Source organism: Rhodococcus sp. H36-A4 (assembly GCF_027158005.1).
Taxonomy (GTDB): Bacteria; Actinomycetota; Actinomycetes; order Mycobacteriales; family Mycobacteriaceae; genus Rhodococcoides.
The window spans coordinates 1-115,343 of the sequence record NZ_JAPVLQ010000004.1; the positions used below are offsets into that span (position 1 = coordinate 1).

General features: G+C 62.5%; 109 protein-coding genes and 1 tRNA gene (1 of these 110 running past the window's edge). 46 read left to right on the top strand and 64 right to left on the bottom strand.

Annotation, left to right across the window (positions count from 1 at the left end; translation table 11 throughout):
* Window positions 1–486 precede the first annotated feature (486 nt).
* Together tyrS and O1W68_RS11855 are read right to left on the bottom strand one after the other, a co-directional pair.
* Complete coding sequence (gene tyrS, locus O1W68_RS11850) at window positions 487–1,767, bottom strand: tyrosine--tRNA ligase (protein WP_269303790.1); 1,281 nt, start codon at window positions 1,765–1,767, stop codon at window positions 487–489.
* Between the two features lie 38 nt (window positions 1,768–1,805).
* A complete protein-coding gene (locus O1W68_RS11855; RefSeq protein ID WP_442972347.1) occupies window positions 1,806–2,435 on the bottom strand; it encodes a DNA-3-methyladenine glycosylase in 630 nt (209 codons plus the stop codon).
* Window positions 2,436–2,534: 99 nt separating this feature from the next.
* Here O1W68_RS11855 and O1W68_RS11860 point away from each other — a divergent pair, with 99 nt between their 5' ends.
* The 3 genes from O1W68_RS11860 to O1W68_RS11870 are packed head-to-tail and all read left to right on the top strand — an operon-like array spanning window position 2,535 to window position 4,638.
* Entirely contained in the window at window positions 2,535–3,275 is a 741-nt protein-coding gene (locus O1W68_RS11860; RefSeq protein WP_269303792.1) for an ABC transporter ATP-binding protein, read from the top strand.
* Window positions 3,272–4,027 (top strand): ABC transporter permease, encoded by a 756-nt coding sequence (locus O1W68_RS11865; protein WP_269303794.1) that lies wholly within the window; start codon window positions 3,272–3,274, stop codon window positions 4,025–4,027. Before O1W68_RS11860 ends, O1W68_RS11865 begins: the two co-directional genes overlap by 4 nt.
* Window positions 4,024–4,638: a TetR/AcrR family transcriptional regulator gene (locus tag O1W68_RS11870; protein ID WP_269303796.1), complete on the top strand. Its 615-nt coding sequence runs from the start codon at window positions 4,024–4,026 to the stop codon at window positions 4,636–4,638. Before O1W68_RS11865 ends, O1W68_RS11870 begins: the two co-directional genes overlap by 4 nt.
* A gap of 3 nt (window positions 4,639–4,641) precedes the next feature.
* Here the strand turns inward: O1W68_RS11870 and O1W68_RS11875 are convergent, their stop codons facing one another.
* The 17 genes from O1W68_RS11875 to infC form a co-directional block, all read right to left on the bottom strand.
* Window positions 4,642–4,848, bottom strand: a complete 207-nt coding sequence (locus O1W68_RS11875) for a Trm112 family protein (RefSeq protein ID WP_269303798.1) — start codon at window positions 4,846–4,848, stop codon at window positions 4,642–4,644.
* Window positions 4,849–4,955: 107 nt separating this feature from the next.
* On the bottom strand, window positions 4,956–7,982 hold the full coding sequence (locus O1W68_RS11880; RefSeq protein ID WP_269303800.1) for an AMP-binding protein: 3,027 nt from the start codon (window positions 7,980–7,982) through the stop codon (window positions 4,956–4,958).
* Window positions 7,983–8,075: 93 nt separating this feature from the next.
* On the bottom strand, window positions 8,076–9,521 hold the full coding sequence (argH, locus tag O1W68_RS11885) for an argininosuccinate lyase (protein ID WP_269303802.1): 1,446 nt from the start codon (window positions 9,519–9,521) through the stop codon (window positions 8,076–8,078).
* Window positions 9,518–10,717 (bottom strand): argininosuccinate synthase, encoded by a 1,200-nt coding sequence (locus tag O1W68_RS11890; RefSeq protein ID WP_269303804.1) that lies wholly within the window; start codon window positions 10,715–10,717, stop codon window positions 9,518–9,520. The genes argH and O1W68_RS11890 overlap by 4 nt, the downstream gene beginning before the upstream one ends.
* A gap of 58 nt (window positions 10,718–10,775) precedes the next feature.
* Complete coding sequence (locus O1W68_RS11895) at window positions 10,776–11,288, bottom strand: arginine repressor (protein WP_442972361.1); 513 nt, start codon at window positions 11,286–11,288, stop codon at window positions 10,776–10,778.
* 17 nt (window positions 11,289–11,305) lie between these two features.
* A complete protein-coding gene (argF, locus tag O1W68_RS11900) occupies window positions 11,306–12,241 on the bottom strand; it encodes an ornithine carbamoyltransferase (RefSeq protein WP_269303806.1) in 936 nt (311 codons plus the stop codon).
* A 2-nt stretch (window positions 12,242–12,243) separates the two neighbouring features.
* Entirely contained in the window at window positions 12,244–13,443 is a 1,200-nt protein-coding gene (locus tag O1W68_RS11905) for an acetylornithine transaminase (RefSeq protein WP_269303808.1), read from the bottom strand.
* Entirely contained in the window at window positions 13,440–14,348 is a 909-nt protein-coding gene (argB, locus tag O1W68_RS11910; RefSeq protein ID WP_269303810.1) for an acetylglutamate kinase, read from the bottom strand. The genes O1W68_RS11905 and argB overlap by 4 nt, the downstream gene beginning before the upstream one ends.
* Window positions 14,345–15,568: a bifunctional glutamate N-acetyltransferase/amino-acid acetyltransferase ArgJ gene (gene argJ, locus O1W68_RS11915; protein ID WP_269304477.1), complete on the bottom strand. Its 1,224-nt coding sequence runs from the start codon at window positions 15,566–15,568 to the stop codon at window positions 14,345–14,347. The genes argB and argJ overlap by 4 nt, the downstream gene beginning before the upstream one ends.
* Entirely contained in the window at window positions 15,568–16,638 is a 1,071-nt protein-coding gene (gene argC, locus O1W68_RS11920) for an N-acetyl-gamma-glutamyl-phosphate reductase (RefSeq protein WP_269303811.1), read from the bottom strand. Before argC ends, argJ begins: the two co-directional genes overlap by 1 nt.
* Window positions 16,639–16,693: 55 nt before the next feature.
* Complete coding sequence (locus tag O1W68_RS11925) at window positions 16,694–17,227, bottom strand: hypothetical protein (protein ID WP_269303814.1); 534 nt, start codon at window positions 17,225–17,227, stop codon at window positions 16,694–16,696.
* A gap of 60 nt (window positions 17,228–17,287) precedes the next feature.
* Entirely contained in the window at window positions 17,288–19,774 is a 2,487-nt protein-coding gene (pheT, locus tag O1W68_RS11930; protein ID WP_269303816.1) for a phenylalanine--tRNA ligase subunit beta, read from the bottom strand.
* Window positions 19,775–19,848: 74 nt separating this feature from the next.
* A complete protein-coding gene (gene pheS, locus O1W68_RS11935) occupies window positions 19,849–20,919 on the bottom strand; it encodes a phenylalanine--tRNA ligase subunit alpha (RefSeq protein WP_269303817.1) in 1,071 nt (356 codons plus the stop codon).
* A gap of 72 nt (window positions 20,920–20,991) precedes the next feature.
* Window positions 20,992–21,798 carry a TrmH family RNA methyltransferase gene (locus O1W68_RS11940; RefSeq protein ID WP_269303819.1) on the bottom strand — a complete coding sequence of 269 codons (807 nt, stop codon included), beginning with the start codon at window positions 21,796–21,798 and terminating at the stop codon, window positions 20,992–20,994.
* A gap of 38 nt (window positions 21,799–21,836) precedes the next feature.
* Window positions 21,837–22,226, bottom strand: a complete 390-nt coding sequence (gene rplT / locus O1W68_RS11945) for a 50S ribosomal protein L20 (protein ID WP_084346513.1) — start codon at window positions 22,224–22,226, stop codon at window positions 21,837–21,839.
* Window positions 22,227–22,314: 88 nt separating this feature from the next.
* Window positions 22,315–22,509, bottom strand: coding sequence for a 50S ribosomal protein L35 (gene rpmI, locus O1W68_RS11950; RefSeq protein ID WP_088945860.1), 195 nt, complete (start codon window positions 22,507–22,509; stop codon window positions 22,315–22,317).
* Between the two features lie 106 nt (window positions 22,510–22,615).
* A complete protein-coding gene (gene infC / locus O1W68_RS11955) occupies window positions 22,616–23,392 on the bottom strand; it encodes a translation initiation factor IF-3 (protein WP_269303823.1) in 777 nt (258 codons plus the stop codon).
* Between the two features lie 454 nt (window positions 23,393–23,846).
* Between infC and O1W68_RS11960 the strand changes: the two genes are divergently transcribed.
* The gene (locus O1W68_RS11960) at window positions 23,847–24,209 is read left to right on the top strand and encodes a DUF1844 domain-containing protein (protein WP_269303825.1); all 363 of its coding nucleotides are present in this window, start codon (window positions 23,847–23,849) and stop codon (window positions 24,207–24,209) included.
* Window positions 24,210–24,279: 70 nt separating this feature from the next.
* Here O1W68_RS11960 and uvrA read toward each other — a convergent pair whose 3' ends face one another.
* On the bottom strand, window positions 24,280–27,204 hold the full coding sequence (gene uvrA / locus O1W68_RS11965) for an excinuclease ABC subunit UvrA (RefSeq protein WP_269303827.1): 2,925 nt from the start codon (window positions 27,202–27,204) through the stop codon (window positions 24,280–24,282).
* 197 nt (window positions 27,205–27,401) lie between these two features.
* Here uvrA and O1W68_RS11970 point away from each other — a divergent pair, with 197 nt between their 5' ends.
* The 3 genes from O1W68_RS11970 to O1W68_RS11980 all read left to right on the top strand — a co-directional run bounded on the left by O1W68_RS11970 (window position 27,402) and on the right by O1W68_RS11980 (window position 31,884).
* Complete coding sequence (locus O1W68_RS11970; protein WP_269303829.1) at window positions 27,402–28,091, top strand: MBL fold metallo-hydrolase; 690 nt, start codon at window positions 27,402–27,404, stop codon at window positions 28,089–28,091.
* Between the two features lie 135 nt (window positions 28,092–28,226).
* A complete protein-coding gene (locus tag O1W68_RS11975) occupies window positions 28,227–29,432 on the top strand; it encodes a DoxX family protein (RefSeq protein WP_269303831.1) in 1,206 nt (401 codons plus the stop codon).
* 217 nt (window positions 29,433–29,649) lie between these two features.
* Window positions 29,650–31,884 (top strand): HelD family protein, encoded by a 2,235-nt coding sequence (locus tag O1W68_RS11980; protein ID WP_269304480.1) that lies wholly within the window; start codon window positions 29,650–29,652, stop codon window positions 31,882–31,884.
* A gap of 101 nt (window positions 31,885–31,985) precedes the next feature.
* Here O1W68_RS11980 and O1W68_RS11985 read toward each other — a convergent pair whose 3' ends face one another.
* Window positions 31,986–32,438, bottom strand: coding sequence for a universal stress protein (locus O1W68_RS11985; RefSeq protein ID WP_136172131.1), 453 nt, complete (start codon window positions 32,436–32,438; stop codon window positions 31,986–31,988).
* A gap of 213 nt (window positions 32,439–32,651) precedes the next feature.
* Here O1W68_RS11985 and O1W68_RS11990 point away from each other — a divergent pair, with 213 nt between their 5' ends.
* Complete coding sequence (locus tag O1W68_RS11990; protein WP_269303834.1) at window positions 32,652–35,543, top strand: alpha/beta fold hydrolase; 2,892 nt, start codon at window positions 32,652–32,654, stop codon at window positions 35,541–35,543.
* Window positions 35,540–36,397, top strand: coding sequence for an ABC transporter permease (locus O1W68_RS11995; protein ID WP_269303836.1), 858 nt, complete (start codon window positions 35,540–35,542; stop codon window positions 36,395–36,397). The genes O1W68_RS11990 and O1W68_RS11995 overlap by 4 nt, the downstream gene beginning before the upstream one ends.
* Before the next feature lie 13 nt (window positions 36,398–36,410).
* On the opposite strand, the gene O1W68_RS12000 is transcribed toward O1W68_RS11995, so the two are convergent.
* Window positions 36,411–37,274 (bottom strand): SCO6745 family protein, encoded by an 864-nt coding sequence (locus tag O1W68_RS12000; protein ID WP_269303838.1) that lies wholly within the window; start codon window positions 37,272–37,274, stop codon window positions 36,411–36,413.
* A gap of 93 nt (window positions 37,275–37,367) precedes the next feature.
* Window positions 37,368–39,530, bottom strand: a complete 2,163-nt coding sequence (uvrB, locus tag O1W68_RS12005) for an excinuclease ABC subunit UvrB (protein WP_084346522.1) — start codon at window positions 39,528–39,530, stop codon at window positions 37,368–37,370.
* A 127-nt stretch (window positions 39,531–39,657) separates the two neighbouring features.
* On the opposite strand from uvrB, the gene O1W68_RS12010 reads away from it, so the two are divergent.
* Window positions 39,658–40,170: a DUF402 domain-containing protein gene (locus O1W68_RS12010; RefSeq protein ID WP_269304481.1), complete on the top strand. Its 513-nt coding sequence runs from the start codon at window positions 39,658–39,660 to the stop codon at window positions 40,168–40,170.
* Here O1W68_RS12010 and coaE read toward each other — a convergent pair.
* Complete coding sequence (gene coaE / locus O1W68_RS12015; RefSeq protein WP_269304483.1) at window positions 40,167–41,384, bottom strand: dephospho-CoA kinase; 1,218 nt, start codon at window positions 41,382–41,384, stop codon at window positions 40,167–40,169. The genes O1W68_RS12010 and coaE overlap by 4 nt on opposite strands.
* Window positions 41,385–41,515: 131 nt before the next feature.
* On the opposite strand from coaE, the gene O1W68_RS12020 reads away from it, so the two are divergent.
* Window positions 41,516–41,725: a hypothetical protein gene (locus O1W68_RS12020; RefSeq protein WP_269303839.1), complete on the top strand. Its 210-nt coding sequence runs from the start codon at window positions 41,516–41,518 to the stop codon at window positions 41,723–41,725.
* A 175-nt stretch (window positions 41,726–41,900) separates the two neighbouring features.
* Here O1W68_RS12020 and rpsA read toward each other — a convergent pair whose 3' ends face one another.
* The gene (gene rpsA / locus O1W68_RS12025; RefSeq protein WP_084346524.1) at window positions 41,901–43,379 is read right to left on the bottom strand and encodes a 30S ribosomal protein S1; all 1,479 of its coding nucleotides are present in this window, start codon (window positions 43,377–43,379) and stop codon (window positions 41,901–41,903) included.
* 281 nt (window positions 43,380–43,660) lie between these two features.
* On the opposite strand from rpsA, the gene O1W68_RS12030 reads away from it, so the two are divergent.
* Complete coding sequence (locus O1W68_RS12030) at window positions 43,661–44,518, top strand: class I SAM-dependent methyltransferase (protein WP_269303841.1); 858 nt, start codon at window positions 43,661–43,663, stop codon at window positions 44,516–44,518.
* On the opposite strand, the gene O1W68_RS12035 is transcribed toward O1W68_RS12030, so the two are convergent.
* The 4 genes from O1W68_RS12035 to O1W68_RS12050 all read right to left on the bottom strand — a co-directional run bounded on the left by O1W68_RS12035 (window position 44,515) and on the right by O1W68_RS12050 (window position 48,450).
* Window positions 44,515–45,267, bottom strand: coding sequence for an amino acid ABC transporter ATP-binding protein (locus tag O1W68_RS12035; protein WP_084346526.1), 753 nt, complete (start codon window positions 45,265–45,267; stop codon window positions 44,515–44,517). The two genes, O1W68_RS12030 and O1W68_RS12035, sit on opposite strands and share 4 nt — an antisense overlap.
* A gap of 5 nt (window positions 45,268–45,272) precedes the next feature.
* Window positions 45,273–46,241 carry an amino acid ABC transporter permease gene (locus tag O1W68_RS12040; protein WP_269303843.1) on the bottom strand — a complete coding sequence of 323 codons (969 nt, stop codon included), beginning with the start codon at window positions 46,239–46,241 and terminating at the stop codon, window positions 45,273–45,275.
* A 40-nt stretch (window positions 46,242–46,281) separates the two neighbouring features.
* Entirely contained in the window at window positions 46,282–47,196 is a 915-nt protein-coding gene (locus tag O1W68_RS12045) for an ABC transporter substrate-binding protein (RefSeq protein ID WP_269303844.1), read from the bottom strand.
* Window positions 47,197–47,361: 165 nt separating this feature from the next.
* Window positions 47,362–48,450 (bottom strand): isocitrate/isopropylmalate dehydrogenase family protein, encoded by a 1,089-nt coding sequence (locus O1W68_RS12050; RefSeq protein WP_269303846.1) that lies wholly within the window; start codon window positions 48,448–48,450, stop codon window positions 47,362–47,364.
* Window positions 48,451–48,470: 20 nt separating this feature from the next.
* Here O1W68_RS12050 and O1W68_RS12055 point away from each other — a divergent pair, with 20 nt between their 5' ends.
* The 3 genes from O1W68_RS12055 (at window position 48,471) to trxA (ending at window position 50,649) form a co-directional block, all read left to right on the top strand.
* Window positions 48,471–48,995, top strand: coding sequence for a 2'-5' RNA ligase family protein (locus O1W68_RS12055; RefSeq protein ID WP_186628437.1), 525 nt, complete (start codon window positions 48,471–48,473; stop codon window positions 48,993–48,995).
* A 186-nt stretch (window positions 48,996–49,181) separates the two neighbouring features.
* The gene (locus O1W68_RS12060; protein WP_269303848.1) at window positions 49,182–50,180 is read left to right on the top strand and encodes a GlxA family transcriptional regulator; all 999 of its coding nucleotides are present in this window, start codon (window positions 49,182–49,184) and stop codon (window positions 50,178–50,180) included.
* 91 nt (window positions 50,181–50,271) lie between these two features.
* Complete coding sequence (gene trxA / locus O1W68_RS12065) at window positions 50,272–50,649, top strand: thioredoxin (protein ID WP_269303849.1); 378 nt, start codon at window positions 50,272–50,274, stop codon at window positions 50,647–50,649.
* 75 nt (window positions 50,650–50,724) lie between these two features.
* Here the strand turns inward: trxA and polA are convergent, their stop codons facing one another.
* Window positions 50,725–53,457 carry a DNA polymerase I gene (gene polA, locus O1W68_RS12070; protein ID WP_442972362.1) on the bottom strand — a complete coding sequence of 911 codons (2,733 nt, stop codon included), beginning with the start codon at window positions 53,455–53,457 and terminating at the stop codon, window positions 50,725–50,727.
* A gap of 284 nt (window positions 53,458–53,741) precedes the next feature.
* On the opposite strand from polA, the gene O1W68_RS12075 reads away from it, so the two are divergent.
* The 4 genes from O1W68_RS12075 to O1W68_RS12090 are packed head-to-tail and all read left to right on the top strand — an operon-like array spanning window position 53,742 to window position 57,897.
* Window positions 53,742–55,046: a branched-chain amino acid ABC transporter permease gene (locus O1W68_RS12075; RefSeq protein WP_442972363.1), complete on the top strand. Its 1,305-nt coding sequence runs from the start codon at window positions 53,742–53,744 to the stop codon at window positions 55,044–55,046.
* Between the two features lie 4 nt (window positions 55,047–55,050).
* Entirely contained in the window at window positions 55,051–56,040 is a 990-nt protein-coding gene (locus tag O1W68_RS12080) for a branched-chain amino acid ABC transporter permease (protein ID WP_084346533.1), read from the top strand.
* Window positions 56,033–57,094 (top strand): ABC transporter ATP-binding protein, encoded by a 1,062-nt coding sequence (locus O1W68_RS12085; RefSeq protein ID WP_269303851.1) that lies wholly within the window; start codon window positions 56,033–56,035, stop codon window positions 57,092–57,094. The genes O1W68_RS12080 and O1W68_RS12085 overlap by 8 nt, the downstream gene beginning before the upstream one ends.
* Complete coding sequence (locus O1W68_RS12090) at window positions 57,091–57,897, top strand: ABC transporter ATP-binding protein (RefSeq protein ID WP_269303852.1); 807 nt, start codon at window positions 57,091–57,093, stop codon at window positions 57,895–57,897. The genes O1W68_RS12085 and O1W68_RS12090 overlap by 4 nt, the downstream gene beginning before the upstream one ends.
* Before the next feature lie 146 nt (window positions 57,898–58,043).
* Here the strand turns inward: O1W68_RS12090 and O1W68_RS12095 are convergent, their stop codons facing one another.
* Window positions 58,044–59,381 carry an ABC transporter substrate-binding protein gene (locus O1W68_RS12095; RefSeq protein ID WP_269303853.1) on the bottom strand — a complete coding sequence of 446 codons (1,338 nt, stop codon included), beginning with the start codon at window positions 59,379–59,381 and terminating at the stop codon, window positions 58,044–58,046.
* A 194-nt stretch (window positions 59,382–59,575) separates the two neighbouring features.
* On the bottom strand, window positions 59,576–60,187 hold the full coding sequence (locus tag O1W68_RS12100) for an ANTAR domain-containing response regulator (protein WP_269303855.1): 612 nt from the start codon (window positions 60,185–60,187) through the stop codon (window positions 59,576–59,578).
* A gap of 117 nt (window positions 60,188–60,304) precedes the next feature.
* Between O1W68_RS12100 and O1W68_RS12105 the strand changes: the two genes are divergently transcribed.
* Window positions 60,305–60,381 (top strand) — tRNA-Leu (locus tag O1W68_RS12105).
* Between the two features lie 92 nt (window positions 60,382–60,473).
* Here O1W68_RS12105 and O1W68_RS12110 read toward each other — a convergent pair.
* Together O1W68_RS12110 and O1W68_RS12115 are read right to left on the bottom strand one after the other, a co-directional pair.
* Window positions 60,474–61,004: a hypothetical protein gene (locus O1W68_RS12110; protein WP_269303857.1), complete on the bottom strand. Its 531-nt coding sequence runs from the start codon at window positions 61,002–61,004 to the stop codon at window positions 60,474–60,476.
* A complete protein-coding gene (locus tag O1W68_RS12115) occupies window positions 60,962–62,125 on the bottom strand; it encodes a DUF2249 domain-containing protein (protein ID WP_269303859.1) in 1,164 nt (387 codons plus the stop codon). Before O1W68_RS12115 ends, O1W68_RS12110 begins: the two co-directional genes overlap by 43 nt.
* Window positions 62,126–62,171: 46 nt before the next feature.
* Here O1W68_RS12115 and O1W68_RS12120 point away from each other — a divergent pair, with 46 nt between their 5' ends.
* Window positions 62,172–62,597 carry a group III truncated hemoglobin gene (locus O1W68_RS12120; protein WP_269303860.1) on the top strand — a complete coding sequence of 142 codons (426 nt, stop codon included), beginning with the start codon at window positions 62,172–62,174 and terminating at the stop codon, window positions 62,595–62,597.
* A 35-nt stretch (window positions 62,598–62,632) separates the two neighbouring features.
* Entirely contained in the window at window positions 62,633–63,289 is a 657-nt protein-coding gene (locus O1W68_RS12125) for a helix-turn-helix transcriptional regulator (protein WP_269303862.1), read from the top strand.
* A 161-nt stretch (window positions 63,290–63,450) separates the two neighbouring features.
* On the opposite strand, the gene O1W68_RS12130 is transcribed toward O1W68_RS12125, so the two are convergent.
* Together O1W68_RS12130 and O1W68_RS12135 are read right to left on the bottom strand one after the other, a co-directional pair.
* Window positions 63,451–63,573 (bottom strand): hypothetical protein, encoded by a 123-nt coding sequence (locus O1W68_RS12130; protein ID WP_269303864.1) that lies wholly within the window; start codon window positions 63,571–63,573, stop codon window positions 63,451–63,453.
* A 26-nt stretch (window positions 63,574–63,599) separates the two neighbouring features.
* A complete protein-coding gene (locus O1W68_RS12135) occupies window positions 63,600–64,571 on the bottom strand; it encodes an AraC family transcriptional regulator (RefSeq protein WP_269303865.1) in 972 nt (323 codons plus the stop codon).
* Window positions 64,572–64,690: 119 nt separating this feature from the next.
* Here O1W68_RS12135 and O1W68_RS12140 point away from each other — a divergent pair, with 119 nt between their 5' ends.
* Together O1W68_RS12140 and O1W68_RS12145 are read left to right on the top strand one after the other, a co-directional pair.
* Window positions 64,691–65,578 carry an NmrA family NAD(P)-binding protein gene (locus tag O1W68_RS12140; protein WP_269303866.1) on the top strand — a complete coding sequence of 296 codons (888 nt, stop codon included), beginning with the start codon at window positions 64,691–64,693 and terminating at the stop codon, window positions 65,576–65,578.
* Window positions 65,575–66,066: an anthrone oxygenase family protein gene (locus O1W68_RS12145; RefSeq protein WP_269303867.1), complete on the top strand. Its 492-nt coding sequence runs from the start codon at window positions 65,575–65,577 to the stop codon at window positions 66,064–66,066. The genes O1W68_RS12140 and O1W68_RS12145 overlap by 4 nt, the downstream gene beginning before the upstream one ends.
* On the opposite strand, the gene O1W68_RS12150 is transcribed toward O1W68_RS12145, so the two are convergent.
* Window positions 66,063–66,248 carry a hypothetical protein gene (locus tag O1W68_RS12150; RefSeq protein ID WP_136172107.1) on the bottom strand — a complete coding sequence of 62 codons (186 nt, stop codon included), beginning with the start codon at window positions 66,246–66,248 and terminating at the stop codon, window positions 66,063–66,065. The genes O1W68_RS12145 and O1W68_RS12150 overlap by 4 nt on opposite strands.
* Window positions 66,249–66,314: 66 nt before the next feature.
* Between O1W68_RS12150 and O1W68_RS12155 the strand changes: the two genes are divergently transcribed.
* Window positions 66,315–66,812 (top strand): DNA-deoxyinosine glycosylase, encoded by a 498-nt coding sequence (locus O1W68_RS12155; protein ID WP_269303869.1) that lies wholly within the window; start codon window positions 66,315–66,317, stop codon window positions 66,810–66,812.
* A 97-nt stretch (window positions 66,813–66,909) separates the two neighbouring features.
* Entirely contained in the window at window positions 66,910–67,326 is a 417-nt protein-coding gene (locus O1W68_RS12160; RefSeq protein WP_269303871.1) for a nuclear transport factor 2 family protein, read from the top strand.
* Window positions 67,327–67,379: 53 nt separating this feature from the next.
* Here O1W68_RS12160 and O1W68_RS12165 read toward each other — a convergent pair whose 3' ends face one another.
* The 9 genes from O1W68_RS12165 to O1W68_RS12205 form a co-directional block, all read right to left on the bottom strand.
* Window positions 67,380–68,306: an acyl-CoA thioesterase II gene (locus O1W68_RS12165; RefSeq protein ID WP_269303873.1), complete on the bottom strand. Its 927-nt coding sequence runs from the start codon at window positions 68,304–68,306 to the stop codon at window positions 67,380–67,382.
* The gene (gene pyk / locus O1W68_RS12170) at window positions 68,307–69,725 is read right to left on the bottom strand and encodes a pyruvate kinase (protein WP_084346743.1); all 1,419 of its coding nucleotides are present in this window, start codon (window positions 69,723–69,725) and stop codon (window positions 68,307–68,309) included.
* Between the two features lie 866 nt (window positions 69,726–70,591).
* Window positions 70,592–71,497, bottom strand: coding sequence for an NINE protein (locus O1W68_RS12175; protein WP_442972348.1), 906 nt, complete (start codon window positions 71,495–71,497; stop codon window positions 70,592–70,594).
* Between the two features lie 106 nt (window positions 71,498–71,603).
* Complete coding sequence (lgt, locus tag O1W68_RS12180) at window positions 71,604–72,632, bottom strand: prolipoprotein diacylglyceryl transferase (RefSeq protein WP_269303876.1); 1,029 nt, start codon at window positions 72,630–72,632, stop codon at window positions 71,604–71,606.
* On the bottom strand, window positions 72,629–73,432 hold the full coding sequence (trpA, locus tag O1W68_RS12185) for a tryptophan synthase subunit alpha (protein WP_136172100.1): 804 nt from the start codon (window positions 73,430–73,432) through the stop codon (window positions 72,629–72,631). The genes lgt and trpA overlap by 4 nt, the downstream gene beginning before the upstream one ends.
* Window positions 73,429–74,742: a tryptophan synthase subunit beta gene (gene trpB / locus O1W68_RS12190; RefSeq protein WP_269303879.1), complete on the bottom strand. Its 1,314-nt coding sequence runs from the start codon at window positions 74,740–74,742 to the stop codon at window positions 73,429–73,431. The genes trpA and trpB overlap by 4 nt, the downstream gene beginning before the upstream one ends.
* 101 nt (window positions 74,743–74,843) lie before the next feature.
* Window positions 74,844–75,653, bottom strand: a complete 810-nt coding sequence (gene trpC / locus O1W68_RS12195) for an indole-3-glycerol phosphate synthase TrpC (RefSeq protein ID WP_084346744.1) — start codon at window positions 75,651–75,653, stop codon at window positions 74,844–74,846.
* Window positions 75,654–75,735: 82 nt separating this feature from the next.
* Window positions 75,736–76,419 (bottom strand): TIGR02234 family membrane protein, encoded by a 684-nt coding sequence (locus tag O1W68_RS12200; protein WP_442972364.1) that lies wholly within the window; start codon window positions 76,417–76,419, stop codon window positions 75,736–75,738.
* Window positions 76,420–76,481: 62 nt separating this feature from the next.
* On the bottom strand, window positions 76,482–78,053 hold the full coding sequence (locus O1W68_RS12205; RefSeq protein ID WP_269303882.1) for an anthranilate synthase component I: 1,572 nt from the start codon (window positions 78,051–78,053) through the stop codon (window positions 76,482–76,484).
* Window positions 78,054–78,108: 55 nt separating this feature from the next.
* Between O1W68_RS12205 and O1W68_RS12210 the strand changes: the two genes are divergently transcribed.
* A complete protein-coding gene (locus O1W68_RS12210) occupies window positions 78,109–78,573 on the top strand; it encodes a peroxiredoxin (protein ID WP_269303884.1) in 465 nt (154 codons plus the stop codon).
* A gap of 113 nt (window positions 78,574–78,686) precedes the next feature.
* Window positions 78,687–79,184 (top strand): MarR family winged helix-turn-helix transcriptional regulator, encoded by a 498-nt coding sequence (locus O1W68_RS12215; RefSeq protein ID WP_269303885.1) that lies wholly within the window; start codon window positions 78,687–78,689, stop codon window positions 79,182–79,184.
* Window positions 79,185–79,219: 35 nt separating this feature from the next.
* Here O1W68_RS12215 and hisI read toward each other — a convergent pair whose 3' ends face one another.
* The 12 genes from hisI to O1W68_RS12275 all read right to left on the bottom strand — a co-directional run bounded on the left by hisI (window position 79,220) and on the right by O1W68_RS12275 (window position 88,990).
* Complete coding sequence (gene hisI, locus O1W68_RS12220) at window positions 79,220–79,558, bottom strand: phosphoribosyl-AMP cyclohydrolase (protein WP_084346556.1); 339 nt, start codon at window positions 79,556–79,558, stop codon at window positions 79,220–79,222.
* Between the two features lie 17 nt (window positions 79,559–79,575).
* Window positions 79,576–80,349, bottom strand: a complete 774-nt coding sequence (gene hisF / locus O1W68_RS12225) for an imidazole glycerol phosphate synthase subunit HisF (protein ID WP_269303887.1) — start codon at window positions 80,347–80,349, stop codon at window positions 79,576–79,578.
* On the bottom strand, window positions 80,346–81,176 hold the full coding sequence (locus O1W68_RS12230; RefSeq protein WP_269303889.1) for an inositol monophosphatase family protein: 831 nt from the start codon (window positions 81,174–81,176) through the stop codon (window positions 80,346–80,348). Before O1W68_RS12230 ends, hisF begins: the two co-directional genes overlap by 4 nt.
* Window positions 81,177–81,180: 4 nt before the next feature.
* Entirely contained in the window at window positions 81,181–81,915 is a 735-nt protein-coding gene (gene priA, locus O1W68_RS12235; RefSeq protein WP_269303891.1) for a bifunctional 1-(5-phosphoribosyl)-5-((5-phosphoribosylamino)methylideneamino)imidazole-4-carboxamide isomerase/phosphoribosylanthranilate isomerase PriA, read from the bottom strand.
* A 75-nt stretch (window positions 81,916–81,990) separates the two neighbouring features.
* Entirely contained in the window at window positions 81,991–82,212 is a 222-nt protein-coding gene (locus O1W68_RS12240) for a hypothetical protein (RefSeq protein WP_269303893.1), read from the bottom strand.
* Window positions 82,209–82,838, bottom strand: a complete 630-nt coding sequence (gene hisH / locus O1W68_RS12245; protein WP_269303895.1) for an imidazole glycerol phosphate synthase subunit HisH — start codon at window positions 82,836–82,838, stop codon at window positions 82,209–82,211. Before hisH ends, O1W68_RS12240 begins: the two co-directional genes overlap by 4 nt.
* Window positions 82,835–83,959: an MFS transporter gene (locus O1W68_RS12250; RefSeq protein WP_269304491.1), complete on the bottom strand. Its 1,125-nt coding sequence runs from the start codon at window positions 83,957–83,959 to the stop codon at window positions 82,835–82,837. Before O1W68_RS12250 ends, hisH begins: the two co-directional genes overlap by 4 nt.
* A 46-nt stretch (window positions 83,960–84,005) precedes the next feature.
* Window positions 84,006–84,626: an imidazoleglycerol-phosphate dehydratase HisB gene (gene hisB / locus O1W68_RS12255; protein WP_084346562.1), complete on the bottom strand. Its 621-nt coding sequence runs from the start codon at window positions 84,624–84,626 to the stop codon at window positions 84,006–84,008.
* Window positions 84,623–85,768 (bottom strand): histidinol-phosphate transaminase, encoded by a 1,146-nt coding sequence (locus O1W68_RS12260; protein WP_269304493.1) that lies wholly within the window; start codon window positions 85,766–85,768, stop codon window positions 84,623–84,625. Before O1W68_RS12260 ends, hisB begins: the two co-directional genes overlap by 4 nt.
* 11 nt (window positions 85,769–85,779) lie before the next feature.
* Complete coding sequence (gene hisD / locus O1W68_RS12265) at window positions 85,780–87,120, bottom strand: histidinol dehydrogenase (protein WP_269303897.1); 1,341 nt, start codon at window positions 87,118–87,120, stop codon at window positions 85,780–85,782.
* Window positions 87,121–87,350: 230 nt separating this feature from the next.
* Window positions 87,351–88,349, bottom strand: a complete 999-nt coding sequence (locus tag O1W68_RS12270) for an alpha/beta hydrolase (RefSeq protein WP_269304494.1) — start codon at window positions 88,347–88,349, stop codon at window positions 87,351–87,353.
* Window positions 88,350–88,522: 173 nt separating this feature from the next.
* Window positions 88,523–88,990 carry an SRPBCC family protein gene (locus tag O1W68_RS12275; RefSeq protein ID WP_269303900.1) on the bottom strand — a complete coding sequence of 156 codons (468 nt, stop codon included), beginning with the start codon at window positions 88,988–88,990 and terminating at the stop codon, window positions 88,523–88,525.
* Between the two features lie 139 nt (window positions 88,991–89,129).
* Between O1W68_RS12275 and O1W68_RS12280 the strand changes: the two genes are divergently transcribed.
* Entirely contained in the window at window positions 89,130–89,513 is a 384-nt protein-coding gene (locus tag O1W68_RS12280; RefSeq protein WP_269303901.1) for a YchJ family protein, read from the top strand.
* A 9-nt stretch (window positions 89,514–89,522) separates the two neighbouring features.
* Here O1W68_RS12280 and O1W68_RS12285 read toward each other — a convergent pair whose 3' ends face one another.
* The gene (locus O1W68_RS12285; RefSeq protein ID WP_442972349.1) at window positions 89,523–89,933 is read right to left on the bottom strand and encodes a DUF5997 family protein; all 411 of its coding nucleotides are present in this window, start codon (window positions 89,931–89,933) and stop codon (window positions 89,523–89,525) included.
* Window positions 89,934–90,010: 77 nt separating this feature from the next.
* On the opposite strand from O1W68_RS12285, the gene O1W68_RS12290 reads away from it, so the two are divergent.
* Window positions 90,011–91,030 (top strand): LysR family transcriptional regulator, encoded by a 1,020-nt coding sequence (locus O1W68_RS12290; RefSeq protein WP_269303905.1) that lies wholly within the window; start codon window positions 90,011–90,013, stop codon window positions 91,028–91,030.
* Window positions 91,031–91,088: 58 nt separating this feature from the next.
* Here O1W68_RS12290 and O1W68_RS12295 read toward each other — a convergent pair whose 3' ends face one another.
* The 4 genes from O1W68_RS12295 to O1W68_RS12310 form a co-directional block, all read right to left on the bottom strand.
* Window positions 91,089–92,687: an ABC transporter substrate-binding protein gene (locus O1W68_RS12295; protein ID WP_269303907.1), complete on the bottom strand. Its 1,599-nt coding sequence runs from the start codon at window positions 92,685–92,687 to the stop codon at window positions 91,089–91,091.
* Window positions 92,688–93,158: 471 nt separating this feature from the next.
* Complete coding sequence (locus O1W68_RS12300; protein WP_269303909.1) at window positions 93,159–93,989, bottom strand: SDR family NAD(P)-dependent oxidoreductase; 831 nt, start codon at window positions 93,987–93,989, stop codon at window positions 93,159–93,161.
* Window positions 93,986–95,128 carry a steroid 3-ketoacyl-CoA thiolase gene (locus tag O1W68_RS12305; RefSeq protein WP_269303911.1) on the bottom strand — a complete coding sequence of 381 codons (1,143 nt, stop codon included), beginning with the start codon at window positions 95,126–95,128 and terminating at the stop codon, window positions 93,986–93,988. Before O1W68_RS12305 ends, O1W68_RS12300 begins: the two co-directional genes overlap by 4 nt.
* Before the next feature lie 135 nt (window positions 95,129–95,263).
* The gene (locus O1W68_RS12310; protein WP_269303913.1) at window positions 95,264–95,857 is read right to left on the bottom strand and encodes a TetR/AcrR family transcriptional regulator; all 594 of its coding nucleotides are present in this window, start codon (window positions 95,855–95,857) and stop codon (window positions 95,264–95,266) included.
* Between the two features lie 349 nt (window positions 95,858–96,206).
* Here O1W68_RS12310 and O1W68_RS12315 point away from each other — a divergent pair, with 349 nt between their 5' ends.
* From O1W68_RS12315 to O1W68_RS12385, 15 genes are all read left to right on the top strand, one after another.
* Window positions 96,207–96,722: an FAS1-like dehydratase domain-containing protein gene (locus O1W68_RS12315; protein ID WP_442972365.1), complete on the top strand. Its 516-nt coding sequence runs from the start codon at window positions 96,207–96,209 to the stop codon at window positions 96,720–96,722.
* Complete coding sequence (locus tag O1W68_RS12320) at window positions 96,719–97,174, top strand: Zn-ribbon domain-containing OB-fold protein (protein WP_269303917.1); 456 nt, start codon at window positions 96,719–96,721, stop codon at window positions 97,172–97,174. Before O1W68_RS12315 ends, O1W68_RS12320 begins: the two co-directional genes overlap by 4 nt.
* Window positions 97,171–97,587: an acyl dehydratase gene (locus O1W68_RS12325; protein WP_269303919.1), complete on the top strand. Its 417-nt coding sequence runs from the start codon at window positions 97,171–97,173 to the stop codon at window positions 97,585–97,587. Before O1W68_RS12320 ends, O1W68_RS12325 begins: the two co-directional genes overlap by 4 nt.
* Window positions 97,584–98,765 (top strand): lipid-transfer protein, encoded by a 1,182-nt coding sequence (locus O1W68_RS12330; RefSeq protein ID WP_269303921.1) that lies wholly within the window; start codon window positions 97,584–97,586, stop codon window positions 98,763–98,765. The genes O1W68_RS12325 and O1W68_RS12330 overlap by 4 nt, the downstream gene beginning before the upstream one ends.
* 45 nt (window positions 98,766–98,810) lie before the next feature.
* Window positions 98,811–100,025 carry a DegT/DnrJ/EryC1/StrS family aminotransferase gene (locus O1W68_RS12335; RefSeq protein WP_269303923.1) on the top strand — a complete coding sequence of 405 codons (1,215 nt, stop codon included), beginning with the start codon at window positions 98,811–98,813 and terminating at the stop codon, window positions 100,023–100,025.
* Between the two features lie 9 nt (window positions 100,026–100,034).
* On the top strand, window positions 100,035–100,916 hold the full coding sequence (locus tag O1W68_RS12340; RefSeq protein WP_442972350.1) for an SDR family NAD(P)-dependent oxidoreductase: 882 nt from the start codon (window positions 100,035–100,037) through the stop codon (window positions 100,914–100,916).
* A complete protein-coding gene (locus O1W68_RS12345) occupies window positions 100,913–102,058 on the top strand; it encodes a steroid 3-ketoacyl-CoA thiolase (RefSeq protein WP_269303925.1) in 1,146 nt (381 codons plus the stop codon). Before O1W68_RS12340 ends, O1W68_RS12345 begins: the two co-directional genes overlap by 4 nt.
* A gap of 10 nt (window positions 102,059–102,068) precedes the next feature.
* Entirely contained in the window at window positions 102,069–104,294 is a 2,226-nt protein-coding gene (locus tag O1W68_RS12350) for an acyl-CoA dehydrogenase (protein ID WP_269303927.1), read from the top strand.
* A gap of 62 nt (window positions 104,295–104,356) precedes the next feature.
* Complete coding sequence (locus O1W68_RS12355; protein ID WP_269303929.1) at window positions 104,357–105,586, top strand: acyl-CoA dehydrogenase family protein; 1,230 nt, start codon at window positions 104,357–104,359, stop codon at window positions 105,584–105,586.
* 1 nt (window position 105,587) lies between these two features.
* Window positions 105,588–106,715, top strand: a complete 1,128-nt coding sequence (locus O1W68_RS12360; protein ID WP_269303930.1) for an acyl-CoA dehydrogenase family protein — start codon at window positions 105,588–105,590, stop codon at window positions 106,713–106,715.
* Entirely contained in the window at window positions 106,712–107,785 is a 1,074-nt protein-coding gene (locus O1W68_RS12365) for an MDR family NADP-dependent oxidoreductase (protein ID WP_269303932.1), read from the top strand. The genes O1W68_RS12360 and O1W68_RS12365 overlap by 4 nt, the downstream gene beginning before the upstream one ends.
* A 55-nt stretch (window positions 107,786–107,840) precedes the next feature.
* Window positions 107,841–108,770 carry an SDR family NAD(P)-dependent oxidoreductase gene (locus O1W68_RS12370; protein WP_269303934.1) on the top strand — a complete coding sequence of 310 codons (930 nt, stop codon included), beginning with the start codon at window positions 107,841–107,843 and terminating at the stop codon, window positions 108,768–108,770.
* Between the two features lie 93 nt (window positions 108,771–108,863).
* Window positions 108,864–110,555 (top strand): AMP-binding protein, encoded by a 1,692-nt coding sequence (locus tag O1W68_RS12375; protein WP_269303936.1) that lies wholly within the window; start codon window positions 108,864–108,866, stop codon window positions 110,553–110,555.
* 115 nt (window positions 110,556–110,670) lie between these two features.
* Window positions 110,671–111,585, top strand: coding sequence for an NAD-dependent epimerase/dehydratase family protein (locus O1W68_RS12380; RefSeq protein WP_269303938.1), 915 nt, complete (start codon window positions 110,671–110,673; stop codon window positions 111,583–111,585).
* Complete coding sequence (locus O1W68_RS12385; protein WP_269303940.1) at window positions 111,582–112,391, top strand: SDR family NAD(P)-dependent oxidoreductase; 810 nt, start codon at window positions 111,582–111,584, stop codon at window positions 112,389–112,391. Before O1W68_RS12380 ends, O1W68_RS12385 begins: the two co-directional genes overlap by 4 nt.
* An 85-nt stretch (window positions 112,392–112,476) precedes the next feature.
* Here O1W68_RS12385 and O1W68_RS12390 read toward each other — a convergent pair whose 3' ends face one another.
* Window positions 112,477–113,400, bottom strand: coding sequence for a 3-oxoacyl-ACP reductase (locus O1W68_RS12390; RefSeq protein WP_269303942.1), 924 nt, complete (start codon window positions 113,398–113,400; stop codon window positions 112,477–112,479).
* Window positions 113,401–113,865: 465 nt separating this feature from the next.
* Here O1W68_RS12390 and O1W68_RS12395 point away from each other — a divergent pair, with 465 nt between their 5' ends.
* Window positions 113,866–115,343, top strand: the 5' portion of a protein-coding gene (locus tag O1W68_RS12395) for an ABC transporter substrate-binding protein (RefSeq protein ID WP_269303944.1). The gene runs 91 nt beyond the window's last position; only the first 1,478 of its 1,569 coding nucleotides appear in the window; its start codon is at window positions 113,866–113,868; its stop codon lies beyond the right edge, outside the window.

Sequence of the window (115,343 nt, forward strand, 5' to 3'; positions counted from 1 at the left end):
AAACAACACCCAACCATAACCACCACAAGCGGATGATCATCGACATCGGATGCTTTCACCAAATACAAAATTCGGCACTGACATTCATCGACACACTGTTGAGTTCTCAAAGAACACGCACACACCACACACCCACGAAAACCATGTTCTCGCAGCGCCTGGGGCAACCGTTCCAGCCTAGCTAATCCAAGCGACCGAGTCAATAACCCCGTCACATCGAACCACCCTCACACGACAACATGATCTTGCCGAACCAGGATTTTCAGTGCAAACCCCGTACAACCTCGTGTCCCGGTCCGTGAAGACCAGGTCGGTGTCCGGCTCGCTCTGACTTGGATAAAGTTACGCGCAGGAGAACAACGCGTCAAATCCCCAGGTCGCTGGAAGTCCGCCGGCCAAACTCCGTGGTGGCAGGCGGTCCGAGCTCTTGCTGCTAGCGCTTCCGCGCGAATCACACGCATGTGACTCCGGCCACCACGATACCGATTACAACGTTCCGGTGATCTGTACCCCGGCAAAGTTTCGCTTTCCACGGCGTACCACCAGCCATTGCCCATGAAGAAGGTCGCTGCTAGTCGGTGTCCAGTCCTCGGTTACGACCTTCTGGTTGTTCACTGAAGCGCCGCCTTCCTTTACGGCCCGTCGCGCCGCGCCCTTACTATCCGAGAGCCCGGTGGCTACAAGGAGATCGATAATCGTCTTGGGATCACCCTCGTGAATCTGTGCAATCGACGCCTCGCGCAGTGCCGCGGCGAGAGTTGTCTCGTCGAGCTCTCCCAGTTCCGCGCGGCCGAACAACGCCTGGCTGGCGAGCTCCACCGCACGGGTGTTCGCTTCACCGTGAACCAGCGTCGTCATCTCGGCCGCAAGGCGACGCTGCGCCTCGCGGGCATGGGGTCGCTCTTTGGTGGCGATGTCCAGCTCATCGAGCTCGGCTCGATCCAGGAAGGTGAACCAGCGGAGGTACTTCACCACGTCGGCGTCGCCGGTGTTCACGAAGTACTGGTACCAGGCGTACGGGCTGGTCATCTCCGGGTCGAGCCACAGGCTTCCCCCACCGGTGGACTTGCCGAACTTTTTTCCATCTGCAGACGTGACCAACGGGACCGTCATCCCATGCACGGACTCCGCGTCCTGGCGCCTGTTCAGTTCCACCCCTGCAACGATGTTCCCCCATTGATCGGACCCACCGATCTGGAGCGAGCACCCGTACGTGCGCCTCAACTGCACGTAGTCGTTCGCTTGCAGAAGCATGTAACTGAACTCGGTGTAGGACATACCGTCGCCGTCGAGCCGCTTCTTCACCGTGTCCCGTGCCAGCATCACGTTGATGGAGAAATGCTTGCCGATGTCCCGCAAGAAATCGATCGCCGACAGCTCGCCGGTCCAGTTCAGGTTGTTCTCCACAATTGCGCCGGTCGCAGTTTCATCGAATTCGACGAAACGCTCGAGCTGACCACGGATGCGATCGGACCAGTCGCGGACGGTATCGGAGGAGTTCATGGTCCGCTCCCCCACATCCCTGGGGTCGCCGATGAGTCCGGTCGCGCCGCCCGCCATGACGATGGGGCGGTGGCCTGCTCGCTGAAATCGTGTCAGCGCGAGCAAGGGAACCAGGTGACCGGCATGCAGGCTGGGGCCGGTCGGATCGAAGCCCGCATACAGAGTGATCGGACCCGCCTCGGTCGCCTTCTTCAGCTCGTCCACATCGGTGGACTGCGCGATGAGCCCTCGCCAGGTCAATTCGTCGATAATGTTCTCACTCACGCGTTCGATTCTCCCGCATGTGCGTTACGACGCCATCGTCAGGCCTCCGGCTCACCCACGAGTCGAGCCTTCGGACTGCGCCGGTAGCTCGATACCGACGAAGACCCTCGAATCCAGAATCGCCATTCCCTTTCTGCCGCAACACTGACTCCTACGCGCGGGCCGGATGCGATCTCATCGGAGTACGCAGCAAACAGAGGCATTGCCAGAGTTATCGGCGAATCTGCGTCGAACAGCGCTGTTCCGTTGTCCGCGAGACCGATTCCGAGTGCGCTGCCGAGATTTCCCGGCCCCTTCGCCAAGGAAGCAGCCGATCTTGCTGCTGGGCGCCGGGCAGCCACGATGTCGTGGCCGTCGACAACCTCACCTGCCCGAAGAAGCACGGCGGCGGGCGTCCCGTCGGGACCGCAGCTGACGTTCATGCAGAGATGCATTCCGTAGCTGAGGTAGACGTACAGGCGACCCGCGGGTCCGAACATCACCGCGTTGCGGTTCGTCTGCCCGCGGTACGAGTGCGCGGCCGGGTCCGGCCACGGACCGTCGATCGGTCCGCCGTATGCCTCTACTTCGACGATTCGAACCACGACGCCGCCGGCGGTCAAAGTGCCACCGAGTATCCGTCGTGCCATCTCCGGGGGATCACCGTATTCGAGTTCTGCCAGGCCCACGCGTCCTATGATGCCGCCCCTTGACCGCTGGCCATCACCGGGGTTATAAATTCATCATGCGATGAAATCATCGAATGATGAGATCCAGGAGGCACTGTTATGTCTGTCGACTCGGTGAATGCCGTCGAGATAACGAACCTCACCGTTCGACGCCGAAAAAGAGTGGCTCTCGATGATGTGAACTTGTCCATCCCACGCGGCACCATCACGGGGCTTCTCGGACCCTCCGGATGCGGAAAGTCAACGTTGATGCGGGCCATCGTCGGTACTCAGATAGTCCAGAGCGGAACGGTTGAAGTGCTCGGCTTACGTGCCGGATCCAAACGCCTACGCGCCACAGTCGGCTACGTCGCGCAAGCCCCCAGCGTCTACGGGGATCTGACTGTCCGCGAGAACGTCGCATACTTTGCCGCACTGTTCGGGCGCACAGTCGCTTCTGCGGACTCTGCCATCGAGTCCGTCGGGCTGACCGACCACGCATCGTCGCCGGCGGGTGAATTGTCCGGCGGTCAGCTGGGTCGGGTGTCGCTGGCAAGTGCACTGGTCGCCGAGCCCGAATTCATCGTCCTCGACGAACCGACCGTCGGACTGGATCCTGTACTCCGTGCCGAGTTGTGGAAACGATTTGCCGACCTCGCCGCATCCGGCACCACAATTCTGGTGTCCAGTCACGCCATGGAAGAGGCTGATCACTGCAGTCGACTGATCTTGATGCGCGACGGCAGAGTGCTGGCGGAGCTCAGTCCAGCCGAACTCCGCTCCCGGACGGGCGAAACCAGCCTCGAACAAGCATTTCTCTCGTTGATCCTCTCCGCGGCACCGATCGAGACGGCGTCATGAGCGCGCGCATCTATGCCGCGGGTACCGGGCGGATCCTGCGACAACTGCGGGCCGATCGTCGAACCGTCGCGATGATCTTGCTGGTCCCATCCCTACTGATGGTGTTGCTTTATTTCCTGTACGCGAATGTTCCGACACCGGCCGGCCAGCAGTCGCTGTTCGACCGCATAGCAATCACGATGCTCGGCATCCTCCCCTTCGTCGTGATGTTCCTGATCACCTCCATCGCGATGCAACGCGAACGAACTTCGGGAACCCTCGAACGACTACTGACGACTCCGATGTCGAAGCTGGAGTTATTGGGGAGCTACGGGTCGGCATTCTCCGTAGCCGCACTCGGTCAGGCCCTGCTCGCCTGCGCGGTAACTTTCGGGGCACTCGGATTGACGACGGCCGGACCAGCGGTGTGGGTTGTCGTCATTGCTGTGCTCGTGGCGATGTTGGGTGTGTCGATCGGTCTACTGTGCAGTGCCTTCGCGAAAACCGAGTTCCAGGCAGTTCAATTCATGCCCTTGGTAGTGCTTCCGCAGTTCTTCCTGTGTGGCCTGCTCGTGCCGCGTGATCAGATGCCGGACTGGCTGCACATCATCAGTAACTTTTTGCCACTCACCTACGCCGTCGACGCACTGCAAGAAGTCTCGCTGCACACCGGTGTCACCGGGAGAATGGGGGCCGACATAGCGGTGGTCGCCGGCTTCACCGTGCTTGCTCTTTGTGCTGGAGCGGCAACGCTGCGACGGAGAACCCCGTGACCGAAGCGAACGGTGTCGGAAGCAAATCAGGGCGAAGGCCAGGGCAATCGAAAACCCGGGAGGCGATCCTTGCGTCCGCTCGCACCCGGTTCGCGCGGTCCGGTTTCGATACGACCTCCATCCGCAGCGTCGCTGCCGATGCAGGCGTCGACTCTGCACTCGTCCACCACTACTTCGGCACCAAACGAGGCCTGTTCGTTGCAGCAATTGCACTCCCCGCTGACCCAGCCGACGTTCTGGAACCTGTCGCAGTTGCCGACAACGACGACCTTGGTCGCGCCCTGGCTACTGCAATTCTGGGCGTGTGGGACTCGAAAGACGGTGAAGCCGTCATCGCAGCGTTCCGATCCATGATCGCATCCGGGGATACGACGTTGATCGGTACATTTCTCCTGCAGGTCGCACTCCGCGACGTTGCGAAAAGAGTCGACAGCCCGATCGGTTCGGCGCTCGAACGCGTGAACCTCGTCGCGTCACAGATGGCTGGACTGCTGCTCACCCGTCACATACTCGCGCTCGAACCGCTGGCGTCGATGCCCGTCGCTCGGGTTGTCGACTGGGTAGCCCCGATCCTGCAGCAGTACCTCACCGGGCCCATGCCCGAAAAGTAGCGACTAGGACTGTGCCCGCGCCACAATGGACTCGTGCTCGGCCTGATCCACGTCGCGCGCCTCATCTACCAGCAACACCGGAATCCCATTCTCGATCGGGTAAGCGCGCTGCAGCCGGGGGTTGTACAGCAGTTCGTCATCGACAAGTAGCAACGGCCCCTTGTCCACGGGGCACGCAAGAATACTGAGGAGCGTCTGATCGATAGCCACTGAAGTCCTTCTCTCGGTGTTTGTCCTACCTGGCCGGAGCGAAGTCCGTGCGATCAACTTATCCGATGATCGATCCATCGCAGCCTCGACTGCCTGACGAGGGCCTGTCAGCTCTTCGTGAACTGTTCGGCGACAACCGCTTTCGTCAACCGTCGGTAAGACCCCGAGTCGGTGTCGTAGTACCAGGACCTGACACCCGGAACCGGAACCCCGGCCTTCTGCAGTTCGGTCATCTTTGGCCGGAACGCGCGAGAAAGCGAAATCTCGTCGACGATGTGGACGATGTCGGGGCGCTGAGCCGGCAGTAACACTGCCATCACATCGCTTACGGTTTTGACCGGCAGCGAGTTGTCCCCCCGCACGGACACCCCGCATACTGCGATCTCGTCGACACGTCGATCCGAACGGTGATGTTCTCTGCTCGAACCGATCGGATCGACGCCGTACACGACAACCGACACGACGTCCTCGACGTCACCGAACGCGTCGATGATCGGCTGAGTGAAGACCGGTCCGCGTCGAGTCTTCACGACGGTGTCCTTGCGATCGACGAGCCAGAAGTCCCCGTCGGAGTCGCGTCGAAATAGATTCTCCGTCGGAATCCACGAGTCTCCTGGCTGGAAGACATCGCGCATCAGCGGACTGGTGACCTCGCCGTCGCTTCCCGGACGTCCGAGTAGAAGGCCGACCTCATCGTCTCGGCACATGCGAACGAAGCCATCTTCGTCCTCCTCGAGCCGGCCGTTGATCGGATCGTAGGCGGCAAGTGCCACCCTGGCGCTCCCCGGAAGCGGTCGCCCCTTGGAGCCGATCTTCGAACCGCCTACGTTGGCGAGGATGACGTCGTTCTCAGTGGAGGCATAAAATTCGAGCACCCGTGCAGGCGCGAACCGCTCCAGCGTGCGTTTCCAGAGACCGACGGGCATTCCGGACCCGATGAAGAGTCGAACCGGATGACTCATGTCCAGAGCCGAGAGCTCGTCGTCGAGTATCGCCTGCATCATCGCCCAGGTGTAACTGATGACGGTGACCCCGTACCGAGATACTTCCTCGGCGAATCGGGTCGGTTCGAGACCACGCGAAAGCGCTATGCGCGAACCACCGGCAAGTGCGCCACCCACGCTGACCAGCAATCCGGCGGAATGATGAAGAGGGGCAAGGCAATACACTGTGTCGCCACTACCCAAAGCCGCTGCTGTTGCAGTGCCGAACGCGGACAGGGCCCAACGATGGTTGGTGATGAAGCGCGGTTCCAACCCACGCTCGGTCGGGTTGAACAGCACCACTGCCAGTTCCCGGGCACGGCCAGGATCCGGTGAGTACCACGCGGGCAATCGCACCGAGTCCGGGTCGATCAGTTCGAGATCGACGACATCGGAACCCGAGGGAATGTCGAGAGTTCGAACGTCTCCGCCACCTAGAACGAGTACGTTGGCGGCCACCGAAGTCGCTGCCTTCATGTTCTCGGGATCAGCGATGACGGTGTCCACGTCGATCGCCCGCAGTGCGCTCTCCAGATCTCCCCCCGGTGGGAAGAGTACTGCGACAGCGCCGATACGCGACAACGCTGTGATGGCCGCCAACGCGCTGGGGCGAGTGTCCATCAGTACACCGATGCGAGCGGACGGCCTGACACCCGACGCGAGCAGACCTCGGACCACGTTGTCGATACGAGCATTGACGGCCCGGTAGGTGTGGACACGGTCGTCGAACAAGAAGCACTCGCCGTTGGGCGACTTTCGACCCTGTTCCGCGATGAGTCGTCCCAGTGACACGAGAGTGTGGGGTTGCATCTGACCGAGTCGCGCCAACCTCGGCAAGGTTCTAACGGCCTCGGTGGAGATCTCGCGAGTGCCACGCACCGCGCCGGCGGCAGCCGAAGCAAGTCCACGACCGACCCCTACTCCAACCTCGGCAATCGAGGCTGCAGTGTGGATGATCCGGTTGCTCACCGATACACCACTCTCGGTGTCCTGGTGCTCGCCGTACATCATCTCGTGCGCGGCTTCGGGCTTGTCTCCAAGACCTTCACGCCAACGAACCCACTCCCCCGTTGTCGGCCACGTCTGCGACGCGGCCAAGCTCCCGACTACGAGCCCGAAATGCCCTGCACGAAGCGTACTTTCGTACACTTCTGCGCGCGGCGCCGCCCGCCTGATGCCGCGCACGGCCAGTGGCTGCCCGATGTCGTCGACCTCGCCGATGAACGCGAGAACCGGAACCGTCAAATTCGACAATGTGAGCAAGCGATCCTTGATGACGAAACCGCCGGTCATCATTCTGTTGTGCACCACGAATTGCTTCAAAAGCTCCGCTACAGCGGGACCCGACCACGCGACCCAGCCGTCGAGAGCAAGGAAGCGACGCTGTGGTTCGCGCGGGAGCAACGCTTCGCGGTCGTGGAGTTGTCGTAGAAAATCGAGCCGCGATCGCACGGTCTTGGCTGGATCGAGGAGTTGAAATCCAGTACGGGCCATCCACCCGGATACTGCCAGCCGCGTGAATACGTGGTCGGCAAGGAACTCGGCGCCGCGCGTAGCCACACCGGCTGGAATACCGAGCGGCAGCGCTGCCAGAGTGTCGACCGGAGCACCGAACGTGATGAGGCTGGCCAGGTTTCGTCCGCCGCGATAGGCAGCCGCTTGGTAACAGAACATCCCACCCTGGGAATAGCCGGCGAGGTGGACGTCACGTCCGGTGTGCTCGTGAACCTTGTCGATGACCTCGCTGATGGCTACGACATGATCGGCGAGGGTACGACTCCATCCGCCCTCCTCGGTGTCGGGGGAACCGAAATCGACGACCCATGGATCGAGGCCCATCCTGTGCAGAATCCCGGCGGCGCCATGGTCGGTGGTCACGTCGTATACGTCCGCCGACACCATCATCGGCGGAACGAGAACGACCGGAGGCCTGGAATCGGTACCGAGGGCGTCGGGGAAGTAGCGACGCAACTTGTACATCGGTTCTCGATCGACGATCTTGAAGGGAGATGAATCGACCTCGGTTTCGAGCCCGCCCAAACGGATGACTTCCAGTCCGTTCTGTGCAGTTGCGATCGCACGTCGCAACGGTCCGCGGACCGCGTCTGCATTCAGTCCCACAACTACAACTCCCGGTTCGATCCCCTGCATTTCGGGATATGGACTCCGACCGCCCACTTGCCACGTTTCCGCAAGCTTGCCATACGCCCGTCCGAAATCCGGCGAACATGACTGTTTTGCGTCTCAGTGCGTTCGGATGCCCGAATCGACCCAATTCCGAAGACGCTCCGCCGTCGAACGAACTCCGTTCAACTGCTTGACGACCTGAACCGCAGCAGTCCCACCTCGTGAATCACGAGAAGAGATGGATCCCTCGACGGTCAGAACGGTGCGCACCTCCGGCGTCAGAGCCGGGTCGATAGAGGACAACTCCTCATCGGTGAGTTCGGCCAAGCCCACACCGCGTGCCTCGGCAGCCTTGACGCAAGCACCTGCAGCTTCGTGCGCCACCCGGAACGGAATGCCCTGACGAACCAGCCACTCGGCGATATCGGTGGCCAACGTGAAGCCTGCCGGCGCCAGTTCTGCCAGACGATCGACATGAAACTCGAGGGTCTGCACCAAACCGGCAAGAGCTGGAAGCAACAACTCCAACTGGGCAACGGAGTCGAAGACCGGCTCCTTGTCCTCCTGCAAGTCCCTGTTGTACGCCAGAGGCTGAGCCTTCAGAGTTGCCAACAATCCCGTGAGATTTCCGATCAGCCGACCCGATTTACCACGCGTCAGCTCCGCGACGTCGGGATTCTTCTTCTGCGGCATGATCGAACTTCCGGTGGACCACGCGTCGGCCAGCGTCACGTAGCCGTACTCCGGCGTACTCCACGAAATGATCTCCTCAGCCAGACGCGAGAGGTCGACAGCCGTCATCGCCAGGACGAACGCTGCCTCAGCGGCGAAATCACGTGAAGAAGTTGCATCGATCGAGTTCTCCGCCGAGGACTCGAACCCCAACTCCGCAGCAATCTTCTCCGGGCTCAGCCCGAGCGAGGAACCAGCCAACGCCCCCGACCCGTAGGGCGACACAGCGGCCCTGACGTCGAAGTCCACGAACCGCTGAACATCTCGCAACAACGGATGAGTGTGGGCAAGGAGATGATGTGCAAGAAGTACCGGCTGCGCCGCCTGCGAATGCGTCTTCCCAGGCATGACCGCGCTCGAATGCGACGCAGCCTGCTGTGCAAGGGAATCCACTACATCGAGTACGCCCGTCGATACCCGACGAACAGCGTCACGTAGCCACATACGGAACAGAGTCGCGACTTGGTCGTTGCGTGAGCGGCCTGCCCGAAGACGTCCACCTACCTCGGCTCCCACCCGATCGATCAGACCCCGTTCCAGTGCACCGTGGACGTCCTCGTCGGACTCCGCTGCTACAAATGCGCCGGATGCGACATCGTCGGCCAAACCCTGCAAGCCGGCGAGCATCGTCTCGAGATCCTGAGCCGTCAACAAACCTGCGCCGTTGAGGACGCGGGCATGTGCCATCGACGCCCGAATGTCGTAGGGCGCAAGGACCCAATCGAAATGGGTGGACTTGCTCAGTGCCGCCATGGCCGCTGCGGGGCCGGACGCAAAGCGTCCGCCCCACAGTGACCCCTCGTTGGTGCCATGAGCGCCGGACGAACTCACAATCCCAGATCCCGCTTGTGGGCGATCTTCGACGACAACCCATGAAGCTGGACGAACCCCTTGGCGGACGACTGATCGAAAGTGTCGCCCTCGTCGTACGTCGCGAGATTGAAGTCGTACAGCGACTTGTCGCTGCGGCGTCCGTTGACGCTGATGGAACCCGCATGCAGCGCAAGGCGGATTTCACCGGACACGTGCTCTTGGGTGTGCTCGTTGAACGTATCGAGCGCACCCTTGAGGGGGGAATACCACAGACCGTCGTACACCAGCTCGGCCCACTTCTGATCGGTGTGCCGCTTGTGACGGCCGAGCTCACGCTCGAGGGTGACGTGCTCGAGTTCCTCGTGCGCGCGGATCAGGACCATCGCGCCTGGAACCTCGTAGATCTCGCGGCTCTTGATGCCCACGAGACGGTCCTCGACTACATCGAGACGGCCGACGCCCTGAGCGCCCGCCCGCGTGTTCAGTTCCTGGATCGCTTCGAGAACCGACACCGGACGGCCGTCGATGCTGACCGGACGGCCCTTTTCGAAGCCGATGATGAGCTCGTCCGGGGCTGTCCAGTTGGCCGATGGATCCTGGGTGTAGTCGTAGACGTCCTTCGTCGGGGCGTTCCACAGATCTTCGAGGAAGCCGGTCTCGACTGCACGGCCCCACACGTTCTGATCGATCGAGAAGGGGGACTTCTTGCTGACGTTGATCGGAATCTTGTTCTCTTCGGCGAACGCAATCGCCTTCTCCCGCGTCCAGGCGTAATCGCGAACGGGAGCGAGGACGTCGAGCTCGGGTGCGAGTGTGTTGAACCCGACCTCGAAGCGAACCTGGTCGTTGCCCTTACCGGTGCAACCGTGTGCGACGACTGTTCCACCGTGCGAGCGAGCAGCCTCGACGAGATGCTTGACGATCAGCGGACGGCTGATCGCAGACACCAGCGGGTAGCGATCCATGTACAGCGCATTGTTCTGAATCGTCGGCAGGCAGTACTCGTCGGCGAACTCGTCCCGGGCGTCGACGACGACGGCCTCGACAGCACCACAATCGAGGGCGCGCTGGCGCACGACCTCCATGTCCTCACCGCCCTGACCCAAATCGATGGCGACGGCGACGACCTCTTTGCCGGTCTCCTTGCCGATCCAACTGATGGCGACGGAGGTGTCCAATCCGCCCGAGTAGGCGAGAATGACGCGTTCGGCCATGATGTATGCGCTCCTTTGTAGCTGTGGGTAATTCTCGGTTTTGCCGTCGGCGGGACTGCTAATCCGCGCGTCTGGCCAATCTTTCCAGCTTGTCCGCGAGCTCTTGTCCGGTGAGTGGTTCGCGGGCGATCACCAAAATGGTGTCATCCCCGGCAATCGTTCCCACAATCTCCCTCAAAGAGGCCCGGTCGAGCGCGCTGGCGAGGTAGTGCGCAGCGCCCGGCGGTGTTCGGAGAACAGCTTGATTTCCGCTCCAGTCCGTCGAAACCAGCAGCTCGCCGAGCATACGAGTGAGTCGGTCCGTTCCGCCGGATACGCCTCGAAAAGGGCTACCGTCCTCGGGAACCACGTAGACCCCGGCGCCGCCGTCGGCCGCACGAAGTTTGACGGCTCCGAGCTCGTCGAGATCACGCGAGAGTGTCGCCTGGGTGACATCGATACCTTCGGCGACCAGTAACGATGCGAGCTCCGGCTGACTGCGCACCTGGTGTGTCGACAGCAGGGACACGATGCGTGCCTGCCTGCCTGCCCGCGTAGACGCCGTCAACGGCATCGACTGCGTCGGTGGCATCGACGACACCTGCTCGCTCACGGCCGTCGCGCCTGCTCGAGCAGCCAGACCAGCAGCGCCTTCTGCGCATGCAACCGGTTCTCGGCCTCGTCCCATACGACGCTGCGAGGCCCATCGAGAACCTCGTCGGTGATCTCTTCCCCGCGATGTGCGGGCAAGCAATGCAGTACGACGGCGTCGGGCTTGGCAAGTGCCAACAACTCGGTGTCGATCCGGTACGGCCGAAACGGTGCGACGCGATCGAGTCCGTCGTTCTCCTGACCCATCGACGTCCACGTATCGGTAACCAGAGCGTCTGCGCCCGTCGCAGCGGCCTGGGGGTCGTCGGTGATCGTGATCGTGGCCCCCGTCTGCGCAGCGCGCGCCCTAGCCGCCTCGAGCACGTAATCCAGCGGTGCGAACTCCTTCGGCGCAGCAATCGTCACATTGATTCCTGCGGTGACGCCGCCGAGCAGGAGCGAATGCGCCATGTTGTTCGCTCCGTCACCGAAGTACGCGAGTTCCAGGCCCGTCAACGAGCCCTTCTGCTCGGCGAGAGTCTGCAGATCGGCGAGCACCTGGCACGGATGGAACTCGTCGGACAACGCATTGACGATCGGGACGGTGGCACCCAACGCCATCTGTTCGAGTCGCTTCTGCCCGAACGTGCGCCACACGACCGCCTCGACGTAGCGCGAGAGCACCCTGCCGGTGTCCTGCAGAGTCTCTTCACGCCCCAGCTGAGTATCGCGGCCATCGACGACGACAGCATGACCGCCGAGCTGTGCAATCCCGATCTCGAAGGAAAAACGAGTTCGAGTGGAATTCTTCTCGAAGATGACTCCGACGCCCTGCGGCCCCTCGAGTGGTCGCTTCGAGAACGGAGCGCGCTTGAGTTCGGCGGCGATGGCGAGAACCTCGCCCTGCTGCTGCGGAGTCAGGTCGTCGTCCCGCAGGAAGTTGATCATTGCCATGGCTATTCCGTTTCCTGTGCTGAATCGAGAAGTGTGGGAAGCGCTGCGACGAACGATGCAGCTTGGTCCTCGGTCAGAACGAGTGGTGGAGCGAGACGCAGCACATCGGGCTGCGCCGCGTTGATCAGGAATCCGGCCTCACGTGCGGCCGACTCGACGGCAGGTGCGACGGGCTGGGTCAGCACCACGCCGAGCAGCAGGCCTGCACCGCGGACTCGGTCGACGAGAGGGTGGTTCAATTCCTCGATCGAATGAATGAGCAGCTTCCCCATCCGATCTGCATGCGAGATCAGATCGTCCTGTGCGATCGTGCGCAGGACAGCGAGGGCAGCGGCCGCGCACACGGGATTGCCACCGAACGTCGTGCCGTGCTTTCCCGGGTGCAGCAAGGTGGCCGCCTCGCCGATACCGATACATGCACCGATCGGCAATCCACCACCGAGGCCCTTGGCGAGCGTGATGACGTCCGGCACAATTCCCACGGCCTGGTGCGCGTAGAACCACCCGGTGCGGCCGATTCCGGTCTGGACCTCGTCCAGAACCAACAGAGCGCCGTGACGGGCCGTGATCTCGCGAGCTGCAACGAGATACCCCTCGGGGGGAACGACAACGCCTCCCTCACCCATGATGGGTTCGAGGAACACCGCTGCAGTATCGGAATCGACAGCAGCCTCGAGTGCCGCGACATCGCCGTACGGCACGTGCTGAACGCCTGCGGGCATCGGCTCGAACGGCACACGCTTGTCCGGCTGCCCTGTCAACGCCAAGGCACCCATCGTGCGCCCATGGAACGACTTCTCTGCCGCGATGATGTTCGGACGACCGGTCAACCGGGCAATCTTGAAGGCAGCCTCGTTTGCCTCCGTGCCCGAGTTGCACAGGAACACGCGACCCGACGTCTCCGCACCGAGATTGGCGAGCAGCTGTTCGGCCAGGGCGATACCCGGTTCGCTCGCATACAGATTCGACGTGTGACCCAGCGTCGACAACTGCGTGGTCACCGCTTCGATGACGGCGGGATGCCCGTGACCGAGGATGTTGACAGCAATCCCAGCCAACAGGTCGAGGTATTCCTTGCCGTCGGCGTCGGTGACGACAGCGCCCTGACCGCGGACCAGAGCGACACGCGGCACGCCGTAATTGTTCATCAGCGAGTTCGACCACCGCGCCTGGAGATCGGCGGTTGCGACATGGTCGGTCATAGCTGGTTTTCCTTTTCTGCTTGTTGGGCGGGATGCACCATCGTGCCGATTCCTTCGCCCGTGAAGAGTTCGACGAGAACCGAGTGCGGCACTCGGCCGTCGATGACGTGTGCCGACGGAACACCACCCAGAACTGCGCGTAAGCAGGCCTCCATCTTGGGCACCATGCCCGCGTCGAGGGACGGCAGAAGCGCTGACAATGCGTCGACATCGATCTTCGACGTCAAAGACGAACGATCGGGCCAATCGGTGTACAGCCCATCGACATCGGTGAGGACAACCAATTTCTCGGCCCCGATGGCTTCCGCGAGCGCTGCCGCAGCAGTATCTGCATTGATGTTGTGTACGACGCCGTCGGCATCGGGTGCGATGGTGGAGACCACCGGAATCCGGCCCGCGGCAATGAGATCGAGCACGGCGTCCGGGTTGACCGAGGTGACGTCGCCGACGAGGCCGATGTCGGTTTCGATGCCGTCGACCATGACGGTGCGCTTCGACGCGGTGAAAAGATGTGCATCTTCCCCGGAGATGCCCACGGCGTAGGGGCCGTGACTGTTGATCAGACCGACGAGCTCACGACCGACCTGGCCGAACAGCACCATCCGCACGACATCCATGACCTCAGGGGTGGTGACGCGGAATCCTCCACGGAATTCCCCGGTCATGCCCAAGCGCGACAGCATCGCAGTTATCTGTGGTCCGCCGCCGTGCACGACGACCGGATGGATGCCGATGGTCCGCAGAAAAACCATGTCCTCGGCGAACGCACGCTTGAGATCGTCGTCGATCATGGCGTTCCCGCCGTACTTGACCACGATGATCTTGTCGTGAAACTTCTGCAGCCACGGCAGCGCACCCGCAAGCGTGTGCGCCTTCTGCGTAGCAGACAAACCCGACCCGGTCACGAGGAGTACGCCGAGTTCTCTTCGACGTACGCATGTGAAAGATCGGTCGTGCGGATGACCACCGACGCGTCGCCCACACCCAGATCGATCGTCAATTCGATATCTTCTCCGGACAGATCCACCTCGCGTGCGTCGGGAGCGCCGACACCATCGATGCACACCGGATGTCCGTTGAACGAGACGCAGAGTCGGTCGGGATCGAGCTCGATCGGCGCAATACCGATTGCGGCCAGCACTCGGCCCCAGTTCGGGTCCGAACCGAACAACGCAGTTTTCACGAGGCTGTCACGCGCGACGGTTCGGGCACCGATCAGTGCGTCGTCCTCCGATACGGCACCGGACACCTTCACGAGAATTCTCTTGGTGACGCCTTCTGCGTCGGCCATCAGCTGATCTGCCAGATCATCACAGACAGCAAGTACTGCGGCGTCGAGATCCTCCTGGGACGGCGCCACCCCGCTCGCGCCCGAGGACAGAAGCAACACGGTGTCGTTCGTGGACGTCGCGCCGTCGACATCGAGCCGATCGAAGGACAACCGTGTGGCGTTGCGCAGCGCGGTGTCGAGCTGGTCTGCGGTGGCAACGGCATCGGTCGTGACGACGCACAGCATCGTCGCGAGTGAGGGTGCGAGCATCCCTGCGCCCTTTGCCATTCCACCGACATTCCACTTGTCGACATGATGAACCGCAGCTTGCTTGGGCACGGTATCGGTCGTCATGATGGCATGTGCCGCATCGGTACCGCCGGAAATCCCACCGGCGAGCTCGTGGACCACCTCGGTGACACCGGGTATCAGTTTGTCCATCGGCAACCTGTCACCGATCAACCCGGTCGAACAGACTGCGACCTCGACGGCCCCGGTCTCAGTCCCCCAATTGCTCAGCGCGCCGGCAACTTCCTCCGCAGTGCGATGCGCATCCCTAAAGCCGGGCGCACCGGTGCAGGCGTTGGCACCACCCGAGTTCAAGATGACCGCACGGAGCTTTCCGGTACTCAACACCTGTTGCGACCACAGCACGGGTGCAGCTTTGACCTTGTTGCGGGTGAAGACGCCTGCCGCGGTCAGATCCGGGCCCTCGTTGAAGACCAATGCAAGGTCGGTTCTACCGCTGACCTTGATGCCTGCGGCGATTCCAGCGCCGCGAAAACCAGCGGAGGCCGTCACTCCCTGTGTCCGAACGAGCTTGCCAGGCAAAGCATGTGCATCAGCAAGACTGATCACGGTGCAACTCCCACTGTCGAGAGACCGTCGGTCTCGGGTATTCCAAGGGCAAGATTCATCGATTGCACTGCGCCGCCTGCGGTGCCTTTGGCCAGGTTGTCGATCACACCGATGACGACGAGCAAACCGGCATCGACATCGACCGACACACTGAGCTGCACTGCATTGGACCCGATCACAGCACCTGTCTGAGGCAACCTGCCACCACCTAGTACGTGCACGAACGGCTCAGCTGCATAAGCCTTTTCGTACACCTCGATCGCCTGTTCCTGCGTCGCCGTCGAGACGGCCGTGCAGGTGGCGAGAATTCCGCGGGGCATGGGAGCGAGGATGGGAGTGAACGACACCGAAACCGGGACCGGGGACAGCGCAGAAAGGTTTTGAATGATCTCCGGAGTGTGCCGATGGGCACCGGCGACTGCGTAAGCCCGTACAGATCCCATGACTTCGGACCCGAGCAGGTCTGCTTTCGGGGCTCGTCCCGCCCCCGAAGTTCCGGTCACGGCAACAACATTGACGCGCGGTTCGATAATGCCGGCAGCGACGGCCGGAGCGAGCGCAAGACTAGACACCGTCGGATAGCAACCCGGCACAGCGATGCGCGTGGCACCGACGAGCTTCTCCCGTGCACCCGGTAATTCGGGCAAACCGTAAGGCCACGTTCCCGCGTGCGGAGTCTTGTAGTACTTCTCCCATGCGGATGGGTCGGTGAGTCGAAAGTCGGCACCGCAATCGATGATGACGACGGTGTCGGGAAGCTGATTGGCGATTTCTGCGGACTTGCCGTGCGGAAGCCCCAGAAATACGACGTCATGTCCGGCAAGTTCGTCGATGGTCGTTTCCGACAGCACGCGATCCGCGAGTGGCAGTAGATGGGGATGGAAGTCACCCAGCTCCGCGCCAGCATTACCTCCGGCGGTCAACGATCCGATGACGAGCGCCCCTGATCGCACGCCCGGGTGGCCGAGCAACAATCGCAGAATCTCGCCACCTGCGTATCCGCTTGCCCCCGCGACTGCGATTTTCAGCGGAGCTGACCGCTCACCGTCATTCGTTGCATCAACCATACGTTTGATTATGCACCATCATGCAAGCTCATTCATAGTTGGGGCGACTGTCGGCTCAACTATCTTTCATCGACCGCCGGATCTCCTCGAGCTTCTTTCGCCCCGACTCCTGGCGTTCGTTCCACTGTTCATCCAGCGTACGACCAGCCGGGCTGAGGTGATCGAGTTCCTCGGCGCCCAGCGCGGTACCCGTCCGAAGCTCGACCTTGTCCCGAACGCTGTCCCACGTGGGAACACCCTCTTCGCTGTATCCGGTCGGCGACTCCTGGGCCGAGTAACCAGAGCTCACTCCCCCGATGGACTGAGCGCCGTCGCTGTCACCGACAACTTCTGCATCCAGAATCCCCACCGGCAGATCACCGACCGGTTGGTCGATTCGCGGTCGCGTCAAACCCGGAACGTCGACGTCCGGAACATCGCCTGGCGGAACCGTGCCCGGCTCGACACCACCACTGGCCGTAACTATTTCGGCCAGTACCGCCGATGCTGCGGCATGAACGGGCGCAAGAGCCGGACGGCCGCCAACCGAAGCAAGCACCTCCCGCAACACCGCTACATCGGATCGATCCTCTGCGCTACCGGTGACCATGATTCCTCCTCTGTCCTCGAGTCCGTGCCCCCACGCTACGGAAGAGCGACAGCGGATGTATCAGCTCCGCCAGCGTGCTCCGACTGCGTCTCCCGCCGCAGCAACTGCTGCATCACGAGCCTCTGACGCCTGCGCCTCGGTCAATGTTCCGTCCGGACCGCGGAAGACGAGCGCAAAAGCCAGCGACTTTTGCCCCTCGCCGACCTGTTCGCCTTCGTAGACGTCGAAGAGCCGAATGTCCTCGAGCAATTCACCCGCGCCGGACTTCAACGCCGATTCCACCTCGGAGGCTGGGACGGTGTCGGCAACCACAACAGCGACATCTTGCATCACCGCCGGGTACGGAGAGACCACCGGCGCCGGGAACGACTCGACGATCGGCAATGCATCAAGATTCATCTCGACCGCACACGTACGCGCAGGCAATTCCGCCCGCTCGAGCACTGCCGGGTGCAACTCCCCCGCATAACCCACTACGACGCCCTCGACAACCAACTCCGCGCACCTCCCCGGATGCCACGGCAACTTCTGTGCAGCCCTCAACTCGATCTCGACCCCCGCTGCAGTCGCTACGGTTCTCGCCGCGGCGAAAGCGTCCGACGCCTCCACTGGTCGGCCCGGACCCCAGGGGCCCGCCGGCACACTGTGACCGGTAAGGACCGCACCGACATGAACGGGCTGATCCGGCAGTGACCCACGAAGGTGAGCGATGTCCGCGTCCGACGGCCGAGTATCGACGGCAATGGGCTCCACCGTGACGGTGTCGTCGCCGGGCAGAACGACCTGCGCTATTCCGAACAGCAACACATCACGCTGACCACGAGAGACGTTGCGCGCGAGAATCTCGAGCAAGCCGGGAAGAATGGTCGACGCCAGTTCCGGCCGATCGGCTTCCAACGGGTTGAGCACCGTGGTGGTTCGTCGACGCGCATCATCAGCCGGAAGGCCCCACGTATCGAAGACCCCGGTCGGAAGGAACACCGTCGGCAACACCTCGACGTAACCGGCGAATGCAAGCGACTTGCCGACTGCGCGCTTTCGCTTCTGCGCGGGGGTCAGTCCACGGCCCGCGGGTGCTGAGGGCAATACGGACGGAATCTTCTCCAGACCCTCCAGCCGCAGAACTTCCTCGACGAGGTCTGCTGGTTCCTGCAGATCCGGCCGCCAGGTCGGCGGCGTCACGACGAGTTCACCGTGACCCGACTCGCTGACTCCGACCTCGACCTCACACCCGACCTGGGTGAGTCTGCGCGCCGCGACGCCGTTCGGATACGCCACCCCGGCGACGCGGTCGGGTAGGTCGAAATCCATGCGGACGGGGGGGAACATCACTGCTGATCCGACATCGGTCAGGAGTGGCTCGACTCGGCCACCAGCGATGTCCACGAGCAGCTGAGCGGCACGATCGAGCGCAGCGACAGGCAGCGCTGAATCCACCGTCCGCTCGAAACGCTTGCTGGCCTCGCTCACCAATTTGTGACGCCTACCGGTCCGAAACACCGCCAAAGGATCGAACGAGGCAGCCTCGAGAATCACATCGACGGTGTCGACGCCGACCTCGGTCGATGCCCCACCCATCACTCCGGCCAGCGAAATCGCACCAGAATCATCGGCTATGACGACATCCTCCGCGTCCAGAGTTCGCTCGACGTCGTCGAGAGTCGTGAGCTTCTCCCCCGCCTTTGCACGACGGACGACGATGTCACCCGACAACTTCGCGGCGTCGAACGCGTGCAAAGGCTGCCCCAGCTCGTGCAGAACGTAATTCGTCACATCGACCGCCGCCGAAATCGGCCGGACGCCCGCGAGAAGCAGACGACGCTGAATCCACCACGGCGTGACTGCAGCCGGATCGATCCCGCTGACCTTCCGCAACGCAAACCGAGCGGCTTTCGACTCGGTCTCGACCGTCGCAGGCCACACTTCACCTTCGTTGTTCTGCACCGGGCCACTGGCAGGATCTGCAAATTCGAGATCGAAGCTACTCGCAAGCTCACGCGCGAGACCGCGCACCGAGAACGCGTAGCCACGGTCCGGCGTCACGTTGAGCTCGATGACCGAATCATCCAGACCGAGAACTACTTTGGCATCGTCACCGGGTGTAGCAGTCCCCTCGGGCAGGACCAGAATACCGGAATGATCGCGGCCGAGACCGAGCTCTGACGTCGAGCAGATCATGCCGTTCGACGTTTTGCCGTACGTCTCACGCGCAGCAATAGCGAAGCCACCCGGAAGCACGCTGCCCGGCAACGCGGCGACGATCAGATCACCTTCGGCGAAGTTACGAGCCCCGCACACGATCTCCTGCGGTTTCTCTGCCCCGACGTCCACCGAACAGAACCGAATCGGCTTCTTGAACTCCGTCAACTCGGTGATCGACGAAACACGGCCGACGACCAGGGGGCCCGTCACCTGGTCGAGCGAGTCGAGCTCTTCGACCTCGAAGCCGACCCGAACGAAGCCCTCGTCGAGTTCTTCCGGCGTCACTTTCCACTCCGGCGCCGTGCGCTGTAGAACCTCGGTCAACCAGGATTGTGGAACTCGCACGTCTGCTCAGCTCTTTCTGCATGTCGAAAACGGTGGTGCCTCGCGGGCAGTCGGTAAAGAAACGTTGCGTCCCGTCAGGCCTCGACGCCGAAGGGCAAAGTGAAACGAATATCACCCTCGACGATGTCGCGCATATCGGGAATGTCGTTGCGGAACTGCAGAGTCCGCTCCAAGCCCATCCCGAACGCAAATCCCGAGTACACCTCCGGATCGATCCCGCTGGCACGAAGAACCTTAGGATTGACCATTCCGCAGCCGCCCCATTCCACCCAGCCGGCTCCGCCCTTCTTCTTCGGGAACCACACGTCCACCTCCGCCGAAGGCTCGGTGAACGGAAAGTAGTTGGGACGCATACGCGTGCGCGTCTCGTCACCGAACAGTGCTCGCGCAAACGCGTCGAGGGTTCCACGCAGATGAGCCATCGTCAGCCCCTTGTCGATCGCAAGACCTTCCACCTGGTGGAACACCGGGGTGTGCGTCGAGTCGAGCTCGTCGGTGCGAAAGGTTCTACCTGGGCAGACAATGTAGATCGGCAGCTCGCGCGACAGCATCGAGCGCACCTGTACAGGCGAGGTATGAGTCCGAAGCACCTGACGTGAACCCTCAGGTGCGATATGGAACGTGTCCTGCATGGTGCGCGCAGGATGATCAGGCAGGAAGTTGAGAGCGTCGAAGTTGAAATGCTCGGCCTCGACTTCCGGACCCTCCTCGACTTCCCATCCCATTGCGACGAAAACATCCGCGACCTGGTCGGAAATGATCGTGATGGGGTGGCGCGCGCCCACCGGGCGGACATTCGACGGCAACGTCACGTCGATCGTCTCCGCCACGAGAATCGCCGCATCGCGCTCGGCGAGAAGAACCTCGCGGCGCGCGTCGAACGCCTTCTGCACACGATCGCGCGCGACCTTGACTCGTTTGCCGGCGTCAGCCTTCTGATCCCCCGGAATCGAGCCGAGAGCTCGCTGAGCCAGGGCCAGCGGCGCGCGGTTGCCGATGTGCTCGATCTTCACCTTCGACAACTCGTCCAGATCATGTACGTCGGCGAATGCCTTCTCCGCACCGTCGACTGCAGCACCCAGTGCGGACTCCTCGAGCACGCTCGGATCGACAGGCTGGGCGTTGTCGCCATCTTTCTTCGCCACGAGAGGTGCAACTCCTTGATGGTGGTTGATGTCGTTCGAACGACCCTGCCGATCCTAAGCGAGAAGGTCGAGTCAATTATTGCGGGACCTGCGCTGAGCGCGGGCACTCGAGTACAAGCAGATAGCTGCCGCTGTGGCGAGGTTCAAGCTCTCGGCACGACCATGAATGGGAATCCTGACGCGATGATCGGCCGAAGCCGCCACAGCCGCGTCCAATCCGTGAGCTTCGTTGCCGAACAACCACGCCGTCGGGCCACTCAGCAGCTCGTCGGCATCATCTAGATCGATCTCACCATCGGCTGCGGTGGCAACAATCTTCACTCCGCTCGCTCGCAGGGCATCGAGCCCCTGTTCGACCGAGCGTTCACGAGCGATCGGCAAGTGAAAAAGACTCCCTGCCGACGCTCGGACACACTTGCCGTTGTGCGGATCGACCGAGTCCCCCAGCAGTACGACTGCATCGGCACCGACAGCGTCGGCGACCCGGATGACCGTGCCAGCGTTACCCGGCTCCGATACCTCCACCGGAACGGCGATCAAAGTGGGATCGACTCCGAGCGCATCGCCGAGGCCAACATCCACAAGTCGACAGACCGCGACGATCCCGGGCGGTGTCACCGTGTCGGAAAGACTCTTCGCCGCTCGAGCGCTGATGGCATGGGTGCGAATTCCCGCGCTGCGGGCTGCATCGAGAACGCCGCCGTTGCGGTCGACGGAATCCTCCGCATAGAACAACTCTCGGACGACACCCGCACCGAGTGCCTCGGTCACCGAATTGGTTCCTTCGGCCAGGAACAGCCCCGACTTGCGACGCTCCGACGCACGCAATAGCTTCACAGCCGAAACGACCCGTGGAGTCCGCTCGGTGAGCATATCCACGGGCCGTTCAGGATCGAGATCGTCGTGCGTCAGCTTGCTCAGGCTGCTTCTCCAGCAGGAGCGTTGACGTCGGCAGGCAGTGCAGCCTTGGCGATGGCCACCAGGCCGGCGAAAGCCGGTGCATCCGACACAGCGAGCTCGGCGAGGATCTTGCGGTCGACCTCGACGCCCCCGAGCCTCAGGCCCTGGATCAAGCGGTTGTACGTGATGTCGTTGGCGCGAGCTGCTGCGTTGATACGCGTGATCCACAGCCGACGGAAGTCACCCTTGCGTGCCTTACGGTCACGGTATGCATAGGTGAGCGAGTGGAGCTGCTGCTCCTTGGCCTTGGTGTACAGACGTGAGCGCTGTCCGCGGTATCCCTTGGATGCCTCGAGAATCGAACGGCGCTTCTTCTGGGCGTTGACCGCCCGTTTTACGCGTGCCACTGGTAAATCCTGTCGATCTGGGGGCTTCTAGAAACCCCGAATGGTAATGGGATGGCGCCGACCGAGACGGTCGACTACGAAGTCCAGATCAGATGCCGAGCAGGCGCTTGATCCGCGGCACGTCGGCCTTGGTCACAACTGCAACGCCGTCGAGACGACGGGTTCTCCTGCTGGACTTGTGCTCCAGCAAGTGGCGACGACCAGCCTTCTGGCGCATGATCTTGCCGCTGCCGGACACCTTGAATCGCTTCTTGGCGCCACTGTGAGTCTTCTGCTTGGGCATGGAGTCCTCAGTTCTGTGTTGCTCTTCGGTCTTGCTCGGCACGTCCATGCCGATCTCGTCGGCAAAGAACGTCTTACGGGTCGTAGACGGTTCGGTAGCGCAGTCTCTAGTTACTCGGCGGCGTTGCTGCTGCCGGAGCATCTGTCGGAGCCGGCTCTGCAGCGGCGGGTGCCGGAGCAGCCGGAGCCGAAGTAGTCGGTGCCGGCTCTGCAGCGGCGGGTGCCGGAGCAGGAGCACGCTGAGCGGGCGGAGCCGCCGCACTTTCCTGTGCCTTGACGCGAGTCTTGGCACCCTTGTGTGGAGCCAAGACCATCGTCATGTTGCGACCGTCCTGCTTGGCCGAGGTCTCGACGAAGCCAAGATCTGCAACGTCTGCGCCCAGCCGCTGCAGCAGACGGAATCCGAGCTCCGGACGAGACTGCTCGCGACCACGGAACATAATGGTGACCTTGACCTTCGACCCGGCTTCGAGGAAGCGAACAACGTTGCGCTTCTTGGTCTCGTAGTCGTGGGCGTCGATCTTCGGGCGGAGCTTCTGCTCCTTGATCACGGTGAGGGTCTGGTTCTTGCGCGATTCGCGCGCCTTCTGCGCTGCCTCGTACTTGAACTTCCCGTAGTCCATGATCTTGCAGACCGGCGGACGAGCGTCGGGAGCCACTTCTACGAGATCGAGATCGGCTTCGAGAGCCAAGCGGAGTGCATCTTCAACACGCACGATGCCAACCTGTTCACCGCCAGGTCCGACTAAACGAACCTCGGGAACACGAATGCGATCGTTGATGCGAGTCTCAGTGCTGATGGGGCCTCCTAGGTAGTGCGGTGAGGGGTCTAGCGACCGCCCGCCATTGGCACAGCCCGCCTGCCCGGGTCCTTCGACACTCATTGTCGGAGAACACTCTCTCCTACAACGAAAAAACCCTACTCCAGCATTCCGCTGGTGCAGGGCCCGATGTCGACCGATCGACAAATACCGCATACATCGCAATATCGTCTCCTCCGAAGAGGAAGCCCGAGCGGCATCTCTGCTACTGCGGGCGACCGGACCGGTACCAGCTTGAACACTGGGTACCGGTGGGAGTCGGGCTCCACTTGCTGCCTCCGAACTGTGCACTCTCGTGAGAGAGAACACGCCGGAGACGGTCGATGAGGAACAGTACCAGCCACCCAGGGGTTCAGAGAAATCGGCGCCGGCGGGAGCGAGCCGAGAGCGTTAATGAAGCATTCAAGCGATGCGGGCAATCTCAAGTGATCGTATGGATGAACCATTCGAGCGGTGTGGGCATTGCCGCGGTACACCTGATGTCAGCGGCTCGCGCCGCCGTGCCATCCTCGTGAGCATGACGAGCACTCCCGAACCTGTCAATGAAAGCCGCGAACCAGAAGTCCGCGAACTCGCAGACGTTCCCGCTGTCGAAGTAATCAGCCGCGCCGCCGTGATGCTCATGAGCTCCGCAGCCGAGAAGCTCGGCCTCTCCGAGCCGGACCCGTCGGAAAGCCCCTACCTCGATCTCGACGAAGCGCGCCGAGTCATCACCGCACTCGCAGGACTCGTCACTGCATCGGTCGAGTACCTCGGACCGCACGCCGGACCGATCCGCGAAGGGCTTCAGGCGCTACAGAAGGCATTCCGCGAAGCGTCCGCGCATCCTGACGAGCCAGGCAAAGGCCCCGGAGAGAAGTACACCGGCCCGGTGTACTGATCCGCTTCCTCCGCCTTCTCCACTCGCCGGCCACCTTCGGCCCGCTTCGTCTGGACAACCCTGAGGACGGTCAGACCGAAGCGGCCTTTCGTGGCCGGCGTTTCTTTACCGGCGCCTTCTTTGGCTCCGGCGCGGGCTCACGGGCCAGCGCCTCCTGCAGGAATTTTCCGGTATAGCTTTCCGGAACTGCTGCTACTTCCTCTGGATTTCCTTCTGCCACAACGATTCCACCGCCATTGCCGCCTTCTGGTCCCATATCGATCACCCAGTCGGACACCTTGATGACATCGAGATTGTGCTCGATGACGATGACGGTGTTGCCCTTGTCGACGAGACCGTTGACCACGCCGAGCAGCTTCCGAATATCCTCGAAATGCAGGCCGGTGGTCGGTTCATCGAGAATGTAGACGGTCCGTCCTGTCGACCGCTTCTGGAGTTCGGCAGCTAGCTTCACGCGCTGCGCCTCACCGCCGGACAACGTCGTGGCGGGCTGGCCGAGTCGGACGTATCCGAGACCGACCTCGACGAGCGTCTTGAGATACCGGTGGATGGAGGTGATGGCTTCGAAGAAGTCCGCTGCCTCCTCGATGGGCATATCGAGGACCTGCGCGATCGTCTTCCCCTTGTAATGAACCTCGAGCGTCTCTCGGTTGTAGCGAGCGCCTTCGCACACCTCACACGGAACGTAGACGTCAGGAAGAAAGTTCATCTCGATCTTCAAGGTTCCGTCGCCGGAGCACGCCTCGCATCGACCGCCCTTGACGTTGAACGAGAACCTCCCGGGCTGGTAGCCACGAACCTTCGCCTCGGTAGTGGATGCAAACAAGGTACGAACCTTGTCGAACACGCCGGTGTAGGTGGCCGCGTTAGACCTCGGCGTACGCCCGATCGGTGACTGATCGACTCGCACGAGTTTGTCGAGTTGGTCCAAGCCGTTGATGCGAGTGTGACGGCCCGGTACCTGCCGCGCCCCGTTGAGCTTGTTGGCCATGACGGTTGCCAAGATGTCGTTGACCAGAGTCGACTTTCCCGAACCCGACACGCCTGTCACTGCAGTCAGAACTCCGAGAGGGAAGCTGACGTCGATGCCGCGCAGATTGTGCTCCCGAGCACCCACAACTGTTACCTGACGCTTCTTGTCGACAACCCGTCGCGCATCGGGCAGTGGAATCTGTAAACGCCCCGACAGGTATGCGCCCGTCAGCGACTCTTCCGAGGTGAGTAGATCCTCGTAGGAACCGCTGTGTACGACGCGGCCGCCGTGTTCACCGGCGAGCGGTCCGATGTCGACGACCCAGTCTGCAGTTCGAATTGTGTCCTCGTCGTGTTCGACGACGATCAAGGTATTGCCCAGATCGCGAAGCCGGGTCAGCGTATCGATGAGCCGACGGTTGTCGCGCTGATGCAGCCCGATGGACGGCTCGTCGAGCACATACAGCACTCCGACGAGTCCGGACCCGATTTGGGTGGCGAGCCTGATGCGCTGTGCTTCCCCGCCGGAAAGCGAGCCCGCTGCGCGGGACAGTGACAGATATTCGAGACCGACGTCGAGAAGGAAGCCGAGACGCGCTTGAACTTCTCGAAGCACTTGACCGGCGATGGCTTCCTCTTTGGATCCCAGCGTGAGGCTGTTCAAGAAGTCGGCAGTTTCGGAAATGGATAGCTTGCAGACGTCAGCGATGGACTTCGCACCAAAATCGCCCGCTTCGATGGTGACCGACAGAATCTCCGGACGCAGCCGGTCTCCCCCACAGGCAGGACAAGGAACGTCGCGCATGTAGCCGTCGTAGCGTTCCTTCATCTGTTCGGACTCGGTTTGCTCGAGCCTGCGGTGCAAGAAAGGCATGACGCCTTCGAACTCTGCATAGTAGGAGCGGGTGCGACCGTAGCGGTTCTTGTACTTGACGTGAACCTGATGCTCGCTGCCCTCGAGAACTGCACGCTTGACCTTGGCGGGCAGCTTGCTCCACGGCGCGTCGAGGTCGAATTCCATGGCGTCGGCCAACCCGGACAGCAGGCGGCCGAAGTACTCCGAAGTCTGGCCCATCGACCACGGGGCGATCGCACCGCCGGCAAGCGAGAGATCCGGATCAGGAACTACCAGCTCGGGGTCCACTTCCTTGCGCACGCCGAGACCGAGGCATTCGGAACATGCGCCATAAGGGGAGTTGAACGAGAAGGACCGTGGCTCCAAGTCGTCGATCGAGAGTGGGTGTGCATTGGGGCATGCGAGCTTCTCGGAGAATCGACGTTCTCGATCAGGGGCATCTTCTTCACGGTCGACGAAGTCGAGGACCACGATGCCGTCGGCGAGGCGCAACGCGGTCTCGATGGAGTCGGTTAGACGCTGTTTGGAGCCGGCCTTGACCGTGAGTCGGTCGACCACGACCTCGATGTCGTGCTTCTCCTGCTTTTTCAGCTTCGGAGGATCGTTGAGTTGGTGGACAACGCCGTCGACACGAATACGCGAATAACCCTGCGTATTGAGGGAATCGAACAGGTCTACGAACTCACCCTTACGGGTACGAACGACCGGTGCGAGGACCTGGAACTTGATCCCCTCTTCCATCGCCAACACCTGATCGACGATCTGCTGAGGGGTCTGCCGGGCGATCCTCTCGCCACAGACCGGGCAGTGGGCCGTTCCAGCACGAGCGAAGAGCAGACGGAGATAGTCGTATACCTCGGTGATGGTGCCCACAGTCGACCGCGGATTCCGGTTGGTCGACTTCTGATCGATGGAGACAGCGGGCGACAATCCCTCGATGAAGTCGACATCCGGCTTGTCCATCTGTCCCAGAAACTGGCGCGCATACGCGGACAACGACTCGACATAACGGCGCTGGCCTTCGGCGAAGATCGTGTCGAAAGCGAGCGAGGATTTGCCTGAACCCGAGAGGCCTGTAAAGACGATGAGGCTGTCCCGAGGCAGATCGATGTCGACCCCTCGCAGGTTGTGTTCACGCGCACCCCGCACTATCAGGCGATCCGCCACTGTCTTCCCTTCTTGTCGAACGACCAGGCTGTCAGGCTCGTGTACCACCGGCCTGAACAGTCGAACCGTCGCTCCATGGATGCATACGTAAGGGCGAACCTCACGCAGTAGCAATGCTAGGCCGACCCTCTGACACGTTCTTCTGACTCGGAGGGCCGAACAGGGTTTGTAGTCGCGCCGACGGTAGCGTCCCCTAGATGGACGAGCACCTTATGGCCATCGACGACGACTACACCGGCGCAGTCTCCCCAGGATCAGCACCTGCGCGGCGCACGATCTCGAACGGGACGATCACCAAGATGTCCGTCGGCCCCATGGACAACAACGCATATCTCATCGTTTGTTCCACCACCGGGGAATCGATGCTGATCGATGCAGCGAACGAAGCACCACGCCTGGCGCAGTTGATCGACGAGAACGCGCCAAGACTTTCACTCATCGTCACTACGCACCAACACGGTGATCACTGGCAGGCATTGGAAGACATCGCAGCAGGCACCGCCTCGCCGACTGCTGCACACAGTTTGGACGCCGAACCACTACCGGTGACACCGGACCGCCTGTTGAAAGACGGAGACAGCATCGACGTGGGTGAACTCACGTTCGATGTCATCCATCTGCGTGGGCATACGCCTGGGTCGATCGCATTGGCTCACACCGACGCCAAGGACGGCCTCGTTCACCTCTTCACCGGTGACTCGCTCTTTCCAGGCGGTGTCGGAAAGACGTCGGGGCCCGCGAACTTCGTCCAACTTCTCGACGACGTGAGCACGAAGCTGTTCGACCGGTTCGGTGACGATGCCATCGTCTACCCAGGCCACGGCAAGGACACGACACTCGGTGCCGAACGCCCTCACCTCGGCGAATGGCGAGAACGCGGATGGTGAAACACCGTCACGCTTGAAACCTACGAAGCCTGGGTATGACTACGCTGGAACAACGTGGTCGGTATGGGGGCATACTCCTGTGCTGCGCCGCGTAGAACATCTTCGTTCACTCACGAACTACGCAGGAGGCTGTCAATGCTTGTCCGCCGTATCGCCCGACCGCTGATGTCGACCATCTTCATCGCGGGGGGCATCGACGCGCTCCGGAACCCAACAGGCAGGGCGCAAGCCGCCACACCGCTGATCGAACAGGGCCAGGACGCGTTGCCGGACAGCGTCACTTCGAATCTCCCCAGCGATCCTGAGACCCTGGTCCGGATCAACGGAGCGATTCAGGTCGGCGGCGGTCTGTTGCTTGCCACCGGTAAAGCACCGCGGATCGCCTCACTCGCACTGGCGGGCACATTGATTCCGACGACATACGTCGGCCATGCCTTCTGGAACGAGACCGATCCCGCTGCCAAAGCTGCGCAGCGCACTCAGTTCTTCAAGAACGTCAGCCTGCTGGGCGGCCTGCTCATCGCTGCGGTCGACACCGAGGGCAAGCCATCCTTGGCGTGGCGGGGTCGCCGTGCCGCACGTAAGGCGTCCGAATCCGTTCAGTCCGCGCTGCCCGGCTCCCATGACACCGCAGACCGACTCGGTAGCGCTTCCGACCGAGTGAAAGAGTTGGCTTCGGTCGCTGCGACGCGTGGCTCGCACTTCGCCGACGCGGCACAACCCGTCGTATCCAAGTGGGCCGACGTCGCTACGGAAAAGGGCTCGGAACTCGCCGACGCCGCACAGCCCGTCGTATCCAAGTGGGCCGACGTCGCAGCGGAAAAGGGCTCGGAACTCGCCGACGCCGCGCAGCCGGTCCTCTCTCGCTGGGCGCACAAGGCTGAAGACCGTGGTTCCGAGCTGGCGAAGGTCGCACAGAAGCGCGGATCCAAGCTTGCCGACAAGACAGCCGACCGGGGCACCGAGCTCGCAAAGGTCGCACAGAAGCGCGGATCCAAGCTCGCCGACAAAACATCCGACCGGAGTTCGAAGCTCGCCGATACGGCAGCCGAGCGCGGTGCAGTTTTGGCCGAGCTTGCCCAAGATCGCGGCACCAAGTGGGCCAATCTTGCCACTGAGCGGGCATCGGAATTTGCCGAACTAGCACAGGACCGCGGCAGTAAGTGGGCCGACGTCGCCGCCGATCGGACAGAAACACTCAGCAAGCGCGCCCGCAAGCGCGCAGCACAGCAGAGCCGGGAGTTCGACAAGGCAACCGAGAAGGCTCAGGCCAAGCTCGCGAAGAAGGTCGAGAAGACTCGGAAAGAGCTGGACAAGCGCGTTCAGAAGTACTCCAAGTAGCCAATTCGACAGGCTGATCGAAAAGGGCCCCGTCCTGAACTGCGGTTCTGCGGCGGGGTCCTTTTTTGTCGTAGACTTCTTGGGCGAATTTCGATTCACCGAAATTTCGCTGCCGAACTCCCGAGGAGACCCTTTGCCGGACGACGGCCCCACAATCGCCGACAAGTCAGAAGAAGACACCCTGTCCGACCAGGATCGTGAGCAGACATACGTCACGATGCTTTACAACCAGTTGGACGCGCTCCGTCAGTACGCAAGGACACGGCTCAGTGCAGTACTCCTGGCAACCGGCGGAACCCCGCAGGCTCGCAGTGAGCGCGAATCGTTCAGCCAGATGTACAACGACGACATCGCAAAGTACGACGCCGCCGAAAACGGACTCTGCTTCGGCCGCATCGACCTCGCACCACAATCCGAGGAGGATGGTGTCCGCTACATCGGTCGGGTGGGAATTCTGGACGAGGCAAACGATTACGAGTCGCTTCTGCTCGACTGGCGTGCACCGATGGCCCGTCCGTTCTATCTTGCGACGCCCGCTGCTCCCGAGGACATAGTTCGCCGCAGGCACATCCGCACCCGCAGTCGTCGCGTCACCTCGATCGCCGACGAGTACCTCGATCTGGAGGCGGCCCAGCACGCGCGACGCGACGCGACCGCGACCGGAGTTGCAGGTGAGAGCGCGCTGTTGTCCGCACTCGAAGCGGCACGTACCGGGCATATGAACGACATCGTCGAGACCATCCAGAGCGAGCAGGACGCAATCATTCGATCAGAGCACCGCAGTGTGCTCGTCGTACAGGGCGGTCCAGGTACCGGCAAAACGGCCGTAGCCCTGCACCGTGCCGCTTACCTGCTGTACACCTATCGACAGCAGTTGACGAAGAGTGGCGTTCTCATCATCGGTCCGAACGCAACGTTCCTCGACTACATCGGCCAGGTATTACCCTCGCTCGGCGAAACCGGTGTCCTGTTGTCGACGGTCGGAAATCTGTATCCGGGCGTGAGGTCCACGGTGGAGGATTCGATCACCGCAGCCGAGGTAAAGGGCTCGACCTCGATGGTCGCCGTTCTGACCAAGGCAGTGCGCGATCGCCAAGAGATTCCGGCGGAGCCGACGCGCTTACGCTTCGACACCTACGACATCGTCCTCGACAAGAAAATCGTCTCCCGGGCTCGCGGACGCGCACGATCCTCGCGACGACCACACAACTTGGCGCGACCGCTGTTCGTGTCCTCGGCGATCGACGGACTTGCACAACAGCTCGCGGCAACTCTGGGCGAGAACCTCGTCGACGGTGGAAGTCTACTCAGCCGCGATGATATTGCCGACATGCGCGACGAAATGCGTGAAGACGCCGAGGTAATGGCAGCTATCGACGCACTGTGGCCGGACCTGTCACCGCAGCAAGTTCTGCTGGAACTGTTCGCATCCCCGGAGAGGATCGAATCTGCGACCCCGGATCTGTCGCAGGCCGAACGGAACTCCCTGTTCCGAGTGGGGCGCGGTTTCAGCGCGGGAGATGCACCTCTGCTCGACGAGTTGGCCGAGTTGCTCGGAATCGACGATGCGGCCGAACGGGAACGGGCAAATCGGCAGTGGCGCAGTCAGATTGCCGATGCACAAGGCGCGTTGGACATTCTGACAGGCTCGGCACCTCAGGACCTGGAAGACGAACTGGACCCTGAGATCCTGATGGCATACGACTTGATCGACGCCAGCCAACTGGCAGCCAGACAGGACTCCGGCGCCCGACTCACCACAGCCGAGCGAGCTGCAGGCGACCGCACCTGGACGTACGGCCATGTCATCGTCGACGAAGCTCAGGAGCTGTCCGACATGGCGTGGCGAATGGTGATGCGTCGTATCCCCAACCGCTGGATGACCTTGGTGGGCGACGTCGCCCAAACCGGAGATCCAGCAGGCACCACATCGTGGGGCGAAGTGTTGGAACCGTATGTCGCGCAGCGGTGGAAGCGCACCGAGTTGACCGTGAACTACCGGACGCCGTCGGAGATCATGGTCGTTGCGCGGGATGTGTTGGCTGCCATCGACCCAATTCAGTCGGTTCCCAGGTCGATCCGTGAATCGGGCAATCTACCGTGGGCACAGCAGGTCACGAGCGCCGATCTCGTAAAGGTTGTCACCGAGCGTGTTTCCGAGCACCCGCGACCCGGTCTCAGCGCCGTACTGGTGCCGCACGGACTTCTCGCCGAGTTATCTCATCTGACATCGGAGTTCGTGACCGTCTCGACAGTCAAGGATGCGAAGGGACTCGAATTCGATTCGGTGCTCATCGTCGAACCTGCAGAGATCCTCGCGGAGTCTCCGCGAGGTATGGGCGACCTGTACGTTGCACTGACTCGTGCGACGCAACGCTTGGGCGTCGTTCATGCCGAGACGTTGCCGAGCGAACTGTCGGGCTTGGCCTCGTTCGCCGTATCGGCGCACTGAAACGGCAGCGAGGCAAACGGGAACGACTATGGCAGCCGACCCACAACGGGTCGGCTGCCATAGTCGTCGAAAAGCGAAGTCGTCGAACAGCGACAGGCTGCTCAGCGAACCGTGTGAACGATAAGCACGTCGCACGTGGATTTGCGTGCGGCGTCGGACGGAACAGATCCGAGTAGACGGCCCGTCAAAGAGTTGAGCCCGCGATTACCGACGACCAGAAGGTCGGCTTCGACGTCGCCGACCAATTCCAGCAGCGATTCGACGGGGGCCCCGACGATCGCTCGCTCGTCGATCTTCTTGGCGCCGAATTTGATCGCGTGCTCGCGAGCGGTGCGAAGAATGTCATGGGTGGGTGCAGAGCCGGTGATCTGGTAGGCGTCTTCGCGAAGGGCATCGGCTGCCTTGGCGTTGTCCTTCGGATCCGACGGGTAGTAGGCGCACGCGATCACGAGTGTCGCGTCGGCGTCACCCGCCAACGCGGCGGCTTTCTCCACAGCCCGCAAAGACGATTCGGAGCCATCGGTTCCGACGACGACGGTGCGGTAGGCACTCATTCATTCCTCCAGTTGTAGGTTGTGTCACACATATTCGTGACGCTTTCGTCCGCTGTTTCATGAATCTCTACAAGGCTCGACATGCCGGGCCTCGAAGATCGTTGCGATGACACTATCGGTAACTGTCAGTCGTCATGCGGAGATCGCCGACAACACGATCTCGCGGTCTCACCTACATTGGCTTGTATGCGCACCCCTTGGCCGAGACGGTCTGTGAAGACCTCCACCTTTGCGATCCTTCTGGTGATACTGGTTGCAGGTGTCTCGGTCTACTTCGTCACCCGCTCCCCCAGCGCAGACAATGAGTCGACCACCGTCGATACCACGGTGACGCTACCGGAGAGTCCGGGGAGTACCGAGACCGTGGCACTCGACACACGCCTCTACGTACCTCGGACAACCCCGGCCCCTGCTGTCCTTCTCGCCCACGGATTCGGCGGCGACAAATTCTCCGTCGACGGACAGGCACGAGCGCTCGCCGACGACGGGTTCACGGTGTTGACCTACAGCGCTCGCGGTTTCGGACTGAGTACAGGCTCGATATCGATCAATGACCCCGATCGGGAGGTCGCGGACGGCCGCGGGCTGGTGGATTGGCTCTCGAGTCGACCCGAAGTCCGACTAGACGGACCCGGCGATCCCCGCGTCGGTGTCGCCGGCGGCTCCTACGGTGGCGCACTGGCGTTGAGCCTTGCCGGAACCGACGAGCGGATCGACGCAGTCGCGTCGGCCATCACCTGGAACGACCTGGGGCAAGCACTGTTCCCCAATTACGGCGTCACGAACGACGACGACCGCGCTCGCTTGGATGCATCGAAAACTCCTGCGGCTACGGTCTACGGCGGACAGGGAGTACTCAAACGCGGATGGGCAGGAGTCTTCTTCGGAGCTGGAGCAGCCTCGCGCCCTGGAGGCAGTGAGCCCGGCGCAGCAGCGGGATGCGGGCGGTTCGCATCCGAGTTCTGTTCCGCATACGCGCAATCGGCGGTCACCGGTGAGCCATCGCCGGAATTGTCAGCGCTACTGACGGCGCACTCCCCCGCGGCCGTCGCGTCGAACATCAAGGCACCGACGCTCCTGGTACAGGGCATGCAGGACACCCTGTTCGGGCTGGATCAGTCCGACACCACGGCGAGGCAGATCTCCGACGCCGGTGGTGATGTCCAAGTTCGCTGGTTCAACGGCGGTCACGACGACGGTGGAACAAGTGGCGGCGCCGAGAACACAATGAAGGATTTCCTTCGTACACAACTGATGTCGGATACAACCGTCGATGTTGCAGATCAGCCGCGTCCGTTCGTCTATTCGCTCCAGACCCCTGCGATCGAACAGAATCGAACTCGCGGGCGCAGAATGACAGCGCCGGAATACCCCGGGCTTTCCGGTTCCGACGCCGCAGGCGCGCCGAGCGCAACCACAGAAGTGCCCGTCGAGCTGCGACCCTCGGGTCCCACCTCGTCCATCTCGGAGCAATCGGGAGCCCCGGACGAGCAAACCATCATCAGACCGCCAGGGGCGTCCCCATCCGCGATCTCTTCCGTTCCGGGCCTTGGTTCGGTGCTGGCCACGTTGGGCGCCACCTCAGCTGGTTCGCAGCTGTCCGCGGACCTCTCCGGCCAAGCTGCAACCTTCACAGGCGATCCACTGACCGAACCGCTCACCATCACGGGCGCATCCCGCATCGACCTACGGATCGGAGCATTCGCGCAACCACAGCAGGCGGTCCTGTTCGTCAAGCTGTACGACGTCGGCCCCGACGGCAAGCGCACCCTTCCCGGCGGCGCGGTCGCCCCGGTGCGACTACCGAACACCGTCGATTCGGGTCCCGTTCCGGTGTCGGTCGTTCTGCCCGGCATCAGTTATGTAGTCCCCGAGGGACATCACGTCGAAGTGTCGGTGTCCACTACCGACCAGGCATACGCAGTTCCCCTCGAGCCGGCGCAGTTCGTTGTTGCACTGGACGATTCGACGCTACGAGTGCCGACCGTGGCGGGGGTGGCGAGCGGCACGAGTACCGTTCCACTCGGCCCGATCGTCGGTATCGGCGTCATCGTCGCCGCACTGGGTGCATTGATCGCGGTCAACATCATTCGATCACGCAGACGCTTGATCGCCGAAGTGGACGAAGATCTCATCGACACCCCACTGGTGATCACCGATTTGGCCAAAACGTACTCCAACGGATTCAAGGCCGTCGACAACGTCAGTTTCGAAGTCCGTCAGGGGCAGGTGCTCGGCCTGCTCGGCCCGAACGGAGCAGGCAAGACAACCACCCTGCGGATGCTCATGGGTCTGATCACCCCGACGAGCGGCGACATCCGGGTCTTCGGGCACAAGGTCTCGCCCGGCGCCCCAGTCTTGTCGAGGCTGGGGTCGTTCGTCGAGGGTTCTGGGTTTCTCCCCCACCTGAGTGGCACCGAAAACCTGCGCCTGTACTGGCAGGCCACCGGCCGTCCACTCGAAGACGCACACCTCGAAGAAGCATTGGAGATCGCCGACCTCGGCACCGCGGTCGAACGGAAGGTCAAGTCGTACAGCCAAGGGATGCGCCAACGCCTGGCGATTGCGCAAGCAATGCTGGGGCTGCCGGACTTGATGGTCCTCGACGAACCCACCAACGGTCTCGATCCACCACAGATCCGCACCATGCGTGAGGTTCTGATCAACTACGCCAAGACCGGCCGGACCGTCTTGGTCTCGAGTCACCTGCTGGCCGAGGTGGAGCAGACCTGTACGCACGTCGTAGTGATGAACCGTGGGTCGGTCATCAGCTCGGGCACTGTCCGGGAACTGACTGCTGCAGGCGGAATGACCGAAGTACGAGTCGACGACGCGGAGAAGGCATCGGCAGTGCTGAGCGGTCTGGGGTGTTCGCCGACCGTCGTCGACGAGTCGGTGGTCCGTGTGGACATCGGAAGCATCGATCCCGCGATCGTGATCAGGGCACTCTTCGACGCCGGCCTCGAAGTACGCGGGCTCGCCCAGTCCACGAGGCTCGAAGATGTCTTCCTCGATCTGGTACATCGCGACACCGAACACCTGACACAGCTAGCCGAAATCGACGCTGAAGCCAGTGGAACCGTATCGACGAAAGAACACGAATGAGTACGACGCACACAGACGGGCGGGCGCCCGGATATCACGCGGGCAAGACCCTTCCTTTCCGCACCGAATTGCGTCGACAGTTCGGTCGGCGCCGCACACAATTTGCTATCGGATTTCTTGCGCTGTTGCCGGTGATCCTGGCAATCGCATTCGCCGTCGGAAGTTCCTCGGGCGATTCCGACACGGGTGGCCTGATAGAACTCGGGACCCGGGGCGGTGTCAACTTCACAGTGTTCGCACTGTTCATGTCGGTCGGGTTTCTGCTCATCGTCGTCGTCTCGTTGTTCTTCGGAGACTCCGTCGCGAGCGAAGCGTCCTGGTCCTCGCTGCGATATCTGCTCGCCATTCCGGTGCCGCGCACCCGGCTTCTCGTGCAAAAAGCTCTGGTGTCGGCGACGTTGTCCATCGCCGCCGTAGTCGTTCTGGTTCTCGTATCGCTGATTCTGGGCACCGCGCTCTACGGCGCAGAACCACTCGTCACCCCATTCGGTGACGGACTGCCCTACGTCGACGCACTCGGTCGACTTGCCATTGCTGTGGCGTATATCGGAGTCAACCTATTGTGGGTGGCGGGCCTGGCGATGCTTCTTTCGGTTCTGACCGATGCGCCACTCGGCGCGGTCGGCGGAGCAGTGATGACATCGATTCTGTTACAGATTTTGGACCAGATCACTGCGCTCGGTTCGCTTCGCAACTATCTGCCCGGGCACTACGCAAATTCGTGGACCGATGCGCTGCAACCGACGATCAGCTGGAACGACATGTTCGTCGGATCGTTCTCCGCGCTTGCCTACGCGGCCGTCTTCGGCGTGATCGCCTGGCGGGTGTTCGCCTCCAAGGACATCACCAGCTGACCTGAACGACTCGCTATTTTTTGACGGCCGTCCCGAACATGCCGTCCGGGAACACGTTCTGAGCGAGAAGTGCGTCTCGCCATGGCGACGCGAGCTCTACCAGACGTGCGGCGCCGTCTTCACCCAACGAAGCCCACGGAGCGAGCGCCAGATCGTCCGTGATGTCCTCGACAAGGGTGCGAATGTCCTGCCCGTGCTCGGTCAAAGCACCGTCCGTGTCGAGGATTTCACGGTCGGCAAGTGCCTCCACGGCCTCGTCCCACTGCTCGACGGACCAGCCACGACGCTTACGCGCGAACTCCTTTTCGAAGCCGTACCCGGTTGCGGTGTGGGTGATCAAGGCTTCGATGCCGTTCAATTCGGCGGTCTGCAGGGCGGCGATATGACCGTCCCCTCGGTGCTCGCGAAGCAGCGTCAGCGCATGCCACAGAACGAGGTGCGGTGCCGTAGGCCATTCGAGCTCGGCGTACGCGGAATACAGCGGTCGTCCATCGTCCCCGGGAATTCCGCGAGCAGCTATCGAAGCAAGTTCGGCAGCTTCGTTCATCTCGTGTGAAGAGTTAACGTCGGCACTCAGAAGCCTGGTGAAGGCGGCGTCCAACGCGCGATAGCGGATCTGCATGATCTTCTCCGGGGCACATATCGACCACGCAGCGGGAATCAACGGTGCAATCAGCTCACGGTTGAAATTGTAGAAAGTAGCTGTCACGACTCCAGCCCCCACCGCGCCCAGTGGCGCAGCACGTCCAGCGAAATAGCAGGCACGCCCAGCCAGGCCCGCTTCCACCAGCCCGTCCTGAGTCTCTGGGACGAAGTACGCCACCGAATGAAGAAGTTCGAGTGCGCGAGCACTCCGGCCGGCAGTGGATGCGTCCATGTCCTAAACCGTAGCGAACGCCCAGACCCTTCGTTGCGGCGCGTTACTAGGGCATGGTCGCGGCGTGTTGGCTACCGCATGGCCGGATTCGCGTTACTTCAGACCCGCTGCGTCCATCCCGCGTAATTCCTTCTTCAGGTCCTGAATTTCGTCGCGCAGCCTGCCTGCAAGCTCGAACTGCAACTCGCGGGCCGCATTCATCATCTGGTCGGTGAGGTTCTTCACCAGGGCTGCCAGCTCGGCCCGCGGCATCGACTTGACGTCCTGCCCCTCGTATACGCCGGAACTGACGGCGCGCCCCTTCTCGCCTTGGGCCCGACGACCCCGACTCGAATTACGCCCGGAACCACCCACTTCCACCGACTCGTCGGTGTCGTCGGCCTCCTCGTACACCTGATCGAGGATGTCCGCGATCTTCTTTCGAAGTGGTTGCGGATCGACGCCCTTTTCCTTGTTGTATGCCACCTGCTTCTCGCGGCGACGATCGGTTTCCTCGATGGCGTACTTCATCGAATCCGTCATCTTGTCCGCGTACATGTGAACCTCGCCGGACACATTACGAGCCGCGCGGCCAATTGTCTGAATCAAACTGGTGCCGCTACGGAGGAAGCCTTCCTTGTCCGCGTCGAGAATCGAAACGAGTGACACCTCCGGCAGATCGAGCCCCTCACGTAGGAGGTTGATACCGACCAGAACGTCGTACTCCCCGAGCCGCAGTTGGCGTAGCAACTCCACTCTTCGCAGAGTGTCGATGTCGGAGTGAAGGTATCGGACTCTGATGCCGAGCTCGAGCAAATAGTCAGTGAGGTCCTCGGACATCTTCTTCGTCAGTGTGGTGACCAAGATGCGCTCGTTCTTGTCTGCACGAATGCGAATCTCGTGAACGAGATCGTCGATCTGACCCTTGGTCGGCTTGACGACCACCGCGGGATCGATGAGCCCGGTGGGACGAATGACCTGTTCGACGAATTCTCCACCGGTCTGCCCCAGTTCGTACTTGCCCGGCGTCGCCGACAGATACACGGTTTGCCCGATCCGCTGAGTGAATTCTTCCCACGTCAATGGCCGGTTGTCCGTCGCCGACGGTAACCGGAAACCGAATTCGACCAGGTTGCGTTTGCGGGACATATCGCCCTCGTACATCGCACCGATCTGGGGAACGGTCACATGGGATTCGTCGATCACCATGAGAAAATCCTCGGGAAAATAGTCGATGAGCGTCGCGGGCGCTGTGCCTGGGCCTCTGCCGTCGATGTGCCGTGAATAGTTCTCGATACCGGAACAGAAACCAACCTGTTTGATCATCTCGAGGTCGTACTGAGTGCGCATGCGCAGTCGCTGAGCTTCGAGCAGCTTGCCCTTGCCCTCCAGCTCGGCGAGCCGATCCTCGAGTTCCGCCTCGATGTTCTTGACTGCCTTCTCCATACGCTCCGGGCCTGCAACGTAGTGCGTGGCAGGGAAGATCCGGACGGAGTCCACCTGACGGACGACATCACCGGTCAAAGGGTGCAGGTAGTACAGCGCCTCGATCTCGTCTCCGAAGAACTCGATCCGAATCGCCAATTCCTCGTACGAGGGAATGATCTCGACCGTGTCACCTCGAACCCGGAACGAACCACGAGTGAAGGCCATGTCGTTGCGGGTGTACTGCACATCCACCAGAAGCCTCAACAGAGCATCGCGCGGAACTTCGACACCTACCTGCAGCTCGATGGACCGATCTACGTAAGACTGCGGAGTGCCCAGACCGTAGATACAGGAAACCGACGCGACAACCACGACGTCGCGCCGCGAGAGCAAGCTGGCCGTGGCAGAGTGCCGCAAGCGCTCGACGTCGTCGTTCACCGAGGAATCCTTCTCGATGTAGGTATCCGTCTGAGCGATGTACGCCTCGGGTTGGTAGTAGTCGTAGTACGACACGAAATACTCGACCGAGTTGTTGGGAAGCATGTCTCGTAGCTCGTTGGCGAGCTGTGCGGCCAAGGTTTTGTTCGGGGCCATCACCAACGTGGGGCGTTGCAGCTTCTCGATGAGCCACGCCGTCGTTGCAGACTTACCGGTACCGGTGGCACCGAGCAACACGATGTCCTTCTCGTCGGCCCTGATCCGGCGCTCGAGCTCGGCAATGGCGGCCGGCTGGTCTCCAGCCGGCTCGTACTCACTGACGACCTCGAATGCGGGCCCCGTGCGTTCGATGTCTCCGACGGGGCGGAAGTCCGAGTGAGCCACCACGGGATGTTCGGATGCAAAGGCCATGCCTTACAGGTTAGACGCGACCACTGACACGTTCGAGGCGATGTTGCGTTCGACCGTGCAGATTCGAACCGACCGGGTAACTTGGTCAGTCATGGACGGACACGCCGCAGAGGCTACTCGAGTGCACGTGCACGCTCCCAAAGTCGAATACTTCGACCTCGACGCGTCGACGAACACCGACCCCAAGGGCTTCGTTCGCCCCGTTGACGAGTACCGGGCCGAGCCTTGGGGTCTGTACATGGCCAGGCCGTCCGACCATCCCCAGTTCGACTATCTGCAGTCCTGGTTGCTCCCGAGCCTCGGAATACGTGCATCGATATTTCACTACCTACCGGGTCACCGACGTGATCAAAATTACTATGTCGACATCGGTGAATTCGTCGCTGCGCCGCACATCTGGACGTCGACCGACCATTACCTCGACATCACGGTGAGAACCGGGCGCGGATTCGACCTCCTCGACGCGGACGAACTCTTGCAGGCACGCGTGGAGCATCACCTCGACGCGGAAACGGCTGAGCTTGCGATGCACCGTGCCGTGACGGCCATCGATGGACTTGCTCGGTTCGACTACGACCTGGACGCGTGGTTGGCATCGATCGGGATGCCGACCGCGTGGCGCCCGCAAGCTGCCCGTTAGGCCTGCCAACCGGTTTTTTCGGCCCATTCCCACGCACGAACGTAGGCGCGATCGAACCATGGCGCCTTCGAATCCGTGTACGCGGTGACAGCTTCCTGATCGTCGGCAATCCCCTCGGCGGCTGCGGCTGCTCTTCTCTTGATATCGAGGTATTCGGCAGCGGCCGCAGAATCAGCGCGGAGCCAATCGCGAAATACGAGCGCGAACTGCTGAGCCGGCCAGCCGTCGACCCTGATGTAGATGTTGGCCGTTCGGCCCGGATCGGCAGCTCCATGAAATCGCATGCCCCACACCGCAGGATCTGCTTCTCCCCCGATGCCGTACGCGGGCTTTGGATCGTCCGATTCGATGTGCTGGATGCGAGGAAAGCCGATCCGGTGCAACGGTTCTGTCAGCGAGTCGGCGATACCCAGGCTGGTGACCGTGATCTGGATGTCGATGGTGTCGACTGCTTCCATATCGGCAACAGCTGTCGATCCGATGTGATCGATTCTTACGGCTGCACTTCCACAGGCGACAGCAATGCGGGCCAACAACCTTCCTGCCTGGTCCGCCCATGTTGGATCCGATGCCGCGAGGGTCGGATGGGTAGTAACGACGGTGCCCTCACTGATGTTGCGTTCGAACGGTACGAGCCGGTCGAACCACAGGCGGCGCGCCACATCTTCGATGTCACCGGGCGCACCACTGTTGTCTATCCATACGTCGGCCGCGGCACGTCGTGCATCATCGGTCGCCTGGGCCGCGATTCGTGCCCGGACGTCCTGCTCGAGCATCTTCCGTTGCCCGACCAAACGATTCACACGCTCTTCCGAGTCGACGTAGACCACAGCAACGAGATGGAACAGCGCACCCATCTTGCCCTCGACCAACAGCGGAATGTCCTGAACGATCACTGCGTCCTCGGGTGCACCCTCGACGAGTTCGGAGGTTCGCTGCCCCACCAGAGGGTGGACGATCGCATTCAGTTTCCCTCGCGATTCGTCGTCGCGAAATGCCTTGGCCGCGAGTGCAGCACGGTCGAGTGATCCGTCCGGCCCGAGAATGTCCTCGCCGAAGGTGTCGACGAGTTGCGCCAGGCCCTCAGTCCCTGGCTCGACTACTTCTCTCGCGATCACGTCGGCGTCTACCAAAACACCACCGAGCCCGGCGAGAATCTTCGACACTGTGGACTTCCCTGCTCCGATGCCTCCGGTGAGGCCGAGTCTCAACATGGTGTCCAGTCTGTCACCGAACACGCCGAAGCACACCAGCCCCAAATGCACCAGCTTTACCGTCATGTCCGTTATCTTCGACGTGCGAGATAAATATCTGCCGACCCACTGCTAGCGAAAAGGACCCTTCGATGCGAAGCAATCAGATCCACCAGGGTCGGCACCGTCTCGGCACGGACTTGGGTGTTCACTGCGTGCTCATTCCCGAGATTGCCCTGGCGTTGGCTGATCATCGGCGAAACTGGTTCACCACGTTGCTGAGCCCTGCTCGACACAGCTTCGCCACCATGCGCAAGCGGACGTCCACCGTCGGTCAGTGGAGTCCCGCCGTCGCAGGCTGAGCCAGACCCCATCGAATTCGAAAATGGGCCCGAATCCACCCGGATCGGGTCTATTTTTGCGTGCGCATACCGGGTCCCGATGTAACTCGACCCGCGCCATCAACGAAGAAATGCCCCGGCTCTGAAGTACAGAACCGGGGCATACTCTCACACCCTTACGGGTGGACTACTTTTATCAGGCGTTGCCAGACAGCTTCTCGCGCAGCGCAGCAAGCTGTGCGTCGCTGGCAAGCGATCCACCGGTCGAAGCCGGAGCCGATGCTGCGGGAGCATCGCCTTCTGCTTCGGCAGGGGCCTGGCCCGACTCCGAGGAGTAGTTGGTGTTGGCAGCCTCGGCAGCTTCGTCCTTGGCTGTCTTCTCCATCTGAGCGGTGTGCATCTTGTGACGACGCTCAGCCTCGGCGTAGCGGCCTTCCCACTCTTCACGCTGCTTCTCGTAACCTTCGAGCCATTCGTTGGTCTCGGAGTCGAAGCCTTCGGGGAAGATGTAGTTGCCACCCTCGTCGTACGAGTCGGCCATGCCGTACTTGGACGGATCGAACTCTTCTGCGTAGTCCTCGTTGGCCTGCTTGAGGCTCAACGAGATCCGACGACGCTCGAGATCGATGTCGATGACCTTGACGAGTGCGTCGTCGCCGACACCCACGACCTGGTCCGGAACCTCCACGTGGCGCTCGGCCAACTCGGAGATGTGCACGAGACCCTCGATGCCCTCTTCGACGCGAACGAACGCACCGAACGGAACGAGCTTGGTGACCTTACCGGGAACGATCTGACCGATCGCGTGTGTGCGAGCGAACTGGCGCCACGGATCTTCCTGAGTCGCCTTGAGCGAGAGAGAAACGCGCTCGCGGTCCAGGTCGACGTCGAGAACCTCGACGGTGACCTCGGTGCCGACCTCGACAACCTCGGACGGGTGATCGATGTGCTTCCAGGAAAGCTCGGACACGTGCACGAGTCCGTCGACGCCGCCCAGGTCCACGAATGCACCGAAGTTGACGATCGAGGAGACGACGCCCTTGCGGACCTGCCCCTTCTGGAGCTGGTGCAGGAACTCGCTGCGAACCTCGGACTGAGTCTGCTCGAGCCATGCGCGGCGCGACAGGACCACGTTGTTGCGGTTCTTGTCGAGCTCGATGATCTTGGCCTCGATCTCCTTGCCGACGTACGGCTGGAGGTCGCGGACACGACGCATCTCGACGAGCGAGGCGGGAAGGAAGCCACGGAGACCGATGTCGAGGATGAGTCCACCCTTGACGACCTCGATGACGGTGCCCTTGACGGCCTCGTCCTTCTCCTTGAGCTCTTCGATCGTGCCCCAAGCGCGCTCGTACTGAGCTCGCTTCTTGGACAGGATCAAACGGCCTTCCTTGTCCTCCTTGGTGAGAACGAGTGCTTCGATCGCATCTCCCACGGAGACGACCTCGTTGGGGTCGACGTCGTGCTTGATGGAGAGCTCACGGGAAGGAATGACACCTTCGGTTTTGTAACCGATGTCGAGCAGAACCTCGTCACGATCGACCTTGACGATGGTGCCTTCGACAATGTCACCATCGTTGAAGTACTTGATCGTGGCGTCGATCGCCGCGAGGAAATCCTCTGCGGAGCCGATATCGTTTACGGCCACCTGCGGTGAGGTTGTAGTTGAGGGCATGTGTTGAGTTGCTCCGGACGGGTTGGGTATCGGTTGATGGATGTTCGGTCGGACTGTGAAACGAGTGTTGGAACAAGTGCTGAACTGTGGATCCAGTCAGTGGAACAAACGGCAGACAAGAATGTTCCCGAAAAGGTTCTGCAGAACCGCTGCACCCGGCATTGTTTTCGAGTCCGAGAATCGGACGCTCGAACAGCGCTGGCCCGCAGCATGTACACACTCGCGTCCAACAGGGTACGCGAGATGATCACACTGCGGCAAACCCGACTAACGTGTCGTCGATGAACGATAGTTCGCTCCCTCCAAACACCCCACCGGCGGAACCACAGTTACCGATTCACCCTGGTCGCGGAAGGCTCAGCTCCCAGGCCAGCGATCGAGCAAGCCGCTCGTGGTGGGATTCGGATGCGGACGAGTATCACCGCACGCACGGCGAGTTCCTCGGTGTCGGAACCGAGCAGGGCGAATTCGTCTGGTGCCCGGAAGGACTACACGAGGGCGACGTCCACCTCCTCGGTGAGATATCCGGCAAGCGCATCCTCGAGGTGGGCTGCGGATCAGCGCCGTGCGCCCGCTGGCTTGCCGCGCACGGCGCACATGCCGTCGGTCTCGACATCTCCGCGGGAATGCTTGCTCGGGGACTCGACGCGATGGCCGCCGGGGGCACATCTGTGCCGCTGATCCAGGCGAGCGCAGAGTCTTTACCCTTCGCGGACGAAAGTTTCGACATTGCCTGCTCTGCGTTCGGGGCGGTGCCCTTCGTCGCCGACTCAGCGAACGTGATGGCCGAGGTCGCGCGAATCCTCGCACCGGGTGGAATCTGGGTATTCGCCGTGAACCACCCGATGCGATGGATCTTTCCGGATGACCCGGGGGAAGCCGGGTTGACCGCATCCATCCCGTACTTCGACCGAACGCCGTATGTCGAGTTCGACAGCGAGGGCACACCAACGTACGTCGAGCACCACCGCACGATCGGCGATCGAGTCCGCGAGATCGTCGCAGCAGGCCTCGAAGTGCGCGACATCATCGAACCCGACTGGCCCGAATGGCTCGATCAGGAGTGGGGACAGTGGAGTCCGCTCCGTGGACAACTTTTTCCGGGCACCGCTATCTTCAGCTGCAGGAAGCCCGACTAGAGCAGCTTGGACAGAAACAGCTTGGTGCGATCGTGTTGCGGGTTCGCGAGCAGCGACCGCGGTTCCCCGGTTTCCACGACCACTCCGGCGTCCATGAAGACGAGCTGATCTGCGACTTCCCGTGCGAAACCCATCTCGTGGGTGACGACGATCATCGTCATACCGTCCTTGGCGAGTTGCTTCATCACACCGAGGACCTCGCCGACCAGTTCGGGATCGAGGGCTGAGGTCGGCTCGTCGAACAGCATCAGCTTCGGATCCATGGCGAGGGCCCGCGCAATGGCAACGCGCTGCTGTTGGCCACCGGAGAGCTGAGCCGGATACGCGCCCGACTTCTCACTGAGCCCGACCCGGTCCAAGAGCTCCATTGCCCGTGCGGTCGCGTCCTTCTTCTTGATCTTCTTGACCTGAGTCGGAGCTTCGATGATGTTTTCGAGCGCCGTTCGATGCGGAAACAAATTGAAATGCTGGAAGACCATACCGATGTCGCTGCGCTGTTTGGCGGCCTTCTTCGGATGGAGTTCGTAGAGCTTGCCGTTCTTCTCCTCGTACCCGACCAGTTCGTCGTCCACGTAGAGGCGGCCTGCATTGACCTGCTCGAGGTGATTGATGCACCGCAGAAATGTCGACTTTCCCGAACCCGAAGGCCCCACCATGCACAGGACCTGGCCCTTGTCGATTTCGAGCGAGATCCCGTTGAGAACCCGTAGCGCACCGAAGCTCTTGCACACCTGGTCGGCCTTGACCATGGGACTCACATCGCACCACCCTCGGAGGAACGCGGCGCCATCAGCGGCTTGCCGCCTTGGGCATCAGCGAGAGCCTGCAGTTGACGATTCGTCAAGGTTCGCGACACGCCCTTCGAATAGTGACGCTCGAGATAATACTGACCGACCATCAGAATGCTGGTCATCAGCAAGTACCACGTCGACGCGACTAGGAGCAGAGGGACTGGTTCGAAGTTCACGCCCGAGATGTCACGCGCCCGCCCGTACAGTTCACCGGTGAACGGAATAGCGATAACCAGCGATGTGGTCTTGAGCATGCTGATGACCTCGTTACCGGTCGGCGGAATGATCACGCGCATAGCCTGCGGTAAGACCGTCCGACGCATGGTTTGGGACCACGTCATGCCGAGCGCCTTCGACGCTTCGAACTGGCCCTCGCCCACCGAATTGATGCCCGCCCGTACGATTTCTGCCATATAGGCGGCCTCGTTCAACGCAAGGCCGATCACTGCGAACCAAAATGCGGAATACAGCGACTGGAGGTTGAATTCGGCAACCTGAACGGTGAACGGGATGCCCAGAGCGACGTTCTTGTAGATGACCGGCACCAGGCCCCAGAAGGTGAGCTGAACGTAGATCGGCGTTCCGCGGAAGATCCACAGGTAGATCCATGCAGCACTTCGGAGAACCGGGTTGGGAGACAACCGCATCACAGCGATCACGACGCCCAGGACTACAGCGATCACCATCGAATAAACCAGCAATTGAACTGTGATCCACACACCGTTGCCGATCCTGCTATCGAACAGGTAGCGACCGTAGGTACCCCAGCTATACGCGGAGTTGGTCGCGGCGCCGTACACAAAGAGCCCGAACAAAACGATGACGATGATCGCGGCGACCCATCGTCCCGGGTGGCGCAGCGGAATCGCCTTGATCGGCGTCGGTTCCCTGCTCAGTACGATCGGTGAGCCGGACGAGGCCGAGTCAGTCACACGAAGTCCTTTCGACAAGACAGTGAAGCCACGTTGTGCGTCAGTTGACTGCGCCGTTGATCTGCGCCGTTTCCAATACGCCTGCTTCGACGCCCCAATTCTCGGCAATCGTCTGATACTGACCATTGTCGATGAGGTACTGGACTGCCTGCTGCAGCGAAGCGGCAAGCGGTGAACCCTTGGCAACCGGGTAACCGTACGGAGCGGAGTCGAAGACCTCACCTGCAGCTTCGAGCTTGTCACCGGTCTGCTTGATTGCGTAGGCGGTTACAGGCGAGTCCGCGGACATGGCGTCGACACGGCCCAGCACAAGTGCGTTGACTGCGTCGTCCTGGCTGTCGAACTTCAGAATGTCGATGGCGGGCTTCCCCGCTGCCACGCACGCTTCGCTCTTGGCCGGAACTTCTTCTTGGTCCTGAATCGTCGTCGTCTGGACTGCCACCTTGAGACCGCACGCGTCGGTGGGGTCGACCTTGCCGCCCGCTTGCTGCGCCCACTGAGTGCCGGCGTTGAAGTACGTCGTGAAGTCGACGGAGTTTTCACGTTCCTTGGTGTCGGTGAACGACGACATACCCAAGTCGTAGGTTCCGGCCTGCACCGACGGAATGATCCGATCGAAGTCGGCCTCCTCGTACTGGGCGGTTACTCCCAGAACACCTGCGACGGCATCCATCAGGTCGACATCGAATCCGATGATCTTGCCGGAGGCGTCCTTGAACTCGTTAGGCGAGTAAGGAACGTTGACGCCGACGACCAACTTGCCGGAGTCCTGGTTCTTCTGCGGGAGCGTCGCGGCAACTTCGGCCACCTCACTGATCTCCACCGCTGTCTTCTCGTCGGCGGCCGGAGCGCCTCCGTCCTCGGTGTTCTGAGCGCATGCCGTCAGCAGAAGGGCCCCGGCACCACTGAGCGCCAGAATGATTCGCGCGGGCCTCGAATACGAGCGTGCAAACAAGAGAATGCCTCCAGAAATCGAAACAGGACATCGCGGCGTGCGATGTTGCCAGAGATACGAACTTAGACGACAGCTGTCACCTATGTAGTGCAGGTAATCGAACAGTAACGCGGGGGTCGAGCGTACGGCGTCGTTTCCGTTCGGCCATATTCTCTTGTGCGTCGCTCAGACACGCAAGGTTCTGGCGACCACGGTCTCGGTGAACTCGCTCGTCGATGCCCTGCCGCCGAGATCTGCCGTAGCTACGCCGGAGCCGAGGGTGCCCTCTACCGCATGTCGGATGCGCTTGGCGGCATGACGAAGCCGATTGTCGCCGCTGTGATCGCCGAGCCAATCGAGCAGCATCGCGGACGAGAGAAACAACGCGGCCGGATTCGCGACGTTTTTGCCTGCGATGTCCGGAGCCGAGCCGTGGGCGGCTTGGGCCATTGCTTTGGACTCCGAGGAATTGAGTGACGGCGCCATTCCCAGGGACCCGGACAGCTCTCCGGCAAGATCGGAAAGGATGTCACCGAACATGTTCTCGGCGACGATCACGTCGAAATCGCCACCCCGCCTGACGAGATGAGCGGCCAGGGCGTCGATGTGTTCCTCGTCTACGGTGACATCCGGGAAGTCCTCGGCGACGGTTCGGCAGGCATCGCGAAACAGACCCGTCGTCATCGACAGAACATTCGTCTTGTGCACGATGGTGACGTGCTTGCGGCGCGTGCGCGCCAACGCGAAAGCCTCGCGCGCAATCCGTTCGCAGGCGGTACGGGTGAAGACTCCGACGGCGAGTGCAACGTCGGGTGTCGGCATGAACTCCCCGCTACCGAGGAACATGTTTCGGTCGGCGTAGAAGCCTTCGGTGTTTTCGCGGACAACGACGAGGTCCATCTCCGGTGACAGCGCCCGAACGTCCGGGTACGCACGCGCAGGACGGATATTGGCGAACAGATCGAACTTTTTGCGCACCACCCCACCGGGCGTGAGCTGCGAACGAAAGGGCTCCGGGTAGGACGCACTGTCGTGCGGCCCGAGAATCCACGAGTCCAGTGTCGCCAACTCTTCGAGTGTCGAGTCCGGGATCGGTGTTCCGTGCGAGTCGATCGCCTCACGTCCGAGAGGTAGTTCGACCCACTCGACCCGCAGCGACGTCTCCGCGCCCACTGCGGCGTCGACGACGCGCATCGCGGCAGGCACGATCTCGTGGCCGATCCCGTCGCCGAGCATCGACCCGATTCGCAGTGTCCGAGCCTCTTCGTACGCCATGTGAGACATCATGACTCACTATGGTCCAGTCATTGGAATTGCTCCTCGACGACACGCTCGACGCCGCCGTCAGACGGGAATGGCAACTGCTGCTCGACGCAGACCTACCCAGCCAAGGCAGGCACAAGGGCATCTCGAATCGTCCACACATCACGTTGTCGGTTGCCGACGAGATGAACGAGTTCGACACCCGGGTGCACGACGAATACCTTCTGGTCGACATGCCCGTCAGACTTGGTGCATTCGTGGTCTTCCGTGGCAGACACGCGACGTTGGCTCGACTGGTCGTGCCGTCGAGGAGACTCATCGATCTTCACGCGCGCGCATCAGAGGTGGTAGGCGATGCGGACGGTTCTCGTTCGCATACCGCACCCGGAAAATGGACTCCGCACGTCACGCTCGCACGACGTATGACTCGCATCGAACTGGCCGAGGCTCTGCTTCGTCTCGATTCTGCGCAGCCCGATCTCGTCGGGACCACGTCGGCGTTGAGACGTTGGGACGGCGAAGAGAAGCGCGAATGGATCGTCCGTCAGAACCGGTAGTCACCGAATTGGCTCTCCTCCCGGTGTGTGTCGGGAGAGTATCCGAAGGATATCGCCCCGTGGATCACCGCCAGAACAGCCAGGATGAGCAGTGCAATGGTCATGCGGCAAGCCTGCTGCCACGCGATCTCGTACAACAGTGGCGGTTATGACACGTTACCTCGGTTTTCTGCCATACTTGGTTTTGTGCTGAAACGAGTAGTCGTACCACTCCTGCCGCTGACCGAGCAGTTCGAACTCGGAGTGGCATGCGAGGTCTTCGGCTTCGACAGATCCGACGAGGGTCTACCTACTTACGACTTCTCGATCATCGCCGGTGTGGCCGAACCCATCCGGACCCGTTTCGGCTTCACCATCGATGTTCCCCACGACCTGTCACAGCTCGACGAGGCCGATCTGATCGTCGTTCCGGCTGGGGGCACCTACCCGTCGGAGGACGGCAGCTACCTGTGCACCAGCGAGTACGACGCCTCGATCGAGCCGCTGCTCGTCAAGTTGCGTGCCGCGGTTGCACGCGGTGCCAGCGTCGCCAGCCTGTGCAACGGCGCATTCGTGCTCGGCAAGGCTGGGCTTCTCGACGGACGAAGATGTACGACGCATTGGCGCACCTCGGCCAGGCTTGCCGCCGAGTATCCGCTTGCCGAGGTCGACCGGGACGTTCTCTATGTGGGCGACGGCAATGTTTTCACCAGCGCAGGCACCGCAGCCGGAATCGACTTGTGCCTCCATATCGTTCGCAAAGAGCAGGGCAGCAAGGTTGCCAACGGGATAGCTCGCCGCATGGTCGTACCACCGCACCGTGACGGCGGGCAGGCCCAGTTCGTCACCACTCCGCTGCCCACCACCGAGACCGAAACGCTTGCTCCGCTGCTGGACTGGATGACGGAGAACCTCGGCGACGACCTATCGGTGCAGAAACTGTCTGCGCGGGTCAACATGTCCGCCCGGACTTTCGCGCGCCGGTTTCAAGCCGAGACCGGGACCACTCCCGCCCGGTGGCTCAACGACCAACGTGTTCTGGCGGCTCAGCACCTACTCGAAGATTCGGATCTGTCGATAGACGTCATCTCCGAACGCGTCGGGTTCGGCAACGCAGCGGTGATGCGTCAGCATTTCGTGCGTGTGCGGTGCACGACACCCAATTCTTATCGTCGAACGTTCCGCGCGTCACCACAACCGGCTTGACTGCGGGGCCGGTCTGCAGGTTCGGGAAGCTTTCGGCACAGTGTTGCGTTGAGGGACTCTAGAGAACGAAAACACCGATGAAAGGGCAGGCGTGGCTACACAGACTTTGACTCAGCAGAACTTCGACGACATCGTCGGAGGAAATGACGTCGTGCTCGTCGATTTCTGGGCGTCCTGGTGCGGCCCGTGTCGCCAGTTCGCACCGACTTTCGAGAAGTCCTCCGAGGAGCATCCCGACGTGGTGCATGCCAAGGTGGATACCGAAGCAGAGCAGGGACTCGCCGCTGCTGCCAACATCAAGTCGATTCCCACGATCATGGCGTTCCGCGAGGGAATTCTGGTGTTCGCACAGCCGGGTGCACTGCCTGCAGCAGCCCTGGAAGATCTGGTGGTACAGATCAAGGCGCTCGACATGGACGTGGTGAAAGCACAGGTAGAAGAGCAGAAAGCCGACGCTCCGGCCGAATAGCTCATTCCTGGAAGAACGATAAAAGCCGGTCGCTTACGCGACCGGCTTTTATCGTTCCTGCATGCAGTCGACTATTCAGTGCGCAGCCTGGTCCCAGCTCGCTCCGGTGCCGACAGACACCTCGAGCGGAACGGAAAGCTCGATGGCCGAGGACATTTTGTCGCGAACCAAGTGCTCGATCTGTTCACGCTCGGACTCGACGACCTCGAGGACCAGTTCGTCGTGAACCTGCAACAACATTCGCGATCGCAGACCCGATTCCGCCAAAGAGTTGTGAACGTCGATCATCGCCACCTTGATGATGTCAGCTGCAGTTCCCTGAATCGGCGCATTGAGCGCAGCGCGCTCGGCAACCTCACGACGTTGACGGTTGTCACTGTTGAGGTCGGGTAGGTAACGCCTGCGGCCGTAGAGCGTCGATGTGTACCCGACCTTTCGTGCCTCTTCGACGGCGTTTCGCAGATAGTCCCGAACCCCACCGAATCTCGAGAAGTAGGCCTCCATCTGCGCTTTGGCCTCTTCTGTCGAAATCTTCAACTGCGCGGCCAAGCCGAAAGCACTGAGTCCGTACGCAAGTCCGTAGGACATGGCCTTCACACGTCGGCGTAGTTCGGGGGTGACGTCCTCGATGGGCACGCCGAACGCGCGCGAGCCTACGAAACTGTGCAGGTCTTCACCGGTGTTGAACGCCTCGATGAGGCCGGCGTCGCCGGACACGTGGGCCATGATTCGCATCTCGATCTGACTGTAGTCAGCGGTCAGGAGAGTGCTGAACCCCTCGCCCACGACGAACCCGTCTCTGATGTGGCGTCCGGCCTCGTTTCGAACCGGAATGTTCTGCAGGTTCGGATCGGTTGAGGACAACCGGCCGGTGGCTGCAACGGTCTGATTGAACGTGGTGTGGATTCGACCGTCGTCGGCGATCGACTTGAGCAACCCGTCCACGGTGACCTTCATGCGTGTCGCATCACGGTGATCGAGCAGGAACTTCAAGAAGGGATGCTCGGTTTTCTCGAACAGTCCTTGCAGCGCATCGGCATCAGTGGTGTAACCGGTCTTGGTCTTTTTGGTTTTCGGCATTTCGAGCTCGTCGAACAGCACCACTTGCAGCTGTTTCGGGGAACCGAGGTTGATCTGCTTGCCGATGACCTCGTAGGCAGCATTGGCGGCTTCACTCACCTTGTCCGCGAACTGGCTCTGCAGCTCACCGAGGTGCGCGTCGTCGACAGCGATGCCGGTCGCCTCGAGGTCTGCGAGCAAGGACAGAAGCGGTAGTTCCATCTCCGAGAGCAGTGAACTCGATTCGATCGCCGCCAACTCGTCGTCCAGTGCGGCAGCAAGATCCAGAACCGCTTGCGCGCGCAGTATCTCGCCCTCTGCGACAGCCGCTTCCGCGACATCCTCGGTATCGAGCAGTGAAAGCTGGCCTTCGACGGAATCCTCGACGCGCAGTTCGCGCTTGAGATACCGCAGCGACAGGTCGTCGAGGTTGAACGACCGCTGACCCGGTCGGACAAGGTACGCGGCAAGTGCCGTGTCGCTGGTCAAGCCGCCCAAGGTCCAACCGCGACCACGCAAAGCGTGGATTGCCCATTTTGCTTCGTGGAGCGCTTTCGGTTGACCGGCATCGGCCAACCATGCCGCAAGTGCCTGCTCGTCCGATGGATCCAAAGAGCTGGTATCGACGAAGCCACCTTCGCCGTCGGATGCGGCTATCGCGATCGACAGCGCATCGCTGTCGAACGGTCGTCTCGGGCCGACGACCGAGAGGCCGTGACGCTCCCCCGTGGAGGCGTGAGTCGCGAGCCACTGTGCGAGCTCACCCACTGGGACGGTGCCACCACGCACGTCGAAGCCTTCTTCGGCTTCGGGTTCCGTGGAGGACAGGGTGTCGAACAACCGATCGCGCAACACTCGAAACTCGAGATCGTCGAACAGTGCATGGATCCTCTCGCGATCCCACGGCGCCAGCTCCAACTGATCCGGCGTATACGGAAGTGGAACGTCACGCACCATCTCGGTGAGTTCGCGGTTGAGCACCACGCCGGACAGGTTGGCCCGCAACGCGTCACCCACCTTGCCCTTGACCTTGTCGACGTTGTTGACGAGCTCTTCCAGCGAGCCGTACTCGACGATCCACTTGGTAGCCGTCTTCTCGCCGACACCGGGGATACCGGGGAGGTTGTCACTGGGGTCTCCACGCAGTGCAGCGAAATCCGGATACTGCGCCGGCGTGAGGCCGTATTTGGTGGTGACCTCTTCCGGGGTGAACCGAGTGAGCTCGGAGACACCCTTCTTCGGATACAGCACAGTCACGTTGTCGGTGACGAGCTGCAGCGCGTCTCGGTCACCCGTCACCACGAGGATCCGATAACCGAGTGCTTCCGCTTGAGTCACCAATGTCGCGATGATGTCGTCTGCTTCGAACCCGGCTTCAGCCATCACCGGGATGCCCATGGCACCGAGGACGTCCTTGGTGATGTCCACCTGACCGGCGAACTCGTCGGGCGTCTTACTTCGGTTCGCCTTGTAGGCCGGGAACCGCTCAGCTCGGAACGTTTGCCGAGACACATCGAACGCCGCCGCGATATGCGTCGGCTTCTCGTCTCGAAGGAGGTTTATCAGCATGGAGGTGAACCCGTACACCGCGTTGGTGGTCTGGCCGCTGGTGGTCTTGAAGTTGTCCACAGGCAGCGCGAAGAAGGCGCGAAAGGCGATGGAGTGACCGTCGATCAGCAACAGCGTCGGCTGCTCACCGTCGGCGGAACTGCCGGTCGAGGGTTTCGATGCTGCGCTGTGCTCGGTTATGGGGCTCACGGTTGACCAGTCTAAGTAGAGGCTCCGACACCGCGTCAGTGGATGCGACTCCCGGCCCGAACCACCGACCGGGTAGTTCGAAACACAAACGATACTTTCCGGAAATTCAAGACTCCGATTTCGTGCGCTTTCAACAGTTAAAGTCCCACAATTGCAGCAGCCGAGGTCTCGAGGCTCAACCGACAACCGTCCGGAGGACGTGCGTGGCCCCAATTGTTCGATGGACCCGTAGGAAGATTCGACTTCGGCATCGCAGCCGAACCCCGCTTCGCTTCATCAAACAAGCCCTCCTCCTGGCGATCCTCGGATCCATAGCCGCCGTGACGTTCGGTGGCACCGCGCTGGCCCAGGAACCGACGCCGACTCCCCCACCGTCGTCGGTATCTCAACCAACTGCAGCCGACGCCGTTCCGGTCAGTGGCAGCCTCAACAACGGTGGCGAACGCCTGACCGATGTCGACGTGCTGGCGCGCGATTCGACCGGCGACGAGGTCGCTCGAACGACATCCGAGAAAGGTGGCCGCTGGACCCTCGAATTATCCCCAGGGTCATACACTTTCGAGGTCGACTCCGAGACGCTTCCCGACGGGGTCAGCGTTCAGGGCGAGGTGCAGCGCGAGATTGCAGCTGGACGCACGAACGCCGTGATCTTTTCGTTCGGTGAAGCCCGCACCTCCAATGAGCTTCCCTTCTACGAGAAATTCATCAGGACTACGGTCGACGGCTTCCGTTTCGGTCTCGTCATCGCCCTCGCTGCAGTGGGTCTGAGTCTGATCTTCGGCACCACCGGCCTGACCAACTTCGCGCACGGCGAACTGGTCACTCTCGGGGCCGTAGCTGCCTGGGTGTTCAACGTCAGCGTGGGTATTCAACTGATCTATGCCACGATCCTGGCCGTCATCGTCGGCGTCGCCATCGGATGGCTCAACAACGCGGCCATCTGGAGACCACTGCGAAAACGCAAGACCGGTCTGATCGCACAACTGGTGGTGTCCATCGGCCTTGCGATCGCGCTGCGGTACCTGATCCTCATCTTCTTCTCCGACCGCGCCGAGCCCTTCGACGACTACCAGGCTCAGACTCAGAACGAATGGGGTCCGTTCGCCATCACCAACGTCAATCTGGCATGCATCATCATCAGCATCGTCGTGCTCGTCGGCGTCGCGCTCATGTTGCAACGCACTCGTATCGGCAAAGCCATGCGCGCCGTCGCGGACAACCGCGACCTCGCGGCGTCGTCGGGCATCAATGTAGAACGCGTCGTGACATTCGTCTGGTGCATGGGCGGCGGGCTCGCTGCTCTCGGTGGCGTTTTGTTCGGATTGTCCGAACTCGGCGGTCGCGTGCAATGGGAGATGGGTTTCAAGCTGCTACTCCTCATGTTCGCAGGCATCACCCTCGGCGGGCTCGGAACTGCATACGGGGCGCTCCTCGGCTGCGTGATCGTGGGGCTGCTCGTGCAGTGGTCGACGATGTTCATCAATCCCGATCTCAAATACATCGGAGGCCTGCTCGTCTTGATTCTCATCCTCGTCGTCAGACCTCAGGGCATACTCGGCTCGCGACAAAGGATCGGGTGAACTGATGGATATTCTCGCGGCTCTTCAAGTTTCACTCGCGCAGCTGATCGGTCCGTCCGCAATCTTCTATGCACTACTTGCCATCGGCTTGAACCTGCACTTCGGTTATGCGGGACTTCTCAACTTCGGCCAGATCGGGTTCGCCCTGCTCGGCGGATACGGCGTCGGCATCATGACGGTCACCTATCAGCAGCCGCTGTGGGTCGGTATTCTCGTCGGTCTCGGTGCGGCCGGACTTCTCGCTCTCGTCCTCGGTATCCCGACGCTCCGGCTGCGGGCTGACTATCTCGCTATCGTCACGATCGCGGCCTCGGAGATACTCAGACTCGTCTTCCGCTCGACCGCAACGGATTCGGTGACCGCATCGACCAACGGACTGTTCGGTTTCGCTGATCCGTTCACATCGCTGAGCCCCTTCGACTCGGGGAAGCAGTACTCGTTCCTGGGCGTCAAATTCTATGGCGACGACCTGTGGTCGATGGTGGTGGGTTGGACGCTCGTACTCGTTCTGTGCGGCTTCGTATACCTGCTGACACACAGCCCGTGGGGCCGCGTCCTCAAGGCCGTGCGCGAAGACGAGGACGCTGCGCGTTCATTGGGTAAGAACGTGTTCGTCTACAAGATGCAGGCCCTCGTCATGGGCGGTGTCATCGGCGGCATGGGTGGTGTGTTCAACGCATTGCAGACCAAATCCATCAACCCGGACTTCTACTCCACCGCGCAGACATTCTTCGCATTCGGAGCTCTGATTCTCGGCGGTGCCGCGACGGTGTTCGGACCGGTGCTCGGTGCCATGCTGTTCTGGTTCCTACTATCGATCCCCGACGCCATCCTTCGCCAGGCGATCACCGGCCCCGATCCTCTGCTCGACCTCAGCGAGCAGCAGGTCGGTGCGACTAGATTCGTGCTGTTGGGGATCCTGATCGCCGTACTGATGGTCTTCAGACCCCAGGGTATTCTCGGGAACAAGCGAGAGGTCCAACTCAATGCCTGACACCTCATCGACTTTGGCCGCACGCGCTGCCAAAGCTCTCAGTTCCGAAGAACGAACGGCACTGTTCGCAGGCGTACCGAGCACTCCCGGCGCACCGAAGCCCGACCCAACCCTGGTCGTCGACGGCGTCTCACGGACGTTCGGCGGGCTCAAGGCGGTCGATGTTGCCCACCTCGAGATTCAGCGCGGCTGCATCACCGGACTCATCGGTCCGAACGGCGCAGGTAAAACCACCCTGTTCAATCTGCTGACCGGTTTCGATCGACCCGACACCGGCACCTGGTCGATGGATGGCCAGTCGCTCGGGAAGATGCATCCGCATCAGGTTGCCCGCAAAGGCGTCGTGCGCACATTTCAGCTGACGAAGGCGCTCTCGAAGCTCACTGTCCTGGACAATGTCCGCCTCGGCGCTACCGGTCAGAAGGGGGAACGCATTCTCAACACGTTGATGCCATGGACGTGGAAAGCCCAGGAACGGGAGATCACCGAGCGCGCCCAGGATCTCTTGGCTCGATTCAAGCTCGACGCCAAGGCAGACGATCTCGCCGGCTCATTGTCGGGCGGGCAGCGCAAACTGCTCGAGATGGCCCGCGCGCTCATGACCGACCCGGCTGTGGTGATGCTCGACGAGCCGATGGCAGGTGTCAATCCTGCTCTCACACAAAGCCTGTTGGGGCATATCAAATCATTGCGCGACGACGGAATGACCGTGGTGTTCGTCGAACACGATATGGACGTCATCCGAGATATCAGCGACTGGGTCGTCGTCATGGCACAGGGCAGCGTCATCGCCGAATCGACGCCCGAGGAGCTGTCGAACAATGGCGCGGTCGTCGACGCGTATCTGGGAAGTCACCACGACCAGGCGCTGGAATTCGACGAGAACGGCAATCCCGTCGGTGCGACCGCCGAACTGGCCGAAGCACTCGCGCAGGCCGAGGCCGAAGAGCTCGAGGCCGGCGGTGACCTGTCGGAACCCGAATTTTTCGCTCCGGACGTCGTTCCGGGCTCTGCTGCCGCTGGCAAGAATGGCAAGGAGGAAGACGACACATGAGCGAACCCGGTACGCAAAAGTTGACCGCCGCAGAATTTGCCGCAACCCCGGCAGAGCATGCTCGGCTGGCCGAAGGCGCGCTTCTGCGAGCCGACAATCTGGTTGCGGAATACATTCCCGGCGTCAACATCCTCAGCGACTGCAACTTCTTCCTTCGGGACGGCGAGATCGTCGGCATCATCGGGCCCAACGGGGCAGGTAAGTCGACACTTCTGAAGACTTTGTTCGGGCTGATTCCCGTTCGCGAAGGTTCGGTCAGGCTACGCGGTGACAACATTACTTCGGCGCAAGCGCACGTCCTGGTGACGAAAGGCGTCGGATATGTTCCGCAGACGCAGAACGTCTTCCCGTCGCTGACCATCGAAGAGAATCTCGAAATGGGAATCTATTTGCGTCCCAAAAAGTTCGCGGAACGTTTCGAGTTCGTCAGCGAACTCTTCCCACTCCTGGGTGAGCGCAAAAGGGTCAAGGCAGGCGCACTGTCCGGCGGTGAACGCCAGATGGTCGCGATGGGTCGCGCGCTCATGATGGAACCATCGGTACTGCTGCTCGACGAGCCGTCGGCGGGCCTGTCGCCGATGTTCCAGGACGAAGTGTTCATCCGCTGCAAGAAGATCAATGCGGCAGGCGTCTCGATAATCATGGTCGAGCAGAACGCGCGACGGTGTCTTCAGATCTGCGACCGCGGCTATGTCCTCGATCAGGGCCGAAATGCCTACACCGACACCGGGACCAATCTGATGAACGACCCGAAGGTGATCGAGCTGTACCTCGGAACGTTGGCAGGAAGCAAGGAGAAGTAACCACACACACCCGCATTCGACTGCACCCCCGTACTCGAAGTTCTGGTACGGGGGTGCAGTGCTCGCCATGCCGACGCCGCGAAAAGAGCGACCAGGCGCCGAGTTGAAACTCGTTGCCTGGTCGCTCTTTTCTAAAGTACTACCGATCACTCACCAACGACGATGAATCCATCGGTGGTCAGTGTGTTGTCCGGCCCGAAGACCAGGTTGCCGTAGGAACCGGTGGCGGGTTCGCCACCATCGGTGAAGTTCAGCGCACCGGTAATTCCGTCGTAGTCGAGGTCGGTTCCGGCCTTTGCCAGCGGAAGGCACTCGGCAAAGGTCGTGCACTTCTCGCCGCCCTTGGTGACTGCGTTGATGTTCGCCGCGATATCGGTACCTGCGGTCGACTTTGCGGCCTCGGCTGCCAGCGCCGAGATCACCACCGCGTCGTAGGACTCGCCTGCGTAGTTGAAGTCCACCAGGGCCGGGTTGATGGCCTTGAGTCGGTCCTGGAATGCAGAGCCGACGTCGGTGAGCGGCGTCGTGCCTCTCATCGTCTCCAGCAACGGCTTTGCCACGGATTCGCCGAGTGCGTTACCCATGTTGCCGTCGACGCCGAAGACAGCCATTCCGTCGGACGGTCCGATGCCGACCTCGTGCATACGGGTGATGATCTTCGCTGACTCCTCGAAGCCGATGATGGCCACGGCATCGGGTGCGAAGGTCTTGACGTCGTCGACCTCGGCGTTGAAGGACTGTGCGTTGGGATCGTAGATGATCTTCTGAATCTGATCCGACGGAATACCTGCAGCCTCGAGGTTATCGACGGTGTTGCTGGCGAGGCCCGTTCCGTAGGGATCGTTCAGCGCGAGAATGGACACGCGCTGTGCGCCGTCCTCGGCGATGAGCTTCGAGAGCGCCTGTGCCTGCAGCACGTCGGTCGGTGCGGTACGGAAGTACTGCCCCTTGTCGGGGTAGCAGACGAACTGATCGGATGTGTTGGCCGGTGAGAACTGGACGACGCCTGCACTGGCGATCTTGTCGATGACCTTGAGGGACACCGACGACGACGCTGCACCGATGATGACGTCGGAGCCGCCAGCGAGCAGACGGTCGACGGTCGTCGTTGCAGTATCGGTGGTCGTGTCACCAGAGTCGCCTGGGATGAGCTGGACGGGCTGGGCGAGCACTCCACCGGCCTCGTTCACGTCGTTGATGGCGAGTTGGACACCTGCAACCTCAGGCGGCCCGAGAAACGCTAGAGTTCCGGTCTCCGGGAGCAGAGTTCCCACGACAAGCGGAGTGGTGACAGGCGTTGCGCCCGCAGTGGCCACTTCAGGCGTGCAGTCGGTCGAGACTGTCTCTTCTGCTGCCGAGCTTCCGCCACCGGCGGCGCTGATGCTGTCACTCGAACTCGAATCGTCGTTCGAGGAACATCCGAACAGTGCCAATGATGCAGCGCCCAACACCGCAGCCGTGCGGACGTAGGTCCGTTTTGCCATCTAGGGTCTCCTTGGTTTGCTCATCGCTATGAAGCACACCTGAGTCATATGAGGCTCTTGTGTGGATCAGACGCTAGCTGTCCGAAGCGATTTGCGATCAGCGAGAACGAGGCTCGTGACCTTACTGTGACCTGACGGTCAAAAGTTTTACGTGGCCGTAGCCTGAGCACTCCACCGAAGCCGAAAACCTCCGCTTAAGCCGTGCTGTCAAGAGTCTCGATGATGATGAGCGCCACGGCTTTCATCGTCGTACGACGGTCCATCGCCGCATGCTGAATCCACTTGAACGCCGCAGGCTCGGTCAGCGACTGAGACTCCATCAACTTGCCTTTCGCGCGCTCGATCAGCTTCCGCGTCTCGAGTCGCTCCTGCAGATCGACGATCTCGCTCTCCAGCGAAGAGATCTCCGTGTATCGACTGGCCGCGAGTTCGACGGCCGGTATCAGATCGGCCTTCGAGAACGGCTTCACCAGATATGCCATGGCACCCGCATCCCGCGCCTTCTCGACGAGTTCTCGCTGACTGAATGCAGTCAGGATCACCACAGGCGCAATGCGCTTCTCGGCAATCTCCGAGGCAGCGTCTATGCCGTCGCGACGAGGCATCTTCACATCCATGATCACCAGATCGGGTCGAAGTTCGATGGCCAGATCCACCGCCCGTTGACCGTCGGCCGCCTCACCCACCACCTCGTATCCTTCCTCGCGAAGCATTTCCACGAGGTCGAGGCGAATCAGAGATTCGTCCTCGGCAACTACGACACGAAGTGCGGGCTTGCCACTACCTTGCGCAACAGGAGCATTCATACGTACCAGTCTCCTTCGACAGTCATCGCCCGTCAGTGCTCGAGCCCTTGAAGGGTACCGGTGCAACACCCGCGCGGCGCATCTTCTAGACTCGTCAATCGTTGCTCGAAGATGCCAGCCCTCGTATCCCAATTGGCAGAGGAAACGGATTCAAAACCCGTCCAGTGTGAGTTCGAGTCTCACCGAGGGCACCACGTAGTACAGGTCGAAGATAGATTGTGAACCGACACCCGCCCGGGTGTCGTGTTTCGCCCAGTGCCTTTCCCCGCACCGGGTGCCATACCGATTACCAGGATTCCATCGCGGCATGAGCGGGTTCGGCAGACGCCGTTGCAGCCCGAGCGTGACTCAGAGTCACTCCGATCGGGATGCTCACGATCAGTACGAGAAGTACCAGGCGATAGCCCACCGCAGGTATCCACCGACGAGCGTTCCGGGTCGACCGAAGAGTGAGCACCAACGCGATCACCAACGGGACCGCCCCGATATCGACGAGGATCGGAACCTGAAGTAGCGCACCGACAATCACCAGCAAATTGCCCAAATTCCAGCCGACCAGCCGAATCCATGACAGCTGCGACGTCGGAGCGGGGGCGCCGGTTACCGTGTGGCCGACCGCTAGCGCGCATTGTGCGACACCGCACACCAATACCGAATACGCCGCGAGCCAACTACCTCGCTCCAGGTCCAGTGGGCCCGTCACCGCAGCGACGAGCCCACCGGCGATGACGAAGCACACGCCCAGAACGTAAGTGACACGTAGGGCGTCTACCTTCATCTGTCGTGCGAGGCCGTGTTGGACAGCTGCAGTCGCCACGCTTGCGGTCCACGCTCGAGGTAACTGACCTCGAACCGCCCGGGCGTCCGTTGCTCGATCTGAGCGAGTAAGGGCAGCGGATCATGTGGCGCGATCAGAATCATCCCCGCCCCGGCATGGAGGGCATCGAGGGCGCCGAAAACGGTAGCGTGACGGATGGCATGTGGAACGGTGCGCACATCGAGTTCGGGCAACTCCGGCTCGTCCACGACACCGCATTCGCAGACATGATCGGTTGCCGCATGGCCTTCTCCTGCAGCGACAGTCGACGTCTGGGCTTCGACCGTCGCCCACAGAGCCGCCAATGCCCTTTTCGACTGGGCGAGAGCAGGCAGCACGCGACTTTCATAGGTACGCAGGTACTGGCCGAGGTGTACCCGCAGACCTGCGACCTCGGCAGCGCCCTCCGCGGCGGACTGCGTTTGCGCTACTCGGAGGCTCGATGCAACGACCGCGTCGCGCTCGTGGACGACTCGATCTGCCAATGCCTCGTCGATCTCGCGCAAAGCCCGACCGAAATCTGCTGCCTCGGCGTCGAGGAGATCGGCCAACGGACCGCTGCACCACGCGAGGAGTTCGATACGAGTCCCGACGGCCGAGCCCTGATCCCCCGCGATCGCGGCGTCGATCACACGCGTCGCGTAGCCGGACAGCGCGCCGGATACTTCAGCGTGCCGATCCAGGACTGCTTCGATGGCGGCGGCATCGGCACCGGTGCTGGCGAGGACCACATCGGATCGCGCCGGCTCCTGGATGGCGTCTGGTGTCTTCGCCTTCTCGGACGGAGCCCGTTCGAGCAAGAGGAGCAGTAGGTGAGCTGGGGTGATCGCTTCGACAGAGTGCGGTACGTGTGCATCGACATGAACTATCGCCCCGGCCGACATGTCGATCCGTTCGCCACCGACCTCGATCACGGCATTTCCTGAAATAGACTGCAACACAATGGGTACCGCCGCAGTGTGCTCGGTCATCACGGCACCGGAATCGATGCTCAAACGAATCATCGTCACTCCCGGCCCCTTGAAGACACGGCGAGTCTTGACCTTGTCCTTCTCGACCGGACGCACCTGCTGCGCGTCATCGGTATTTTTGGTTACCAACGTGTGGGTTGCCGCTTCCATGAATAGAAAGTATCACAATGCTTTTTAATCACCTAGGATCGACAGCATGATGCGAGACTTGAAAGACCGGCACGACGTCGAGACCATGGTCGGCGAGTTCTACGAACGAGCATTCGCCGATCCGTTGATCGGTCCGATATTCACCGAGATCGCGGTGATGGATCTAGACCATCACCTGCCGATCATGTGCGACTTCTGGGAAACAGTGCTGTTTCGCGCGGGCAAGTACAAGCGCAACGCGTTCCAACTTCACGTTGCACTGAACGACAAGTTCCCGCTGGAGCAGGAACACTTCGACAGGTGGCTCGAAATCTGGGTCGCCAACGTAGACGAGAGCTTCGCCGGACAGAAGGCCGAGGCAGCCAAGACCCAGGCGCGCCGGATCGCCTACTCGATTCATCGACGGCTTCAAGCGAGTTCACGTCGCGAGAACGAATCCGTGAGTACGCGCAGCGTCCAAGCGGGTCGGTGATGTCTGAATTTAGCGGATAGTGATACTTTCAAACAATGGCTGATCGGAGCGACAACGCCCATCACGCCGCGCTCGCATCCGAAACGCGGCGGCAGATACTCGACATGCTCGTCGAGTCTTGCGTTCCTCTCGACGCGCTGAGCATAGCCACCAGCATCGACCTACATGTCACCACTGTTCGGTTTCATCTCGACCATCTCGAAGGCACTGGAATGGTTCGGCGCCAGCCGGTCTCGGAGAAGCGTCGCGGACGACCCCGAACTTTCTACACAGTGACGCCAGTGGTGCGCAGCGAGAGTTCGCAAGTACAACTGATCGACGTACTGGCCGAGGCGTTGGCAACGCACGCGGACGGTGGCCGCGCGAGTGCGGAAGATGCAGGGAGACAGTGGGCGGACGACCTCGTCGCTCAGAACACGGCGCCCGGAACGAACAGCGCCGATCTGCTGACGGTCCTCGATCAACTCGGCTTCGACCCTCACACCGACGCCGAGGGAACGATCGAATTGCGAGCCTGTCCGTTTCGTGATTCGGCGACGGCGCATCCACAAGTGGTGTGTTCGGTGCACCGCGGCCTGATCGAACGAATCCTCGAGATCGAAGGAGACAGCAGCCCGAACGTAGCGCTGCTCCCCTTCGTGCAACCCGACCTGTGCGTGATCACAGGGACGAGACGAATAAGCCATACCTAAAAACGCCTGGTAAACGGGCTTGCGGATAGGGCTTATGGTGGGGCCATGTACATACCTAGCAATCTTCGTTGCCATGACAGAGGCGCAGGCACATTATGTGCGGAGCGTGTCACTCACCGGTTCGATGATCCCGCCGGTACCTCGGACGCCAAGTGGGTCTACTACCAGTGCAGTGCGGACACACAACACACCACCGGATATGTCGACCGCCCGGTGACCGACTGACCGAGCTCAGGTTCGTCGAGCGCGCCTGCGTTCGCCGGGATCAGACTCAGGACAGGCATTTCGTGACTTTGATCCGTCGAATCGGTCACGGCACCAGCGAGACGTCGACACGGCGTCGAACGCTTCCCGGCGAGACGCCGAGCATTCGTTTGAATGCTCTCGAAAATGCTGCTTCGGATTGGTAGCCGCTACGTTTGGCCAGTTCCGCCACGGAGACATCATGGGACCGAAGAGCATCATGAGCGCTCCGCATTCGCCACTCCGCAAGATAATGCATAGGCGATTCGCCGACCATCGACGTAAATCTCGCTGAGAATGCCGACCTCGACATCGACACCCTTGTAGCCAAAGACGCGACCGTCCATCGATGGTCGGGTTCTCGATGAATCAAAGCCAATGCGGGCCCGATGCTTACATCCTGCAGTGCACCGAGCCAACCGACCTTCGCCGCTGAATCATGTTCGATCCATGACCGAAGTGCCTGTATGACAAGGATGTCCGACAACCGAGTAATGACTGCCTCTCCCCCGGGCCGACATTGCCGCGCCTCATCAGCGACCAAACCGAGCGTGCTGTACATCCACGACAGGTGTAGCGACGGCGCGGATTCGACGACGACCAGAGGTGGAAGCGATCGGATCAATCGAGCCGCCGACGGGTGGTCGAGACGTACTGCACCACAGACCAATGTTGTTGCCGCGCCCCCACTCCCGTGTTGAATGACCGCGTACCGATCGCTGACGTAGTCGTGCGGTAGGTCATGGACCATGGGCGCATCCTTCACCGCATCGACATCGCTGGACAGCATGTGCCCGAGACCGTGTGGTATCAGAGCGAACTCACCGGGAACCAAATAACGTGGTTGAGTACCTTCGACGCTGAGCAGGCATCTTCCACTGGTGACGACATGGAACCACAGGCAGTCCTCCATCAACGGCATCTCGAGGCCCCAAGGCTCGGACAGCTCGGATCGGCAGTAGAACGTGCCCGTCATCCGGAGAAAATGCAGCGCCTCACCCAACGGGTCCGACGATCTCCACGGATCTTCTCCTCGCATACACCGACCGTAACCCAACTTGGACGATCGAGCATGAAACAGCGATCCTGAGTCATAGAAAGTCCTGGACCGGCAGATCAAACTGGATTCCATCAACCAATAGCAACGAAGGAAACCTCATGATCACGGTGATGGGTGCACGCGGACACGTCGGCAACAAGATCGCACACTTCCTACTCGATGACGGCCTACCTGTTCGAGCCCTGGGAAGAAGCGCGAGGACGCTGGATGATCTCGCGGAGCGCGGAGCGGAAGTGCAGGAATGCGATCTCTTGGACACCACTCGGCTCTCTGAGCTGCTACACGAGGGCTCCGCGCTGTTCGCGATGGTCCCGAGCAATCCGTTCACCGAGAACTATTCGGCCGAACAGGACCGATTCGGGGCGTCGATTGCATCGGCCATATCCGTGAGCAAAGTACCCACAGTCGTCACGTTGAGCAGCCTGGGCGCCGACCGACTAGACGCACCGGGAGTGATCGGCGCGCTGCATCGCCAGGAGGCACGACTTCGTGCCCTCACCGGCGTTCGCGTGACGGCCCTGCGTCCGGTGTCCTTCTTCGAGAATCTGCTGGCAGCCGTCGACCAGCTTGTCCAGCAAGGCAGCCACGTCGATTCGATCGTGTCGGATCTACCTATCCCGATGATCTCGACCAGTGATATCGCGGCCGCCGCAGCACATGCGCTCGTCGACCCCGATTGGGACGGTTATGTCGTCCGAGAACTCCTGGGTGAACGTGACGTGAGCTACATCGAAGCCACCACCATTCTGGGTAGGCACCTCGGCATCACCGATCCGCGGTATGTCCAACTGCCGTACGCCGACATGGCATCGGTTCTGACAACCATCGGATTTTCGCTCGAGTACTCCCACCACTACGTAGACATGACCCGGGCGTTCAACAGCGGTGAACTGACCGAGCCGGTACCTCGCACATCCGCGAACACCACGGCCACGAGCATCGAAGCGTTCGCTGCGTCGTTGTCCGTAGCGGGGAGCCCTTCGTGATCGAACGAACGACCGCCGTCGCAACCATGGTTGCTGCTATCGGCTGCGGCCTCATTGCTGGAGTCATGCTCGCATTCTCGATCTGCGTCATGCCTGCACTGAAGAATCAACCACCGTCGGCGGCAATCGCGACGATGCAGCAGATCAACGTCTCGATCGTGTCACCGAGCTTCCTGACCTTGTTTATCGGCAGTGCCGTTGCCGCGATCGTCGCGGCCGCCGGATCCATCTGGATCGGCACCGAATCGCAGAGCCTCGTAGTGGTCGGCGCAATTCTGTATGTTCTCGGCTGCGTCGTGGTCACGATGGTCGTCAACGTCCCGCTCAATGACACGTTGGCGGCAGCAAGTGCAGACTCCCCGGCCGGCGCTCAGGTCTGGTCGGACTACCTGGACAGCTGGACCGCGTGGAACCACGCACGCACAGGCGCAGCCGGAGCAGCCTGCGTCGCATTGACGATCGCCGTCAGATGTCAGCCCTCCATCTAGTCCTGCAGGCTGGAATCCTGGTGTCGTGCCTTTATCTCCGCTTCGAACCTCTCGATCAGCCGATCTGCCTCGGCCAACGTGTCGTCTCCTGCTCCTTCGTCCATCGAGGCGTCACGCCCCCGCCGGAGTGCAGCCAGTTCTGCGTCGAGCTCATGGTTGTCGAGTACTCGTGGGTCCAACATGATGACCATTGTCCGTCAGCCACTGCTACCCGTGCAGCGCTTTCGCAACGTGAGACTGTTTCGATCATGACCACCATCCACAGCTTTGCGCCGATAGTCTCGGACAATGCGCACACGCTGATACTCGGATCGATGCCGGGAATCGCGTCACTGACTGCCCAGGCCTACTACGCACATCCACGAAATGCGTTCTGGCAGATCATGGGAGAACTGTTCGAGGCCGGACCGAACCTAGCCTACGAAGATCGAGTTGCCGCGCTACGACGCCACGGTATCGCCGTCTGGGACGTGCTGAAGCTGTGCACGCGAACAGGAAGCCTCGACTCCGCGATCGTCGAATCCTCCATCGAGATAAACGACATCGCCGCGCTCCTCGAATCTCACCCGTCGATCAACCGCATCTTCTTCAACGGCGCCAAGGCCGAAGCCAGCTATCGTCGGTACGCGCCGACGACGGTGCGCACCGTCGAAGTCACGACGGCCCTGCTCCCGTCGACGAGTCCGGCGCACGCATCCATGAATTTCGAGACCAAGCTCGCTGCGTGGGCGGTCGTCGGCCGATGAACTCGGTTGCGCTGGGCCGTCGTTGGTATTTCAGGTCGTCTGTGCGGTTATATCTTCGGTGAGAGAACAACGATCCCACCCACCAACGGAGCATGCAATGAATGAGAACCACCAGGAGATCGTCGAGCAGCTCACCGAAATCGCCTGGATCCTCGACCACAAGGAGTGGCACCGCCTCGGCGAGATCTTCACCGAGGACGCCGAAGGCTACGGCCAGCAAGGTCTGCCTGCGATCACCGCCAACACCATCCGCTACCTCGGCCGCTGCGGGCCCACCCAGCACCTGACCGGCAACTACCGCGTCCGGGTCGATGGAGACCGGGCCACTTCGACGAGCTACATCCGGGCCATACACTTTTCCGCGCCTGGGCGTCCGGTGCAGCACTGGGACTTCGTAGGGATATACGACGACAAGTGGTTGCGCACGGAGGAGGGTTGGCGGATCACCTACCGTTCGTGTCAGCCCTTGGGCACCCTCGGGGACCTTGTCCTGCCCGTGGAGGACCACGCCTGACGCGATCACGGTGTCCGGCACGGAGACCGCGGCTCTCGGCACAGCCTGACGATCTACGTGGGTAGGCGTTCTTTCTTGGGAAAGTGTCGAATCAGGCCCTCTTGGACGACGGTGGCCAACAACAGCCCGTCCATCGAGAAGAACCTACCGGTGGCCAAACCCCGCGAACCAGCAGCTACCGGTGATTCGGTGGCATAGAGCGCCCATTCGTCGAATCGGAACGGCCGGTGGAACCAGATCGAGTGATTGACGGTCGCCGCAACGATCCGATCGAACCCCCATGAAAGCCCGTGAGTGGTGATGATGGAGTCGAGCACTGTCGTGTCCGACGCATACGCCATCGTGGCCGCATGGTAGATCGACGCATCGGGAAGTTCGCCGTCGGCTTTCATCCACACACGATTGTGCGTGAGCCTCTCACCGGTTCCCTGCATGATCCAGGTCGGGTCGTTGGCGTAACGCATGTCGATCGGCTTGAGTGCGTTGACGAACATCTGCAGGCGATCTTCGTATCCGATGAAGTGATCGCCGAGCGGAGGCAATGCATCCGGGTACGGCACGTCGGGTAGTTCGACGCTGTGCTCGAGCCCCTTACCGAAGTCCTGGAACGCGGCCAACATCACGAACAACTCGTTGCCGTCCTGAACCGCGGTGACCTGCCTGTTGGCGAAGGCGCGTCCGTCGCGCTGGATGGACACGTGATAGTCGATGGGCTTCTTGACGTCTCCGCCACGGATGAAGTGTGCGTTGACAGCGTGCACGTCGCGGGTGGTGCCCTCGACCGTCTTACCCGCCGCGATCAGAGCTTGCGCGACGAGTTGGCCGCCGAAAGTGCGGCTACCCACCTGGCGTGGATGCACCCCCCGGTACACACCGTCACCGATCTTCTCGAGGTCGAGTAACTCCAGAAGCGTCTGCAGATCCGTCTTCACATCGGTGTCGGGTAATGCTGCGGCACCGGGTCCCCCCACATCTGCCACTTACCGGTCCTCTTCCCCAATTCGGTGCACATGGATCAAGTTGGTCGAGCCTACTGTGCCGGGGGGCGCACCGGCGACGATAACGACCTGATCGCCCTTGTTGTACCGGCCGAGTTCGAGCAAGGCCTTGTCGACTTCGAGCACCATTGCATCGGTGGTTTCGACTTCCGGAACCAGGAACGTCTCGGTCCCCCAACTCAACGCAAGCTGACTACGTACCTCCGGAATCGAGGTGAACGCGAGTAGCGGGAGCGAGGTGTGCAGACGAGACAAGCGTCGTACGGTGTCGCCGGACTGAGTGAAGGCCACAAGCGCCTTGGCATCGAGACGCTCGCCGATGTCCCGGGCGGCGTAGGAAATGACCCCACGCTTGGTGCGCGGCGTGTGTGTCAATGGTGGAACGCCGTCACCCTCGGTCTCGACTGTTTCGACGATCCGAGCCATCGTGCGCACGGTCTCCATGACGTATTTACCGACGGAGGTCTCACCGGAGAGCATGACTGCATCGGTTCCGTCGAGAACCGCGTTCGCCACGTCGGACGCTTCTGCTCTCGTAGGCCGCGAATTCTCGATCATCGACTCGAGCATCTGAGTCGCGACGATGACGGGCTTGGCGTTGGCGCGAGCGATTTGAATGGCACGCTTCTGCACCAGCGGTACCTGTTCGAGCGGCAACTCGACGCCGAGGTCGCCGCGAGCGACCATCACAGCGTCGAATGCAAGAACGATGGCTTCGAGATTGTCGACTGCTTCGGGCTTTTCGATCTTGGCGATGACCGGCACTCGGCGGCCGACTCGGTCCATGATGGAGTGGACCAATTCGACGTCGGCAGGCGAACGGACGAACGACAGTGCGATGAAGTCGACACCGAGATCCAGCGCGAATTCGAGGTCCGCGATGTCCTTTTCCGACAGCGCCGGAACCGATACATCCATACCCGGCAGGGACACGCCCTTGTTGTTACTGACCGGTCCGCCCTCGGTGACCCGACAGAGAACGTCGTTGCCTTCGACACCGGTGACTACGAGCCCGACCTTGCCGTCGTCGACCAGCAGGCGGTCACCTTCCTTGGCATCCTGCGCCAACTCCTTGTAGGTCGTCGACACCCGATCGTGAGTGCCTTCGACCTCGTCGACGGTGATACGCACCAATTCGCCGGCGGCCCAGGTGGTTTTACCCTCGGCGAATCGACCGAGACGAATCTTCGGGCCCTGGAGGTCGGCAAGAATGCCCACGGCTTTGCCGGTGAGATTCGATGCCTCCCGAACCCTCTCGTAGTTCGCCTGATGATCGGGGTGATCACCGTGGCTGAAATTCAGTCTGGCGACATCCATTCCACTCTCTACGAGTTCACGGATTCGCTCACTTGTAGCGGTCGCAGGTCCAAGGGTGCAAACGATCTTCGTACGTCGGCTCACGAAGAAGAGCGTAGTCGGTGCGTCGCTTCTGCTAGTCGGCAGAGGTGACCAACGAAAATCTACCGTTGAGTAATAAGACTCAGGCAGTGCTCAGAGCACCTGCATCGGTTCAGAGACCGGTGCCGCTTGCCCCAATTGCACTTCTCAGCTTTCCTGCCGACCGAGGCCGGATGCACGGTGACCCGTTCGACACCAGCGGCGAGCAGAGACAGTCGGGTCAGTCGCCGCAACAACCACGGCCCGGCGACCAACAGAACTACACCCGGCACGCGATGAACCGCTACCGCTCCAGCGAGTGTTGGCCCGCCCCATGCCAATTCGTAGAACGATGGGTTCCCTACGGCGTACACCGGCCACACCACGGCACGCGCGATCAGAGCCATAGTCCCTATCACCACCCCGATCGTCAGAACCGCCGCGAGCAGCGAGGTCAGGTGTGAACCCAGGTTCCGCTACATCCGACCGAAGCGAAGCGTGGCGACAACCAGGACGTACGGGTTCCGCCGCGAGGACACCGCGGGCCGGTTCGCCGGAGGAACCGGTAACCCCACCACGGCGGCCAAGACAGTACGTCGCGCCGTCGCACTCGCCTGCACGATGCTCGCGAACACCAATGCAAGTGGCGCCAACAAGAGAGTCGCAACCGCGGCAGCATCAAGTGCGAAACAAACCGTCGCCAGCGCGAGACCAGGGAGAGTGAGGCGGCAGGGCCACAACCAACATGGCGAGCTCACGGAGGATATCGAGCGAGCGGTGGGGCGGCCCAATGACACTTGTTGCCGTACTTTGGTCCGCATATTGCTACGGCCGGAATCGTCGACTGCCCGTTCCCGGCCGTAGCAATACGCGGTTCATCGTGCGAAGCATCAGTCCCGCAGTGGCCGACCGTGCTGATCTCGCACGCTTCCGGTCAGCATCATGATCCCGTCGATCAGCGGCCAGATCCCGCCGATTCCGCAGGTCAACCACGTAACTGCGATCTGCGCGACCGCCATGCCCGGCTGATTGAGGTAGAAGCGTCCGGCGCCGAAAGCACCCAGAAGAATTCCGAGCAAACCGGCCGTCAGTTTGGACCTGTCCGAGAACGGCTCACCGGTGACAGGATGCCTACCGTACGGCGCCATGGGATCGACTCCGTATGTTGCTCCGGGATAACCCCCGTATGCAGGTTGCGGCTGATAACCGGGCAGTGGTGGATATCCCTGCTGCGGCTGATACCCGGGCGGTGGTGGAAATCCTCCCGGTGGCGGGCCCGAAGGCGGTGGACCGTAGCCGCCGCCCTGGTACTGGTCGTAATACTGATCGTTGGGGTTCGGCTGCGGGTAGCCAGGGTCCGGAGCCCCGTACACCGGGCCCGGCTGACCGTAAGGAGATGCGCCGAAGCTCTGTTCGGGCGAAGTGTCGCCGTACGACGGTGCCGTGTTCGGCTTGTCGAAGCTGACACCGGAACCTGGCCCGTTGTCGGAGGCGGGGTCGGGGGCGGTGGGAGGTGGGTAGCTCGGCGACTCGCCCCATCCCGGACCGTTGCCGATACCCGAATGTACGGCCCATCCAGGGCCCGAACCCGATCCCGATCCGATTGCGCCGGTCATCGGTCCCGTCTCCGAGGTTGCAGGCTGCTCGGACAACGACGCTTCGGCCGTCGCGTCATAGTCGAACGGCGTGCCGAAATCGGGGGGCGTCTCGATTCGTTCCGTCTCGATTCGTTCCGTCTCATTGTTGGATCCCTCATCGGAGGATCCACTCTCGGGCTTCTTGTCGGGCTCGCTCACCGGCTACTCCTTGCTCGAAATCGATAGCAGCCAGCACAGCCTGCCACGTCCATACCGTAAGGTCCTTCAGCTCTCGGCGCCCGCCGAGTTTTGCGGTTCGCGGGCCTCACTTGTCCGGGGAATTCTTCTCCTGCCCCGACGTCGGGGCAGAGTCCTTCTCGGGTTCGACCGCCGAATCCGTCTTCTGGTCCGATGCCAGCTCTGACTCTTCCGTCTCGGTCTCGGTCTCTTCAGTATCTGCGGAGGCGCTCGTGTGGTCCTTGGACGCGAGGCTTGCCGGATCTTCGCGGCCCTTCTTAGCCAGTACGAAGTAGAGGACCGCCAGTACGAACACGATGGCCGAGGTGAAGGTATTGACCCGAATTCCCGCGATATGCGTGGCGTAGTCGTCGCGTAGCAGTTCGACCCAGAACCTTCCGGCGCAGTATCCGGCGACGTACAGAGCGAACAAGCGCCCGTGTCCGACGGCGTATCTACGATCGACGACCACCAGCAGCACAACGATGGCGAGGCTCCACAGAAGCTCGTACAAGAACGTCGGGTGAACCACTTTTTCGATCACACCGTTCGATACCCCTGTCAGAGGATCGAGGCGGCCGGCGGAGTTGACGCGTTCGAAGATCTCGAGACCCCATGCTCGCGTGGTCTCTCGCCCGTACAGTTCCTGGTTGAAGTAGTTACCGATACGACCGATCGCCTGGGCGAGCAGGATCGGCGGTCCGACTGCATCGCCGAACGCGGGCAACGGGATTCCGCGACGACGACAGGCGATCCAGGCGCCGACCCCTCCGAGAAGAACCGCACCCCAGATTCCCAGCCCGCCTTCCCACACCTTGAGCGCGCGAACCGGATCACCACCCGGCCCGAAGTAGGTGCTCCAATCCGTGATGACGTGATAGATGCGGCCACCGAGCAGGCCGAACGGGACTGCCCACACTGCGACGTCGAGCACGGTGCCCTTGGTTCCACCTCTGGCCACCCACCGGCGATCACCCCATACGACGGCAACGACGATCCCGATGATGATGAAGAGAGCGTATGCACGCAGCGCTATCGGCCCGATGTACCAAACACCTTGCGGCGGACTGGGAATATACGCGAGAACTGCAGTCGAGGGTCCTACGACGGAATTCACAGGGCTACGTTAGCCGAACGGACACCCTCGGCGAGTTCGCTGGTCAAAGCCGCGACGGCATCAAGACCCTTGTCCACTGCGGACACCAGAGCCGAACCGACTATGACTGCATCGGCGTACCGTGCGATCTCGGCGGCCTGCGCACCCGAGCGCACACCGAGACCGACACCCACCGGAATGTCGGAATGCTTGCGGATCCGGGCAGTAAGTTCAGGTGCGGACGAGCTGACAACATCACGAGCACCGGTGACACCCATGGTCGACGCCGCGTAGACGAACCCGCGGCTGGCCTTCAGCGTGCTGGCCAGTCGCTCTTCGGTCGAAGACGGTGCAACGAGAAAGATGCGATCGAGATCGTGTGCATCCGAGGCAGCGATCCACTGGTCGGCTTCGTCAGGGATCAAATCGGGAGTGATGATGCCGAGTCCGCCTGCACTCGCGAGATCCCGGGCGAAAGCGTCGATGCCGTATCGCATCACGAGATTCCAATAGGTCATCACGATGGCCTTACCGCCGCTCGCGGAGACTCTCTCGACGACCGTGAACACGTCACGTACCCGGGCACCAGCACGAAGTGCGGTATCTGCCGCTGCTTGGATAGTGGGCCCGTCCATGACGGGGTCGGAGTACGGAATACCGACCTCGACGATGTCACAGCCTGAGGACACCATGGTCTCGAAGACCTCGATCGACTTCTCGACCGTCGGGAATCCCGCCGGGAGATAGCCGATCAGTGCGGCCCGATTCTCGTCTTTGCACGCTCTGAACGTTGCGCCGAGCCTGGAAGGTCGTTCGGTCATGCGGGGTCACCTTTTTCGCCGTCTACGTGCGCTTCACCGTCTGCATCCACCAGACCGAACCATTCGGCCGCGGTATCGACGTCCTTGTCGCCGCGCCCGGAGAGATTGACCAGCACGATCTTGTCCTTGCCAAGTTCTCGTCCCAGCTTCAAAGCGCCGGCGATCGCATGCGCAGATTCGATCGCCGGAATGATGCCCTCGGTCCTGCACAGCAGCCGAAACGCATCCATGGCCTCGGTATCGGTGATACCCCGATACTCCGCACGCCCGATGTCGTGCAGGTAGGAATGCTCCGGGCCGACGCCCGGGTAGTCCAATCCCGCTGAAATCGAGTGCGATTCGGTGGTCTGGCCGTCTTCGTCCTGCAAAAGGTATGAGTACGTCCCGTGCAAAGTGCCCGGGGAGCCGCCGCTGATGGTGGCAGCGTGCCTGCCGGTGTCGACGCCATCCCCTGCAGCTTCGAATCCGACGAGACGAACAGACGGGTCGTCGATGAACGCGTGAAAAATGCCGATAGCATTCGAACCGCCGCCGACGCAGGCGGCAATGGCGTCGGGAAGGCGTCCGGTCGACGCTTGAACCTGCTGGCGCGCTTCGAGTCCGATGATCCGCTGAAAGTCGCGGACCATGGATGGAAACGGGTGCGGGCCAGCCACTGTTCCGAAGCAGTAATACGTATCGTCCGCATGCGCGACCCAGTCGCGCAAGGCCTCGTTGATCGCATCCTTCAGCGTCCGCGACCCCGAGGTGACAGCCACGACGGAAGATCCGAGCAACCGCATTCGTGCAACGTTGAGAGCCTGACGTTCGGTGTCGACCTCACCCATGTATACGACGCATTCCAGGCCCAACAGTGCACACGCCGTGGCCGTCGCGACACCGTGCTGCCCGGCCCCGGTCTCCGCGATGACCCGCGTCTTGCCCATTCGCTTGGCAAGTAGCACCTGTCCGAGGACATTGTTGATCTTGTGAGAACCAGTGTGGTTCAGGTCTTCTCGCTTGAGAAGAATTCTTGCGCCGCCAGCATGCTCGGACAACCGAGTGGCCTCGAACACCGGGGAAGGTCGCCCGGTGTAATCGCGCTGGAGTCGATCCAGCTCTGCCAAGAATTTCTCGTCACTGCGCACCTTGTCGTATTCGACAGTGACTTCTTCGATGACGCCCATGAGCGCCTCCGGAACGTACCGCCCGCCGTATACACCGAAGTGCCCGCCGATATCGGGATCGTGTTTGCTGCGGTCGGTCAACCCGAGGCTGCTCTCGGGTAGATCTCCGCCCTTGAAACGGGGGCTCTGAAGGTGGCTGGTCACCCGTCCAGTCTGCCCCAGCGACCGCTACGACCGAAATTCGGGGTTTTACTTACCCGCCTTACACGACGAACCGGCGCAAACAAGCGCCGGTCGGTCGTGATTCAGCGCGCAGGCTTAGGGCAGGACGGATGAGTTCCTGCGGTCACCAGATCGGATACGGCAGTACGCGGATCACCGCTGGTGACGAGTCCCTCGCCCACTAGCACAGCGTCGGCACCTGCGCCTGCGTAGGCGAGAAGATCTGCAGTCCCGCGGACGCCGGACTCGGCGACTCGAATGATTTCGCTGGGCAGTCCGGGAGCGATTCGGCCGAAACTGTCTCGGTCGATCTCCAGGGTCTTGAGGTTGCGGGCGTTGATCCCGATGATGGTGGCGCCCGCCTCGAGAGCCCGATCGGCCTCTGCTTCGGTGTGCACCTCGACGAGAGCTGTCATACCGAGCGACTCGGTCCTATCCAGCAGAGACGCGAGCGCCTGCTGCTCCAACGCTGCGACGATCAGCAGAATGACATCGGCTCCGTGGGCACGCGCCTCGTGAATTTGATAGGGCCCCACAATGAAGTCCTTGCGCAGCACCGGAATGCTCACTGCTTTGCGCACGGCGTCGAGGTCGGCCAGCGAACCGTTGAACCTGCGTTCCTCGGTGAGAACGCTGATGATTCTTGCCCCACCAAGCTCGTATGCCTGAGCCAGCACGGCCGGGTCCCCTATGTCGGCCAGTGCACCCTTCGACGGGCTCGCGCGCTTGACCTCGGCGATGACGCCGATTCCGTCCTCGTGCAGTGCTGCGGTCGCATCGAGCGGTGCAGGCGCTTTCAAAGCGGCAGCCTTCACAGCAGCGAAATCGACGACCGATTCACGTGCTGCGACATCGGCGCGAACACCGTCCAGAATCGAATCGAGAACAGTCATGGTGACCCGAGTCCTTTCCATCCGTGACCTGATGTGAGGAAACTCATCGAGGTCTTCTCTAGCGTAGAGGGCGGTTTCTGTGTCACGAACTCCGGGTGCCGGACTCGTCGGTAGGGTCCTCGCCCGCGTCGAGGGCATCCCACAGCATTCGTTCGGTCAAGTCTTCTCCCTCCCCGTTCGCCCCAGTGCCGTCTGCCGCCGACTTGGCTCGACGTGCAACTTCCTCGCGGCGACTGGCTGGGGCGTCGTACTTCGAGGACAACCCCTTCCGCGTGGTTGGTTTCCGAAACAGCGCAACGGCTGCGAACAGGGCACTCACGGCGCCGATCAAAGCAATGACAGCGGGCAAAGCGAAAGCAACCGTCGAGGTCACTTCCGCACGTGCCGGGAGTTCGGCGATACTGGCCGCCTTGGAATCGGAGACTTCGCCCAGCAGAGATTCCAGTGCTGGCAGGCCCGCGCCGACGGCAACGAGCAGAACGAGAATTGCGAGGACTCTCGACGCAATCCCCTTGACCGCGAAGGACGCTGCGACGGCCGCCAGAAGTGCTAGTGCGAGCGGTGTGGATGCCGCAGCCCACGCACTACCGAGCAGATCCGTCGATCGTTCCTCCCCCAGCCCATCGAACGAAGTGACGTGCACCCACGTCATCCTCGAACTTCCCCACAGGCAAGCTGCACCGACGAGCAGGAAAACGACGGCCACCGCTGCAGAGCGGGACCGACCGCCCTTGGGCGATGCAGCGTCCGAATCGATGGGATTCACGCTCGACGAGTCCGAGTCCGAGTCCGATTCCGAGCTCGCCTTGCCGGGTGTCGCGTCCTCACTCAACGGTCTGTACCTCCGACCGGGCGGAGCGACTGCGCGGCCGCGACGGCACCGAGTACCGCCATCGCCTTGTTCTTGGCTTCGGTGTCCTCGTACTCGGCGACCGAATCTGCCACGACACCAGCACCCGCCTGCACGTAGGCCGTCCCATCCTTGATGAGCGCGGTACGAATGGCGATGGCAGTGTCGGCGTCACCGGAAAAGTCGAGATACCCCACGATGCCCCCGTAGACGCCGCGTCTGGTCGGCTCCAATTCGTCGATCAATTCCATGGCTCGAACTTTGGGAGCACCCGACAACGTGCCCGCCGGGAAGCATGCCTTGACCGCGTCCAGTGCCTGCTTGCCTTCCGCGAGGCTCCCGGCAACAGTCGACACCAGGTGCATGACGTGGCTGTACCGCTCGATATGCCGATACTCGCTGACCCGGACGGTGCCGGGCGTGCAGACGCGGCCGAGGTCGTTGCGTCCCAGATCGACGAGCATCAGGTGCTCGGCGTTCTCCTTCTCGTCCGCCAGCAGGTCCTTCTCGAGAAGAACGTCCTCTTCCTCGGAGTCGCCGCGCCACCTGGTTCCCGCGATCGGATGTGTCGTCGCCAGACCATCGACGACGGTCACAAGCGCCTCGGGGCTCGAACCCACGATCGAGAACGCTGTCTCACCGTCGGCACCGGGTACGTGCATCAAATACATGTAAGGACTCGGGTTCGAGGCACGCAACATCCGATAGACGTCGATGGGGGCCGCGTCGGTATCCATTTCGAAGCGCTGTGACAACACGACCTGAAAAGCTTCACCGGCCTCGATCTCCTCGACGAGCCGATGCACATCTTTGCCGAAGCCCTCGGACGTGCGCTGCCGCCGATACTCGGGTTTCGGGCGTTCCATGGTCGACACCGTGGACGAGGCGGGCGCTGCCAGATCCGCACACATCCGATCGAGCCGGGCGATCGCGTCGTCGTACGCCTCGTCCACGCGGTCGACGGTGCCGTCCCAGTTGACCGCGTTGGCGATGAGCGTGATCGCACCCTCGTGATGATCGACCGCGGCGATATCGGTCGCCAGCAGCATGACCATCTCGGGTACGTGCAGATCGTCCTGGGCATGTTCGGGGAGTCGTTCGATCCGGCGGACCGCGTCGTACCCGAGGTACCCCACCATTCCACCGGTAAGCGGCGGTAGATCCGGCAAGCGTTCGGAACGGAGCAGCTCGAGCGTCCTACCGAGGACCTCCAGAGGGTCACCACCCGACGGGACGCCGGCGGGGACGTTGCCACGCCACAGTGCTTCTCCGTCTTCGACGGTCAAAGCTGCGGGCGTGCCGGCACCGATGAACGACCAGCGCGACCACGAACGACCGTTCTCCGCCGACTCCAACAGAAAGGTGCCCGGACGATCTCCGCCGAGCTTGCGGTAGGCGGACAGAGGAGTTTCGGAATCGGCGAGAACCTTCCGAACTACCGGAACGACGCGATGTTCGGCGGCAAGCGCTCGGAATTCCGCTCGACTGGTCGTCGCCCCCCTGTCGACGCCGTCGTGAGCACCGGGCAGTGTCGTGGTCTCGCCATGCATACCCCCATCTTCTCAGGTGCTGCACTCGACTCTCGCCGCACGGTAGCCTCCGTGCATGAAACCAGGCGACAAAGTCCTCGACTTCACACTTCCGGACCAGAGCGGCACGCCCCGTTCGCTCGATACCCTGCTGAAGGACGGTCCGCTGGTGCTGTTCTTCTACCCGGGCGCAATGACTCCCGGATGCACAGCGGAGGCATGCCATTTTCGCGATCTCGCAGCCGAATTTGCCGAAGTCGGTGCTTCACGAGCCGGAATCAGCAACGACACCGTTGCCAAGCAGGCCGAATTCGCTGATGTGAAATCCTTCGACTACCCACTTCTGTCCGACGAGGACGGTTCCATCGCAACGCATTTCGGCGTGAAACGCGGACTTCTCGGCAAGCTGTCTCCGGTGAAGCGGTCCACTTTCATCATCGACACCGACCGCACCCTGCTCGAGGTCTTCTCGAGCGAATTCCGGTTCGGAGCGCACGCAGACCATGCCCTCGAATTCCTACGAGCTCGAGCGAAGAAGTAGGCCGCCGGCACCGAAGAGCTGTGGCGGACACGTTCTGTTTTCACGAAGAGTGACAGACTTGTCTCGACGAGTGATCGTGTTCGAAGGAAGGGCTCACCGCGATGGACAGGTCGATGAACGTGCGGGCAGAGGACGCCGAACCTCGTTGGCTCACCGACGATCAGCAAACTGCGTGGCGATCGCTGGTAGCGCTCCTGACACGGCTCCCTGCCGCCCTCGATACTCAGCTGCAACGAGATTCGGGACTCACTCACTTCGACTACTTCGTACTGTCCGTACTATCCGAAAATCCGGATCGGCGTATCCAGCTACGAGATCTGGCCAAGTTCGCCAACGCTTCCCTGTCCCGCCTCTCGCACGTGGTCACCAAACTCGAAAAGGTGGGCTGGGTGCGCCGCGAGAGCATCCCCGGCAGCAGAGGTTCGTACGCAGTACTCACCGACAGCGGGATGGACAAGGTCGTCGAATCCGCGCCCGCTCACGTGGCCACAGTTCAAGCATTGCTGTTCGAAGGGCTCGGGGACTCCGAAGTCGCTCGACTAGCCGCACTCAGCGAAGTCATGCTTCGGCAACTCGACAAAGGAATTGCCGAAGGAACAGGCAAAGCCTGAGACGCCAGCCCAGCAAGTCGCCAGCCCAGCAGCAGTCAGCTCAGTAACACGTCCGAGTCGAAGCACGTGTGATCGCCGGTATGGCAGGCTGCGCCTTCCTGATCGACGACCAGCAGGACGGTATCCCCGTCGCAATCGAGGCGCACCTCATGCACGTACTGCGTATGTCCCGACGTCTCTCCCTTGACCCAGTACTGCTCACGTGAGCGGGAGTAGTACGTGCCTTTGCGGGTCTCGAGGGTGCGTGCGAGCGCCTCGTCATCCATCCACGCCACCATGAGCACGCTGCCCGTGCTGCGTTCCTGGGCGACAGCGCTGAACAGGCCCGCCTCGTTTCGCTTGAGACGGGCCGCGATTGCCGGGTCGAGAGTCATCTTCTCCGTTATACCTTTCAGCGAACAACGATGCCGTCGCCGCGCATTGCGGCTTTGACCTGACCGATCGTCAGATCACCGAAGTGAAATACGCTGGCCGCGAGAACTGCGTCTGCACCTGCAGTGACCGCCGGTGAAAAATGCTCCACCGCGCCCGCTCCCCCGCTCGCGATGACCGGGACGTGCACAGCTGCGCGAACAGCCGCGATCATCGGCAGGTCGAAGCCGGCCTTCGTGCCGTCGGCATCCATCGAATTGAGCAGAATCTCACCGACTCCGAGTTCTGCACCGCGCGTTGCCCATTCGATCGCATCGATCCCGGTCCCACGCTTTCCACCATGCGTGGTGACCTCCCAGCCCGAGGAAGTATCGGGTTGCCCGTCGGGAACGGTTCGTGCGTCCACCGAGAGCACGATGCACTGCGATCCGAATCGCTCGCTCAACTCGCGTAGCAATTCTGGACGAGCAAGAGCTGCGGTGTTGACACTGACCTTGTCCGCTCCTGCACGCAGCAAACGATCCACGTCGTCCACGGTCCGCACACCGCCACCGACGGTGAGCGGGATGAACACCTGCTCGGCTGTTCGACTGACGACATCGAGCATCGTGCCTCGATCGGAGGTGGATGCCGTTACATCCAGGAATGTGAGTTCGTCAGCTCCCTGTGCGTCGTATGCCGCGGCGAGTGCCACCGGATCACCGGCATCGCGAAGATTCTCGAAGTTCACACCTTTGACGACGCGTCCGGCGTCGACGTCCAGACACGGAATCACACGCACGGCCACGGTCATCGAACTCGCCCTTCGAGAAAGTCAGCTGGATCTCCCAATGCACTGATCACGTTCAACAATTCTTCGTGCGCACCCGGCGACGCCGCAACGACCGACTTCGACTCGATGGTCCACGGTTCGCCGGCCAGGTCGGTGACCACGCCCCCGGCTGCCTTGACGAGTAGCGCACCCGCGGCGTTGTCCCATGCCTGATGGCCGAACACGACGCACCCGCCGAGCACCCCGCTGGCGGTGTAGGCCAAGTCGATTCCGGTGGCCCCGTGCATTCGAATGCGAGAGGACACCCGGGAGAGCTCTTCGAGAATCCGGACCCGGTACAGCCCAGGCGTCCGCCCCCGGCTCGCGATGTTGAACGCGCCGAAGCCGATCATCGAGTCCCCGAGCGATCGCTCCTCCAGGCGCGGTAAAGCTATGCCGTTGAGGTGAATCGGCCCGTCGACGGTAGCGGTGAAACGCTGCTGAGTCAGCGGCAACCAAGTCAAACCGAGCACCGGCACACCGTCGTCGAGAAGCGCCAACAATGTTCCGGCAGAGGGAAGCCCGGCAGAGTAGTTGAACGTACCGTCGATCGGATCGAGGACCCAGACCGGGCCATCATCGAGGTCTGGGCCGCCGAACTCTTCGCCGTGAACCGGAATCCCGGTCTGCTCGAACAGCTCTGCGCTCAGCCGTCGTTCCAGCTCGAGATCGACGGCCGTGGCAAAATCATCGGGCCCCTTCTGGATGGCGCTGGGGGCACCGACACCGGCGACGAACCGATCGTGTGTGCCGTCGAGCAATCCGCTTGCGATCCTCAGCAGTCGCTGCGGGTCCAGAGGGAGACTCATGCTGCTATCCGGATACTGCCGCGAGGGCGTCCGGCAAGGTGAAACGTCCTGCATACAAAGCTTTTCCGACAATCGAACCCTCGACACCGATGCCGACCAAATCCGCGATAGCGCGAAGATCATCGATGGTCGACACGCCGCCGGAGGCTATGACGGGTACGTCGGTCTTTGCGCACACCTGGCTCAACAGTTCGAGGTTCGGTCCGGTGAGCGTTCCGTCTTTGGTCACGTCGGTAACGACGTACCGCGAACATCCGTCTCGCTCGAGCCGCTCGAGAACCTCCCACAGGTCACCGCCGTCGCTGACCCAACCGCGGCCTCGCAACCGGTTCGAACCGTCGACGACGAGCACATCGAGGCCGACTGCAACACGATCACCGAACTCGCCGATGGCACGCGAACACCACTCGGGATCCTCGAGCGCCGCAGTGCCGAGGTTCACCCGTGCACAGCCAGTGGCGAGCGCGGCTCTCAGTGACTCGTCGTCGCGGATGCCTCCGGACAATTCCACCTTGACGTCCAGCTCACCGACGACGTCCGCGAGCAACTCGCGGTTGGAACCACGGCCGAAGGCTGCATCGAGATCGACGAGATGCACCCACTCGGCACCGTCCCTCTGCCACGCAAGTGCGGCATCCCGCGGGGATCCGTACTTGGTTTCGCTCCCCGCCTCTCCCTGAACGAGACGGACAGCTTCGCCGCCTGCGACATCTACAGCAGGCAATAGGACCAGGCTCACGTGCGGTTATACTACTGGTTCGTCAGGCTCACCCGAACGTCGGGGCGGACCAGAGCCGCGTCGGGCCCGCGACTCTCATTCGTCGGGGCCGAGCCCGTTCCGTGTCATCCGTGTCGAGACGACGCCCATCGCCGTGATGGCTGCCGCAATACCGATCGCCACGATGAGCAGACCCCACCCCGGGCCCGGACGAAGCAGCGCGACGACCACTGTCGTGATCACCAACATCAGAGTGGCGCTGCCGAGAGACGCGATCGCGAGACGTCCGAACGAGAACTCGCGATCGCGCTTGCTCACAGCGAATCGACCCAGTTCTTCAGCAGTGCAGCCCCTGCGTCCCCAGACTTCTCCGGATGGAACTGGGTGGCCGACAACGGCCCGTTCTCGACCGCGGCGAGGAAGTCGCCACCATGGTCGGCCCAGGTCAGCAGCGGCGCTGCCAAGACCTCCGACGGCTCGAGTTCCCAACGCTGCGCCGCGTACGAGTGAACGAAGTAGAAGCGAGTCTCGGCATCGATACCGTCGAACAGGACACTCTTCTCGGGAGCGCGGACGGTATTCCATCCCATGTGGGGCAAAACCGGTGCCGCAAGCCGGTCGACGGTGCCGGGCCACTCCCCGCAGCCTGCCGCCTCGATCCCGAATTCGACACCCCGTTCGAACATGATCTGCATCCCGACGCAGATGCCGAGCACCGGGCGCCCACCGGCCAACCGCTGACCGATGATCCGATCACCCTTCACCGCCAGCAGGCCTTCCATGCACGCCGCAAACGCGCCGACCCCGGGAACGACGAGGCCATCGCAAGCGAGCGCGGCCTTCGGGTCTGCAGTGACGGTGACGTCCGCACCGACTCGATCCAGCGCTCGCTTTGCGGAGTGCAGATTGCCCGAGCCGTAGTCGAGCAACACCACAGATTTCATGGCGCGAGTCTATCGGTCGCTCTTCGAGCCGATATCGCCACCGCTACCGCCATGATCGCAGCCACGGCTGCGGCCATCCCGAAACCGGCGGAGTAACCGGCTGTTCCGACGATGAGCCCCAGCGCCAATGCCCCGGCCCCGGTACCGGCATCGAAACCGATGTTCCAGGCCGCGCTGGCTTGGCTGTAACGCTCCGGTCCGGCAGCGCGGAACACCATCACCAAACTGTCGTTCTGAGTGGCTCCGTATCCGACACCGAAAACGACGGCGGCGATCAGAAACACCGCCGCGGGCGTACTGCCCGACACCGCGAAGGCGAAGACCGCCACGCCCAGCGCAACTGCCACCAATGCGGGCGCAAGCGACCGGCCGATTCCGATCCGATCGGCTACCCAGCCTGCCCCGTAACGACCGACGAGCATCGCCCCACTGATAACCGAGAGCGCGATGCCGATCAACGAAGCGCGCTCGGATTCGGCGATCGGCAACAGAGTCGTCAGTCCCCCGAACGACGCCGACGCCGCTGCGATGGCGAGGCACGGGATGACGAACTGCACTGTGCTGGTTCGAACCTCGGCATGGGCCCCTCTCGACGGAGGTACCGGACGAATTCGAGGCAGAAATGCGATCCCGATCAATCCCAGCATCGGTACCAGTGCCCCGATGACGTACACGAGCGTCGGGGCAACGGAGAAGACAGCAAGACCCATGGGGAGAGTAACCATCTGAGAGAACGCAACAGCAATTCCCTGAGCACCCGTTGCTCGACCCAACTGCGACGCCGGAGCAAGCTCGGCGACCAAGGCTGCACCCGCAACCGTCAACATTCCGAAGCCGATACCGCGCACGGCAGAAATAGCCAACGCAGGTCCAGCAGCGACGGAGACAGCGAACACGATCGCCGGCAAACCCAGCAGTGCGCAACCGGCAGCGAGGACGAGTCGATGACCGAAGCGCCGCAGAAGCCGAGGAACCAATAACTGCGTAGCCACGGTGGTGGCCATGAAGATCGCAGTGCTAGCGCCGGCCAACGCATCCGAACCGCCGTTTTCCGAAATCGCCAGTGGAACTACGGGCAGAAGAAGACCGAATCCGCCGAACGCCGCTGCGCCCATCACCATCGCTGCGGGTAGCCCGCGGATCGCGAACAACGAACTCAAACCGACATCACAAAGTGCCCTTGGTGGATGGAATTCCGGTCATCCTCGGGTCGTACTCGACTGCTTCACGCAACGCTCGAGCCACGGCCTTGAACTCGGCCTCGGTGATGTGATGCTGATCGCGTCCGTACAACACACGCACGTGCAGCGCGATGCGCGCGTTCATCGCCAGCGACTCGAAGACGTGACGATTGATCACCGTCGCATAGGGAACTCCGGGATAGCCGCCGATTATCGAATGGACCATGTAGTCGGGCTCACCGGTGTGCACGCAATACGGCCGGCCGGAAACATCCACGGACGCATGTGCGAGCGTCTCATCCATCGGGATGAACGCATCACCGAATCTGGTGATCCCCGCTTTGTCACCCAACGCCTGACCGAGTGCCTGACCGAGCACTATCGCGGTGTCCTCGACGGTGTGGTGGGCTTCGATCTCGATGTCACCTTTGGCGTGCACTGTGAGGTCGAACCGGGCGTGTGTGCCGAGGGCGGTGAGCATGTGATCGAAGAACGGCACCCCAGTGGAGATGTCGACGACACCGGTGCCGTCGAGATTCAGTTCGACCGAAATATCGGACTCTTTCGTCGCGCGTTCGATACGCGCAATCCTGGGCGCCGTGGTCATCTGGTGGACTCCACTTCTTCTTCGGTCTGCAGTTCGGCGCGTGCAAGTCTCGCACTCACCTCGAGGAATCGATCGTTTTCGGCGTCGAGGCCGATCGTGGTGCGCAGAAAGCCGGCGATGCCGACGTCCCTGATCAGCACCCCGTCGTCGAGATAGCGGTGCCACGTCGCCGCTGCGTCGGCAAACCGGCCGAAGAGAACGAAATTGGCGTCGCTCGGAATGACGTGGTATCCCATATCGGTCAGCTCAGCCATGACCCGATCGCGTTCGGCCGACAGACGCGCAACACTGCCGAGGGTTTCCGTTGCATGCCGAAGAGCGGCCAACGCCGCGGCCTGGGTGATGACAGAAAGGTGATAAGGCAAGCGCACCAACAACATTGCCTCCACCACGGCCGGCGCTGCAGCAAGATAACCGAGTCTGCCACCGGCGAAAGCGAAGGCCTTACTCATGGTCCGACTGACCACGAGCTTGCTCGGATAGTCCCCGATCAGACCCAGCGCACTTGGCAATGCCGAGAACTCCGCATACGCCTCGTCGACGATGACGATGCCGTTCGCAGCGTCGAGTATCCGTCGTAGATCCGCTTCGCCGATGCTGTGCCCGGTCGGATTGTTGGGGCTCGTCACGAAGACGACATCGGGGTTACGGTCGCCGATCACACTGACGGCGTAGTCGATATCGAGCGAGAAGTCGTCTCGCCGATTCGCCTCGACCCAATCGGTCTGAGTTCCGGACGCGAGGATCGGGTGCATCGAATACGACGGCACGAAGCCGAGCGATGTTCGCCCCGGCCCGCCGAATGCCTGCAGTAGCTGTTGAAGGATCTCGTTGGACCCGTTCGCAGCCCAGACATTGGCAGTGTCCACCGCAATTCCGGTTTGCGAGGTCAGGTACTCGGCAAGGGCGGTACGCAGGGCGACCGCGTCGCGATCCGGGTACCGGTGCAGCTGAGCAGCTGCAGCACGGACCGACTCGGCTACATCGTCCACCAGGGCCTGGGTAGGCGGATACGGATTCTCGTTGGTATTGAGCTGCACCGGTACGTTCAGCTGCGGCGCGCCGTACGCCGACTGTCCGCGCAAGCTTGCCCGTAACGGCAGATCGTCGACGGTGATCGACTGCCCAGCGACACCGCTCACGACGACACGGCTCACGAGGACAACCCTTCGAAACGAAGCCGGACTGCCTCACCGTGCGCTGGAAGATCCTCGGCATTGGCAAGCGCAATCACATGACCCGCCACATCCTTCAACGCAGCTTCCGAGTAGTCGACGACGTGGACTCCACGCAGAAACGTCTGAACACTGAGTCCGGACGAGTGACGGGCACAACCCGCCGTCGGGAGAACGTGATTCGAGCCCGCGCAGTAGTCACCCAGACTGACCGGAGACCAGGCCCCGACGAATACAGCGCCCGCACTGCGCACCTTCGCAGCGACAGCAGCGGCATCGTTCGTCTGAATCTCCAGGTGCTCGGCCGCATACGCATTCACGACCGCAAGGCCCTGCTCGATGTCGTCGACGAGGATCGTTCCGGACTGCTGGCCGGACAGTGCTGTCGCCACTCGCTCGGCGTGCTTGGTGAACGCGAGCTGTGTCTCCAGAGCTGCATCGACGGCGTCGGCGAGCTCCGGACTCGTGGTGACGAGAACACTCGCCGCCATGACGTCGTGCTCGGCTTGGCTGATCATGTCGGCGGCGACGTGTTTCGGGTCAGCGGAATCGTCGGCCAGAATTGCGATTTCGGTGGGGCCGGCCTCGGCATCGATTCCGACGAGTCCGCGACACAGCCGCTTGGCCGCAGTGACGTAGATGTTGCCGGGTCCGGTGATCAAGTCCACCGGTGCCAGTTCCGTTCCGTCGGTGTCGGTACCGCCATAGGTGAGCAACGCGATACCTTGCCCGCCGCCGACTGCCCAGACTTCCTCGACGCCGAGCAGTTGCGCGGCGGCCAGAATGGTCGGGTGCGGCAACCCGCCGAACCCGGCCTGGGGTGGGGACGCCACGACCAGGGAACCGACACCCGCGGTCTGAGCGGGAACGACGTTCATGACGACAGAGGAAGGATAGACGGCGTTGCCGCCGGGAACATAGAGGCCGACACGGTCGACCGGGATCCACCGCTCGGTGACCGTTCCACCGGGGACCACAGTGGTGGTGGTGTCGGTGCGCCGTTGTTCGGCATGCACCAATCGTGTGCGCGCGATGGCGACTTCGAGTGCCTCGCGCACTGCGGGGTCCAACTCGGCAAGAGCGTCGACGAGTGCCTGAGCAGGGACGCGAACACGGTCCGGGCGGACGCCGTCGAACTGCTCGGAGTAGTCGAGTGCGGCGTCGGCGCCACGATCGCGAACTGCCTCCACGACAGGGCGCACCTGATGCAGAACAGCATCGACATCCACTCCACCTCGTGGGAGAGCGCCGCGTAGTTCGGCGGTGGATGGAGTTCGACCGCGTAGATCCACGCGAGCGAGCTCGATGCGGGCAGACATAGTGTTTCCCTTCGAGGGTCGAAAGATTTCGGTTGCGAACCTCCAGGATAGTTCCCCCGGATTCGGCTACTACTTCACGTCCGGACTCGACTACAGCTTCGTGTCGAGCACCCTCGGATAAGCCCGACCCTAGAGCGTGGAGAACCTGTACCGCGAGTTGATTTCTGTCGAACACCTCGATGGCCGACGGCAGCACCGAGCAATAGAAGTCGTGTCTTCAGGTGCCGAGCTCAGATGCCGAGCGAATGCGCCAGCATCGGCCACGACGCGTGGAGGTCGTCCTGCCAGTAACCCCAGGAGTGAGTTCCGACGGGACGGAAATTCACCTCGGCAGGAATTCCGAGTCGATACAGCTCCTTGGCCATGTTCGAGGTGCAGAAATTCACGACGGCCTCGATGCCTCCGCCGACCAGTAGCTGGTCCGGGAACAGTGTGGCCTTGTCTTCCGCGAATCGAGGATTCAGTGGAGTGTCGTTGGGGATACCGGGTAGCCCGGTACCGGTGCTCATGTAGATCTCGGTGCCACGCAGCTTTTCAGCGTTGAGCAGTGGGTCGTTTTCACGCCATACCGGTCCGTCGAGCGGTCCCCACATGTTCTCGACGTTTCCGCCGCCGTACAACTCGACAACCAACTTCACGAACTGTTGCCCGAGCGGGTCCGATGTCTGCGCACATCCGCTGTAGGCAGCCACACCCTTGTAGAGACCTGGATAGGCAATGGCCAAGTTCAGAACCGAGGTGCCGGACATGGAAAGGGCGGCTATCGACTGGGTTCCGTTGGTATCGAACTGTGCATCGATCAACGGTGGTAGTTCCTCGCCGATGAAGGTCTGCCACTTGTTTCGACCGAGGACTGGATCATCGCTTATCCAGTCGGTGTAGTAGGACCATTTCCCGGCCTGCGGCGTGACTACGAAGGCGTTCTTGTCGGCAAAGAATGCGGTCGCGTCTGTCTGGGACTGCCACGTTGCGGAGTCCTCGCCCCCTCCCGCGCCGTTCAACAGATAAAGGACGGGCCGTGGGACGGAGCCGTCGGCGGGGGTCATCACCTGGACTGGGATGTTCTTGTCCATGGCCGCCGAGTAGATCTCCAACCTCGACTGCCGATCATCGATACGGGTGGCCGACACGATGCGCGAACCGTCGCCGGATATCGCCGATGTCACGGGCAAATCCTCGGCGGACGCGACGCTCACGCCTACTGCGGACGGTGTCAACACACACAACATCACTGCTGTGCATGTCACGATTGTGTTCTTGATCTTCACGCGTCCGCCCTCCGGCGATGTCTTTGACGTTAGTTCGGCGAACAGTATCACTACGACTTCGCGCGATACCGACAATCAACGACCCGGAACCGCTGCGGGTGCAGTCCTCACATACATGCCACCCGACGAGCAGGTCAGGAGTACTGACGTGCCAGATTGTTCAGAGTCGCGCTGATGCCGTCCGCATTCTTCCGCGGCATCCCGAACATCTCCAGCATCTTCGGCGCCATGGCGGTTGCGTAGCGGAACGATTCCGTGACCGTGGTCGTACCCGGTGTCTTCTCCTCGAACTCCCACCGCCACGTGTGCCCAAGGGGGTGCCGCCATTCGATTGCCTGGCTGGTGCCGGAATCGGCGAAGTCTGTCACCGTGCTGGTAATACGGTACGGAACGCCGTACTGCTTCATCCCGACCGAGAACTTGGCGCCCTGTTTCAACCGCACCGGTCCCTTGACCGTATCTTTCACCGTGCCCGAGCCGTCGAGTTCACCGTGCCGATGTGGGTCCGCGACAATCGCGAAGAGATCGGCGGCGGGCGCTCGTACCTCGATCCGACGAGCAACGATGCGATGTCCTTGGTCGACGTTCTGTGTGGAAGCCATGACGTGCTCATACCCGTATTCGGCCCATCCATGCGAGCCGCGACGGATCGAGGATGTTCAATGGACCGATGACCGCAGCGAAGACCATCGATCAGGGCGAAATCAACGGAGTGGCGACGTACATCGAGGCTTTCGAAATATGAGTCGCAGTTGCCCATGTCTGCGCGGCGAGCCCTTCGACCGCTGTTGCGAACCGTTCCTGATCGGAGCAGCGACCGCCCCGACGGCAGAGCACTTGATGCGATCGCGCTACAGCGCCTTCAGCGTCGGCGACGGCGAATACCTGCTGAACACCTGGCACAGTTCGAGCGCCCCGGCCGAGTTGACGCTCGACCCGAAGCAAAGCTGGTACCGATTGGACATCCACAGAACCGCCGAAGGAGGGCTGATGGACCCGACAGGTGAGGTCGAGTTCAGTGCGTTCTACCGCCATCCCGAGGGCAATGGGGTGCTCAGAGAATCTTCTCGATTCGTTCGTGAGGACAACCGATGGGTCTACCTCGACGGCGTCCTGGCGCAGTAAGCGCATGGACTACCGCTGTTTCTGAGGCCGGTTGGTAGCGGCCCGTCGAGCCTCGTCCTTCGCCTTGACCCGCGCGGCTTCCGCACGGACCTCGTCCTGTGTACGACGCTCTCGAACCAGCCACTCGGGCTGCTCGTGGAGAAGCTTGTCGATCTCGGATTCGGTCAAAGCGCCGGTGATCTCGGCTCGCGCAAGACCCGCGATGGACACCCCGAGCTTGCGCGCAATAACGTCCTTCGGGAACGGGCCGTTCTCTTGGAGGTCGACAAGCCACTGCGGCGGTTCTTTGCGCAATGCGTCCAGTTCGGTGCGGGAGATGGACGCGGCCTGAAACTCTTCCGGCGCTGCGGGAAGGTAGATGCCGAGCTTGTTCGCCGCGGTAAGGGGCTTCATCTGCTGTGGTTTATTCTCCGGGCTCACCCCGATAGCCTATCTGCCCACAGTTGGGCCGGACGCCACTGTCCAGGACAACGGCCCGAGTCGCCTACTGTTGAGATGTGAATTTCGACGTGCAGTCCCTCCGCTGGTACATCGCTGTCGCGGAAGAATTGCATTTCGCCCGCGCTGCCAAAACCTTGAACATCGCCCGGACACGGTTGAGTGCCGCGGTCATCGAACTCGAAACCGAACTCGGCTACTCGTTGTTCGTTCCCGGCGCGTCGCCGACCGAGCTCACCGATCGCGGCACCGAATTTCTCCAGACCGCACGCGTGATGGTCGCCGAAGAAGACGAACTGCTGCGTGCCGATGCGTCGAACGAGCAGTCCGCCACGCTCACCGTCGGTTTCACCGAAGGCGTCACGCCGACCAAGTGGACCCGAATCTGGTCCGAGCGATTTCCCGACATCGCATTGGAACTGATCCCCACCACAGCCGACACACAGGAGTTTTCGCTTCGATCGGGCGTCATCGATGTCGGTTTCGTACGACTCCCGGTCGACCGGAACGATCTCAGCGTCATCAGCCTCTACGAGGAAGTGGCGGTGGTGATCGTTCCCAAGGATCACCCAGTCGCCGCGTTCGATCGCATCGCCGTGACAGACCTCGCCGACGAGCACCTGCTGCAGGAACCGTCGGCGGTACCCGAGTGGGCGTCGATTGCCACCGAAATCGCGGACGGCACGAGACTGGCACCGCCGCAGGTGAATTCACATGCCGAACTGGTCGAGTACGTTGCCGCTGGGCTGGGCATCGCCGTTCTCCCACAGTCGATCGCTCGATTGCACAGCCGCAAGGACCTCGTGTATCGCCCGATCGACGGCGTAGCGGGCTCCCCCATCGCCATTGCATGGCTCATAGACAAGACCACCGAAGAGGTCGAGGACTTCGTCGGCATCGTCCGCGGACGCTCGGTCCGAAGCTCGCGGGGAACTCCGACGCCACCAACCAGTGCAGCGAACCGCAACAACAGTGCGGCAAAGAAGAAACAGCAACTGGCCGCGAAGTCGAGCCAGCCGGCGAAGGGCGCGCGCGGAAGCAGGAAGAACCCTTCCGGCAAGCGCCCGAGGCGGCCCTAGTCATCGGGCTATTTGCATAACCCGATGACCTGGGCCGACTACCTTCTTCGCGGGGCTACTACGACTTCCACGCCGTCCCGAAGAGCGCCATCGAATTGGAGGAGCCCACCACTCCGTGCACGGTGGGGTTCCACACGACGAACTCAGCGAAGGAACTGTAGACCAAGAAGGGCACGTCCTTGTTGACCTGCTGCTGGATCTGGTCGATCAGTTCGGCCTTCTTGTCCTTGTCGGAGGCCAACTGCAGATTGTCGATCAGCGAGTCCATTTCTGGGCTGGTGTACATCCCGTAGGTTTGCTTGCCTTCGCTGTGCATCGTCGCCTGCATCTTTGGAAATGGGTCGGCTTCGCGATAGGACAGACCCCACGCCGCGAGATCGTAGTTCCGTTCCTTGGCGATAGTGCGGACTTGGTCACCGATTGTCGGCATCAAGTTGACCTGGACATCGAAGCCAACTGCTTCCAGTTGCGCTTCGACGGCGAGCGCAGTCTGCTGCGAGGCCGGGTCTGATGCGTCGATCACTTCGAGTTTGCCGTTGTAGCCGTCTGCCATCGCCTCCGCAAGCAATTGTTTGGCTTCTTCAGGGGCGACGGGCGTGGACTGGGTCTGCGTGTGCCAGCGCGAGTACTCCGGGAAAATCGTGCCGTTTCCCAGGTCGGGATCGTCGAATGCGCGCTGGGTGATGATCTGCGGATCAACGGCAAGTTGCATCGCCTGACGCACGCGTGGGTCAGCTCCGGGACGGCCCTCCGAGGCATTGATGAGCGCGGCGTTTCCGGCGGCGGTCATGTTCACATAGCCGCTCATCCCGCGCTCCACGACCTCGTTGACCTCGTCGGGTTCGCGGACGAACGTCGAGTCGATGCCACCGTTGTACATGGTTTCCAGTCCGACCTGCGTCCCAGGAAGGTACACGATGCGCAGCGCATCCAGATTCGGCTCCCCTGCCCAGTAGTCGTCTCGTGCCGACAACGTCATGCTGTCAGCCTGAGCCCAGGCAGCAAGGGTGAAGGGTCCTGCCCCGATCGGCGTGAACTTTCCGTCCGGACCGTCCGACTCGGTGGAGACGATCATGCCCGGACCGGTTGTGAGCAACCCGGGAAAGTCGGACCAGGACTTATTGAGTGTGTAGGTGACGGTCCGATCGCCCGATGTCTCGATGCTCTCCACGCTGTCGTTCCATAGCGCTGCCTCCGGAGCCGGCTTGGCCGCATAGCGTTCCTGGCTCGCTTTCACCGCCGCCGCATCTACTGGCATGTTGTTGGAGAAACTCACGCCTTCCCGCAACGTCAGGGTCCAGGTTCGAAAGTCGTCGTCGTGGTCGAGGCTCTGCGCCATCTGCGGAACGAATTCGTTGGACTCGGTGTCGAATCGCAGCAGTGAATCGTAGATGTTCAGCATCTCTACGCCACCGGTGGTGACCGCCGCGATCGCCACTGCTGGGTCCAGCGCCGCCGGCTCCGAGTACGCCCCGAAGGAAAGGGTGCCGCCGGAGACGGGATCACCACTGTCGGTGGCCCCCCTCATGCCCTCGCTCAACTCGTCGGTGGCGGCCCCGCTACCGTTGTCGGCCCCGCTGGCGCAGCCGACAAGCAGCAGCGCGGCCGCGACGGGCACCGCGATCGACTTCCACAGCAATTTCTTGTTGCGATACATAGAGGGCTTCCTTACTTTCTCGATGGTGAGTTTCTCTCTGTGGGATCGCTCTGCGGCGGTGCGAAACCGCGGAACGCTCGACCGGAAAGCTCTCGGAACGTGCTGAGCGCGGCGATAAGCATCGGCGGCGCGGTCTAGGTGACTTGCACCTCGACATCGGGCACTGAGAGCACAGTCCGATCAGCCTTCAGCGGCCCTTACCAAAGCACTACTTGAGCAAGCGCTTGATTCGACCCTAACAGCAGTCTGCCGAAAATGAGGCGATTGAAGTGAAACCAGTCACAGCCGCATGTTTGTGTGCCTCTTCGTCATCGAGAGTGCGGAACGTCGATCCGCGGAGATGAGTGGAACCACACCCTGAAGACCAGGACCAGGCCTTTCAGGACATCAGCAAGGTCATGGGATCGACGAAGCCGCAGCTCACTGGTGATCATCCGCTTCACGCGCAGCGCGGTCAGCTGCGCAGCACGGTCAGCGAATCGTCATCTGGCCGCCGTCGATGTTCCACGACTGCCCGGTGATCCACCGTCCCTTGTCGCTGGCCAGGAATGCCACGGCAAACGCAATTTCTTGCGGGGTGCCGGCGCGGCCCAGCGGCACTCGCTCCGCGATCAGCACGTCCCACTGGTCGGCCGTCAGATCGTCCAGACGTGAAGTAGACACGATCCCCGGGCACAGCGCATTGACCCGAATCTGGTCATTTCCCAATTCCTTGGCCATCGACGAGGTCAGGGACTGCACCGCGGCCTTCGAGGCAGAGTATGCCGCCGCGTTGGCACCGCTGATCTTGCCGGCAAGGGAGGAGATATTGACGATGGAGCCGCCGCGCCCCTGCGCAACGAATTGGCGAGCGAATGCCCTGCTCATCAAGAAGGTCCCGCGCACGTTCACCCGCATCACGAAGTCCCAGATGTCCGCCGCCAGGTCCGTGACCGGGACGCGGTCCCCAGCGCGAGCGGCCGCGGCGTTGTTCACGAGGATGTCGGCTCTGCCGAACTCCGCCACCACCCTATCCCGCAACCCGTCGACTGCGGCCTCGTCGGAAACATCCAGTACCGCGGTGAGCGCGCGGACCCCGAGGCTCCGCGCCTCCCCGGCCACCGACTCGATGTCGCGCCATCCGCTGGCCCGTTCCTCTTCCGTGTACCGGTCGGGAGTGCGCCCCGTGCCCGTGAGCACCAGATCGCAACCCTCGCGCGCGAGCTCCATCGCGATGGAGCGGCCAATGGATCTTTCGCGGCCTGCACCCGAAATCACCGCCACCTTGCCCGCGAGCCCGCTCGCCTGCACGCCGCTCGTCATAGCCGCTCGATAATCGCGGCGCTGGCCATGGCTCCGCCCGCGCAGACGGCGATCAACCCGAACTGCTGATCGCGAAGCTCGAGCTCGTCGATTATCGCCGCGATCAACCTGATGCCGGTCGAGCCCACCGGATGGCCCAGCGCGATTGCGCCGCCGTTGACATTGAGCTTGTCCGGGTCCACCGCGTGCATCTGCGCCATCGACATGGGAACCGAGGCGAAGGCCTCGTTGACCTCGACAAGATCCATGTCGGACATGCTCATCCGGGCCCGATCGAGCACGCGCTGGGCAGCTTGCACAGGCCCGTCCAGCAGGAACTCGGGCTCGGCACCGATCAGGCATTGGCTCACCATGCGGGCGCGCGGACGAAGTCCGAGGTGCCGGGCGCGGGACTCGTCCATCAGGATCGCCGCAGTTGCACCATCCGAGATCTGCGAGGCGGTGCCTGCGGTGTGCAGTCCACCGTCGATCACCGGACGCAACGAGGACAGTGCGTCCATGGAGGTTTCTCGCAAGCCCTGGTCGCGATCGATGACAGCGGAGCCGTCGGGCCCGGGCACTGTAATCGGAATGATCTGACGATGAAAGCGATTCTCGCTCCACGCCGCAGCCGCGCGCTGCTGCGAACGCAGCCCGAACAAGTCCAAATCTTCACGGGCGAAGGAGCGCCGGCGCGCGATCCTGTCGGCACCGACGAACTGATTCGGAACGTCCAGCGTCCAGTCGGCTGGCTTCGGCCCGCCGAGACCCTCGGGGATGTTCGACAGCAGCGGCACCCGCGACATCATCTCGACCCCGCACGCCATACCCACGTCTATTGCGCCCAGCGCGATTTGACCGGCGATCAGGTGCGCGGCCTGTTGGCCCGAGCCGCATTGGGAATCAATGGTGGTTGCGCCGGTCTGCTCGGATAGCCCGGCATTGAGCCAGGCCGTGCGGGTCACATTGGAGGCCTGCTCACCAGCTTGGGTGACGCAGCCACCGATAGCCTGCTCCACCAGTTCGGATTCGACACCGACGCGCTCCAGCGCCGCACGTTGAACCTGACCGAGCAGTTGTGCCGCGTGCAAGCTGGACAGCGAACCGCCGCGTTTGCCACTGGGTGATCGGGCAGCATCGACAATTACGGGGGTGCCCATCAGGCCTCCTATCAATGATGAAAGCAGGGGCGCTTGCATCAACGGCGACTGTAACCACGGCGAAGGGCGCGCCATCGTGCCGATCTCGCTGGACGAGACACGGAGCCTCCCGCCGCGCTCGGAGTCTCGTCCGAGCTACTCGTCCAGTACGAGGCAGAAACCGCTGAAAAATAGTGTCGCCATCAGCTCGGAGAACTCTGCCAGAGTGTATTGCTTTCGGTCCGGCCAATGCGTGGTCGACCACAGGGTGTCTCGCACGGTCCGATAGAAGATTTCCGGTGCGATATCGACCCGGAACGCGCCCTCTTGCGTGCCCCGCCTGATCGCCTCGAGCCAGTGCTCGCGGATCCCTCGTGACGCACGGTCTACCGGTTCCAGTAGTTCGTGTTCACGAAGATAATTTCGATCGTTCTGGTAAATCGCGGTCGCGTACGGATGCAGCTCTATCACCGTAAGCGTCTCCCGGATCAACCCCCGAACGATCTCGACGGGACTCGATGCCGTCGCCTCGATCAGTTGGAACCTCGCTGCGATATCACCCATCAAATCAGCGAGTAATTCGGCCACGATCGCGTTCTTGGACTTGAAGTAGTGGTAGAGGCTCCCTGAGAAGACTCCGGCCGCCTCACCGATATCGCGCACTGTGGTCCCCGCGACGCCCTTCCTGGCGAATAACTCCGCCGAACTATCGAGGATCTGCGCCCTGCGGTCCGGGGTAGTTGTTGTCACGTCATCACTTCTTGTCTGTTGTCGGACTCAATCACGCCGATGCCTCGGCGTCATGAATTCTTGGTCCCTAGTACCAGCGAGATGCCCCCTGGCAGTGGCCGTGCACAGCATCATCACGACTTCGGCCGCAAGAACTCCGTGGCTAGGTAAATCACCCCTCGCTAGCCTGCGACGTGGGCTCAGCGTAACCGACTGGACGGGCTGATCTGCCCCGCGGGCCCCTCGCTCGGACCATTGTTTTCATTTCCAAGAGGCGCTGATACTCTGAAAATCAAGCGCTTGCTCAAGTATGGAACTGCGGAGGGCATCAGTGGAAAATTTGGAAAAACAATTCGCCGACTTCATCGGGATGGAAGCCGAGCCGCCCCGTGTGGCTCGCTATGACGTCAATGCCGCCATGATCCGCAACTGGGCCGAGGCTCACGACGACTACAACCCGATCTACGTCGACCCTGAGGCTGCGCGCGCAACCGGCCGTAGGGATGTCATCTGTCCACCCGCGATGATCTCCACCTGGGTCATGTCCGGATACCGCCGCTACCGCGAGGTGCAGCGTCTGCGCGCGGAAGGCGCGATCGAGGACTTCGCCTACTCGCGATTGCTCGCCTTGCTCGACGACGCCGGTTTCACCTCGGTGGTAGCTACCAACGTCGAGCAGGAGTACTTCGCAGAGCTGCACCCAGGCGATCACGTGACGGCCTACTTCACTATCGAATCGATCTCGCCGTTCAAAAAGACGGGCCTCGGGCATGGATGCTTCATCACTCTGCTGAAGAACTACGTCAATGATGTCGGCGACACGCTGGTAGAGGAGCGGTTCCGACTGCTCCGTTTCAACCCCAACAGTCAGGAGACCCACTCGTGAGCGAAAGCACCGAACAGGATCGGCACACCTCGGTCCCCCGCTTGACCGTGACGCAAGACAACGACTTCTTCTTCACCGCGGCCAAGGAAGGTCGACTGGAGATCCAGCGTTGCGCCGACTGCCAGACGCTGCGCCACCCCCCAGCCCCGGCATGCCCAGCGTGCCGGTCATTCGAGTGGGACACCGTGGAGTCGACGCGTAAATGCACGCTGCACAGCTTCACAGTGCTGCACCACCCGAAGGACCCCGCGTTCGAGTACCCACTGGCCGTCGGGTTGGTGGATCTCGAGGAGGGCACACGGCTGGTTGCCGATATCGCCGGCATCGACCACGACGAACTCGAGTTCGGTATGGACCTCGAGGTCGCGTTCTCCGAGCACGCGCACGGGGAGATCCTGCCGCAGTTGCGCCGCCGCAGCGCAGCCGGTCTCGACGGGGAGGCCCAGTCATGAGCATGCCAAGGTGCCAGGTCGGCTACCAGCTGCCCGAGCTCGATCTTCCGCTGGACCGGACGCTGATCGTCGCGGCCGCGATGGCCTCGCAGGACTACGAGGATGTCCACCACAACCCGGGCGCGGCCCAGGGGCGCGGCACCCCCGACATCTTCATGAGCATCAACTCCACGAACGGGTTCATCGACCGGTACATCACCGACTGGTCCGGGCCCGCCTCCCGCATCAAGAGGACTTCCCTGCGCCTGGGCGTGCCGAACTTCCCCGGCGACACCATGACGTTCACCGGCGAGGTCACCGCGGTCGACGGCGACGCAGTGACCGTCAAGGTGATCGGTAGCAACGCGCGGGGCCCCCATGTGACCGCCACGGTGACCGTGGAGCCGACCCCACAACAAGGAGAGATCACATGACCCGCGGATTCTCAGGCGCCGCCGCCATCGCCGGCATCGGCGCGACCGAGTTCTCCAAGAACTCCGGACGCAGTGAGTGGCAGCTGGCCTGCGAGTCGGTCGTCGCCGCACTCGCGGACGCACAGATCGGAATCGAGGAGGTCGACGGATTCTCCCTTTTCACCATGGAGAACAACCCCGAGATCGCCGTCGCCCGCGCGCTCGGCATTCCTCAGCTCAAGTTCTTCAGCCGCATCCCGCACGGCGGTGGTGGCGCGTGTGCGCCCGTGCAGCAGGCCGCGCTCGCGGTCGCGACCGGGGTGGCCGACGTCGTCGTGGTGTACCGCGCGATGAACGAACGGTCGGGACACCGATTCGGCCAAGGCCCGCCCGCCTTCGCGTACAACCAGAACACGGACCAGGAGTACCGCAACTGGATCAATCCCTACGGATTACTCACCCCTGCCCAGCAGGAAGCGTTCCTGGCCAAGCTGTATATGCACAAGTACGGTGCCACCAGCGCGGACTTCGGGGCGATCTCGGTTCTCTCGCGCAAGCACGCGGCGAACAATCCAAAGGCCTGGTTCCACGAGCGGCCCATCACCATCGAGGACCATCAGAACTCGCGCCTGATCGCCGATCCGATCCGGCTGCTCGATTGCTGCCAGGAGTCCGACGGTGGCGTTGCGCTGGTCATCGTCAGCGCTGAGCGTGCGCGCGACCTGCCGCACAAGCCCGCCATGATCACGGGCGCGGCGCAGGGCGTAGGCCCGCAACAGATCTCGATGAGCAGCTACTACCGTGACGACATCGACTCCATGCCGGAAGTCGAACTCGTCGCCCAGCAGCTCTGGAGCCAGTCCGGCCTCAGCCCCGCCGAGATCGACGCCGCGATCCTCTACGACGCCTTCACTCCCATGGTGCTGCTCCAGCTCGAAGAGTATGGCTTCTGCGGCAAGGGCGAGGCGAAGGACTTCATTGCCGACGGAAACCTCGAACTTGGTGGCCGCCTGCCGATCAATACCAACGGTGGCCAGCTCGGCGAGGGCTATATCCACGGCGTCAACGGCATCGCGGAGGGCGTGCGCCTGATCCGCGGCACATCTGTGAACCAGCCCACCAAGACCTTGGACAACGTCCTGGTCACCGGCGGCTCCCCCGTGCCCCACAGCGCTCTCGTGCTCTCGGCCGACCGCTAGCACTTCCCACCTTCTTGTTTCACGATCAGCCATTTAGGAGTTCCCATGACCGACCGCATCACCTACGCCCGCGCGACCCACGGCGAGGAAGAGATCCAGGCAGTCGTCGACGTGCTGCGCAGTGGCCACCAGGGCCTGCGTATCGGTAAGAATGTCGCCGAGATGGAGCGCCGCATCGCGGAACTCAGCGGCAAGAAGTTCGGCGTGATGGTGAACTCGGGCTCCTCGGGCCTGTATGTCGCAGTCGAACTGCTGGACCTGCCCAAGGGCAGCGAGATCATCACCTCGCCCCTGACGTTCTCCACTGATATCGCGCCCATCGTTCGCGCCGGTATGGTCCCGGTCTTCGTGGACGTGGAGCCCAACACGGTCAACATCGACGTCAGCAAGATCGAGGCGATGATCACCGAGAAGACCGGTGCCATCCTGTTGCCGAACCTCGCCGGCAACTGTCCTGACTGGGACGCGATCCGCGAGATCGCCGATCGCCACGGCCTCAAGATCGTCGAGGATTGCTGCGACGCCATCGGCCCGACGCTCCGTGGCACCCCCACCGGCGCCCGCGCCGACATCAGTGTCACCAGCTTCTCGATGGCGCACATCATCACGTGCGCAGGCACCGGCGGCATGGTCCTGGTCGACGACGAGGCAAGCCGCGACAAGGCGCTGCTCCTGCGTCGTTGGGGCCGGCGCAGCGAACCGAACCTGTTCGGCAGCGGCAAGGATGTCGGCCGCGTCTTCCGCGAGCAGCTCGACGGTGTCGACTACGACAACGACTTCATTTTCGACGCCGTCATGCCTTGGAATTTCGAGCCCTCCGAGCTGGGTGCCGCGTACGGTGTCGTGCAGCTGGACAAGCTCGCCGACAACTACAAGACCCGTAAGGCAACCTGGGCCGCCTACACCGAGGCCTACAGCGCGTTCCCGAAGTTCTTCACCACGCCCGTCGAGCTCGAAGGCCTGGACACCGCGTGGCTCTGCTATCCGGTGATGATCAACGCCGACGCACCCTTCACTCGCAGCCAGATGCAGGAGGCCATCGAGGGCGACGGCATCGACACCCGCACCGTCTGGAGCGGCAACATCACTCGACACCCGATGATGAACAATATCGAGTTCCGTCAGCCCCCCGAGGGGTTGCCGGTGGCCGACGAGGTGTTCGCCCGCGGCATGACCTTGGGCATGAGCCACGGTCTCACCGATGAAGAGGTAGTTCGCATCGGTCAGAGCATCCACCGTTTCGCCTCGAAGTTCGAGTAAATGGTGGGCATGCGATTCGAGGGACGACGCGCGGTGGTCACCGGTTCCAGCCGCGGGATCGGCGCGGGCGTTGCGGAGCGGCTTGCCGCCGAGGGTGCCGACGTGGTTCTCGTCGCGCGCACTCTCGCGCCCGGCGGGCAGCTTCCTGGCAGCCTGGAGGAGACCACCGAACGGCTGCGCCGATACGGCGGCAGAGTCGAGATGGTCGTCGCCGACCTGACCGACCCCGAGGACCGCTCGCAGGTGATCACCAAGGCAGCCGAGTTGCTCGGCGGCCCGATCGACATTCTGGTCAACAATGCGGCAGCTGCGATCTACCAGCCGCTCGTGGACTACCCGCTGCGGCGCCGCCAACTCACGTTCGAAGCGAACGTGCACGCTCCGCTCGACCTGATGCAGGCTGCGATCCCCTCGATGGTCGAGGCCGGCGCAGGCTGGATCGTCAACGTCTCGAGCGCAACGGCCCGCCACCACGAGGGTCCGCCATTCGAACTGGTGCCCCCTGGCACTTCGATGGCGGTCTACGGCGCATCCAAAGCCGCCCTGAACCGGATCACGCACGGCATGGGCGCGGAGCTCTACGGCACGGGGGTGCGGGTCAATACTGTCCAGCCGCGTGCCGCCGTTCTCAGCGAGGGCGCCACCGCATTGGTCGGTGCCACTGTCCGTCCGGACCAGATCGAGGCCATCGAGGAGATGGTCGAGGGCGTTCTCGCGCTCTGTGACTGCGCCGCCGACGTGACGGGGCAAGTGTGCGTGAGCCTGGACCTGATCGACCAGTGGAACCTGACCACCCGCGGGCTGGACGGTAAGCCTTGGGACAACCCCGGACGGAACGTCTCGGATGAGCCTCGACGGAACGTCTTGAACAAAATTGAGGAGCTGTCATGACACCGGTGATCGTCGACCTTGCCAGGACCCCGTTCGGCAAGCGCAACGGTTGGATGTCCACGATCCACTCTGCCGAACTACTCGGCTTGGCGCAGCGCGGAGTGCTCGAGCGCACCGGGATCGATCCGGAGATCGTCGAGGAGGTCATCGGCGGCTGCGTTACCCCCCTGGGTGAGCAGTACGGCAACATCGCCCGCACCTCATGGCTGCACGCCGGTCTACCCCCGCATACCGGCGCGACCACAATCGACGCCCAGTGCAGCACCGCGCAGCGCGCTGTGCAGCTACTGGCTGGTCAAATCGCTGCCGGGGCAGCGGATGTGGGCGTCGCCTGCGGCGTCGAGCTGATGACCCGTGCACCGCTGACCGCCAAGGTCGGCACGGGCCTGGGCACGCCGCGGCCCGAATCCTGGTCGGTCGAGTATCCCGACCAGTACACGGGTGCGGACCGCATAGCCCGCAACCGCGGGTTCACACGAGAGGATCTCGACGCGTTCGGTCTGCGCTCGCAGCAGCTCGCGAAGGCGGCATGGGACGCGGGCCGGATCGATGCGCAGATCATCCCCGTCACGGTCCCGAGTCTCGAGCCGGGTCAGAAGCCGGTCCGCGTCACCCGCGACCAAGGTCTGCGCGATTCCACCCTGGAGGGGCTGGCACGCCTGCAACCCGTCCTCGATGGTGGCTTGCATACGGCGGGCAGTTCCTCGCAGATCTCCGACGGTGCCAGCGCTGCCCTGCTGATGTCCGCCGCGCGAGCTCGCGACCTCGGTGTGAAACCCAGGGCACGGATTGTTGCCCAGTGCATCATCGGAGGTGATCTGGAGTACTTGCTCGACGGCCCGATCGACGCAGGCCGCAAAGTGCTCGAGCGCAGTGGCATGACCATCGCCGATATCGACCTGTTCGAAATCAACGAGGCCTTCGCGTCGGTCCCGATGTCCTTCGCCCAGGTGCACGGCGTGAGCGAGGACCGGCTGAACGTCAACGGGGGCGCGATTGCGGTCGGTCACCCCGCCGGTGCGACTGGCATCCGGCTGCTCGCGACGGCACTCGACGAGCTCGAGCGCCGCGACGCATCCACGGCGATGGTGGCCATCTGCGCCTCCGCGTCGACAACCGCGCTCATTCTCGAGCGGATCTGAGGGGCACATCGTGGCATTAGCACTCGAAGAAGAACATCGGCACCTCGCCGACTCGGTGGCTGCGTTCTGCGTGCGCGCCGACGCCGTCGCGCACGGCCGCGCGAACACCGCCGGGCTTGCGGCCGGTGAGCGACCGGACACCTGGGATCATTTGGTGCAGCAGCGCCTGCATGCCATCCACTTATCCGAACAGAACGGCGGGGATGGGGCCGGTATCACCGAGTTGGCCGTCGTCGTCGAGCAGCTGGGCAAAGCCCTGTATCCGGGGCCGTTCCTGCCGACCGTGATCACGAGCGCCATTCTTACGCGCGCCCTTGGTTCCGCGGGGGATTCGGGAATTTCGGTTGGGCTGCTCGAAGAGTTTGCGGACGGCGCTACGGGCGCGACCGCCTTCGGCTCTGGATTGACCGCTGAGCGCACCGACGCCGGCTGGCTCGTGCACGGTGCGTCCGAGCCCACGCTGGGCCTGCCCGGTGCAACAATCGTGCTGGTCCGCGCACTCGACTCCGACGGTTCGTCGGTATGGTTCCGGCTGGTTTCGGGCGAGACTGCTGCTGTCACCGCCGAGGAAGGCGTCGACCTGACCCGTGCCATTGGGGTACTCACCCTCGACGGGCACGAGGTTGCGCAGGCCGACGTGCTGGGTGACATCACTGATGCGGATGCAGAGTGGTTGCGTAACACCCTGTTCGCTGCCGAAGCGAGTGGTATCGCGTCGTGGACGCTATCGACAGCCGTCGACTACGTGAAAACCCGTGAGCAGTTCGGCCAGGCCATCGGCACCTTCCAGGCCGTCCAGCACAAGTCCGCGATGATGCTGGTGCGGGCGGAGGTGGCGTGTGCTGCGGCATGGGATGCCGCCCGCGCACAGGAGCATGATGCCGACCAGCGTGCGCTCGTATCCGCGCAGGCGGTGGTCGCCGCGCTGGCGGCAGGCATCGACAACTCCCTCGAATGTGTGACGCTTCTGGGTGGGGTCGGCTTCACCTGGGAGCACGATGTGCACCTGTATTGGCGTCGCGCGATCAGCCTGGCCACCCTCGCCGGTTCCGATCAGATGTGGGCCAAGCGACTCGGCGGACTCGCTATCACCACGACACGGGACTTCTCCTTCATCGGAGCGGACACCTTGCCCGCACTCCGGGCAGAGGTAGCCGCCGTGCTCGACCAACTCGACGCACTGCCCGACGACGCTGTGCGCAGCGAGGGCTGGGCGCCGGAGCGTGGTGGCAGTCGGCGCGCTCTACTCGCCGACGCGGGCCTGGTGGCGCCTCACTACCCGAAGCCGTTCGGTCTCGGCGCAGGCCCGGAACAGCAGGCCGTCATCGCGCAGGAATTCGCGGTGCGCGGGCTGAAGCAACCGACAACCGTGATCGGTGAGTGGGTCTTGCCCACGATCCTCCAATACGGCAGCGCTGAGCAGCAGCAGAGGTTCGTTCATTCGACGCTGCGTGGCGAGATCGTCTGGTGTCAGTTGTTTTCCGAACCCGGCGCGGGTTCGGACCTTGCAGGGCTGTCCACCGCGGCCCGCAAAGTCGACGGTGGCTGGATTCTCTCGGGCCAGAAGGTATGGAATTCAATGGCTCACGAGGCCGACTGGGGCGTGTGCCTGGCGCGGACGGATCCGGATGCGCCCAAGCACAAGGGTATTTCGTACTTCCTGGTCGACATGCGCAGCACCGGTGTCGATGTGCGTCCACTTCGGCAGGCCACCGGGTTCTCCGAGTTCAACGAGGTCTTCCTCGACGAAGTCTTCGTGCCCGACGAGTGCCTGGTCTCCGAACCGGGCAAAGGGTGGCGCCTCGCGGTGACAACACTCTCGAACGAGCGGCTGAGCATGGGCGGAGCCCTGGACCACGGCTCGAGCAACCGCTTCCGCGATGTCTTGGCGAAGGGCGCGCACAGTTGCTCCCGTGAGGACGCCGTACGTGCCCTGGGTTACAGCACGAGCCGCGAGCTCGCGCTGTCTGCGCTCAATCTGCGCGGTGTGTTGGCTCGGCTTTCCGGTCAGAGTCCTGGGGCGGAGATCAGCGTCGCCAAGGTCTACAACGCACTCGCCCAGCGCGAGGGTTCGCGGGAACTGCTTCGGCTGCTGGGCCCACAGGCTGCGGTCCTGGATCCGGACGCCGACCACGTGATCGACCACATCGGTCTGCCCGCCGTCCTTTTCGGCGGTGGCACCGTGGAGATCCAGCTCAATGTGATCTCACAACGAGTGCTGGGTTTGCCACGCTGACGACCCACCCTTCACAAACCCCATGAAAACTCCGTAGAAATTCCTGAACAGGAGACACCTACATGTACTTGGACTTGTCCGACAACTCGAAGGCCCTCCGCGCGGAGCTGCGCGCGTACTTCGCCGAAAACATCAACGAACAGGACCGCCGCGACCTGGTCACACAGACGGAGGGCGGACCGACCTTCGATCGCATTCTGCGCAAGATGGGTGCCGACGGCTGGCTCGGCCTCGGCTGGCCCGAGGAGTTCGGCGGCCGGGGCGAGGACCCCGAGGCGCTCTACGTCTTCTACGACGAGGTCGTGCGCGCGAACGCCCCGCTGTCGCTTGTCACGCTGAACACGGTCGGCCCCGCGCTGATCAAGAACGGCACCCAGCAGCAGAAGGACTTCTTCCTGCCGCCGATCCTGGCGGGCGAGCTCATCTTCGCGATCGGCTACACCGAGCCCAACGCGGGGACCGACCTCGCGGCTCTGGAGACCCGGGCGCGAGTCGAGGGCGACGAACTGGTCATCAACGGCAACAAGATCTACACCAGTGCCGGAGTGTTCGCCGACTGGGTGTGGCTGGCCGTGCGAACCGACCCCGACGCGCCCCGACACAAGGGCATCTCCGTGGTGCTTGTCCCCACCAGCGCACCCGGGTTCTCGGTCACCGAGATCCACACCGTCGGTGGCATCAGCACCTCCGCCACTTACTACGAGGATGTGCGAGTGCCGCTGTCCAACGTGGTGGGCGAGCTGAACCAGGGTTGGGGTCTGATCACCAACCAGCTCAACCACGAGCGGGTGGCACTGGCCGCGCGCGGCGGCATCGCCAACGAGATGTTCGCCGAGGTCCTCGAGTGGGCTAAGGCCGAGCCCGCCGGCGAAGGCGTCGTCTTCGATATCTCCTGGGTGCGCGACAAGATGGCCGAGGTGTATGCGCTGCTCAGCGCCGCGGACCTGATGAACCTGCGCCTCGTCGCGGACGTAGCCTCGAACACCTTGGGCGGCGGCGACTCCGCGGCCGCCAAGGTCTTCGGTACCGAGGGCGTAGTCAGCGCCTACGGCATGCTGCAGGAGGTCCTTGGTGCCAAGGGTCTGCTGCGCCCCGGCACCCCGGGCGCGGCCCTCGAGGGCCGCGTCGAGCAACTCGGCCGGCGTGCGCAAAACAACACCTTCGGCGGCGGCACCAACGAGGTCATGCGGGAGATCGTCGCGGGCAAGACCCTCGGCATGACGATGGGTGCGCGTCGCCGCCCCGACGCCGCCAAGACCGACGCCACCAAGACGACAACGGGAGCGAAGTAACATGGAATTCGAATTCAATGAGGAATTGTCCGACGTCCGCGGCCTGGCAGATCAGATCTTCTCCGCCCAGGCCGATGTGACGCACCTGCGGACGGTGGAGCAGAGCGGCGGCCACGACGCCAAGTTGTGGAAGAGCCTTGCGGACTCCGACCTACTGGGCATCGCGTTGCCCGAAGAAGCTGGCGGTGCCGGCATGGGCATGCTCGGGCTGATGGCCGTGCTGGAGCAGCAGGGTCGCCGCGTGGCGTCCGTGCCCCTCTGGTCTTCGATCGCCGGCGCGGCGCTGCCCATTGCCGAGTTCGGCAGCCCCGAGCAGATGTCGGCCTGGCTGCCGGGTCTGATCGAGGGCTCACACATCGTGACCGGCGCGCTCGAGACGGGTTTCGGATCCGACATCCCCGTGCGCGCCGAGGCCGATGGCGACGGCTGGCGCCTGCACGGTGAGATCGCGTCAGTGCCTGCCGCCGACGTGGCCGCAGCGCTGCTGGTGCCGGTCCGACTACCCGACGGCGGCGTCGCCGTTGTGCTGGTGCGCACCGACGCCGACGGCCTGGCCCGCACCCCGCTCAGCGTCACCAGCTACGAGAGCAGCGCAGCGGTGAGCTTCGACGGCGTCTCCGTGGCCGCCGGCGGCGTTCTTCCCGGCGACGGCGCGCAGATCCTGGCGTGGACGGTCCGCCGTGCACGGGTCGCACTCGCGTCGATCGCCATTGGTGTGTGTTCGGAGGCGCTCGCGCAGACCGCGGCCTACACCTCGCAGCGGGTCCAGTTCGGTCGTCCGCTTTCGACGAACCAGGCCGTCGCCGTGCGCGCCGCAGATGCTTATCTCGACACCGAGAGCATCCGACTCACTACCCAGCGCGCCGCCTGGCTGATGGACCTCGGCAAGGAGGACGAGGCGGAGGCCGCGGCCCTCGTCGCGAAGTACTGGGCCTCGAAGGGCGGCTTGCGTGCCGTACACGCCACCCAACACCTGCATGGCGGCATGGGCGCGGACATCAGCTACCCGATCCACCGCTACTTCCTGTGGGGCCGGCAGATCGCGTTCAGCCTCGGCAGCGCGGGAGCCATCGGCACCGAGCTGGGCGACGCGTTGGAGAAGGGCGCGTCGATCGGCTCGCCTGAGTGACCAGGCCCGAGAACCTCGCGGTGCGCGTGCTGCGCGCACCGCGAGGCCTCCCCCAGCCGGGGGATTTTCAGGTCGAGCCAGTGGAGACAAGCACACCCCGGGACGGCGAAGTCGTCTTCCGGGCGTGCTATCTCTCTATCGACCCCAGCGCGCGCCGCCGGCTACCCGCCGCAGATTCCGGGCCTGGCCCCCTCGGCCAGATCGCTCGGGTCGGCGATGTGGTGCTCGCCGGCGTAGTGCCGCCGCGCAACGGCCTCGACGGCGCCCTGGTAGGAGAGGTCGTAGAGTCGCGCGACCCGCGATTCCGGCCTGGCGACCTGGTGCGCGGTGGAAACTCTTGGCAGACCTACCACACCGTGGCCGGCGACCTGCTGGACAAGCTGACTCCCGTCCCCGGCTTCCGGCTGGCTGCCGAGCTCGGCGTGTTGGGGCGGCCAGGATTCGTGGCGTACTGCGGACTCGAGTTCGCCGCCACCGTCCGGCCCAACGCCACGGTGCTCGTCTCCGCGGCCGGCGGCGCCGTCGGCATGGTGGCCGGCCAGCTGGCCGCGCTGGCCGGCGCCCGTGTCGTCGGCATCGCCAGCGGGGACAAGCCCGGCTATGTGGTGCGCGAGCTCGGCTTCGCGGACTGCGTCGACCGGTCCGCCGAGACCATCCCAGAAGGCCTCGACCGAGCGTGCCCCGACGGCGTCGACCTGTACTTCGACAATATCGGCGGCCCCGCCTTCGACCGCGTCTTCGAGCGCCTCAACGACTTCGGCCAGGTCGTGATCTGCGGCATGGCCAGCGAGTACAACGCTGCCGAGGCAGAGCACGGTCCCGCGCTGCGGCCGGTGCTGCGCAAGCGCCTGCGAATCCAGGGATTCGTGGTGCACGACCACTACGACCAATACCCGATCTACCGCGAGCTGGCCCTCGGCCACATCGCAGCGGGCCGGCTGCGGTATCGCGAGGACGTGATCGCCGGCATCGAGAACGCCCCACGTGCCCTCGCGGACGTCCTGACGGGCCGCAGCCAGGGCAAGCAGCTGATTCAGATCGGCGAGCTCCCCGACGCGCTGCGGCAGTGAGACTTCCTGGAAACATCGTTTACCGCCAACCACATAACTGAGAGGTGTGCATCTCGTGAGCTCAACACAGGAAAACAAGCCCGGACTCGCGCTAGTCAGCGGAGCCAGCCGCGGCATCGGCAGGGCCATCGCCCGGCGCTTCGCCGCCGAGGGGATCGCCGTGGCCGCGGTGTCCCGCACCCTACGGGCGGGCGACGGCGCGCTGCAGGGCTCACTCGAGGAGACAGTGGAGTTGATCACCGCCAGCGGCGGCCATGCCGCGGCTTTCGCCGTCGACCTCGGCAACCCGGACCTCGACCGCACCGCCCTGATCGAGAAGATCGAGGACAAGTTCGGCCGTCGGGTGGACGCCCTGGTCAACAACGTGGCCGCGGCCCGCCGCTACGACACGCTGTTCGCCGACATGTCACGCGAGTGGTTCCAGGACTCCGTCGAGACCAACCTGTGGAACACGTGGGACCTGATGAAGGCCGTGATCCCCGGCATGCGCGAGAGCGGCGCCGGCTGGGTCGTCAACATCTCCTCGCGCCAGGCCGGCCCCCGCGTCGGGCCGCCCTTCGCCTTCCACCCGCTGGCCGGCTCCGTGCTCTACGGCGGCACGAAGGCCATGCTCGACCGCATCAGCACCGGCTCCGCGATGGAGCTCTACGAGGACAACATCGCGGTGAGCTCGCTCGCCCCCAACCGCGGCGTCGCCACCGAGCACGCCGCCGGCGCGGTGCCGGGCTGGCCCTCCGAGCCCGAGGACACCATGGCCGAGGCCGCGCTGCTGCTCGCCAGCGAGAACCTGGACAAGGTAACCGGCCGCGTCGCCTACAGCCTCCCGCTGCTCGAGGAGTTCGGCCGCCCGGTCCAGGCCGTCGATGGCTCGGGCCTGCTCGAGGGCTGGCAGCCCGCGGACCTCGACGAGGAGGGATTCCTGCTGCCCTACCTGAACTTCAACCCCCCAGGTTCCGTCCCCGAGGGCCTGCTCGAGAAGGCCTAGCAGGGAGCTGACCCTAGCCCCAGAAAATTTGTTCAATCCTGGTGCCGCCCCATCCCTGGCGGCGAGCGCCACAATCATCTTGGAGAGTGCACGTTGGAAACATTCACCGAAATCGTCCGGCTTCGCGCCGAAGACGACAAGGTCGGGCTCCGGTTCGAGGAACAGTCGTGGACATGGCGCGAGGTCGTCCAGGAAGGCGCCGACCGCGCAGCAGCCCTCGTGGGTCTCGTCTCGCCCGCGCCGGCTGACCGCCAAATCCACATCGGCGTGCTCCTGGAGAACGTGCCGGACTTCGCCTTCTGGCTCGCCGCGGGGCCGCTCGCCGGCGCGGCCGTCGTCGGCATCAACGCCAGCCGCAGCGGGCCCGAGTTGGCGCACGACATCCAGCACGCCGACGTCGACATCATCATCACCGAGGACAAGCTCGCGCACCTGGTGGAGGGCACCGGACACGGTGTACCGCCGGAGCTGGTCCTCAATGTCGACCAGCCGTCCTACCTGGAAACGCTGGCCCCGTACCGGGGCGCAGGCCTGCCCGAATCCATCACGACGCCGGATCAGCTGGCATTGCTCCTATTCAGCTCAGGCTCGACCGGCGCGCCCAAAGCTGTCATCGTCGGCCAGGGCAGACTGGGCCGTCTGGCCGAGGTACTCGTCGACCGGGTGTCGATGCGCAGGGATTCGGTCACCTACTTGTGCATGCCGCTTTTCCACGGCAACGCCGTGATGATGAACCTCGCCGTCGCCATGCGAGTCGGCGCGACGGTGGGCATGACCAGAAAGTTCTCCGCCAGCAGGTTCGCCGACGATATCCACCGCTTCGGGGCAACCTACGTCAACTACGTCGGTCGGGCACTGTCCTACGTCCTCAGCCAGCCGGAGAATCCCCGCGACCGGACGGGCACCCTCGAGCTTGCCTTCGGCACCGAGGCCTCGGAAGCTGATGTCGCACGCTTCACCGAGCGGTTCGGTTGCGAGGTCATGGAGGGCTACGGGCTCAGCGAAGGAGTGTTCCGCCTTGGTCGCACTCCCGATTCCCCGGCCTATTCTTTGGGTATTCCTCAAGGCGACCTCGATATCCGGGTGCTCGATGAGCAGACCGGGGAGGAGTGCCCGCGGGCGGAGTTCGACAAGAGCGGCCGGCTCACCAATCCCGCGGCGGTAGGCCAGATGGTCGCCGTCGGCCTTGCCCACACGTTCGAGGGCTACTACAAAAACCCCGAGGCGATGAGCGACCGCGTCCGAGGCGAGGATTTCTGGTCCGGTGACCTGGGCTACCGAGACGCGGCGGGGTACTTCTATTTCGCCGGACGGTCCTCGGATTGGCTACGGGTCGATAGCGAGAACTTCTCCGCAGCACCAGTGGAGCGAGTTCTTCAGCGCGTCCCCGGTGTTGCTGCGGCACCCGTATTCGCGGTGCCCGACCCCAGCACGGGTGATCAAGTGATGTGCGCGGTGGAGATGGCCGCGGGCGAGCAGTTCGATGCCGCGGACTTCGGAGCGTTTCTCGCAGAGCAGCCGGAGATGGGTGTCAAGTGGTGGCCCACCTATGTGCGGGTGATCGTCCAGATCCCGTTGACCGGCAGCGGCAAGGTCAACAAGGCACCGCTTCGCAGTGCCGCGTGGAACACCCACGACCCCGTCTACATCCGGGTCGGCAAGACCAGCTCCTACGGCAAACTCGATGACGTTCAGCGGGCAGCTATCGAGGCCGATTTCCTCAGCCACGGCCGCGCCGCACTCTTGCCTGCCCACCTACCCGAAGCCGCGCCATCAAAGAACTGACATAGTCGCAGGTGGAGCGGGGCATCGTCGGACAGCCCCGCTCGACAGCCGAATCCGCCAAACAGCGTTGCGCACGTAGTGACCTTGTCGAATCGTTGAAATCCGAAGGAAACTGATGAAGGTTTTGATTATCGGCGGTACCGGCATGATCGGTACCGCCACCGCCGCACACCTGCGCGAGCAGGGCGACGACGTGACAGTGGCCGCGCGCACCGCACCCGCGCCCGGCACTGTGGCCAGCGAATTCCCTACCCTGCTCGGCGACTACAGCGAGGGCGGCTTCACCGCCTCGGACCTCGCCCAGTTCGAGGGCATCGTCTTCGCCGCGGGCAACGACATCCGACACATCCCCGCAGACGCCGACCGTGCCGAGTTCTGGGAGAAGATGCAGATCGGTGGCGTGCCGCGGTTCGCCGCACTAGCCAAAAAGGCGGGCGTCCCGAACTTCGTCCAACTCGGTAGCTACTACCACCAGGTCCTACCGAAGCTAGTCGAGACCGACGACTACGTCCGCGCCCGCGCGCTGGCCGACGAGCGCGCCCGAGCTCTCGGCGACGACCAGTTCACCGTCTCCACCCTCAACGCGCCCAACATCCTCGGCGTAACCCCCGGCCCCTCGATGGCACGCATCGGCCGATTCCTCGATTGGGCCGACGGCAAAAAGCCCGAGATCCCGAACTTCACCCCCGCGGGCGGCACCAACTACATGTCGGTGCGCTCACTCGCCGAGGCGGTCGGGGGTGCGCTGCGCAACGCCCAGACCGGCACGGCGTATCTGCTGGGCGACGCGAACCTCGCCTTCCGCGAGTACTTCCAGATGATTTTCGACGCGGCGGGCAGCACCATCACGCTCGTCGCGCGCGATGAGGAGCACCCGATGCTGCCCGACGCGTTCATCGTGCAGGGCCGCGGCAACACGATCTCCTACGAGACGGATCCGGTCCAGACCGCGGCGCTCGGCTACACCCAGGGCGACGCCCCCCGCGCGATCGCAGAAATGGTCGCCCAGACCCGCGCGGGCCTGGCATGACCGATACCGACGCGTTGCTCGGGCCGCTGCTCATCGGCAAGTCGGCCATCGTTACCGGTGGGGCACAAGGAATCGGGGCCGCAATCAGCCGGCTGTTCGCCGCGCACGGGGCGGCGGTGGTGGTGGTCGACAACGATGTTGCGGCCGCCGAATTGGCCCGCGAAGTGCCCGCCATCACGGCCGTCATCGCGGACGCCACCGACCCGGCCGTGGCGCTCGATCTCGCCGCGCATCAGCCGGACATTCTCGTCAACAACGTCGGCCACTTCCTGCGGCCCCCGATCACCTTCGTCGAGGCCGACCCCAGCGAGTGGGTCCAGCTCGGTGAGATCAATCTCGGCCACGCCATGCGCGCTACACACGCGGTACTGCCGGGCATGATCGAGCGTGCACGAGGCGGGTCCATCATCAACCTGACCACCGTCGAAGCACACCGCGGCATCCCTGGCCACACCGTGTACGCCACCTACAAGGCGGCGCTGCGGCACTTCACCCGCAGCCTCGCACTGGAGGTGGGCCCTCATGGCATCCGGGTCAACAACATTGCGCCCGACCTCATCGAAACCCCGCAGGTGCCCTACACGAAGTTGGTCGCCGAACAGGATCGGCACCGCTGGCCCCGGTGGGCCCCACTGGGCGGCCCGGGTACCCCGCACGACGTTGCGGGGCCCGCACTGTTTCTGGCATCGGAGATGTCCCGGTACGTCACGGGCACCACCCTGCACGTCGATGGCGGCAGCGATGCCGCTGGTGGCTGGTTCGCGCGGCCGAACGGGACATGGACCAATCGGCCGCTGGACCCCTGATCCCCGGAGCTAGTTCCGCCGAGGCAAGTCGCTCCGAGGTGGCGGATACTGCCTGCCGAAAGGCCGACTGCGCTGGTCGCCCGTGCTACTGGCCCCCTGCGATCGCTCCAGTGGTATCCAGCGCGTTGATACTGGTCGCCGCGTAGCTCTGTCCCTCCGGAAGATCCTCTATGTACGGGACGACTTGCTCTGCCAATTCAGCCACCGAGAAACTCCCGTTCGCAGCCACGAACTTCTCCTGCACGACAGGTGGTGCCATGAGCGCGACCATGTCGCCGTAGACGATGAAGACCTGGCCGTTGACCTTCTCAGCGGCCGGGGCGGCGAGGAACGAGACGCACGTGGCGACCCGCTCGGGGGCCATGATGTCCAGACCGTCGCGTTCCGTGCCCTCGCCGAAGACTGCGGCCGTCATCTCGGTGCGAGCGCGCGGGCAAATCGCGTTCGCCGTCACCCCGTAGCGCGATAGCCCACGGGCGGTCGACAGCGTCAACGCAACGATACCGGCCTTGGCCGCAGCGTAGTTGGCTTGGCCGGCCCCACCCAAGAGGAACGCCTCCGACGCAGTGTTGATCACACGGCCGTACACCGGTCCGCCAATCGCCTTCGAGGCTGATCGCCAGTGCACAGCTGCGGCGCGGGAAACCGATGCATGTCCCTTCAAGTGGACGGCGATCACGTCGTCCCACTGCTTCTCGGTCATGTTGAACAGCATCGTGTCGCGCGTAATGCCAGCATTGTTGACCACGATGTCCAAGCTGCCGAAGTTCATTACCGCGGCCTCGACGAGTCGCTCTCCGAGTGACCAATCACTTACGTCGCCGAGCACAGCGACGGCCCGACCGCCCGATGTCTCGATCTCGCGCGCTACAGCTTCGCCCGCTGGGCCGACGTCATTGACCACAACGCTTGCGCCCAGTGCTGCCAGGCCCAACGCTTCGGCCCGCCCTAAACCCGACCCTGCCCCGGTAACGATGGCAGAGCGGCCTGAAAGATCGATGTTCTGCATGCTTTGTCCTCTTGCTGGTAATAGACCATTGGTCTCGGAGCCACTTATGTCTTACGGCCAACCGCAACGTGGGGCCTAGCGTCTACGCGACCCTGTCCGGGGCGAAGCCTCGGTGGGCGACGTCCTGAGATGCCCCAGCGCCATCCAGCGGCGCAGCAAGTTCAGTTGGCATTCATCTTGACGATAGTAGCCATCGGCGGTAACGAAGTTGAGAGCTGTTTGCTCGTAGCCACTCATGCCGAAGTTGGACGGTCATCAGTTCGTGCGCACGCCTCCGTCCGGATGCTATCCGTAGGATTTCGTTTATCCCTCGGCATCCCACTGTTTTTGGTAGCCTTCTGCTGCTACAAGACAATCAAGCGCTTGATCAAGTGGAAATCACGTGATGGACCGCCCCGAACAAGCTGGAGGAGCACGATGCTATTTCCTGGCAAACGACGATTTGGCACTATTGCCATCGCCACCATGGCCAGCGGCCTGTTACTCGTAGGCTGCACGAGTAATAGCGACAACGACGGCTCTGGTTCGACCGACGCCCAGTCCGCGCCCGGGTCTATCGGCATTGTCGGCGATCAAGGCAAGGGCGGCGATCCGGTTGAGGGCGGCACGCTGAGCTTCGCCGGCTACTCCCCAGTCTCCACGCTCGATCCCGCCAAGACCCAGCCCGCGGGTTCCACGGGCGGCACCGAGATGGCGGCGGTCTACGACCTACTTGTCCGCTACGACGCAACCACCGAAGCCTTCGAGCCGCAGTTGGCGAAATCACTCGACGCGAACGACGATGCGACGGTCTGGACCCTGAAGCTCCGTGACGGCGTCAAGTTCAGCGACGGCACCCCGCTCGACGCCGAAGCCGTCGTCGCCAGCACCAATCGCTTCAACACGAATCGCGGCGGCAACAGCCAGGCGTTCACCGCCGGCGTCAAGTCCGTCGAGGCCACCGACGCTTCCACCGTGACCTACACGATGAACCAGTCATGGACCGAGTTCCCCTCCATGCTCGCCTTCGGCCACGGCATGATCGTCGCCGCCGGCTCGGATCAGCCAGACGGCACGTTCAAGCCGATCGGTGCCGGCGCGTACACGATGGAGAGCCTCACCCCCGGTGCCGACCTGGTACTTCAAGCCCGCGAGGACTACTGGAACGGCAAACCTAACTTGGACACCCTCAAGTTCGTAGCCATCAAGGATGACCAACCCAAGATCGACGCGCTCAACAGCGGGGGCATCCAGATGGCGTTCCTCATCAACGACGACGCCGTGGACACTGCCATGGCCACCCTGCCCGGGTACCTCGAGACCGTCAGCCTCGGCAACTCCGTTGTGCAGATCAACCAGCGCGAGGGCCGTCCCGGTGCCGACGTACGGGTGCGCAAAGCGATGCAAATGACCATCGACCCAACCGTCGTCGACACGCGCGCCAAGAACGGTGAGGGCATGCCCGGCACCGAGATGTTCCAGTCCTGGTCCAAGTGGCACAACGACATCGCCCCTGTGCCGCTGGATACCGATAAGGCGAAGGCACTCGTCGACGAGGCAAAAGCAGACGGCTTCGACGGGAAGATCACGTACTTCACAACTCAGACGCAGTCCGGACAGGCCACGGCTCTTTCCATTCAGGCGATGTTGCAGCCGGTCGGTATCGACGTGACCATCGAATACGGCGCATCGGTCACCGATGTCGTCAAGCGCCTTTACGTCGACAAAGACTTCGATATTTCCACCGGCTCGTACAGCATCGCGGATCCAGCCCCATTCACGCGCCTGTACAGCGCTTTGAACAGCACCTCGAGTAACAACATCATCGGAGTCAACGACCCGAAGATGGACAAAATCCTGAGTGATGTCCAGACAGCGAAGGATGACGATGCGAAGCGCGCGGCACTAGCCGACCTGCAGACCGAGGTCAATTCGACGGCTCCGTTCCTGCCGCTCGCGGCTGG

Excerpts from the sequence above, each read along its gene's own strand:
- O1W68_RS11860 (WP_269303792.1), top strand. The coding sequence starts at position 2,535 with ATGTCTGTCGACTCGGTGAATGCCGTCGAGATAACGAACCTCACCGTT.
- O1W68_RS11865 (WP_269303794.1), top strand. The coding sequence starts at position 3,272 with ATGAGCGCGCGCATCTATGCCGCGGGTACCGGGCGGATCCTGCGACAA.
- O1W68_RS11880 (WP_269303800.1), bottom strand. The coding sequence starts at position 7,982 with ATGCAGGGGATCGAACCGGGAGTTGTAGTTGTGGGACTGAATGCAGAC.
- O1W68_RS11890 (WP_269303804.1), bottom strand. The coding sequence starts at position 10,717 with ATGGCCGAACGCGTCATTCTCGCCTACTCGGGCGGATTGGACACCTCC.
- O1W68_RS11895 (WP_442972361.1), bottom strand. The coding sequence starts at position 11,288 with ATGCCACCGACGCAGTCGATGCCGTTGACGGCGTCTACGCGGGCAGGC.
- argF (WP_269303806.1), bottom strand. The coding sequence starts at position 12,241 with ATGGCAATGATCAACTTCCTGCGGGACGACGACCTGACTCCGCAGCAG.
- O1W68_RS11905 (WP_269303808.1), bottom strand. The coding sequence starts at position 13,443 with ATGACCGACCATGTCGCAACCGCCGATCTCCAGGCGCGGTGGTCGAAC.
- argC (WP_269303811.1), bottom strand. The coding sequence starts at position 16,638 with ATGGTTGATGCAACGAATGACGGTGAGCGGTCAGCTCCGCTGAAAATC.
- O1W68_RS11925 (WP_269303814.1), bottom strand. The coding sequence starts at position 17,227 with ATGGTCACCGGTAGCGCAGAGGATCGATCCGATGTAGCGGTGTTGCGG.
- rpmI (WP_088945860.1), bottom strand. The coding sequence starts at position 22,509 with ATGCCCAAGCAGAAGACTCACAGTGGCGCCAAGAAGCGATTCAAGGTG.
- infC (WP_269303823.1), bottom strand. The coding sequence starts at position 23,392 with ATGAGTGTCGAAGGACCCGGGCAGGCGGGCTGTGCCAATGGCGGGCGG.
- O1W68_RS11960 (WP_269303825.1), top strand. The coding sequence starts at position 23,847 with ATGACGAGCACTCCCGAACCTGTCAATGAAAGCCGCGAACCAGAAGTC.
- O1W68_RS11970 (WP_269303829.1), top strand. The coding sequence starts at position 27,402 with ATGGACGAGCACCTTATGGCCATCGACGACGACTACACCGGCGCAGTC.
- O1W68_RS11975 (WP_269303831.1), top strand. The coding sequence starts at position 28,227 with ATGCTTGTCCGCCGTATCGCCCGACCGCTGATGTCGACCATCTTCATC.
- O1W68_RS11980 (WP_269304480.1), top strand. The coding sequence starts at position 29,650 with ATGCTTTACAACCAGTTGGACGCGCTCCGTCAGTACGCAAGGACACGG.
- O1W68_RS11985 (WP_136172131.1), bottom strand. The coding sequence starts at position 32,438 with ATGAGTGCCTACCGCACCGTCGTCGTCGGAACCGATGGCTCCGAATCG.
- O1W68_RS11995 (WP_269303836.1), top strand. The coding sequence starts at position 35,540 with ATGAGTACGACGCACACAGACGGGCGGGCGCCCGGATATCACGCGGGC.
- O1W68_RS12000 (WP_269303838.1), bottom strand. The coding sequence starts at position 37,274 with ATGGACGCATCCACTGCCGGCCGGAGTGCTCGCGCACTCGAACTTCTT.
- uvrB (WP_084346522.1), bottom strand. The coding sequence starts at position 39,530 with ATGGCCTTTGCATCCGAACATCCCGTGGTGGCTCACTCGGACTTCCGC.
- coaE (WP_269304483.1), bottom strand. The coding sequence starts at position 41,384 with ATGTTGAGACTCGGCCTCACCGGAGGCATCGGAGCAGGGAAGTCCACA.
- O1W68_RS12020 (WP_269303839.1), top strand. The coding sequence starts at position 41,516 with ATGCGAAGCAATCAGATCCACCAGGGTCGGCACCGTCTCGGCACGGAC.
- rpsA (WP_084346524.1), bottom strand. The coding sequence starts at position 43,379 with ATGCCCTCAACTACAACCTCACCGCAGGTGGCCGTAAACGATATCGGC.
- O1W68_RS12030 (WP_269303841.1), top strand. The coding sequence starts at position 43,661 with ATGAACGATAGTTCGCTCCCTCCAAACACCCCACCGGCGGAACCACAG.
- O1W68_RS12035 (WP_084346526.1), bottom strand. The coding sequence starts at position 45,267 with ATGGTCAAGGCCGACCAGGTGTGCAAGAGCTTCGGTGCGCTACGGGTT.
- O1W68_RS12050 (WP_269303846.1), bottom strand. The coding sequence starts at position 48,450 with ATGGCGTACGAAGAGGCTCGGACACTGCGAATCGGGTCGATGCTCGGC.
- O1W68_RS12055 (WP_186628437.1), top strand. The coding sequence starts at position 48,471 with ATGGTCCAGTCATTGGAATTGCTCCTCGACGACACGCTCGACGCCGCC.
- O1W68_RS12080 (WP_084346533.1), top strand. The coding sequence starts at position 55,051 with ATGGATATTCTCGCGGCTCTTCAAGTTTCACTCGCGCAGCTGATCGGT.
- O1W68_RS12085 (WP_269303851.1), top strand. The coding sequence starts at position 56,033 with ATGCCTGACACCTCATCGACTTTGGCCGCACGCGCTGCCAAAGCTCTC.
- O1W68_RS12090 (WP_269303852.1), top strand. The coding sequence starts at position 57,091 with ATGAGCGAACCCGGTACGCAAAAGTTGACCGCCGCAGAATTTGCCGCA.
- O1W68_RS12095 (WP_269303853.1), bottom strand. The coding sequence starts at position 59,381 with ATGGCAAAACGGACCTACGTCCGCACGGCTGCGGTGTTGGGCGCTGCA.
- O1W68_RS12100 (WP_269303855.1), bottom strand. The coding sequence starts at position 60,187 with ATGAATGCTCCTGTTGCGCAAGGTAGTGGCAAGCCCGCACTTCGTGTC.
- O1W68_RS12115 (WP_269303859.1), bottom strand. The coding sequence starts at position 62,125 with ATGGAAGCGGCAACCCACACGTTGGTAACCAAAAATACCGATGACGCG.
- O1W68_RS12120 (WP_269303860.1), top strand. The coding sequence starts at position 62,172 with ATGATGCGAGACTTGAAAGACCGGCACGACGTCGAGACCATGGTCGGC.
- O1W68_RS12125 (WP_269303862.1), top strand. The coding sequence starts at position 62,633 with ATGGCTGATCGGAGCGACAACGCCCATCACGCCGCGCTCGCATCCGAA.
- O1W68_RS12130 (WP_269303864.1), bottom strand. The coding sequence starts at position 63,573 with ATGCCTGTCCTGAGTCTGATCCCGGCGAACGCAGGCGCGCTCGACGAA.
- O1W68_RS12135 (WP_269303865.1), bottom strand. The coding sequence starts at position 64,571 with ATGCGAGGAGAAGATCCGTGGAGATCGTCGGACCCGTTGGGTGAGGCG.
- O1W68_RS12140 (WP_269303866.1), top strand. The coding sequence starts at position 64,691 with ATGATCACGGTGATGGGTGCACGCGGACACGTCGGCAACAAGATCGCA.
- O1W68_RS12150 (WP_136172107.1), bottom strand. The coding sequence starts at position 66,248 with ATGTTGGACCCACGAGTACTCGACAACCATGAGCTCGACGCAGAACTG.
- O1W68_RS12155 (WP_269303869.1), top strand. The coding sequence starts at position 66,315 with ATGACCACCATCCACAGCTTTGCGCCGATAGTCTCGGACAATGCGCAC.
- O1W68_RS12160 (WP_269303871.1), top strand. The coding sequence starts at position 66,910 with ATGAATGAGAACCACCAGGAGATCGTCGAGCAGCTCACCGAAATCGCC.
- trpA (WP_136172100.1), bottom strand. The coding sequence starts at position 73,432 with ATGACCGAACGACCTTCCAGGCTCGGCGCAACGTTCAGAGCGTGCAAA.
- trpC (WP_084346744.1), bottom strand. The coding sequence starts at position 75,653 with ATGACTGTTCTCGATTCGATTCTGGACGGTGTTCGCGCCGATGTCGCA.
- O1W68_RS12205 (WP_269303882.1), bottom strand. The coding sequence starts at position 78,053 with ATGCATGGCGAGACCACGACACTGCCCGGTGCTCACGACGGCGTCGAC.
- O1W68_RS12210 (WP_269303884.1), top strand. The coding sequence starts at position 78,109 with ATGAAACCAGGCGACAAAGTCCTCGACTTCACACTTCCGGACCAGAGC.
- O1W68_RS12215 (WP_269303885.1), top strand. The coding sequence starts at position 78,687 with ATGAACGTGCGGGCAGAGGACGCCGAACCTCGTTGGCTCACCGACGAT.
- hisI (WP_084346556.1), bottom strand. The coding sequence starts at position 79,558 with ATGACTCTCGACCCGGCAATCGCGGCCCGTCTCAAGCGAAACGAGGCG.
- hisF (WP_269303887.1), bottom strand. The coding sequence starts at position 80,349 with ATGACCGTGGCCGTGCGTGTGATTCCGTGTCTGGACGTCGACGCCGGA.
- O1W68_RS12230 (WP_269303889.1), bottom strand. The coding sequence starts at position 81,176 with ATGAGTCTCCCTCTGGACCCGCAGCGACTGCTGAGGATCGCAAGCGGA.
- hisH (WP_269303895.1), bottom strand. The coding sequence starts at position 82,838 with ATGAAATCTGTGGTGTTGCTCGACTACGGCTCGGGCAATCTGCACTCC.
- O1W68_RS12250 (WP_269304491.1), bottom strand. The coding sequence starts at position 83,959 with ATGGTGATGGGCGCAGCGGCGTTCGGCGGATTCGGTCTTCTTCTGCCC.
- hisB (WP_084346562.1), bottom strand. The coding sequence starts at position 84,626 with ATGACCACGGCGCCCAGGATTGCGCGTATCGAACGCGCGACGAAAGAG.
- hisD (WP_269303897.1), bottom strand. The coding sequence starts at position 87,120 with ATGTCTGCCCGCATCGAGCTCGCTCGCGTGGATCTACGCGGTCGAACT.
- O1W68_RS12270 (WP_269304494.1), bottom strand. The coding sequence starts at position 88,349 with ATGTTGTGTGTGTTGACACCGTCCGCAGTAGGCGTGAGCGTCGCGTCC.
- O1W68_RS12275 (WP_269303900.1), bottom strand. The coding sequence starts at position 88,990 with ATGGCTTCCACACAGAACGTCGACCAAGGACATCGCATCGTTGCTCGT.
- O1W68_RS12280 (WP_269303901.1), top strand. The coding sequence starts at position 89,130 with ATGAGTCGCAGTTGCCCATGTCTGCGCGGCGAGCCCTTCGACCGCTGT.
- O1W68_RS12295 (WP_269303907.1), bottom strand. The coding sequence starts at position 92,687 with ATGTATCGCAACAAGAAATTGCTGTGGAAGTCGATCGCGGTGCCCGTC.
- O1W68_RS12300 (WP_269303909.1), bottom strand. The coding sequence starts at position 93,989 with ATGACGAGCGGCGTGCAGGCGAGCGGGCTCGCGGGCAAGGTGGCGGTG.
- O1W68_RS12305 (WP_269303911.1), bottom strand. The coding sequence starts at position 95,128 with ATGGGCACCCCCGTAATTGTCGATGCTGCCCGATCACCCAGTGGCAAA.
- O1W68_RS12315 (WP_442972365.1), top strand. The coding sequence starts at position 96,207 with ATGGAAGCCGAGCCGCCCCGTGTGGCTCGCTATGACGTCAATGCCGCC.
- O1W68_RS12325 (WP_269303919.1), top strand. The coding sequence starts at position 97,171 with ATGAGCATGCCAAGGTGCCAGGTCGGCTACCAGCTGCCCGAGCTCGAT.
- O1W68_RS12330 (WP_269303921.1), top strand. The coding sequence starts at position 97,584 with ATGACCCGCGGATTCTCAGGCGCCGCCGCCATCGCCGGCATCGGCGCG.
- O1W68_RS12335 (WP_269303923.1), top strand. The coding sequence starts at position 98,811 with ATGACCGACCGCATCACCTACGCCCGCGCGACCCACGGCGAGGAAGAG.
- O1W68_RS12340 (WP_442972350.1), top strand. The coding sequence starts at position 100,035 with ATGCGATTCGAGGGACGACGCGCGGTGGTCACCGGTTCCAGCCGCGGG.
- O1W68_RS12345 (WP_269303925.1), top strand. The coding sequence starts at position 100,913 with ATGACACCGGTGATCGTCGACCTTGCCAGGACCCCGTTCGGCAAGCGC.
- O1W68_RS12355 (WP_269303929.1), top strand. The coding sequence starts at position 104,357 with ATGTACTTGGACTTGTCCGACAACTCGAAGGCCCTCCGCGCGGAGCTG.
- O1W68_RS12360 (WP_269303930.1), top strand. The coding sequence starts at position 105,588 with ATGGAATTCGAATTCAATGAGGAATTGTCCGACGTCCGCGGCCTGGCA.
- O1W68_RS12380 (WP_269303938.1), top strand. The coding sequence starts at position 110,671 with ATGAAGGTTTTGATTATCGGCGGTACCGGCATGATCGGTACCGCCACC.
- O1W68_RS12385 (WP_269303940.1), top strand. The coding sequence starts at position 111,582 with ATGACCGATACCGACGCGTTGCTCGGGCCGCTGCTCATCGGCAAGTCG.
- O1W68_RS12390 (WP_269303942.1), bottom strand. The coding sequence starts at position 113,400 with ATGCAGAACATCGATCTTTCAGGCCGCTCTGCCATCGTTACCGGGGCA.